Source organism: Proteiniphilum sp. X52 (assembly GCF_003712195.1).
In the GTDB taxonomy this organism is placed as follows: domain Bacteria; phylum Bacteroidota; class Bacteroidia; order Bacteroidales; family Dysgonomonadaceae; genus Proteiniphilum.
This window is the reverse complement of the sequence record NZ_RDSD01000005.1, coordinates 115,344-213,443: the sequence shown is the minus strand read 5'-3', so window position 1 is coordinate 213,443 and position 98,100 is coordinate 115,344. Positions and strand designations below refer to the sequence as shown.

At 44.6% G+C, this 98,100-nt stretch carries 77 protein-coding genes, 3 tRNA genes and 1 pseudogene (1 of these 81 cut by a window edge); 50 read left to right on the top strand and 31 right to left on the bottom strand.

Going from position 1 to position 98,100, the window contains the following annotated elements; all coding sequences use genetic code 11:
* Window positions 1-650 precede the first annotated feature (650 nt).
* The gene (locus tag D7D25_RS06575; protein ID WP_122968156.1) at window positions 651-2,489 is read left to right on the top strand and encodes an ABC transporter ATP-binding protein; all 1,839 of its coding nucleotides are present in this window, start codon (window positions 651-653) and stop codon (window positions 2,487-2,489) included.
* A 1-nt stretch (window position 2,490) separates the two neighbouring features.
* Here D7D25_RS06575 and D7D25_RS06570 read toward each other — a convergent pair whose 3' ends face one another.
* From D7D25_RS06570 to nadC, 4 genes are read right to left on the bottom strand one after another with little or no spacing between them, the layout of a single operon-like run.
* Window positions 2,491-4,449: a polysaccharide biosynthesis protein gene (locus D7D25_RS06570; protein ID WP_370453839.1), complete on the bottom strand. Its 1,959-nt coding sequence runs from the start codon at window positions 4,447-4,449 to the stop codon at window positions 2,491-2,493.
* Window positions 4,450-4,452: 3 nt separating this feature from the next.
* Window positions 4,453-6,093 (bottom strand): S41 family peptidase, encoded by a 1,641-nt coding sequence (locus D7D25_RS06565; RefSeq protein ID WP_122968153.1) that lies wholly within the window; start codon window positions 6,091-6,093, stop codon window positions 4,453-4,455.
* A gap of 16 nt (window positions 6,094-6,109) precedes the next feature.
* The gene (locus tag D7D25_RS06560; RefSeq protein ID WP_122968151.1) at window positions 6,110-6,544 is read right to left on the bottom strand and encodes a dCMP deaminase family protein; all 435 of its coding nucleotides are present in this window, start codon (window positions 6,542-6,544) and stop codon (window positions 6,110-6,112) included.
* A 6-nt stretch (window positions 6,545-6,550) separates the two neighbouring features.
* A complete protein-coding gene (gene nadC, locus D7D25_RS06555; protein WP_122968149.1) occupies window positions 6,551-7,405 on the bottom strand; it encodes a carboxylating nicotinate-nucleotide diphosphorylase in 855 nt (284 codons plus the stop codon).
* Between the two features lie 555 nt (window positions 7,406-7,960).
* Between nadC and rlmH the strand changes: the two genes are divergently transcribed.
* Both rlmH and D7D25_RS17855 read left to right on the top strand, forming a co-directional pair.
* Complete coding sequence (rlmH, locus tag D7D25_RS06550) at window positions 7,961-8,434, top strand: 23S rRNA (pseudouridine(1915)-N(3))-methyltransferase RlmH (RefSeq protein WP_122968185.1); 474 nt, start codon at window positions 7,961-7,963, stop codon at window positions 8,432-8,434.
* Between the two features lie 48 nt (window positions 8,435-8,482).
* Complete coding sequence (locus D7D25_RS17855; protein ID WP_148038870.1) at window positions 8,483-8,668, top strand: hypothetical protein; 186 nt, start codon at window positions 8,483-8,485, stop codon at window positions 8,666-8,668.
* A 3-nt stretch (window positions 8,669-8,671) separates the two neighbouring features.
* Here D7D25_RS17855 and D7D25_RS06545 read toward each other — a convergent pair whose 3' ends face one another.
* Window positions 8,672-9,331 carry a DNA alkylation repair protein gene (locus D7D25_RS06545; protein WP_122968147.1) on the bottom strand — a complete coding sequence of 220 codons (660 nt, stop codon included), beginning with the start codon at window positions 9,329-9,331 and terminating at the stop codon, window positions 8,672-8,674.
* Window positions 9,332-9,723: 392 nt separating this feature from the next.
* On the opposite strand from D7D25_RS06545, the gene pepE reads away from it, so the two are divergent.
* Window positions 9,724-10,437 carry a dipeptidase PepE gene (gene pepE / locus D7D25_RS06540; protein WP_122968184.1) on the top strand — a complete coding sequence of 238 codons (714 nt, stop codon included), beginning with the start codon at window positions 9,724-9,726 and terminating at the stop codon, window positions 10,435-10,437.
* Entirely contained in the window at window positions 10,434-11,627 is a 1,194-nt protein-coding gene (nhaA, locus tag D7D25_RS06535) for a Na+/H+ antiporter NhaA (protein ID WP_122968146.1), read from the top strand. The genes pepE and nhaA overlap by 4 nt, the downstream gene beginning before the upstream one ends.
* 145 nt (window positions 11,628-11,772) lie before the next feature.
* Here nhaA and D7D25_RS06530 read toward each other — a convergent pair whose 3' ends face one another.
* The gene (locus tag D7D25_RS06530; RefSeq protein ID WP_122968145.1) at window positions 11,773-12,927 is read right to left on the bottom strand and encodes a DNA-binding transcriptional regulator; all 1,155 of its coding nucleotides are present in this window, start codon (window positions 12,925-12,927) and stop codon (window positions 11,773-11,775) included.
* Between the two features lie 1,109 nt (window positions 12,928-14,036).
* On the opposite strand from D7D25_RS06530, the gene D7D25_RS17850 reads away from it, so the two are divergent.
* From D7D25_RS17850 to D7D25_RS06440, 18 genes are all read left to right on the top strand, one after another.
* Window positions 14,037-14,279, top strand: coding sequence for a hypothetical protein (locus D7D25_RS17850; protein ID WP_148038869.1), 243 nt, complete (start codon window positions 14,037-14,039; stop codon window positions 14,277-14,279).
* A gap of 297 nt (window positions 14,280-14,576) precedes the next feature.
* Entirely contained in the window at window positions 14,577-17,870 is a 3,294-nt protein-coding gene (locus D7D25_RS06520) for a TonB-dependent receptor (RefSeq protein WP_221407968.1), read from the top strand.
* A gap of 18 nt (window positions 17,871-17,888) precedes the next feature.
* The gene (locus tag D7D25_RS06515) at window positions 17,889-19,370 is read left to right on the top strand and encodes a RagB/SusD family nutrient uptake outer membrane protein (protein ID WP_122968141.1); all 1,482 of its coding nucleotides are present in this window, start codon (window positions 17,889-17,891) and stop codon (window positions 19,368-19,370) included.
* Between the two features lie 46 nt (window positions 19,371-19,416).
* A complete protein-coding gene (locus D7D25_RS06510) occupies window positions 19,417-21,150 on the top strand; it encodes a LamG-like jellyroll fold domain-containing protein (protein ID WP_148038868.1) in 1,734 nt (577 codons plus the stop codon).
* Between the two features lie 118 nt (window positions 21,151-21,268).
* Window positions 21,269-22,717, top strand: a complete 1,449-nt coding sequence (locus tag D7D25_RS06505; RefSeq protein ID WP_221407967.1) for a hypothetical protein — start codon at window positions 21,269-21,271, stop codon at window positions 22,715-22,717.
* Between the two features lie 65 nt (window positions 22,718-22,782).
* Entirely contained in the window at window positions 22,783-23,970 is a 1,188-nt protein-coding gene (locus tag D7D25_RS06500; protein WP_122968181.1) for a sialidase family protein, read from the top strand.
* Window positions 23,971-24,006: 36 nt separating this feature from the next.
* Window positions 24,007-25,260, top strand: a complete 1,254-nt coding sequence (locus tag D7D25_RS06495; protein ID WP_122968139.1) for an MFS transporter — start codon at window positions 24,007-24,009, stop codon at window positions 25,258-25,260.
* A gap of 106 nt (window positions 25,261-25,366) precedes the next feature.
* Entirely contained in the window at window positions 25,367-26,164 is a 798-nt protein-coding gene (locus D7D25_RS06490; RefSeq protein ID WP_221407966.1) for an HpcH/HpaI aldolase/citrate lyase family protein, read from the top strand.
* A gap of 92 nt (window positions 26,165-26,256) precedes the next feature.
* Entirely contained in the window at window positions 26,257-27,213 is a 957-nt protein-coding gene (locus D7D25_RS06485) for an aldo/keto reductase (RefSeq protein ID WP_221407965.1), read from the top strand.
* A gap of 27 nt (window positions 27,214-27,240) precedes the next feature.
* On the top strand, window positions 27,241-28,158 hold the full coding sequence (locus D7D25_RS06480; protein ID WP_221407964.1) for a Gfo/Idh/MocA family oxidoreductase: 918 nt from the start codon (window positions 27,241-27,243) through the stop codon (window positions 28,156-28,158).
* 10 nt (window positions 28,159-28,168) lie between these two features.
* Window positions 28,169-28,945: an SDR family oxidoreductase gene (locus D7D25_RS06475; RefSeq protein WP_122968137.1), complete on the top strand. Its 777-nt coding sequence runs from the start codon at window positions 28,169-28,171 to the stop codon at window positions 28,943-28,945.
* Window positions 28,946-28,996: 51 nt separating this feature from the next.
* A complete protein-coding gene (locus tag D7D25_RS06470) occupies window positions 28,997-30,166 on the top strand; it encodes an N-acetylglucosamine-6-phosphate deacetylase (RefSeq protein WP_158602556.1) in 1,170 nt (389 codons plus the stop codon).
* Window position 30,167: 1 nt separating this feature from the next.
* Complete coding sequence (locus D7D25_RS06465) at window positions 30,168-31,148, top strand: hypothetical protein (RefSeq protein ID WP_122968135.1); 981 nt, start codon at window positions 30,168-30,170, stop codon at window positions 31,146-31,148.
* 12 nt (window positions 31,149-31,160) lie between these two features.
* Window positions 31,161-32,474 (top strand): neutral/alkaline non-lysosomal ceramidase N-terminal domain-containing protein, encoded by a 1,314-nt coding sequence (locus D7D25_RS06460; RefSeq protein WP_122968134.1) that lies wholly within the window; start codon window positions 31,161-31,163, stop codon window positions 32,472-32,474.
* A gap of 1 nt (window position 32,475) precedes the next feature.
* Entirely contained in the window at window positions 32,476-33,888 is a 1,413-nt protein-coding gene (locus D7D25_RS06455) for an L-fuculokinase (RefSeq protein WP_122968133.1), read from the top strand.
* Window positions 33,873-34,493: an SIS domain-containing protein gene (locus tag D7D25_RS06450; RefSeq protein WP_122968132.1), complete on the top strand. Its 621-nt coding sequence runs from the start codon at window positions 33,873-33,875 to the stop codon at window positions 34,491-34,493. The genes D7D25_RS06455 and D7D25_RS06450 overlap by 16 nt, the downstream gene beginning before the upstream one ends.
* Window positions 34,494-34,565: 72 nt before the next feature.
* Window positions 34,566-35,267 carry a triose-phosphate isomerase gene (locus D7D25_RS06445; RefSeq protein ID WP_122968131.1) on the top strand — a complete coding sequence of 234 codons (702 nt, stop codon included), beginning with the start codon at window positions 34,566-34,568 and terminating at the stop codon, window positions 35,265-35,267.
* A gap of 36 nt (window positions 35,268-35,303) precedes the next feature.
* Window positions 35,304-35,804, top strand: a complete 501-nt coding sequence (locus D7D25_RS06440; protein ID WP_122968130.1) for a secondary thiamine-phosphate synthase enzyme YjbQ — start codon at window positions 35,304-35,306, stop codon at window positions 35,802-35,804.
* A 124-nt stretch (window positions 35,805-35,928) separates the two neighbouring features.
* Here D7D25_RS06440 and D7D25_RS06435 read toward each other — a convergent pair whose 3' ends face one another.
* The 18 genes from D7D25_RS06435 to ileS form a co-directional block, all read right to left on the bottom strand.
* The gene (locus D7D25_RS06435; RefSeq protein WP_122968129.1) at window positions 35,929-36,957 is read right to left on the bottom strand and encodes a dihydroorotate dehydrogenase-like protein; all 1,029 of its coding nucleotides are present in this window, start codon (window positions 36,955-36,957) and stop codon (window positions 35,929-35,931) included.
* A 220-nt stretch (window positions 36,958-37,177) separates the two neighbouring features.
* On the bottom strand, window positions 37,178-38,104 hold the full coding sequence (locus D7D25_RS06430) for a DUF4249 domain-containing protein (RefSeq protein ID WP_122968128.1): 927 nt from the start codon (window positions 38,102-38,104) through the stop codon (window positions 37,178-37,180).
* Between the two features lie 2 nt (window positions 38,105-38,106).
* Window positions 38,107-40,524 carry a TonB-dependent receptor gene (locus D7D25_RS06425; protein WP_158602555.1) on the bottom strand — a complete coding sequence of 806 codons (2,418 nt, stop codon included), beginning with the start codon at window positions 40,522-40,524 and terminating at the stop codon, window positions 38,107-38,109.
* Window positions 40,502-40,792: a BACON domain-containing protein gene (locus D7D25_RS17845; RefSeq protein WP_148038867.1), complete on the bottom strand. Its 291-nt coding sequence runs from the start codon at window positions 40,790-40,792 to the stop codon at window positions 40,502-40,504. Before D7D25_RS17845 ends, D7D25_RS06425 begins: the two co-directional genes overlap by 23 nt.
* A gap of 760 nt (window positions 40,793-41,552) precedes the next feature.
* Window positions 41,553-41,639 (bottom strand) — tRNA-Leu (locus D7D25_RS06420).
* Between the two features lie 8 nt (window positions 41,640-41,647).
* Window positions 41,648-41,720 (bottom strand) — tRNA-Gly (locus D7D25_RS06415).
* 252 nt (window positions 41,721-41,972) lie between these two features.
* Entirely contained in the window at window positions 41,973-43,181 is a 1,209-nt protein-coding gene (locus D7D25_RS06410) for a sodium:proton antiporter (protein WP_122968126.1), read from the bottom strand.
* Window positions 43,182-43,350: 169 nt separating this feature from the next.
* On the bottom strand, window positions 43,351-43,821 hold the full coding sequence (locus tag D7D25_RS06405; RefSeq protein ID WP_122968125.1) for a Rieske 2Fe-2S domain-containing protein: 471 nt from the start codon (window positions 43,819-43,821) through the stop codon (window positions 43,351-43,353).
* Window positions 43,818-44,786 (bottom strand): aldo/keto reductase, encoded by a 969-nt coding sequence (locus D7D25_RS06400; RefSeq protein ID WP_122968178.1) that lies wholly within the window; start codon window positions 44,784-44,786, stop codon window positions 43,818-43,820. The genes D7D25_RS06405 and D7D25_RS06400 overlap by 4 nt, the downstream gene beginning before the upstream one ends.
* Window positions 44,787-44,878: 92 nt before the next feature.
* Window positions 44,879-46,714, bottom strand: coding sequence for a DNA mismatch repair endonuclease MutL (gene mutL, locus D7D25_RS06395; RefSeq protein ID WP_122968124.1), 1,836 nt, complete (start codon window positions 46,712-46,714; stop codon window positions 44,879-44,881).
* An 18-nt stretch (window positions 46,715-46,732) separates the two neighbouring features.
* The gene (locus D7D25_RS06390) at window positions 46,733-47,056 is read right to left on the bottom strand and encodes a hypothetical protein (RefSeq protein WP_122968123.1); all 324 of its coding nucleotides are present in this window, start codon (window positions 47,054-47,056) and stop codon (window positions 46,733-46,735) included.
* 226 nt (window positions 47,057-47,282) lie between these two features.
* A complete protein-coding gene (locus tag D7D25_RS06385; protein WP_122968122.1) occupies window positions 47,283-48,908 on the bottom strand; it encodes an OstA-like protein in 1,626 nt (541 codons plus the stop codon).
* Window positions 48,909-48,929: 21 nt separating this feature from the next.
* Window positions 48,930-50,297 (bottom strand): peptidylprolyl isomerase, encoded by a 1,368-nt coding sequence (locus tag D7D25_RS06380; RefSeq protein ID WP_122968121.1) that lies wholly within the window; start codon window positions 50,295-50,297, stop codon window positions 48,930-48,932.
* Window positions 50,298-50,595: 298 nt separating this feature from the next.
* Window positions 50,596-53,313 carry a pyruvate, phosphate dikinase gene (ppdK, locus tag D7D25_RS06375; protein ID WP_122968120.1) on the bottom strand — a complete coding sequence of 906 codons (2,718 nt, stop codon included), beginning with the start codon at window positions 53,311-53,313 and terminating at the stop codon, window positions 50,596-50,598.
* Window positions 53,314-53,425: 112 nt separating this feature from the next.
* Window positions 53,426-54,340 carry a DUF4296 domain-containing protein gene (locus D7D25_RS06370; protein ID WP_122968119.1) on the bottom strand — a complete coding sequence of 305 codons (915 nt, stop codon included), beginning with the start codon at window positions 54,338-54,340 and terminating at the stop codon, window positions 53,426-53,428.
* The gene (locus tag D7D25_RS06365) at window positions 54,330-55,007 is read right to left on the bottom strand and encodes a lipoprotein signal peptidase (RefSeq protein ID WP_122968118.1); all 678 of its coding nucleotides are present in this window, start codon (window positions 55,005-55,007) and stop codon (window positions 54,330-54,332) included. The genes D7D25_RS06370 and D7D25_RS06365 overlap by 11 nt, the downstream gene beginning before the upstream one ends.
* Window positions 55,008-55,106: 99 nt before the next feature.
* Complete coding sequence (locus D7D25_RS06360; protein ID WP_019541227.1) at window positions 55,107-55,487, bottom strand: TraR/DksA C4-type zinc finger protein; 381 nt, start codon at window positions 55,485-55,487, stop codon at window positions 55,107-55,109.
* Window positions 55,488-55,535: 48 nt separating this feature from the next.
* Window positions 55,536-58,952 (bottom strand): isoleucine--tRNA ligase, encoded by a 3,417-nt coding sequence (gene ileS, locus D7D25_RS06355; protein WP_122968117.1) that lies wholly within the window; start codon window positions 58,950-58,952, stop codon window positions 55,536-55,538.
* 252 nt (window positions 58,953-59,204) lie between these two features.
* Here ileS and D7D25_RS06350 point away from each other — a divergent pair, with 252 nt between their 5' ends.
* The gene (locus D7D25_RS06350) at window positions 59,205-60,557 is read left to right on the top strand and encodes an ATP-binding protein (protein WP_122968177.1); all 1,353 of its coding nucleotides are present in this window, start codon (window positions 59,205-59,207) and stop codon (window positions 60,555-60,557) included.
* 46 nt (window positions 60,558-60,603) lie between these two features.
* On the opposite strand, the gene D7D25_RS06345 is transcribed toward D7D25_RS06350, so the two are convergent.
* Window positions 60,604-61,020 (bottom strand): hypothetical protein, encoded by a 417-nt coding sequence (locus D7D25_RS06345; RefSeq protein WP_122968116.1) that lies wholly within the window; start codon window positions 61,018-61,020, stop codon window positions 60,604-60,606.
* Between the two features lie 108 nt (window positions 61,021-61,128).
* On the opposite strand from D7D25_RS06345, the gene D7D25_RS06340 reads away from it, so the two are divergent.
* The 9 genes from D7D25_RS06340 (at window position 61,129) to D7D25_RS06300 (ending at window position 74,365) form a co-directional block, all read left to right on the top strand.
* Window positions 61,129-61,317, top strand: coding sequence for an AraC family transcriptional regulator (locus D7D25_RS06340; protein WP_122968115.1), 189 nt, complete (start codon window positions 61,129-61,131; stop codon window positions 61,315-61,317).
* Between the two features lie 321 nt (window positions 61,318-61,638).
* A complete protein-coding gene (locus D7D25_RS06335; protein ID WP_122968114.1) occupies window positions 61,639-62,988 on the top strand; it encodes an IPT/TIG domain-containing protein in 1,350 nt (449 codons plus the stop codon).
* 22 nt (window positions 62,989-63,010) lie between these two features.
* On the top strand, window positions 63,011-66,103 hold the full coding sequence (locus tag D7D25_RS06330; protein ID WP_122968113.1) for a TonB-dependent receptor: 3,093 nt from the start codon (window positions 63,011-63,013) through the stop codon (window positions 66,101-66,103).
* 21 nt (window positions 66,104-66,124) lie between these two features.
* The gene (locus D7D25_RS06325) at window positions 66,125-68,164 is read left to right on the top strand and encodes a RagB/SusD family nutrient uptake outer membrane protein (protein WP_122968112.1); all 2,040 of its coding nucleotides are present in this window, start codon (window positions 66,125-66,127) and stop codon (window positions 68,162-68,164) included.
* A 41-nt stretch (window positions 68,165-68,205) separates the two neighbouring features.
* Entirely contained in the window at window positions 68,206-69,102 is an 897-nt protein-coding gene (locus D7D25_RS06320; RefSeq protein ID WP_158602554.1) for a BT_3044 domain-containing protein, read from the top strand.
* 190 nt (window positions 69,103-69,292) lie between these two features.
* A complete protein-coding gene (locus tag D7D25_RS06315) occupies window positions 69,293-70,549 on the top strand; it encodes a BACON domain-containing protein (protein ID WP_122968110.1) in 1,257 nt (418 codons plus the stop codon).
* Between the two features lie 189 nt (window positions 70,550-70,738).
* Window positions 70,739-72,067: a glycerophosphodiester phosphodiesterase family protein gene (locus D7D25_RS06310; RefSeq protein WP_122968109.1), complete on the top strand. Its 1,329-nt coding sequence runs from the start codon at window positions 70,739-70,741 to the stop codon at window positions 72,065-72,067.
* 274 nt (window positions 72,068-72,341) lie between these two features.
* Window positions 72,342-73,508 (top strand): metallophosphoesterase family protein, encoded by a 1,167-nt coding sequence (locus D7D25_RS06305; RefSeq protein ID WP_221407963.1) that lies wholly within the window; start codon window positions 72,342-72,344, stop codon window positions 73,506-73,508.
* Window positions 73,505-74,365: an endonuclease/exonuclease/phosphatase family protein gene (locus D7D25_RS06300; protein ID WP_122968107.1), complete on the top strand. Its 861-nt coding sequence runs from the start codon at window positions 73,505-73,507 to the stop codon at window positions 74,363-74,365. Before D7D25_RS06305 ends, D7D25_RS06300 begins: the two co-directional genes overlap by 4 nt.
* A gap of 102 nt (window positions 74,366-74,467) precedes the next feature.
* Here D7D25_RS06300 and D7D25_RS06295 read toward each other — a convergent pair whose 3' ends face one another.
* Complete coding sequence (locus tag D7D25_RS06295) at window positions 74,468-75,661, bottom strand: pyridoxal phosphate-dependent aminotransferase (protein ID WP_122968106.1); 1,194 nt, start codon at window positions 75,659-75,661, stop codon at window positions 74,468-74,470.
* A gap of 780 nt (window positions 75,662-76,441) precedes the next feature.
* Between D7D25_RS06295 and D7D25_RS06290 the strand changes: the two genes are divergently transcribed.
* From D7D25_RS06290 to D7D25_RS06270, 5 genes and pseudogenes are all read left to right on the top strand, one after another.
* Window positions 76,442-77,191 carry a NigD-like protein gene (locus D7D25_RS06290; RefSeq protein WP_122968105.1) on the top strand — a complete coding sequence of 250 codons (750 nt, stop codon included), beginning with the start codon at window positions 76,442-76,444 and terminating at the stop codon, window positions 77,189-77,191.
* A gap of 159 nt (window positions 77,192-77,350) precedes the next feature.
* Window positions 77,351-77,536: pseudogene (locus D7D25_RS06285) on the top strand (sigma factor); the annotation flags it as partial.
* Window positions 77,537-77,578: 42 nt separating this feature from the next.
* Window positions 77,579-78,901, top strand: a complete 1,323-nt coding sequence (locus D7D25_RS06280; RefSeq protein WP_122968103.1) for an outer membrane beta-barrel protein — start codon at window positions 77,579-77,581, stop codon at window positions 78,899-78,901.
* Window positions 78,902-79,276: 375 nt separating this feature from the next.
* Entirely contained in the window at window positions 79,277-80,461 is a 1,185-nt protein-coding gene (locus D7D25_RS06275) for an ATP-binding protein (protein ID WP_122968102.1), read from the top strand.
* A gap of 14 nt (window positions 80,462-80,475) precedes the next feature.
* The gene (locus tag D7D25_RS06270) at window positions 80,476-80,631 is read left to right on the top strand and encodes a type I restriction-modification system subunit M N-terminal domain-containing protein (RefSeq protein ID WP_255417214.1); all 156 of its coding nucleotides are present in this window, start codon (window positions 80,476-80,478) and stop codon (window positions 80,629-80,631) included.
* A 68-nt stretch (window positions 80,632-80,699) separates the two neighbouring features.
* On the opposite strand, the gene D7D25_RS06265 is transcribed toward D7D25_RS06270, so the two are convergent.
* Window positions 80,700-80,786, bottom strand: a tRNA-Ser gene (locus D7D25_RS06265).
* Window positions 80,787-80,982: 196 nt separating this feature from the next.
* Between D7D25_RS06265 and mltG the strand changes: the two genes are divergently transcribed.
* Window positions 80,983-82,023, top strand: coding sequence for an endolytic transglycosylase MltG (gene mltG / locus D7D25_RS06260; RefSeq protein ID WP_122968176.1), 1,041 nt, complete (start codon window positions 80,983-80,985; stop codon window positions 82,021-82,023).
* Window positions 82,024-82,105: 82 nt separating this feature from the next.
* Here the strand turns inward: mltG and D7D25_RS06255 are convergent, their stop codons facing one another.
* Window positions 82,106-83,035 (bottom strand): bifunctional riboflavin kinase/FAD synthetase, encoded by a 930-nt coding sequence (locus D7D25_RS06255; RefSeq protein WP_122968175.1) that lies wholly within the window; start codon window positions 83,033-83,035, stop codon window positions 82,106-82,108.
* A 209-nt stretch (window positions 83,036-83,244) separates the two neighbouring features.
* Here D7D25_RS06255 and D7D25_RS06250 point away from each other — a divergent pair, with 209 nt between their 5' ends.
* From D7D25_RS06250 to D7D25_RS06200, 11 genes are all read left to right on the top strand, one after another.
* Window positions 83,245-83,991, top strand: coding sequence for a DeoR/GlpR family DNA-binding transcription regulator (locus tag D7D25_RS06250; protein WP_122968101.1), 747 nt, complete (start codon window positions 83,245-83,247; stop codon window positions 83,989-83,991).
* Window positions 83,992-84,565: 574 nt separating this feature from the next.
* Window positions 84,566-84,952, top strand: a complete 387-nt coding sequence (locus tag D7D25_RS06245) for a hypothetical protein (RefSeq protein ID WP_122968100.1) — start codon at window positions 84,566-84,568, stop codon at window positions 84,950-84,952.
* A 43-nt stretch (window positions 84,953-84,995) separates the two neighbouring features.
* Window positions 84,996-86,339, top strand: coding sequence for an aminotransferase class I/II-fold pyridoxal phosphate-dependent enzyme (locus D7D25_RS06240; RefSeq protein ID WP_122968099.1), 1,344 nt, complete (start codon window positions 84,996-84,998; stop codon window positions 86,337-86,339).
* Window positions 86,336-88,255, top strand: a complete 1,920-nt coding sequence (locus D7D25_RS06235; protein ID WP_122968098.1) for a hypothetical protein — start codon at window positions 86,336-86,338, stop codon at window positions 88,253-88,255. Before D7D25_RS06240 ends, D7D25_RS06235 begins: the two co-directional genes overlap by 4 nt.
* A 48-nt stretch (window positions 88,256-88,303) precedes the next feature.
* Window positions 88,304-88,696, top strand: coding sequence for a hypothetical protein (locus D7D25_RS06230; protein ID WP_122968097.1), 393 nt, complete (start codon window positions 88,304-88,306; stop codon window positions 88,694-88,696).
* A 75-nt stretch (window positions 88,697-88,771) separates the two neighbouring features.
* Window positions 88,772-90,031: an MFS transporter gene (locus D7D25_RS06225; protein ID WP_122968096.1), complete on the top strand. Its 1,260-nt coding sequence runs from the start codon at window positions 88,772-88,774 to the stop codon at window positions 90,029-90,031.
* A 53-nt stretch (window positions 90,032-90,084) separates the two neighbouring features.
* A complete protein-coding gene (locus D7D25_RS06220) occupies window positions 90,085-90,927 on the top strand; it encodes an N-acetylmuramic acid 6-phosphate etherase (protein ID WP_122968095.1) in 843 nt (280 codons plus the stop codon).
* Between the two features lie 114 nt (window positions 90,928-91,041).
* Window positions 91,042-92,283 carry a DUF1080 domain-containing protein gene (locus tag D7D25_RS06215; RefSeq protein ID WP_255417216.1) on the top strand — a complete coding sequence of 414 codons (1,242 nt, stop codon included), beginning with the start codon at window positions 91,042-91,044 and terminating at the stop codon, window positions 92,281-92,283.
* 128 nt (window positions 92,284-92,411) lie between these two features.
* Window positions 92,412-92,771: a ribosome silencing factor gene (gene rsfS, locus D7D25_RS06210; protein ID WP_122968093.1), complete on the top strand. Its 360-nt coding sequence runs from the start codon at window positions 92,412-92,414 to the stop codon at window positions 92,769-92,771.
* Window positions 92,772-92,827: 56 nt separating this feature from the next.
* On the top strand, window positions 92,828-94,942 hold the full coding sequence (ftsH, locus tag D7D25_RS06205; RefSeq protein WP_122968092.1) for an ATP-dependent zinc metalloprotease FtsH: 2,115 nt from the start codon (window positions 92,828-92,830) through the stop codon (window positions 94,940-94,942).
* Window positions 94,943-95,173: 231 nt separating this feature from the next.
* On the top strand, window positions 95,174-95,749 hold the full coding sequence (locus tag D7D25_RS06200) for a superoxide dismutase (protein ID WP_122968174.1): 576 nt from the start codon (window positions 95,174-95,176) through the stop codon (window positions 95,747-95,749).
* A gap of 82 nt (window positions 95,750-95,831) precedes the next feature.
* On the opposite strand, the gene pgeF is transcribed toward D7D25_RS06200, so the two are convergent.
* The 3 genes in view from pgeF to D7D25_RS06185 are tightly spaced (at most 9 nt apart) and all read right to left on the bottom strand, a layout consistent with a single transcriptional unit that may run on beyond the window.
* Window positions 95,832-96,650, bottom strand: a complete 819-nt coding sequence (pgeF, locus tag D7D25_RS06195) for a peptidoglycan editing factor PgeF (protein WP_122968091.1) — start codon at window positions 96,648-96,650, stop codon at window positions 95,832-95,834.
* A gap of 9 nt (window positions 96,651-96,659) precedes the next feature.
* A complete protein-coding gene (obgE, locus tag D7D25_RS06190) occupies window positions 96,660-97,808 on the bottom strand; it encodes a GTPase ObgE (protein ID WP_122968090.1) in 1,149 nt (382 codons plus the stop codon).
* A 2-nt stretch (window positions 97,809-97,810) separates the two neighbouring features.
* Window positions 97,811-98,100, bottom strand: partial view of an adenylate kinase gene (locus D7D25_RS06185; protein ID WP_122968089.1) — the 3' portion only. 286 nt of this gene lie beyond the right edge of the window; only the last 290 of its 576 coding nucleotides appear in the window; its start codon lies beyond the right edge, outside the window — the gene reads right to left on this strand; its stop codon occupies window positions 97,811-97,813.

Below are 98,100 nucleotides of genomic sequence, written 5' to 3'. Positions count from 1 at the left end.
CCCGGACTGATCCGGAATGCGGACAAACGAAAAATAACCACGAAAAGACTCTCTCCCGAACCCCCGGATTCACGATTCATTCCTTTTTCCTGTATTTTATTGAACGGGTACCAATTTGATCTCGGCCTTTCATACCATGGCGGGGGACCCGAAAGACCCCTCCCACTGATGAACAGACCTCGACCGCTTGTATACTCTGCTTTGTCTTCTTAAAAACGTATATGTAAATTTACTAAAGATCGCTTTTTATTGTCTCGCACCTCAGTACTTATTTCCTGAAAGCGGGTGCAAAGATAGAAACTCTTTTATTACCATCCAAACAATTCAACAAGAAAAATCACTCTTTTTTCTGTCTTTTTTTCCGACTTTCTAACAAACAAATGAAGATCAAACCATTACCTCATGAAGAAAAATAATCTTTTTTTTCAGGTTGACAGAAAAAATGAGCATCGGGTCTCAATCGGGAGAAAGACCCGGAAATTCTCTCTCCGGACTTTCTCTTAAAAATGGAGGAAAAAACGACAACATTTCCATCGAAAAAGAGAGCTATAAACAACAGGGTGGGAAATTCCATTAAAAAGTGAAAAGATGCAATTTTTCCTATAGAACCACATTTTATAAGTATCTTCGCACAAAATAAGCACAAACAGATGAAAGGTATTATTCATATCTTAAAACGGTTTTTACCCCCTTATAAGAAATATGTCATCCTGGCATTTATTTTCAATATATTGACAGCTATATTGAATGTCTTTTCCCTGGCCACCATTATTCCCATTCTCCAGGTGTTATTCAAAATAAACAGGGAGAGCTTCTCTTTTATCAATTGGGATAGCTCCGATTACCCATTCGTGGAAATCCTGTTGAATAATGTGAATTGGTATATCACACAGCTTATCGAAACACATGGAAGCAGTTTCACGCTGATGGCGCTGGCGACCTTCCTGATCGTGATGACATTGCTGAAAACGGGGACTGCCTATCTGGGTTCTTACTTTCTCATTCCTATAAGAACCGGCGTAGTGAAAGATATACGGAACCAGATCAATGACAAGGTGCTTTCTCTCCCGCTCGGTTTTTTCACAGAGGAACGAAAAGGGGATATTCTTTCCCGGGTATCGGGGGATGTGAACGAGGTGGAGAACTCGGTGATGAGTTCCCTCGATATGCTTTTCAAGAACCCGATCCTTATTCTGATTTATCTGACTACCATGGTAATACTGAGTTGGCAACTCACCCTCTTCGTGATGGTGGTATTGCCGGTAATGGGGTTTGTGATGGGGCGCGTAGGCAGAAGCCTGAAAAGGAGCTCTTTCGCGGCGCAGAATAAGTGGGGTGAACTGATGTCACAAATGGAGGAAACGCTCAGCGGGTTGAGAGTGATCAAAGCATTCGGTGCGGAAAACAAAATTTCCGGAAGGTTTCATGCCGGCAATAACGACTTCCGGCGCATGTCGAACAGGATCGCACGCAGGCAGCAATTGGCACACCCCATGAGCGAACTCCTGGGTACTATCACCATCGCTATTGTACTATGGTTTGGAGGCACATTGATATTGGAAGGTAACAGCATAATCGACGCCGCCTCATTCATTTATTATTTGACTATATTCTATAGTATTATCAATCCGGCCAAAGAATTCTCCAAATCGGCTTATGCCGTACAGCGCGGCCTGGCATCGATGGAACGTATCGACAAGATACTGATGGCTGATAACAAGATTACCGACCCGGCACAACCTGTCCAGATCACATTTGACTCCTATATAGATTACAAGGATGTCTGGTTTAAATATGAAACGGAGTGGGTCATCAAGGGGGTAAACCTGAAGATCGACAAGGGAAAGACCATCGCTCTGGTAGGTCAGTCGGGATCCGGAAAATCGACGATGGCAGACCTGCTACCCCGCTTCTATGATATCCAGCAAGGAGAAATACGCATCGACGGGATCAACATAAAAGATGTGAAAGTGCGGGATCTGAGATCGTTGATGGGCTATGTAAACCAGGAAGCCATCCTGTTCAACGACACCTTTTATAATAATATTGCCTTTGGGGTTACCAACGCCACGGAAAGCGAGGTGATCAACGCTGCAAAAATAGCCAATGCCCACGAGTTCATTATGGCTACTGAACAGGGCTATCAAACCAATATCGGCGACCGGGGCGGTAAGCTGTCGGGAGGACAGCGCCAACGCATCAGCATTGCACGGGCTATACTGAAAAACCCGAAGATCCTGATCCTGGACGAGGCCACCTCGGCACTCGACACCGATTCGGAACGGCTGGTACAGGAAGCGCTGGAAAAACTGATGAAAAACCGGACCACCATTGTGATAGCCCACAGATTATCCACCATCAAAAATGCTGATGAGATCTATGTGATGAAAGATGGGCGAATCGTGGAATCGGGACAACATTCCACCCTTTATGCACAAGGAGGATACTACACTTCGTTATGTGACACACAACGCGATCCAAGCGGATAATCTATCCCTTATCCTTAGGAACAGGGATAAGGGTTTCCTTTTCAGAGATTCTCTCCAATAACCGGTCTACCGCTTCGAAAGGGGAGTTAATGCTCCGGAATTCGGGAACGATCTCTTTCATCTTCTTCACAGTCCGCATATCGTCATATTCAAAAGAAGAATGAATGAGCGCATCCACTTTGCGGCTCACCTCCTCATATTCATACTCACGGACATCGGCGATCATGATTTTCTCATGATAGGTAGGTTTGGTATGTTCGGCTATATTCAGCAACTCTTCATAGAGTTTTTCCCCATGCCGCAGTCCGGTAAACTCTATCTTGATATTCTTTGAGCCGGAGAGCCGTATCATCCTTTTTGCCAGATCCAGGATTTTGACAGGCTTGCCCATATCGAAAATATAGATCTCCCCGCCTTTACCCATAGCTCCCGCTTCGAGCACTAACTGACACGCTTCCGGAATGGTCATGAAGTAACGTATGATTTCCGGATGGGTCACGGTGACAGGCCCCCCGTTCTTTATCTGCTCCCTGAACAAAGGTATTACCGAACCGTTCGATCCCAACACATTGCCAAAGCGGGTAGTAATAAACTGCGTAGTTCTCTTCCCGCTTTTGGCTATATATTTCGCCAGGGACTGTACGTAGATCTCACAAATCCGTTTGGAACAACCCATCACATTTGAAGGGTTCACCGCCTTGTCGGTGGAGACCATCACAAACTTGTCGGCATTGTATTTCACAGCCAGGTCTGCGACGATCTTTGTCCCAAGGATATTGGTCTGCACCGATTCCGACACATTGTCCTCCATCATGGGCACATGCTTGTAAGCCGCCGCATGGAAAATATACTGCGGCCGTGTCCTGGAAAAGATACGTTCCATCCGGCTGGCATTGCCAACATCGGCCACAATGATCTCGGTGCGGAGTTCCCTCCATTTATCTTTCAGCTCGAGCCGCATGTCATGCAAGGGGGTTTCCGCCTGATCTATAAGAATAATACTATAGGGATTGAAGTTGGCTACCTGGCGGACAATCTCGCTGCCAATCGACCCGGCGGCGCCTGTCACCATTATTCGTTTGCCTTCAATATTTGAGGCTATCTTTAACATGTTGATATGGATTGGATCGCGGGGCAGGAGATCTTCAATCTGCACATCTTTCAACTGCTCCTTACTTATGATCATCCCATTCCATTCGTTCAGAGGGACTGTGGTCAGCAGCGAAATATTATGATCCACAAAATTACTGAGGAGATCGGCATTCTTTATCTCCTCCATCTGCTGAGGCGAAACGATGACCGTCTTCACATCTTTACTTTCCATCGTCCTGAAAATATTTTCATTATTGGCATGGATAGTTGTGCCCATCAATTCTTTACCCACCATCTGGCTTTCGTCCGAAATAAACCCCAGTACCCGGTAGTTAAATTCGCTATTTCCCTTCAATGCTTTTGCAACACTGATACCGGCTTCCTTGGTGCCGTAAATAAACACATTGACCGGTTTCACATTTCTCCCGGTAATGAATTCATACACCTCTTTCGTGAGTATCCTTGAAAAGATCATCAGGAACGTATTGAGAAAGAAAACAGAGATGAAAGTAATATCATCCAGATAAAAACCCGGATAATATCTCTTCACGATCATAATAGCCAGATAAGTAAAAACGTAACCAAGGATCAATGCATAGGTAATCCTCATCAGGTCGGAGAAAGATGAGAACCTCAAAATACCACTGAATGTGCGGAATAATATAAAGGTGAGAGCATTGACAAAAATAAGGATTATCGCTAATGTGACTCCATCCGCTCTGACTTCCGGCGTAAGTCCGACAAACCCGTATCTCACCAGATACATCGTCAGGCAGGAAAACATAATCATGAGAATATCTATCATGAAAATTGAGAAACGGGATAAAACCCTATTCGATAAAAAATTATGTATTAAATTGCTCATAATAGTCTAGTTAAGTTTATACTCTTGGTTCACAATAGATTGATGTGCGGTCTTCCCTGTTTCTATCAATTCAATGCCCTTTTTAATCAATGGATCTTCCTTATGGTAGGCTGCCCAGAAAGCTTCCTCCCCAAAAAAGTTCCGAATAATATAGGCATTCATTGTGTTCTCCAGTAATTCGCTCGATTCCTGCACATAGTAAGGCCTTCTTCTGATACCGTTATGATCCGCGAAGCTCACCAGGTTTAACAACAAGGGTTGTTGCTGCAAATAGCGGTAAAGTTCCTTCCAAGTGGCGAAGCTGTTCAGTTTTTCACGGTTGATATCGGAATAAAGCATGGCATACTTCTCGTCTAACCGGTTATTCACAACCAGATTATAATAGGGATTTATCCCTGCCGTGTCTCGAGGCACAAAGATATCAGGCATGATTCCGCCTCCACCGTAGACGGTCCTGCCTCCTGCTGTCTGAAAAGGAATAAGATGGTTGGACACTGTGTCTACGTTCACATAATCTCCTTCGATATAACGGTTGATGGCCTCCATTTCATACTCATCATATCTTCCCCTTTCATATCCGCGTTGGATAGATCTGCCCGAAGCTGTGTAATAGCGGGCCACGGTGAGCCTCACTGCCGAACCGTCAGGGAAGTTACGCTGTCCCTGTACCAGTCCCTTGCCAAATGAGCGTCTGCCAATCACCAACCCTCTGTCGTGATCCTGGATAGCTCCGGCAAAGATCTCACTGGCGGATGCGCTAAATTCGTCTATCAGCACCACCACTTCGTCTTGCTTGCAGGTTCCCGACCCGTTCGCATAGCTGTCACTCCTGGGAAAATTCCGACCTTGGGTATATACGATCAGGGCTCCTCTGTTCAAAAATTCATTCACCATAGCCACCACCACATCCAACGATCCCCCCACATTTCCTCTGAGATCGATCACAAACGAGTTGGCGCCCTGGCTTTTCAACTTCGATATGGCTGAGATGAATTCGCTGAAGGTGTTGAACCCGAAATTCTTCCCCAATTTGATAAAACCGATTCTGTCCGTCAGCATATAAGCAGCATTGACACTGTTCATGGGGATATCGCCCCGGGTGACCGTGATCTCATGTATGCGGTCGTCACCGGCTCTTATGACACCTAATTTCACTTCGGAGCCCATTTCGCCACGCAACCTCTCCATCACTTCCTCATTCCGGAGTTTCGTGCCGGCGACTAAAGTATCGTTCACCGTCACGATCCTGTCCCAATGCATAATACCCGCAGCCTCAGACGGTCCACCCGGCACGATACCTGTTACCACAATGGTATCTCTCAGGACATAAAAGTTAACGCCAATGCCCGAGAAATGGCCTTCCAGGTCTTCGTTCACCCGTCTCATATGGGCAGCGGAGATATATTCTGAATGAGGATCCAGCTCCTGTATGATATTGGGAAGCGCATCCTCCACCAGTTGGCGCATATTGACCGTATCGACATACGACTCCTTGACATAGTTCAGCACAGCATCGATCTTTCCGGATCCTTCCACACTTCCGGAACGTCCGAACTGACTATATCTGCTCCCGATAAATATACCCACTGCGATACCAAAGCCTATCCATAAAGGCAGCCATATTCTGCCCCTTTTTCCTGCATTCATCCAATCACTCCTGTTACTATTTATCAATTTCCACCGAGACAAGTTCAATATTGGCTCTTCTCAACAGATCAATTCCATCGCTCAACCGGTAATTCTCGGCAAAGACCACTCTGCTTATACCAGCCTGGATGATTAACTTGGCACACTCAATACAAGGTGAAGAGGTGACATACAGCGTGGCTCCGTCACTACTGTTATTGGACCGGGCCACTTTCGAAATCGCGTTCGCCTCGGCATGAAGCACATAAGGCTTTGTCATATCATTTTCATCTTCACACACATTCTCAAAACCGGAGGGAGTGCCATTATAACCGTCGGAAATGATCATCTTGTCTTTCACCAGGAGCGCGCCGACCTTTCTGCGTTTGCAATAAGAGTTTTCCGCCCATATAAAGGCCATACGCATATACCGCCTATCGAGCAAATCCTGCTTTTCCTCGTTTTGTTGCATGTCACATCAGATTGCTTTTAAACTCATGTCGAGACTTTTCACCGAGTGAGTCAGCGCTCCCACCGATATATAATCCACCCCGGTTTCGGCATATTCACGAATGGTATCGATAGTGATCCCACCTGACGATTCCAATTCCACATGTTCATTCACCGCCTTCACGATCTTCACCGCATCGAAGGTCTGCGCGGGAGTAAAATTATCGAGCATGATCCTGTCCACGCCTCCTACACGGAGTACCTCTTCAAGTTCATCCAGGGTCCTTACCTCTATCTCAATTTTGAGTTTTTTGTTTTTCTCTTTTAAATAGTTTTGTGCGCCGCAGATAGCTTTTTCAATTCCTCCGGCAAAATCCACATGATTGTCTTTCAACAGGATCATATCAAACAGCCCTATCCGATGGTTCTCTCCTCCTCCGATCCGGACAGCTTGTTTTTCCAGGATACGCATTCCCGGCGTGGTTTTCCGGGTGTCGAGCACTTTTGCCGCCGTACCTTCAAGTAGTTTCATATAGCTGTCGGTTAGGGTGGCGATGCCGCTCATCCGCTGCATAATATTGAGTACAAGCCGTTCGGTCTGTAAAATGGAGCGTATCTTCCCTGACACAATAAAAGCCACATCTCCCGGCTTAACATGGGAACCATCGTGGAGAAAAATCTCCACCCGCAGGGCCGGATCAAAAGTATGGAATACTTCAATGGCTATATCCACACCGGCAAGCACACCTTCTTCCTTGATAAGTAATCTCGATTGTCCCTGTTCCGTCTCAGGAATACTACAGAGGGTGGTGTGGTCACCGTCTCCGATATCCTCTGCAAAAGCCAACCGGATAAGGTTTTGAATTAACTCTTTTTCTGTCATATTAAAACGATATTGCTTCGTATACTATAAAACAAACAATCCCTCCGTTTTGTTATTTTTTTCTAAGAAACTGTTTTGAATTTTACGAGTAATTATTTTACGCTTATTTTTCCACTCTTTCATATCGTTTTTTGCCCTTTTTCGCACCTTTGAAATTTCATTTCTTTTAAGTAGCCCGCCACATATCAATCAACGAAAATCCAAATCCATCAAAAAATGGCTAAAAAACAGTGGATGAAAAAATTCAAAACAGCTTCTTAGAATTTCAGTGCAAAAATAAGAAATAAACCATTATATTTGTCCTGAAAGACAGCTTTTTTGATTTTCTGAGGCCAAATTACTCGTATCCGGAGGTTATTGGGTTGTTGTTCAGTCATTGTTCGGTTGTTTTCTGGTTGTTGCCAACATAATAAAATATGAGCGAAGCAAATGAACAACGCGCGAAATGCGAATGACATTGAGGCCGGACAATGCGAAACAGGTATAATGGCGAAGCCGAGTAACAACAAAATAGAATCACCTGAACAGGGTGAACAAATAACGAGAGCACAACGAATGAAAACTATTTTGCTTTCCGTAGGTAAGACGGACGATCCCCTTTTTTCACAAATCATGGAAGAATACAGGAAGAGGGTCAATTACTATATTCCGTTCGAGATGCAGATTATTCCCGACATAAAAAACACAAAAAATCTCTCTGAAAAAGAACAAAAAAAGCAGGAAGGGGAAAAACTGCTGAAATGGTTGCAGCCCTCCGACTATGTTATACTGCTCGATGACAAGGGGAGACAATACTCCTCCGCGGAATTCGCCGGATATATAGAGAAAAAGACTTTTTCCGCTATCAAGCGGTTGATTTTCGTTGTGGGAGGGCCTTATGGATTTTCTGACGGGGTCCGGGAAAGAGCGAACGAAGTTGTGTCGTTATCCAGAATGACTTTTACCCATCAGATGGTGCGGTTGATCTTCACCGAACAGCTTTACCGCGCGATGACCATTTTACAGAATGAACCTTATCATCACGAATAAATGCTTACTTTTGTGTCAATTTGTAGTAAATTCATTCATAAATTCAATATGTCAAAAAAGAAAACAATCCTTACTGTCATGTGGGTCATCATCGCACTGATTGCAGTTGCGTCAGTGATTTCCCTGATAGTGTTTCCCCGGTGGAAAGGTTTTTTTTTAGCGGGAAGTGGCGCCTTTCTTATTTTGAATCTGCTTCTCTCGTTGTTTTTTATCGGCAAGAATTTCAAAGAGTGACTGTTAGAGCTTGAACTCAAAAGAGAGCAGGTCAAAGAATTCTTTCTCCAGCGGATCGGCAGCGTATTCAAAATCGGCCACCAACCACATCACCTTTTCCGCGTTATCGGTTGAGAGTCTGCCAAAGAACTTCAGCGTATTCAATGCCGATTGACGCAGTAGCAGCGATTCGTTTTTCAGATCGGCTTTCGCTCTTTCCAATAACTCTTCAGACCGGACGCGGTTTATCGCGTCAGCGCGGATTATGCACAACCTGGCAAAAAGCCAATAGCCGGTAGTCCGGATGGTTTCATCTTCATTTCCGGTCCATTCCCGCACCAATTCATCGGCATAAGACAACTCCTGGAAAAGATTTTTACAAACCTGCTCACGGATCTCCTGATTGGTGGCACCCTGTACCCAACGCCCGGCATCTTCCTTGGAAAACCGGACAGGCGGACACAGCATTGTCGCCAGTATTTTCAACTCACGCACATCCTCTTTCCACATTCTTTCCGCCAATACTTTATCCGGCACGTACTTGGCCGCGATTTGTTTGAGCCGGGGGACATCCACCCCGAAATTCATACGATACCCTACTCCTTTGGCCCGCATACTGGCGGCAGTCACACCGTTCATCGACATCCGCAGATCGGCCCGTATATTACGTAAAATTGTCTCCATTCCTTATGCTGTTACTTATTCTGTTTGGCTACAAAATTACGCTATTCAGAAATAAAACAAGCATTTTTCACTATATTTGCAGGATAGGTGAGAGTGCCTTGGAAAAGTTCAACGAATTTCACCATTCTCCCGGCTTTTATTATATTTTCCTAATATTAAGATACGCTTCGGACAAACTCAAACAAGTTTGGTTTCTTCTTCAGCTTTCATTATATTTGCACTATAATTAAAAATCATTGTTGTCCGATAAAAAAATATTAAATCTTTATAACGAGCTGAGGAACAGTTTAATACACTCTAATTTTAAAACAAGGGTCTGTTATTTATAACTATCTGTCAATCAGCTTATTATATATATTTTCGAACAATAGTGGTAAAAAAATATATAAATGATGAAACTCCTCTTAATCAGCAACTCCACCAATCCCGGAGAAGGATATCTGGAGTATCCCAAGGACCGGATCAAAGAATTTCTGGGAGACAAAGCGAGTAACGCCGTTTTTATTCCATATGCGGCGGTCACTTTTTCTTTCGATGAATATGAAGAGAGGGTGAATGCCCGTTTCGCCGAAATAGGTCATCATGTCACAGCTATTCATCGTTTCATCAATCCTGTGGAAGCCATTGAAAATGCCGATACCATTGTGGTGGGAGGCGGAAACACGTGGCAGTTGGTAAAAATGCTTCAGGAAAAAGGACTGATGAAAGTGATCCGTAAAAAGGTGAGGAAAGGTACCCCGTACATCGGTTGGAGTGCCGGTTCCAACATAGCCTGCCCTACTTTGCGGACTACCAATGACATGCCTATTGTGGAACCGCTGAAATTTAAAACCTTGAAATTGGTTCCCTTCCAGATCAACCCCCATTATCTCGATGATCATCCGGCGAATCATGGCGGCGAGACCAGAGAGGTACGCATTCAAGAGTTTATAGAGGTTAACCGCGATATCTATGTAGTGGGACTCCGTGAAAGCACCATGCTCCTTGTGGAAGATCAAGAGATGGAACTGATAGGCCCCCGTAAGGCCCGTATCTTCAAATACGGGCAGGAACCCATGGAGCTTTCCAATGAAGATGATTTCAGTTTTCTCCTGCAACGAAAATGAGTACCGGACATATTAGCAGCCTCCAACCTGGCGCGTCGCTATTGCGACGGATCATCAACGACAGCAGGTCGTTAGGTGTATTTCTATTGTTATGCACTCTCCTATCGCTGGCATTAACGAATATCAAAGGGATTGGAGAAGTTTACTCTCATCTCTGGGAGATGTCGATTCCCGGGTTTGACCATCTGCACCTTCCACATACCATCATCCATTTCATAAACGACGCCTTGATGACGTTGTTCTTTTTCCATGTGGCGATCGACATCAAAAAGGAAGTGACCACCGGGGAACTCTCGTCTGTTAGCAGGATGATGCTCCCCACCGCATCCGCGTTGTTCGGAGTGGCTTTTCCGGCAGTTATTTTTTCCTTAATCACTGCCGGCACAGCCTATTCAAACGGCTGGGCTATACCGACCGCCACAGATATTGCTTTCACCCTTGGCATGGTAAGTCTTTTAGGTAAAGCGGTTCCCCATTCCATGAAAGTCTTTTTGACAGCATTGGCCATTATAGACGACCTGTGTGCGATTCTCATTATCGCATTGTTTTATGGTTCTTCGCTTTATTTGATATGGTTAGCGGGAGTGGCTGCCGTGGGGATCGTGATATTCCTTATTAACCGCTATCTCCACCGCAAATGGGTTTATATTGTGACAGCCGGGCTAGGAGTGATCATGTGGTATTGCATGTTCCGATCGGGCATCCACGCTTCATTTGCCGGGGTAATACTTGCCTTTATTCTTCCCATAAGCAAGATGCCCGCATTTGAGAGAAGAATCACTCTTCCGGTCAACTTTTTCATTGTCCCCCTCTTCGCATTGGCCAACACCAGTATTTTCATCACGCCGGCGGCCATATCCGGACTGGCTTCCCCTCTTTCTCTCGGAATTATTCTGGGTCTGTTCATCGGGAAACCGCTGGGCATTACCCTTGCTGTGTATCTGATGGTCAAACTCCGGTTGGTCAGGTTAGCCAATATCCGTTGGGCCCAGTTTATCGGGATCGGCATATTGGCCGGTATCGGCTTCACCATGTCCATATTCGTGTCGAACCTCTCTTTTCCTGATGATAAGATGATGATGGATATCGCGAAACTGTCGGTACTGATTGCTTCGGCCGTGGCTATGGTAGTAGGGTATATCTGGCTCAAAGCATTTTCCCCAAAAAAAGAAGAAGTGGTCGAAACGTAAACCCAAGGACTTAGTTTGTTTTTCTGTAGTTTGCAATTGCCCCACCGTTAAGACATAGGGAAAACCCCGCCATTATTAAGAAATGGCGCCATAGGTACCCACTCCGGCGACCCGCTGCTTACCGATGGGAAAATTCCCTGTTCCATTACTTTTGCAAATATTTTTTCCGGTAACTGACAGGGGTATACCCCGTGTTTTTTTTAAATATCCGGTAAACATTCCTCACATCATTAAACCCCATTTCAACGGCAATATCCAACAAATCCTTATCCGTTGTCAGCAGCTCGGCGGATATCAAGTCCACCTTCTTATCCAATACGAACCGATAGACTGAAGTTCCGGTGGCTTCCTTGAATTTCTTCTCCAGGTTTCGGCGGGAAAGCGGGACTACTGCCGTCAGCTCGTCAATGGAGATATCCATCCGGATATTCTCATGGATATAATCTATCACCGTTTTTATATGGTTGTCCGAAATGTTGTACTTCTCCGTGGACTGGCGCAGTTCAATCCGAATGGGATCAATATTAATATTAAAAGGAGAATTATCGTTGTTTATAATTGCCTTATGAAGCATTTTGCCGGCATGATACCCTCCGTTTTTATCATCGGTTATAATCGATGAAATGGAAGGATGCGACAAGTTGCATATCAGCTCATCATTATCCACACCCAGCAAGGATAATTCGTCCGGAATATTGATATCATTCACCTTACACATTTCCGATACTTGCAGGGCAAAGTTGTCGTCACAGGCCAATAACGCAATGGGTTTGGGCAGTGACAACAACCAATCGTTCAAGGCAATATGGCTTTTGCTCCAATGCATATCATTCAAGGGCCCGGATTCAAAATAAAAGTAGTCCCCGCCCAGTTTTTCCACCTCTTGCCGATAACCTTCCTCTCGGGCTTTCGACCAAAAGAAATCCTTATTTCCATAAAAAGCAAACCGGGTGAAACGTCTTTTTGCAAAAAATCGGGCGGCCATGGCTCCTACCCCCTGAAAATCTCCTGATATTTTAGAGAATCGGCTATTGATGTCTTTATAACTCTGGATGAATATGGGAATATCCAGTTGCTCCAAAAAATCAACCTTCTCATACTCCCATTGGGTAATGATGGCGTCGATTTTCCATTCTCTAATCCGCTCTAAAATGCCAACTTCCCCGTAAAGAGTTTTAAAATAAGCCGGCAGGCGGTAAAAAGTCCAATGATTGTTTTCGTTGGCGTAATGAATCAGTCCGGTCAGGAACCGGCGGCTGAATTCCGTCGATGTGTCTATAAGTATAAGCACTTTTATCATTGTCCACCCGTAAAAAAGAAGTTAAAGGATATCAGATAATATAACAAAGAATTAAACGTCGGCAAAGATACAAAGTTCATTTTTTAACATTATAGCGTGTGATTTTTGCGCAAATTGTCAGTAAAAATGTGTAATTTATCAATAAATCATGGTATGCATGATTTATTTTTGCCTTATGTTTTACAAAAAAATAACAGTTTCTGAAAGGGGGTGATAAGAATAAAACAGGAATTAGATAATGGATACCCTGCGTTTTACATTGAAATTTACCCATGGGGAAATTCAGTTTTCCAGACATTTGAACGAGAAAATTAAAATGAATAAAGCTGCTGTCCCGCTATTTGAAATAATTGAAATATAGTTGGTTGCGAAGATTTTTCTTTACAAACGGACTTGAAATTGTACTTTTTCAGGAAACCTTCTGTTCATGTATAAATATAAGTATATGACTTTGACCCGACGATTATCTGCGCCTATTCTCTTGTTACCATCGTGCAGCATTATATGCGGATGGAAAGAAGCATCTGCAAGCGGCCCCTTTTTAACGGAAAGGCATGAATTATCAACTAATCTTTAGAAACATGAAAAAGACTGTTGATCATTAATACGTTCATAAATAACACTTTAAGGCTACAAATAAAAAAATAAAGCACTAAATTTTTTTGTCAGTTGGTATGGAATTAACGATGAGACTTACGAGTCAAAAAAATCATTATTTATTATGTATTAACACTACTGCCCACTTAAAATAATCTGAGTGACAGTTGATTATCTTTTAGCTCTTTGACAGAATTGAAAGACTGGTTATTGGAGAATGGTGTAACCCACGTGGTGATGGAAAGTAGTTGTGTTTACTGGAAACCCGTCTACCACGTGCTGAAGCCCCCGGGTTTGAACCGCAAGAGCGTCGAGGATCTTGTCGCCGAGATCGGGTTGGAGATGGATGTTTTTCCTAAGGAGAAACATTTAAGCAGCCCGGTGAAGTATCCCCGGAGAATGACGAGAGTGCGGGTTAAAAAAAGCGGACGCCCCCCACGGGAACAAACAGGCAAAGGAGATCCTGATCCGGGCCGCATGGACGCCTTCACACACCAGGGGGACGTTTTACCTTGCGTTGCCACCGCCTGGCAGCCAGGCGGGGAAAGAAACGGGCCGCTGTGGCGGTGGCGCACTCCATCCTCAAATCGGCATACCATATCCTCAGGGACGGGGTACTTTACAATGAACTGGGGGAAGAATACCTGAACAGCAGGATCGAAAAAAGAAGAAGGAGATACCTGCAGTCAGAGTTGGAAAAAATGGGATACAAGGTTCAACTTGCCCCCTCTGACCCTGTCTGCCCCGCAGGCTAAAGGAAGTTACGGGCTAACATGACAGGAAACAAAAAGGTCGATTTTCTACTGGCGTAAGATGTGGAAGGAATCCAGGTCGAATATGAAACTGACTTCAACAGGCAAGCACCCAAGGTTGTTGCCCGGAGCACGCGTATGAAATTTTAAGTACTTCTTGCCTGTTTGTTTTCCGATAACCGGTGCATTTGTCCAAAAGATGAGTGCTGTCTTTTGTTTTGTCTAAACAGTGAATAATAAAATCAAAAATACGGATTAGATTACTGATAAACAGATATTTAAATATTAAACAATATTCGTATGAAAAAAAAACTTCATCAAATTCTTATCTGGCATTGTGTCTTTTGTAAAAAAAATATACGTAAAACCAATCGATTATTAATTATAATCCTTGTACTTATGCCTCTATCTGTCATTAAGGCAGAAGACACAAGCGTTTTGACGGAAATAAGTCAACAAATCAAAAAACAAGTTTCAGGAGTTATTCGTGATGAAAAAGGAGAGGCTATTATCGGTGCTAATGTTATCGAAAGGAATGCCTCTGGAAATGGTACAGTAACTGATATAGATGGTAAATTTGCCTTAAATGTCTTTGAAAATGCAACAATACTGATTTCTTATGTCGGTTATTTGCCGCAGGAAATTAGTGTTGCACGAAAGACCTACATTGAAGTTATATTGAAAGAAGACACAAAGACTTTAAATGAAGTCGTTGTTGTAGGATATGGAACGCAATCAAGAGAAACTATTACAACATCTGTTTCAAGTTTGAATTCAAAAGTACTGGAATACATTCCCTATAGTAATGCTGCATCAGCGTTGCAGGGAGGAATAGCTGGTTTAACGGTCCAGAGTTATAGTGGGCAACCGGGATTAGCCCCACGGATTATTTTAAGAGGAGGAACATCAATTAATAATCCTAACGGGTCAACCCCCTTATATATAGTTGACGGGATTATAAGACCCAACATGGATGACATTCCAGCAAACGATATTAGTTCTATTCAGGTACTAAAAGATGCAGCAGCTACCTCTATATACGGAGCAAGAGCTTCAAATGGTGTGGTGTTAATAACAACAAAATCCGGTCGTGAGGGGCCAGTTAAAATTTCTTTTTCTTACGATTTTTCTGTTGCAAATGAAAATAAAGAAATTGAACTTGTTAATGCAAGAGACTACATAATTGGTGCGCGACAAAGTATCATGTGGATTGGTCAAAAAGACCCTGCAAACTTAGCAAAATTAAATCAAGCTACGGGGTACGGAACAGGCAATGATTTAACAAATAATACGGCATATACGACACAGTATTTAACAGAAGAGAATAAACACAAATTGAATGAAGGTTGGGAATCTGTACAGGATCCTTTTGACCCTTCAAAAACAATTATTTTCAAAGATACCAATTTCCAAAAATTAAGAAAGCGTACTGCTTATTCTCATAATTACAATATTTCTGCCTCTGGAGGGTCGGAGAAGTCATTGTATAGTATTTCCTTGGGCTATCTTGATGCCCAGGGAACTGCATTAAATTCCGATTACAAAAGGCTGAGCTACAATATGAATGGAACATTGAAAATTCTATCAAATTTAGCTGTAAACGGAAAGATGATGTTCACCAATGTCGATGACAATAGAGTGTATGGAAATCCAGATGAAATGTGGACTACCATGATTAATACATTTGTCAGAAGTGCCGCGCTTCCATCTACAGCCAAACTTACCTTTGAGGACGGATCCTATGCTCCCGGATTGAATTCCTCATTTGGTAATCCCCTTTATTACCAAGTTGGTCCACATTCTTTGCAAAAAAAGAATAATAGCAGTACGCTGACCATAGGCGTTGGCTCAAGCTGGGAGATAATTAAAGGTTTAACCTTAGACTTATCTGCATCACTATTTGAAACCAATGTCAGATATAGACAATTTCAGCCGGGTTATTTATCAGGGATTACTTCTTTTAACACTACAAGAAATGTGGGAGCATATAATTCCAATAACAGACACTGGCAAGCAGGTTCGATATTGACATATTTTAATAATATAGGGCTTCATAATTTTGAAGCAAAGTTAGGCTATGAGTATTACACGAAAAAGTATTGGACGGTGAATGCTTATGGAAAGGGGGCATCTACCGATCTTATTCCAACCTTAAATGCCGCAGCCGAGCCGACCAGTGTAGGTGGATGGGAAAGTGAATTTGTTACTGAAGGGCTTTTCTCCCGAATCAACTATAATTTTGATGAAAGATATTTGCTTACATTTAATTTTCGCTATGATGGCGCTTCAAATTTAGGTGCGAACTCCCGGACAGGCTTCTTCCCAGGTATATCTGCAGGGTGGAATATCCATAAGGAAAATTTTTGGAAAAATGTCGTACCCGAAGGACAAGTGCAACTTAAATTAAGAGGAAGTTATGGAGAAAATGGTAATATCCAAGGATTAGGTGACTATCAGGCACAAGGATTATATGCAGTAGGAAGTGAATACTTCGGAGGAGCGGCCATTCAACCTTCTGTAATTCCTAATGCAAACCTAAAATGGGAAAGATCGAGAACAACTAATTTGGGAATAGATTTAGGCCTATTTAATCACCGTATCAATCTATTAGTTGATGTATATAATAGAATAACAAACGATCTGCTAACGAATGTTTCGCTGCCGGGATCTTCCGGCTTCGGCACAGTACTTACGAATAATGGAAGCCTCGGGAACAAGGGACTCGAAGTTTCGTTAGATGCTCATATACTCAATCCCACCTCTCCTTTCCAATGGAAAAGTTCTTTTAATATATCTAAAGTAAAAACACGAATATTGAAACTTCCGGATAATGGGGTTGAGAAAAACAGACAAGGCGGATCTCAAATTTATGATCCAAAAGTAGGAGAATTGGTATGGGTTGGCGGTTTACAAGAAGGAGGAAGAATCGGTGATATACTTGCATATTATTTGGAGGGAGTGTATGCAACTGATGAAGAAGCTGCTTCTGCACCTTTAGATCATGGAATCGGACAAGAAGATAAAAGAAAGTTTGGAGGAGATGCTATTTGGAGAGACTTTGATGGAAACGGGATAATTGATTCTTATGACCGTTATATTATTGGGAACAGGTATCCAACTATTACAGGAGGTTTTCTGAATGATTTCTCATATAAAAATATTTCTTTGAGTATTCGGACAGATTTCACATTAGGACATACCATTAATAATTATGGAAGAAGGCATCTCGATGGTCAACTACAAGGCGACATTATGCCGACTAAAGAATATTATGAAAAATCATGGAAGAAACAAGGAGATATTACTGATACACCAAGGTATATCTGGCAAAATCAACAGGGGAATCTTCGCGAAAGCCAGTTGTATATTGAGAAAGGAGATTTTTTGGCTCTTAGAGAGATTACTTTGGCATACCTTGTTCCTAACCGAATAACTCAAAAATTGAAACTAAGCAATTTGAGAATTAATATAACAGGGAGCAACCTGCATTATTTCACTAATTATTCCGGTTTAAATCCTGAAGATGGAGGTATGGATTATGGACGATATCCGAATCCTCGCACAATAACTTTTGGACTTAGAGCTTCATTTTAATTTTATAAAAGATTTGATATGAAAAAAAACAGAGTTTTTATATATATTTTTATGTTTGTAGCTTTAATAGGATGTGAAAAACATTTGGAGTTAAAACCTATAAGTTACATTACGAGTGGTTCATTTTGGTCAACAAAAGATGATGTGGACGGTGCATTAAATGGAGTTTATGCGAGATTGCGAAATGATGCAGTGCTTAACTTGTTTATCTGGGGAGAAGCAAGAAGTGAAATGATGGAGCAAAGTTTATCTGGGAATCTTGGATATAACAGGTATTATGATCAATTCCTTTCGAGTAGTTATCCAGGCCCAGATTGGGATAATTTGTATTCAGTCATTAACTCTTGTAACCTGATCCTGAAATATGTTCCGAAAATAGAATATAGAGATGAGAATGAAAAAAACAATGCATTAGCTCAAGTTCATACGATGAGAGCCTATGCTTATTTCTTACTTGTTAGAATCTGGGGTGGCGTACCTCTTAGAACTCAGCCTTTGGAAGAGTATGATCCGATGACGATACAGTTACCCAGGACTCCGAAAGAGGAAATTTTTAAATTTATAAAACAGGATATTGATGACGCTTCCACGTTGTTCTCAAATAATAATGCTTATCCTAATGGTCGTAATAAATGGTCAAAGCCGGCATTAAATGCATTAAAAGCGGATGTTTATCTATGGACAGGTAAAGTTGAAGGTGGCGGAAATAAAGATATAGAAATTGCATTAGATGCAATTAATGAAATTCAGCAATCAGATGTTGATTTACTTGGAAACTATGGAGATATTTTCAAATATTCAAACAAAGGCAATAAAGAGATTATTATGGCAATCAGGTTTTTCTTAAAGGAATCAGGAGAAATGACTTTTGCGCATAATATGTATATGTCAACTGTATCGGACGTTCCTTCTTATATACCTAAGTGGCAATTAGAGATTGTTGGAACACCAAAGTCCGGTAATGGAAATGTTTGGAGAATCACGAAACGGGTTAGGGATCAATTTTCAAATGATGATACCAGAAAAAATGCAACTTATATTGACCTGGAGGGAAGTGGTGAAAACCAGTATTTTACAAATTACGGATTAAAATTCAATGGAATTATTGAATTGGGACAACGCTATTTCTTAGATGATTGGATTCTTTACAGGTACGCTGATATACTTTTGATGAAAGCAGAAGCCAAAAATGCATTAGGACAAGATCCTTCGGTGGAGATTAATGAAATACGAAAAAGAGCATACGGTGATAAGTATTCAGATCATATTTTCATAAACGGATCTAAGAAAGAAAATGATGATGCTATATTAAAGGAGAGACTTTTGGAACTTTCTTTGGAAGGCAAAAGATGGTGGGATTTGATTAGATTTGGTGAAGTTTTTAATTTAGTCTCTAAGTTAAAAGGTAGAGAAAATGAAAAACATTTGCTCTTGTGGCCCCTTTCTAAAAGTGCTTTATCAAGAGAAGTTTTAGTGGAACAGACCCCCGGATATGAATAATCTGAAAATGTGAATACCATTGTTTAATAAAATATTGTTTATTGTTATGAGAAAAAAAATATATATACTGACATTAGCATCCATTTTCTTGTCGTGTGACAAATACGATGTTCCTGTTGCCCAAACATACGATGGAGTAACCTCAACACGTATAGCAAGTGATGCAAAACATTCTGCATTCACGAGTTTAGTGAAGTTTAACGACTACTTCTATTGTGCTTTTAGAGAAGGACCCGCTCACACCGGAGATGGTGGCACGGTTCGTATTATTAGAGCCAAGGACGGTGCCAAATGGGAAACTGTACAGATTCTTAAACTCGAATCGGCAAGTGATGTCGCCAGAGAATTGTCGTTTAGCGGGAATTATCAAAATATGGTGATAAAGCACCATAACGATTTTGACTTTACGTTAAATGATGGTTTTTCCGCTACTGCATATGTAAATTTATCAAACATAGGTAAAAACTCTTATATAATTAGTAATAGAAATGGTGGAGACGGCTTTGAACTTGGATATAACAATAGCCAATTGTTTGCAGATATAGCAATTCCGTACTTGCGCGTATATCAAACTCCTAATAATTTAGCTTATGATGTTTGGCAACATGTAGGATTCGTTTATGACGGACCTGGAAAGTCTGCAACACTTTACATAGATGGTAAAGCTATTAATACAGGGTTTTACGCAAGTGGAGATTATCCCAAAGAGTTTACAACTCAAGAGAGTACTTATGGAAATGATATTGTTCTCTTTTCCAAAGCTCCAAATCATAAAACCAATCCTTTAGGATATAGCTCCTATTCCAAGGGAAGAATTATTTTTCTTCGATTTTGGGACAAAGCCTTGAATACTGATGAGATTGCAACTGACATGGAATCTGCTGTCACTGCGAATACTCCTAATTTAATTGCCGGCTACGATTTTAGTATCAGAGAAAAGTCAGGGAATGATTATATTATTCCTGATATAAAAGGAAAACATCCGGGGATTCTACGTAATTTCGTAAAAGATGATTTTGCACCTCCTACAGATTTACGAGATCCTAAACTGTCTATTACTGCTGACAATCGTATTATGCTGCTTGTTGACGGAGAACTTTATAGGAGTGGAAAAGTAAGTAGCCGTAGGCCTCACGTTTCTTTTTCAGACAGTAATGGAGAAAATTTTTCTGAGTTGACAAGAAGCGATGTCTATTATCCTGCAGAAAAAACTTTAAGTGAAGAAAGTTTCTGGATGTGGAGTCATATTTACCATAAAGGTGTCTACTTCGCATTTGATTATCTCCATTTCACGCTATTCAAATCTAACGATATGGGTAAAACTTTTACTCCGATCAAAAGACTTGATTACGAAGGAATAGGAGAAAAACCTAACGAAACTGCTTTATACATTGACTCGGATGATAAGATGTACGCATTTATGAGGAGAAGCAACAAAGCAAATGGTTACTTAGGAACAAGTTTGCCTCCTTATACTGATTGGACGTACAAGGAGCTGGATTATCGAATAGAAGGACAAAATGTTGTTCCTTTTAATAATGACTCTTTTATTATGGGAACAAGAAGTTTTGACGAAGATCATTCAAACCCTAAAATGTCTATCTATGTTACCGATTTGGGAGGGGTAATTAAAAAGAAAATTGAACTGCCTAGTGGCGGAGATTGTAGTTATCCAGGATTGGTCTTAGATAAAGACTTTTTATGGATTTCGTACTATTCTTCCCATGAAGGTGTAACATCTATATATTTCACCAAGATTCCAATAGAAGAACTGAGATAATTTTATTGTCCTTATGACATACGTGTCCGGTAAAAAGTCCCGGAATTTTTTACCGGACACTCATGACCTCCTTTATCTTTTAAGATATGACTGAAATAGAATCAAAAAATCCGACATTATGACAAGATTATTCATTATTTATCTGATTGCTTGCATATTAATTCCATTTTCGCTTGTGGGGCAAATATCATTAGAATTAAATGACAAAAGAGAGTTGTTTGTTGATGATTATTTGATTGACAAGCTATATGGAATTGAAATGAAAATGCACACCCCCATTGATGAAGGGGTTGTTCTTTATTTCGACAAACCATGGGAAGGTCCTTTCTGTGGTTATGTGACAATAATTCAAGACAATAATACTTACAGGGCATATTACCGAGGTTCGCAAGAGGGTAGAGATGGAACCAATAACGAAGTTACTTGTTATGCAGAATCGAAAGATGGAATAAAATGGGACAAGCCCAATTTAGGGATCCATACGATTCAAGGATCAAAAGACAATAACGTTGTTCTGGCAAATGTAGCCCCTGTTCCTCATAATTTCAGCCCTTTTCTTGACAATAATCCAAAAGCCAAACCGGATCAAAAATATAAAGGACTTGGTGGACTTGACAAGACGGGTTTAATAGCATATATATCAGAAGACGGCATTCATTGGAAAGAATTACAAAAAGAAGCTGTGTTAAAAAAGGGTGTTTTCGACTCGCAAAATGTTGCATTTTGGTCCGAAAGTGAAAATTGTTATGTTTGTTATTTTCGTATCTGGTCTGATGGTGGATTTACTTCATATAAAGGATTTAGATCTGTGGGGCGCTCGACATCAAATGATTTCATCAATTGGTCAGAACCACAAGCTATGACATTTGGTGATGCCCCTATGGAGCATCTCTATACTCAACAAACAAGCCCGTACTTCAGGGCTCCACATATATATGTTGCCATTGGTGGTAGATTTATGCCCGGACGTCAGGTTTTGACAGAAGAACAAGCAAAAAAACTCAATGTAAATCCCGGTTATTTCAAAGATTGCTCGGATGCCTTTTTGATGACTTCACGGGGAGGGAATGTATATAATCGTACCTTTATGGAAGCATTTATCCGTCCAGGAATCGGATTAGACAATTGGGTTTCACGATCTAATTATCCTGCCCTGAATGTCGTACAGACTAGTCCAACAGAAATGTCCATATATGTTAACCAAGATTACGCTCAACCTACGGCTCATTTACACAGATATTCTTTAAGATTGGATGGATTTACGTCATTGTCTGCTCCGTATAAAGGAGGGGAACTTCTCAGCAAAGTATTTACTTTTTCAGGCAAAGAACTTGAAATAAACTATTCAACCTCTGCGGCTGGTGAACTAAAATTTGAAATTCAAGACGAAGACGGGAGGCCAATCCTTGGTTATACGATGGATGATTCAGATACAATTATTGGTAATGAAATCTCAAGAATTGTAACCTGGAAAGGAAATAAAAACGTAGAATCGCTATCCTCAAAAAAGGTCCGTTTGAGAATTTTCATGAAAGATGCTGATTTGTATTCGTTGAAATTTAATTAGAGTCACCATTTTAAAATAATCATTAATCAGTCAAACCTAATCAAAAATTGTTGATGATGTTTCATATGAATATAAAAAAAATTTCAACATTAATTATCTGCATGTTTTTTTTACTTACTTTTTGTACTTTAAGAGAAAAACATAATAATTTGGAAAACCCTTTGGGAATAGAAAAAATAAAAGATATTGTTATTTATGAAGATTCACTGTTTTATTCTTCATTTCCTTCGGTTGTGAAAAATGGTAAGAAAGATTTTATTGTTGCTTTTCGCCGAGCTCCGGATAGAAGAATATTTCATGAAAAAGGTAATATGCATGTCGATCCTAACAGCTATTTAGTAATGGTCCGTTCAAATGATGGGGAAAAATGGACAAAAGTACCACATCTCATATACTCGCATCCTTTTGGCGGATCACAGGATCCTTGTTTATTAAAGTTACGAGATGGGACACTACTCTGTACCAGCTATACATGGGCGTTTTTACGACAGGAAGGTATCGACAATCTGAAAAAACCTGTTATTGCTACTAAAGATGGTGTTGTTTTCTTAGGCGGTTATCTGGTACGTTCAATCGATGGTGGGAAAACATGGGGAGCCCCCCTTTATCCGCCTCATGTTGACGATGATGTTTATTTGAATGCCTTAGGAGAACCTCTTCCGGCATATAATCGAGGAGCTTTATATGAAGGGAATAGTGGTCGCATTTTCTGGGTGGTTACGGTAAATGATTCAATACCGATAAAAAAAACATCCACTCACTTATTAGTATCAGATGATAAAGGTTTGACATGGAACTATTCAGGTCTTGTAGCAACGGATGATAAAGCCTCTTTTAACGAGACCTCGATTTATGAAACTCCTAAAGGTGATTTAGTGGCATTTTTAAGGACTGCCAATATGGACGATCAAGCATGTATAGCCCGCTCATCAGATGGTGGAAAGACATTTAAATGGGAAAGTATGGGCTTCCAAGGACATCCATTGCATGCTCTTAGATTACCGGATAAACGAGTTTTACTGACTTACGGATATAGGCATAAGCCTTATGGAATTCGAGCTAGAATCTTAAATCCGGAATGTACTGACTTTGCAACCACTCCTGAATTTATTTTGCGTGATGATGGAGGAAACTCTGATTTAGGATACACTTGGTCTGTGATGTTAGACAAAAAACGAGTATTGGTTGTGTATTACTTTAATAAAGATAATAAAACCAGGCATATTGCAGGTTCAGTATTAGAAATTAATTAACTAAATGATAATTATTGTAACAGAAAAACAGGGGTAATGAAGATAAAGAATTTGCCCAAAGACGCTTGGCTTACAGTCGGCTTGCTTTTTGTCGTTGGCTTGCTTAACTATCTTGACCGAACCATGATAGCTACCATGCGTAGCTCCATTGTAGAAGGAATACCTATGACAGAAGCCCAATTTGGATTATTGACATCCGTGTTTCTATGGGTATATAGTCTGTTAAGTCCTTTTGCCGGTTTTATGGCAGACCGTTTTAGTAGAAGTAAAGTAATTATTGGGAGTCTTTTTGTCTGGTCTTTGGTGACGTGGTTTACATCACATGCCTCTACATATGATCAATTATTGGCTACCCGTGCTTTAATGGGGATAAGTGAAGCATTTTATGTGCCGGCAGCATTGGCATTAATTTTGGATTACCATCCTGGCTCAACCCAGTCGAGAGCTACCGGACTGCATATGACAGGCATCATGCTCGGTCAAAGCCTTGGTTTTATAGGCGGTTGGCTTGCCGAAAACCACACGTGGCAGTATGCTTTTCATATTTTTGGAATTATCGGGATTTTGTACGCATTTTTTTTACTATTTATTCTAAAAGATGCTCCGAAAGAGAACGTAGCTGTTAAAGAGCAAGATGAGATTCAAGGGAAAGTGGATCAAAAAGATACAGTGAAATTTGGTTTGGCAATGTTGGATCTTTTGTCTCGAAAATCATTTGTTTATCTCTTTGTCTTTTGGGGTGTAATGGGAGTTGTAGGCTGGATGATAATGGCCTGGTTACCTACTTACTATAAAGAACAATTTAATTTATCACAAACATTAGCTGGTTTTTATGCTACGGCTTATCTATATCCCGCATCCATTGCAGGATTGCTGATTGGTGCATTTTGGTCAGATAAATGGAGCAAGAAAAATAATTATGCAAGAATACTAGTTCCAATGATAGGACTCGGAATTGCAGCACTGGCCGTGTTTTTTGGCAGTTTTACAACTGTTTTGACCGTAGCCATTGTATTCTTCTTGATTTACGGTTTATCAAGGATGTTTGTTGACACTAATTTAATGCCGATTTTAAGTCTAACCGTTGATAAAAGGTATCGGGCAACAGGTTACGGAATCTTAAATATGTTTGCTACCTTGATCGGCGGTTTGGGAATTTACGTTGGAGGAGCATTGCGCGATTCAAACTTCAACCTAAAATTGGTCTATCAATTTGCTTCAGTTAGCATTTTGATTTGTATCGTGTTGTTGTGGTTGGTAAAGAAATACACGAAAACTGCGGTTGAATAAAGTATTAATTAAACGTTGGAATGTGAAAAACAAATACATTTAACACCAACAACTGCAAAAAACCATGTAGTTTAGAAAAAGCAACGAAAAATTGAAATATCTGTAATTGGAAATTAAAAGAAATTTTAATATGAGAGAAAGTAGAGTACTTAAAAAATTAAGAGCCGGCGAAACTGTCAGTTGCTTTAAATTGAATCTACCTGGCGGGGAAATTGCCGAGATAGCAGCTATGTCAGGATTTGACTGTCTCTGGTTGGACAGAGAGCACGTGGTGCAGGACTGGGCAGATATAAAAGCACAGAACTGGGCGGCAAAATCACACGATGTGGATATTATGGTGCGTGTTTCGCGCGGAAGTTACAGTGACTATATCAAACCGTTGGAATTGGATGCAACCGGAATTTTAGTACCGCATATCATGAACTTGGAAGATGCAAAAAGAGTGGTTTACTTCACTCGGTTTCATCCTATTGGACGCCGTTCCATTGACGGTGGAAATGCAGACGGAGCATATTCTGCCATGGATTTTTGTGAGTACCTGAAAAAAGCCAATGAACAGCGATTCATTGCTTTGCAAATAGAAGATCCCGAACCGTTGGATGATTTAGAAGCCATAGCATCGCTTGAAGGATATGATATGTTGTTTTTCGGACCCGGAGATTTTAGCCAGGGGATTGGCGCACCGGGACAGTGGGAGCATCCTCTGCTAATGGAAACTCGGAAACGTGTAGCGGAAGTTGCCCGAAAATACGGAAAATTTGCTGCTACAACAGGAAATCTCGATAATGCCGGCAAGCTGATAGATATGGGATATCAGTTCATAAGCATAGGAGCAGATGTAATTGGATTAAATACATATTGTCAAGAATTAATAAGAGGTTTTATAAAATTGAATCGGTTGTGAAAAACAAATCTAAAGGAACGTACGGATAAGTAGTTATTAGCCCAAAGTTAGCTGCCACTTATTTAAAAATCAGTTATCTATTCAACCAATTCATGAATAAAAGACAGTTAGGAAATACAGAAATTTACATCTCTGAAATAGCTTTCGGCGGAGTAGAAATTGGTATGCCTTACGGGATAGGAATAAACAGCGAGAAGGATATGCTTTCAGAAGATAAAGCCGTAGAACTACTTCAGATAGCTTCAGATTCCGGAATTAATTTTTTTGATACGGCCAGAATGTATGGAAACAGCGAGCGCATCATGGGTAAAGCTTTCAAAGACAGACGCAGGAAAGTGGTAATAGCATCCAAATGTGTCCCTCTACTCGACAAGAAAGGGAAACTACCGCCCCAAAAAGATATTAAAGGTATTATAGAAAAATCATTGACTGAAAGTCTTGAAGCTCTACAAACCGATTACATAGATATTTATATGCTTCATCAAGCGACCATGGAAATTCTGGATAGTGATGAAATTTTGAATGCTTTTTCAGACTTTAAAAACCAGGGGATTTTTAAGGCCGCCGGAGTTTCAAGCTATACAAACGAGGTTTCTAAAAAAGTAATCGATAGCGGATTCTGGAATATGATTCAACTTCCTTTTAATTTGATGGATCAGCGACAAGGAGATCTGTTTGAGGATGCACAAAAGAAAGGTGTCGGGATAGTGGTAAGGTCGGTTTTACTAAAGGGTCTGTTAAGCGACAGGGGGAAAAATCTTCATCATGCACTCAAAGACGTCGAAAACCACATTGCAAAATACCACGTATTATTGGAGGGGACCAATTATAAATTGCCGGCATTAGCCACCAAATTTGCATTGTCTTTTCCGGAAGTTTCTTCGGTATTGGTGGGCATTGACAGGCAAGAATATTTGGAAGAAGCGCTAAGAACGGTAGATGGGGTTTATTTAAGTAAAGAAAAACTGGATCAAGCGAGGCAATTAGCATATCCTGAACCGGATTTTATCAATCTCCCCTATTGGGATAAAATGAAATGGTTAACGTAACAGATAAAATTAAAATACATGATAAAAATGGGTATAATCGGAATGAGTCTTGGAAATGCACACCCCTACTCATGGTCATCTATTATAAATGGAGTGTTTGATGCCGGTGAAATAACGAAAATCGGTTATCCGGCTGTCGCGAATTATTTGGAAGCAAATAAAGACACACTCGGAATATCCAACGCAAAAGTGACATGTGTATGGACACAGAACCGCGAAATTTCGGAAAGTATCGCTAAATCAAGCAAAATACCCCGAATAGTGAATAAGCTGGAAGACATGGCTCCTCTTGTGGACGCAATTCTCTTATCAAGAGATGACCCTGAAAATCATGTGGCCATGGCTAAACCTTTTTTGGATGCGGGAATACCTATTTTTATCGATAAACCACTTGCAAACACAAAAGAAGATCTGCAATATTTTGCTGATGAAAATGCTAAAGGTAAATTGATCATGTCGTGTTCGTCCATGCGTTACGCCAATGAGACCAGGATTGTAAAACAAGAGATTGACTCTTTGGGTAAGCTCGAACTTGCAACAGCGGTAGGCAAAAAAGATTGGATCAAGTACGGCGTTCATATTGTGGAAGGATTGTTCGCTCTCTTGAATGATCCTAAACCCATGTGCGTCAAATCCATCGGTAAAAAAAACAAAGAGATTGTGTATATTGGGTTTGCAAATGGTTTTCAGGCAACAATTCATTTGTTTATGGACATTACGGGTACATTCCAGATATCTTTATTTGGACAGCAGGGATGGCGATTAATGGATATAAAAAATTCCTACTCCATGTTCAGAGACAACATTATGGAGTTTGTCAAATCCGTAGAGCAAGGCTCCTCCAGGCTTTCTTTCCATAAAACGGAAAATATCATCCGAACCATCATTGCGGCTATTGAAAGTTCGAAACAAGGTGGAAAAACCATAGACATGTCTAAGTTTTAACAGATTTAAAATGAACATAAAAGATTTGATGAATTTAAAAGGTAAAATAATTTTAGTGTCAGGTGGCGCTGGAAACTATGGTAAATGCATCGTAGAAGGGTTGGCAGAGGCTGAAGGAACCATAATCATTGCTTCTCGAAACATGGAGAAGGTAGTGAAAACAGTCTCTAAGTTCCGGAAGAATGGATGGGATGTTCATGCCATGCCGGTAGATCAAGGGAATCATGACTCTGTGGTAGCCCTAAAAGCGTCAATCACCAAAAAATTTGGGAAATTAGACGTTTTTGTAAATAATGCCGTCTCAAGACCGATGAAGACGTATAATGATCCCATTGAGAATTTTGCCGAATCCATGCGTATAAATGCAACCGGAGCTATGGATATTTTACGTGAAATGGCAGACTTAATTGAGAAAAGCGGCGGAGGAAGTATCATAAATATAGCCTCTATGATGGGAATGTTTGGTCCGGACCTTTCCAACTATGAAGGTACGAATCTGGGCATACCGCCTCCCGATTACTATTTCCACAGGGCAGGAATAATTAACCTAACCCGTTACTTGGCACGTGTCTATGCCGGAAAAAACATCCGGGTGAATTGCGTGAGTCCTGGAGGTTTGTTCAACAATCAACCCGAGCGCTTCCTGGAGAATTACAACAAGAAAGTTCCTTTAGGACGAATGGCGAACAACGACGACATAAAGGGCCTGATGGTGCTGTTGGCATCGGATGCCGGCGCTTATATAAATGGAGAAAACATCTTGATGGATGGCGGAATGCATGCGTAGTACCCTCCTACTCTTTAGATGATAAAAATAAATACAGGTTACGTTGAACATATGCAAAATAATGATCAAGTTGCTTTTAAGGGGATTATAATTTCAGACTCTGAAATAGTTAAAGGATATCTCACAACACGTAGAGGAAAAATTATCGATATAGGAGAATCTCCTCCGGGATGTGATGTGATTGATTTGGGTGAATCGTATATCACGCCCGGATTCATCGATCTGCATATACACGGCATTCAGCACATGTTGGTGGACAACGGCGGGGAAGATTTGAAAGAAATCTGTAAAATTTTACCTCAATACGGAGTTACAGGATTTTTGCCCACATTAGCTCCCAGGCCTAAAGGAGAAGATGCAGAGTTTCTCTCGGAGTTGTCCATAACAGAGACCGAAGGAACGGAAATATTGGGTTTCCACCTCGAAGGACCGTTTCTCAAGATCACAGGAGCTTTAGGCGCCGGAGCCACCTGCGGAGCAGATGAAGGAAGAGTACAAGCTCTGATTCAAGCCGCAAAACCCTACAGGGCCATTTTCAGCATTTCCCCCGACGTGGAAGGCATCGACCGGCTGATCCCGTTCATGGCCGAGAACAATACCCCCGTATTTATTACCCACACGGCGGCAACGGTAGAACAAACTCAACGCGCCATAGCCTTGGGGGCGCGTCATGCCACGCACTTCTACGACGTTTTCCCCTGTCCCCCCGTCTCCGAACCCGGCGTGCGCCCTTGTGGCGCCGTGGAAGCCATCCTGGCCGACGAGCGGGTCGGCGTGGATTTTATTCTTGACGGAGTGCATGTGGATCCGATAGCCGTAAAAACAGCGCTCAAATGCAAATCGCGAGGCCCCGGAAAAGTTTGTTTGATCACCGACGCCAATGTGGGTGCAGGTTTAGGAGCCGGACGTTTTGTCTTTGGCAACAGCGGGGAGATTGAATTCGCCCATAAAGGCGCTCCCGCACGCCTGGTGAAAGACAACACGCTGGCCGGAAGCGGACTGACAATGGACCGGGCATTAAAAAATGCCGTAAAATGGCTCGGGCTAGATCTGGTGCACGCCTCGAAGTTGGTAAGCCATCATCCGGCTATGGTTCTTGGGATTGGACATAAGAAAGGAATACTAAAGAAAGGTTACGACGCCGATTTCGTCGTGTTAAACGAGAATCTGGATGTTTTACAAACATGGATAAACGGCAAATGTTTTTTTGAGAGGAAATAATATGGAACAAACTCGGAAATTTGTGCTTGACCCTGGGCATAATACAGGGCATCAGCAATTCGACTTCAACCCGTCTGAATGGGTACCCTTTAGAGATAAAAAAGAAATTAACAGGGTGTCAGCCATCAAAAGAGAGGATATGGAGAAACACCCTAATCCCGATTTCAGGATAAAGGTAATTCCCGATGCGGATGTCGCGCATTATTGGATTACCGATATGTTCAGAAGAATAAAGCATTCTTCGGATACCGGGGAAAGACTCGTGATGATACTGCCCAATCCTGCTCGGCTATACAGACATCTGGCCCGATTAATCAATGCTTGTAATATCGACTGTCGAAATATCTACGCTTTCGCGATGGACGAGTACGCCGACGAAAACGGGAATATCGCGCCCGAAGAATGGGAACTCGGATTTACCCATGCCATGATGAAGTATTTCTATTACGCGATAGATGAAAAGTTGAGACCGGACAAAAAGCAATTCGTCGGCTTTACCAACAAGAATGTGAGGGATTACAGCAAGATGATCGCCGATGCGGGAGGAGCGGATATCTGCTACAGCGGGCCCGGGTGGACAGGCCATCTGGCTTTTATCGAACCCGACGCGCCCGAATTCCAAGGCTCCCTGGAAGACTGGAAGCAGATGGGAGCAAGAATCTGCACGCTAAGCCCCTTCACCCTCGCCCAAAACTCGTTGCACGGCGTGTTCGGCAAGAGCGGCAACCTGGCGGCGGTGCCTCCCAAGGCAGCCACCATTGGCCCCGCTGATGTGATAAACGCCAAGCACCGCTTCGACACGCACTCCATTACGGTGCACGGCACCACCACCGCATGGCAACGATTCACCACGCGTCTCGTGCTGCACGGGCCGGTGACGCCGCTGGTGCCCGAATCCATCCTTCAGACATTGAGGACGGATGTCTACGTGTCGGAAACCATCGCGCAAAACATTGAAACAGACTGGAATAAGGAATATTAGAAAACATCGGACATGAGCAAGTTAAAAGCCGGCGCGGCAACCGTAAACATCACCCCGCAAGAATCGCACTTCTTGTACGGCTACCCCTATGTGGAGAGAATGAGCACCGGCACGCACGACGACCTGTTAAGTTCAGCTTTGTATTTGACGGACGGGAAAAATCAGGTCTTGTTTATCTCCAACGATGTCATATACGTGAGTAAAGCGTCCACGGCGCGGATAAGAGAAGGAATTTCCAAAAAAACCGGGATACGGGATTCCAACATCCTGATAGCGGCAACGCATACCCATTCGGCTCCGGTTACCGTAGACCTGGCAATCAGCGCGAACGACCCCGTCGTTCCCAAAGTTGACGGAAGCTTCCTGAAATTCATGGAAGAGAGCACCGTAAAAGCCGCTTGCCAGGCAGTGGAAAAGGCGACGTGGGCTGAGATTGCCGTTGTTGTTGGAGATGCAACAGGCGTTGGGACAAACCGTCATAATCCCACCGGAGCAAAGGATATGGATGTGCCCGTTCTGTTAGTCAAGAATAAAACCGGTGCTTTTATCGGTTGTATGCTGGTTTGCAATATGCATCCAACCATTCTGCACGAAGACTCAACGCTGTACAGTGGAGATTTTCCGCATTATGTCAGGAAATCACTTCAAAATGATTTGCTGGGAAAAGAGTGTCCTGTCGTATATTTTACCGGAACTGCCGGCAATCAGAGTCCCCGGCATGTCACGAAATCCAACACGTTTGAAGAGGCTGAACGAATAGGACAGATTGTGACAGATTCCATCATTTCCAAACTAACGGAGACGGTGACTTACTCCTCCCATATACCTGTTTCGGCCGCTCAAAAATTCGTCGATCTGCCCAGACGGACTTTCCCCTCGGTGGAGCGGGCAAAGGAACATCGCGACAAAACCAGAAAACGTTTCGAAGAGCTTAAAAAGAGTTCGAAAGATCCGCGAGAGATACGCACGGCAGAAGTGAACTGGTTTGGTTCGGAAGAGCTCCTCTGTTTGGCCAAATTAGCCCGGGACAACCAATTGGAACAGGCATACCGAAGCGTGCTGCCCGCTGAAATACAAATAATCAAGGTGGGTGAATGGAAATTTGCAGCCTGGCCCGGCGAGGTGTTCGTGGAGTACGGGCTGGAACTGAAAGAACATGTGGCCAATGTGGCTTTCATCACCTATGCCAACGGAGAACTTCAAGGGTATATCGTCACCCGGGAAGCGCACGAAAAAGGATTTTACGAGGCGGGAAATTCCTTCTTTGATCACAAGGCCGGGGAACTCATGCTGGCCGAAACAATCCGGCAATTAAAATTGAAGTGAAATGGGATTCTACCTTGGAATAGATCTGGGAACAAGTTACTTCAAGGCGGGCGTATTCGATGAACAGGGATATCTCGCCGGATTGGGACGCTGCTTGGTGAATAAACAGACAGGCGATGGGAATATCTGTGAATTGCCCATCGCTGAATTTTGGGCTGCACTGCGTAAATGCGTTAATTGGGCAATTGAAAAGGCAGGAATCACCCCCAACGAGCTGGTCGCCGTTTCCTACTCATCGCAAGCCAACAGTTTTGTCCTGCTGGACGAAACGGCTCATCCGCTCACTCCATTGATTCTGTGGCCCGACAAAAGAGCCGGACAAATGCCTTCCGTCCTGCGCTCTTTATTGGGAAACCCCAATTTTCTGAAGAAGACAGGATTAGGAATTTTGCCCGGCCTGCAATCCATGGCGGCCAAGATAGTTTGGTTCCGGGAGAACAAGCCGGAAATCTGGGAGAAGGCAACCAGCATTGCGTCCGTTTCAGACTACCTGACATTCTCGTTAACCGGACAAAAAGCAAGCGACTTCAGCACGTCATCCATGACGGGACTGTTCGATGTGCCTGGAGAAAAGTGGTGGGACGAAGCATTGGAAACGTTGGATATCCACAAAAAGCTCCTGTTCCCTCCCCAAAGAACGGGAAGCCTTGTCGGCACCTTAGCCGGAGAAAGAGCGATACGACTGGGATTGGCTGCCGACACGAAATTCTTCCTGGGAGGATTGGACCACCATATGGTCGCTGTGGGCGCCGGCTTAACGAGCTCAACCCAGGTTTGCGAGTCGACGGGCACCGTGCTGGCATGCGTGAATTACCGGCAAGGCTTTTGTCCGAGAACGGGAATAAACATCGCTCCCGGATTAAGGAAAGGATATTATTTTCAAATGGCTTTCAATGAAAACGGGGCTACAGCGCTGGAGTGGTATCAAAAAAAGTTTGCTCCCGGATTATCCATTGAAGAACTGCTAAAGAGGGCCGAAGGCATCGCCCCGGGAAGTGACGGTTTAAAGGCTTCTCCCTGTGCCGACAAGTTTGAATCGCTTTCGGGGTTCCGGAACATCACAGACAAGCATTCCCACGGACATTTTGTAAGGGCGATTCTCGAATCGACCGGTTTAAGCTTACGAGACTTGGTGGCCAGCCTGGATCAAGAAAACCTTTCGGAAGCGATAACAGCTTCCGGAGGGGGAGCCCGGAGCCTTTTGTGGACGCATGTGAAGGCCGATATCCTCAACAAGGTTTTTATTGTACCCGAATGCCGTGAGTTGGCCTGCCGGGGAGCCGCGTTGATCGCGGCGAGAGGGGATATCCAACAAGAAGAAAGGAAAGAGTCTTTCGGAACACAGGCGAGACATGCCCGGCTGGTAAACCCGGATCCGGTAAATGTGGAAAAATATAAATGGCTAAATACATGATGAAAGAGTTAGAAAAAGAGGCGATCCTGCGACGGGCAAAACAATCCTTAAGGATTGAGAGCAAGGCCATTTCGGACATCGCGGATTACCTGGACAAGGAGAGCTTCGTGAAAGCCGTTGAAGCATTGAGCCGCTGTCCCAAGATAATCACCTGCGCCAGCGGGTCATCCGGTATCGCGGCCAAAAAGTTCGCCCACTCGTTGTGCTGCATCGAGAGAAACGCGCAATTCCTGTCGCCGGCGGAAGCCATCCACGGAGGAATGGGATGCATGAAAAAGGGAGACGCGGTGGTGATGGTCTCCCGGGGAGGAAAGACCGCCGAGCTGTTGCCCATCATCGAGGTGTGCAATAAAAAAGAGGTGGTACTTATCGGTGTTACCGAGAACCTGGAGGCTCCCCTGGCTAAAAAATCACAAATCGTTCTCCCCCTGAAAATCGAGAAGGAAAGTGACGGGTTGAATGTCATGGCGACGGCCAGCTTCGTGGCCACCATCGCCATTTTTGACGCCCTGCTCGCCTCCATCATGGAGATCACCGGGTATTCGCTGGAGCAGTTTGCCCTGATCCACCCGGGCGGCGCCGTCGGCAGCAGGCTGAACGGGTAAATGAAGCAGCGGGAACCGAGTGTTAGTACCAAACAAGAAAGATTGCGAAACTTAAAGGAATTACTAAACGATATGTATAAGGGATTAACAATTAAACCGCCATTTTTTGAAATCGGCCCCAAAGCCTACATGTACGGGGAAAGGATGCTGAGGCTGGCGAAAGCGGCCGATGAAGCTTCCGTCAAGTACGATGTGAGAATAATCCTGACACTGCAACCGTCGGACATCTACCTGTTGGCCAAGGAGACAAAGCACGTGCTTGTTTTTGCCCAACACATGGATCCTATCCCGATAGGCAGGGGAAACGGCTCCATCCTTCCCGAGGCGCTGAAAGCGGCCGGCGCCGTCGGCGTCATTCTCAACCACGCCGAAAAGCCGATGACCCTGGCCGATTTGTCCCGGGCAATCAAACGGGCGGATGAAGTGGGCCTGGTTTCCATGGCATGTGCCGACTCCATCCGCGAGGCGGAAGCAATTGCCCACCTTTCTCCCAACATTATCGTGGCCGAACCCACGGAGCTGATCGGCACGGGACAGACCAGCGACGAGGAGTACGTGAGGGCGACCACTTCCGCCATAAAGAAGGTAAACAGGGAGATCCAGATATTGCAGGCAGCCGGAATCACGAACGGGCAGGATGTTTACAGGACGATCCGGGCGGGGGCCGACGCCACGGGCACCACCAGCGGGATCATGAGGGCGGAGGATCCGGAGGCGATGCTGGAGGAAATGATCGGCGCCGTTCGAAAAGCATGGGACGATTTGAATAAATAACTGATTTACAAAACAACCAAGAAAGGAGATTAAAAAATGAGACTTTACAGGGGAACGATCGACCTTCAGTCGAAAGATCACAGGCCGGATTTTCACAACGTGACGGACGAGGTAAAAAGAATTGTGGATGAATCCGGTGTGCGGAACGGCATTTGTGTCGTTTATTCGCACCACACCACCTGCTCGGTGATGACGCAGGAATGTTCGCACGACCTCAATTTCTTCGGCAGGGAATACCTGCAACAGGATTTGAACAACATCATGGAGAAGCTGGTGCCGACATGCAGAACCGAAGGGCAATATTTGCATCCGGGTCCGGAGCACATCAAATTCGCGCTCACTTTCCCGGATGAAGAACCGAAAGGCAGCCTGAACACTGACGCCCACTTACGTTCCGTGTTTTTCGGACGCTCCGAAACCATACCCCTGGTCGACGGAAAGCTCTCGTTGGGCGATTTCGGATTCATCTACTTTGTGGACTGGGACCAGATCCGTGAACGGAAAAGGGTTTGCGAAGTGCAAATCATCGGAGAGTAGCCTTCAATAACATCCACGGCTTCCGGAAGATTTCAAAGGCAATCAGGAGACTGAACGAAGTCTCCTGACTGATCGGCATGGCCGCCGCCATTGCCATTGCCGCGCGTTATCCGAAACGCTATTGTTAAAAACCCCGGTGCTGCATATTCCCGAAGATGGTGTCGGAATGAAGGATCAGGTCGACGTACTGTGCCCTCTTGTAGATGAGCAGATTGTCGTCTTTATTGAGCACACTGTCCGAAAGTTTCCCCCTGAACTGATCCAAAGTATCGTAACCTTTCCTTTCCATCCATTCCTCAATCTCACGGATCATTCCCGTGATCTGTCTCATCCCATGCCTGTAGACAGCGCTTACCACCTGCACGCAGGTTGCTCCGGAGAGGATCAGCTTGATCACATCATCCCCGTTGAAGACACCCCTGCTACCACATACGGCAGCATTCACACGACCGTAGAGCATTCCTGCGATACGCAACGACGGTTTGTAATCACCCTTCTTACTCAGGTTAAATGCTCTTCGGTGACTCTCCTTCTCAATATCGATATCAGGCTGAAAGAAAGAATTAAAAAGCACCATTCCGTCCACGCCCGCTTCATCGAGACGTTTCGCGAAGTGCAGGATATTGGTATAGTCGGAACTGAGTTTCACACTCACCGGTATGGAGAGTTGTTTTTTTATCTGAGCAACCATCGCTATCTGTCGATTTTCGATTTCCGCCGCATCAAGGTCGAACTGCGTGGGTGTCTGGTAAAGGTTGAGTTCTATTCCGTCCACGCCGGCCTCTTCGATCAGGCGTGCGTAGCGGAACCAGGATGATTCGTTCACGGCATTCAGACTGGCTATCACCGGCACGGAAAGGTTTTCTTTCGCATTGCGGATCTTTACTAGGTAATACTCTATCTCGGAGCGATCGATATCTGGATGAAGCGAGGTCATCTCGGCATGGATATCGTTGTACTCATCCTTCAACTCGTCGAATTGCAGATCTTCCAACTGTATCTGTTCTTCAAAGAGTGTTTTATAGACTACGGCTGCAGCTCCCGCCTGCTCGGCTTTTTTCAGTGAATCGATCTCAGATGCCAGTTCTGATGCCCCCAGGATGACCGGGTTTTTGAGCGGAATGCCCATGTAGGATGTTGCCAAGTTCTTCATACGACTATATTTTTATATATTAATTTCTCACGATCAATGCCAAAATATCAGCTTCTACCCTTAGATTAATCCTCATGGCCGGTTCAGACACAGGATTCCCGGCATATCAGTTTATAAAAATCCACGTCAATACCGGTTTAGCATACAACACAAAGTTACATTTTTTTCACGAAAGAACCATATCGGGATGTGAAAATATGGTTGTCAAGCATCAAGAAGGCTACCTCTCTATCTCAACAATTTTGTCATTGATATTATAAATTCCCAACACTCCATACCCTCCGCTGATATTGGAAAATATTTTAACCGGTTCGGTAAAGTTATCCCCGTTCCCTGCAAGCTCCACGGAACGGAGATACCTGTAAAGATTTTCCGACAAGGTATGTATTTCCGCTTTTATGAATGTCCGCGGATTGGCTCCCCAAAGGTTTTCTTTATCCATCTGCACGTAAATATTGAGCGTATATTCTTTCCCGTCAATCATTTCGTCCGAAAAGACACGGTATGTATTGGGAGTTTCGTCCCACGGCGTGTTCGGCATGTAGTTGAATAGGGGTTCCTGATCCACATGTACATCATAGCGAAGCCAGTCGGGATCATAATCACCATTGAATTCATAAATATTTTTCACACGGACTATAACCCTATAATAATTTTTCTCACGGGGGGTATCCTTTAGGGTGATCAGTATCCGCAGATAGCTTCTGTTATCCGTCTTTCCCGTAAACCATTCGGTTTTAATCCCGGTTATATCGGCTGGTTCGGGGACAGAGTCCATACCGTATACATCATCATGTCGGGGAGATTTGCCCCGGATCTCCACCTTGTCGCCGGGACTTAAATTGGCCGGAAAACCATAATAGCGGTCCAGCCCTTTTGCCTCTTCAAAGGTCAATTCCACCTCATTGCCATTCACGGTCAGTTGCAATTCCGCGTTCTCAACCGGTTTTTGTGTTTGACTGCCGAAAGCGAACACACTTTCAGACAGTTTTAACACCTGTTTTTCCGCCTCGGTATTTATGATGGAATTTACCACCATTTTGGGAACCGACTCCCCGCCTGTGAAACTCGCGTCGCTCTCGCACGATTGGAAAACCGCCAACAGGCAAAGAGCCGGATACAGGTCGTGTATGTAGCGCCGTTTCATGATTAAAAATTATACGTGTATGATAGGGATGGCAATACCGGGAAAAGGGTTATTTTCCTTAACCGTCTCGTGTATGTGTTCTTGCCGCCCGCATCCTTCTCCACATCCGTTTGCACGTAGAGTTTGAAAGTGTTCATCCGGTTATACAGGTTGTAGATACTGAAATTCCAGACTCCGTACCGCGCACCCTCTTTCTTAGGCGTGTAATTCATCCCGATATCGAGCCGGTGATAAGCGGGCAGGCGATAATTGTTCCGATGATCGAACTGCGTCAACCCTTCGCCCGGTTTCCATGCGTCGGGAATATCCGCGGCTTCCACGACCATCAACGGGATGGTCATCCTGTCGCCCGAAGCGTATGTCCATTGGATGGTAAGATCCATTTTCCTGTTCAGTCGATAGGAAAGATAAAGGTTGGCGGTATGCCGCCTGTCGAATCTGGCAGGAAACCATTCCCCGTCGTTAATCCTCTCGAACCTCCGTTCTGTTTTTGCCCATGCGTAAGCCGCCGATCCGGTCAGCTTTCCCGATGGTTTTTCGACGGATAATTCCATACCGTAGGAACGCCCCTTGCCGGCCTCCACCTTGTCTTCCCAACTTGCAGATGAGCCGGAAAACGAAGCCCCGTCTTTGTATTCTATCACGTTGTCCATCGTCTTGTAATAAGTTTCTATGGAAAAATCAAATAAGCGGTTGAAAGTCTTATATACTCCCACCGAATACTGGTTGGAATTCATCGGCTTGACCTTATCGGTGACCGGAACCCAAAGGTCGGTCTGGAACAGGAGGGAATTGTTCGACAACAGGTGAATGTATTGCCGCATACGGCTGTACCCGGCTTTTACGGAAGTGCTCCCATCCAAAAGACACCTGGCCGAAAAGCGGGGATCAAGCGCCGCATACATTTTCTCCCGTACATGAAATGTCGACAACCGCACTCCTCCATTCAGGATAAACGGTCTGGCGGCAGTCCACTCATCCTCCACATACACCGCCGTCTCTTTTGCATGTGTCCGTGCAGAGGGAAGTGCGGGGGATTGGTAATCAGCATTTATAGCATTGCCGACATTTTCGGAAAGCCGGAAAACTTCCGGCCGGAAATGATGGAAAACAAAATGCGCTCCTGCCCTCACGTAATGTCTCGTGGAGGGAATATATTCCCATTCGAGGCTACCGGTATAATCTCTGATTCCCGAATCGTAGCGTAAACGGTTATGCGCGCTCTTTTCTTTTTCCGATTCAATGAAATTAAATTTCTCTTCAATGGAAGTCCGGTAAGCATAACGGTTGTAAGAGAGATTGGCATTCATGAACAGGTTGCCGGCAAGGGACCTGTTGAAGCGAGCCGCCACGATGGTGTTACCCCAGCTCCAATCCTGGTGGGTAGAAGAATGGGTTCGTTCACCGGGAATATCTTTTTCCCGCATCCTGTTTTTATAGCTGTCCACTCCCTTGTATGCCATCACGTGGAAGGAAGTTTTGTCGTTGAACTTGTGATGCAGTTTCGCGTTGAGGTCGTAGAAATAGAAATTATCCCGACTATTTCCATCCTCGTCCGTCCACTCCTGGATTTTCCCCATGAACAGGTCGGCATAAGAACGCCTGGCAGAAAGGGTAAAAGAAGTTTTATCCTTGATTACAGGGCCCTCAAGATTGAATTTGGCGGCAAGCAGTCCGACGGTCGCGGAACCGGCGATTTTCTCCTTGTTTCCATCTTTGGTATTGACGTCGATAACCGAAGATAGGCGTCCGCCGAAACGGGCGGGAAACGCGGATTTGTAGAGTGTGACGTTTTTAAGCGCGTCGGTATTGAAAACGGAAAGGAACCCAAACAGGTGGTTGATGTTATAGAGCGCATTTCCATCGAGGAGCACGAGGTTCTGGTCGGGGCTGCCACCCCGCACGGTCAAGTCGCTTTTACCCTCGGTGGCATGTTGCACACCCGGAACATACTGTAATGACTTCATCAGGTCGCTTTCCCCGAACAGAGCCGGGGTGTTCCTTATCTTTTCAATGGGCACGTCCGTTGCACCGTGTTTCGCATTCACACTGTGTCGCCGGGCAATTACCACAATCTCTTCCAGTTCCGATGCCGATTGAGATAAAGGTATATTCAACACTGTATCGCTTATCAGGTTAAAATCCTTTTCGTATGTAAGGTATCCTACGGATTGACACCTTATCCTGATATTGCCTGCCGGCAGGGTCAGGCTGTAAAAGCCGTAACTGTTGGTCGAAGCCCCTTTGCCCGACACGTCGTCAATAATAGTAGCACCGATAAGTATTTCCTTGGAAGAGAGATCGGAAACATAACCGCTGATGGTATGGTTTTGGGCTTCGGAAGCAAAAAATGTCAACAAGCCGATTCCCGTAGACAGGAGTGCTTTAGACATGGTTCTATTCGCCTTCGGATACAGCATCTTGTTTAAGCTCCACGATTTTCTCCCTTCCATCGTATTTGATTTTCAGTGTGGCCGTGTTGCCGGCCGTTCCCTCTTTCGATGTCACGGTTACTTTGGCATTTCCCGTTTCGCCCATCGGCTCTACGGTGTACCAATCCGCATCGCCCCTATTGGGTCCTATATAAGGCGACAGTCCCGTGGCTTCTATCCTCCATACGCCTGTGGTGGTGATATTGAATTCGCGGCTGGCAGCACCGGCGGGAAAGTGTAGTTCCGTTTTGTCCACCTCAAGTGTTTGAGGAGTTTTTTCCTTGGAACATGACAGAAGAAAGGGGATTAAGACAAATAATACAATCGAAGATAACTTGAGATTTTTAAGTTCCATATTATTTCAGTTTAATATTCAATTGATGCGAATTCGGAGTATGTTTAAACAGTATGGTTCCTTTATATCGTTTTATAAAAACCACTGCATAGAGAACAGTTTCTCCCGCAGGACCGGCGATCATTCGACGTCAGGCACACTGTAGTATCATATAGACGAAATCACACAAAGAAAAGTTGCATCGGGGGAACTGATTTTTTTCTTACTTTTTGAGGTTTATCGTACCACACTACTTATATTCAAATACAATGTTTGAAAATGAAATGATAATGTGCCGTAAGGAGGTTTTTTCTAGTAATTACTACATGTATGTGTGATTTGTAGTCAGGTAGTAAGTAGCAGTAACGGTGTTTTTCATCCCTACTACCTGTAACCCTTTGGGGACATTCTTCGATGTCCCGAAGGACATTTTTTCAACTCGGGAAAATTGGTGATGATGGGGAGCTTTGGGTATTGTAAGCGGGTGAAGATTGATTCATGTCATAATTGCTGAACGATGTACTCCAAAAAAGACTAAAAGGGAAAATACAGGCAGGTGGAACGGGAAAATATAGGCGCATGGTTAAAGTTGTTTAAACGCTATCTGTCATTTTCTTTGGCGCTCCTTTGCCGCCCCGTAAAAAGAAAAACCGCTGTAAGTCAATTGACTTGCAGCGGCTCCTGGTACTCGGAGCGGGACTTGAACCCGCACAGCCTTAATGGCCACAAGATTTTAAGTCTTGCGTGTCTACCATTCCACCATCCGAGCGCACCTTGAGCGGAAGACGGGACTCGAACCCGCGACCCTAACCTTGGCAAGGTTATGCTCTACCAACTGAGCTACTTCCGCAATAATATTCCACATGCTCAACCAAACCACTCTGCAGCCACTCCTTGCCAAGGTTAGTTTCATTTTCCTTTTGGGGCAAGGTTATGCTCTACCAACTGAGCTACTTCCGCAATAATATTCAGCACAAAGATTATGGACGCGTTAAAAACGCTGTCCTTTTTTGCGACTGCAAATGTAAAGATGTTTCTCCGTATTTCAAAGCAATACGGAGAATTTTTACAGCAGAATGTAATTTATCCTGCTCATATCAACCTAAACACCTATCTCTATCGTTTCCCGTACAGCATCCCGAGTCAGTTTCTTGGCATAACTGATAAAGAATCCGGTGAGCAACAGATTCAGACACATAGCCAAAACCGAGACAATCAGCAGAACACCTCCCAATTGATATCCGATCGCTATAAATAACACTCCGGCACCCACCTCCCCACGGGTAAACATACCCACTGAAACGGCAAGTCTTTCACCAATCTTGCGATCCCTATAAAAAAGCAAGGGAAAGAGCTTTCCTATATTGGAAATCAGAGTTACCAAAACGACATGCAAAGCAATCACTCGCCAGGAAGGTATCGGTATGCGGGAAATTATAGAGGACGACTGCTCGGCGACTGTACCGAAGTCCACTCCAAGAAACAAAGGCATACTCATCCCAACCAATAACATAAAGAGGTAAGATATAAAATCTCCTACCCTTTCACTTTTCAGATCGGGCGCGGCATTATGGTCGCCTTTCATAATCATCCCCAGGACAAAAGCCGGAAGAAGAATCTCTATATGAATACTGCCGTCACCACCGAAGAAATAGGTGGATACCTGGTAAAGAGCCTCTATCAGGCCAAACAAAACGACGGAATACAACAATATCGATTTCCAGTCCTGACGGAGATTGTAGGCATTCATCTTTTTCCAACCTGCCCAAATCAATCCAACAGCCACAACCAGTATCACGAACATCTGCCACCGCATCCCGATCATCATTATCTGCAAAGGGATCATCAGCAGGATCGTGTCCAAATCATCGAAGATAGCCAGCACCTGTACCTTTTTATATACCCATGTGTGCTTTAATCCGGCAGCGATCAGCATCGTAAAGAGGATGCCTGCCGAAGTGGGTGCCGCAAAACGGCTCAACAGGAATGTTTCTTTCCATGCATCTCCATCACTCCAAATTCGCATCTCAAGGGGCGCCACAAAAAAAAGATAATAAAGTGCCACCAAAATCCATGGAAAAGCAGCGGCTCCCATAGCCACCAGATAATCTTTGCTGTAGGATCGCCACTGTTTTTTATTTATTTCAAACTCACGCCCAACATTGATCATGATAAACGCCAGGGAAATATACAACAGCGCATCTAAGAAAATCTTGAAGGAATAGAAATTATCCTCTAAAAGATGAGGGACAAGCTGTGATAAAATAAGGCCGGTAACCAGCAGGAAAGAGAAAAAATAAACTTTTTTCATTCGTAGAACTCTTATTTTAGGGGTATAACAGAAAAATAAGTAAAAAGAATCATACCCGTGAAAATTAGGGCGCAAAGGTAGTAAAAAAAATCGAATCACCACCACCCTAATGACGGCAGAACAAAGAGAGGCGTGTTTTTTATCAAAAAAAATATTAAATTCGCCGAGGTTAATTTACTACCCGGTAACTGCCATCCTGCAGCGGCAACACATTGTACCGTTGCAAGGGTTCCGTTGAGGGTCCCGACTCCACACTGCCGAGACCGAACATAGTGACAAAGACGGAACCACATGAGACGCATTTCACCTTGCCATTATACCCCCCATTCTCTTCATACTCGGGGGCTACAACTATCCCTTTTCTGTCTTCATGAGGACAGCAGAGATCAAAGGCGTGCAGATCCCCCCTTGCGTCGGAGACGACCAACACGCCGGCATAGCCAAAACGATCGGAAGGAAGACGTCGTTCTTCTTCCGTAAAGATTTTATATGTGTGTGGATTATTCAAAATAGGGTCATAACTATTCGGGTCGACCCTGAAATTGACCGATGCAAAAGGGACCGTCTGCCGGGGCGCTTCTTCCCCACAGGACCACACAAGCAGGATAATGACCGAAAGGGTAAGCGTGAATCGTTTCATAGCGTGGCTCCGTCAAGGATGGCATCGATCCGTTGCAGTTCTTCCGGCGTGAAAGAGCTATTCTCCAATGCCTTCAGATTATCCCTCAATTGGGCTACATTCCGTGCCCCCACGATAAGAGAAGTAATCCTCTTGTCTCTCAACGCCCATGCCAGCGCCATCTCCGCCATGGTCTGCCCACGCCGCGCGGCCACCTTGTTCAACAGCCTCACCTTATCGACAAGGAATGGAGTCACCTGTTCTTTCTGCAGAAAACCGGAAGGATTGGCCGCGCGCGAATCTTGCGGAATACCGTTCAGATATTTATCGGTAAGGAGACCTTGCGCCAACGGGGAAAAAGCAATAAATCCGGAGCCGAATTCTTCGGTAATATCCAGCATATCCTTTTCAGGAAGGCGATTGAACATACTGTATTTATCCTGAAAGATAAAACAGGGGACGTCTCTCCCTTTCAGATAATTCATGGCAACACGCGCCTGTACGGGAGGATATTTGGAGAGGCCTATGTAAAGCGCCTTTCCCTGGCGCACAATATCTACCAGCGCCTGCATGGTCTCCTCCACTGGTGTATTGGGATCGTAACGATGCGAATAAAAGATATCGAAATATTCCAGTCCGGTCCGTTTGAGACTCTGATCGATGCTGGCCATAAGATATTTCCTCGACGAGCCGTCGCCATAAGGTCCTTCCCACATCAGATGCCCTGCTTTGGATGAGATGATCATCTGGTCGCGGTGGGAAGAGAGGTTCTCATGCAGTATTTTCCCGAAGTTCGACTCTGCCGAGCCGGGAGGGGGCCCGTAATTATTCGCAAGGTCAAAATGGGTTATGCCCTGCTCAAAAGCAAAGATAACCATTTCACGCGCCGTCTCATAATCATCTTCAAATCCGAAATTGTGCCAAAGTCCCAACGATATTTTAGGGAGTCGCACGCCGCTGTTTCCACAATAAGAGTAGTGCATCATACCTGTTTTAATGTGATGGATTAAAAATATCCCTGTTTGTTTATTCTTTTTCCCGATAGCGCATGGTCGCTTTTCCGTGCTACAAGAATATCTCATTGCATTTTCTTTTCAATCTCCGTTTCCGAGATTACGCTGATAACCGTCTGTCCGTCGGGAGTATGAGCGGGAAAGGGAGACGCGAATAGCTGGCTCACGATAAGCAACATCTCCTCGGTAGTCAACGTATTCCCATAAGGAATAGCCGTTAGATTGGCAAGCGAAAGCGCTATCGATTCCTGAATTTCCGATTTCACGTCACTGCCTGTCTCCATACTTTTACCGATCATGGAACGGATCAGCGCGGCAGGAGCAGCATTTTCAATTTCAGAAGGAACAGCCTGTATGGCAAAACTGTGATTACCCAGATCGCTCAATTCAAATCCCAACGCCTCCAGATCCTCCATGATGGAAGGCAAGGCGGCCGCCTCGGAAGCCGAGAGTTCCAATACCTCAGGAAACAATACCCGTTGCGAGAGTCCTCTTTTATTCCTTATCTGCTCCAGATATTTATCGAATAGGATACGCACATGCGCCCTATGTTGATCGATGATCATCAGTCCCGATTTCACCGAGGTGAGTATATATTTCTGCTTATATTGATAATGCTCGGGAAAGAGCTCATTCTCAGGGATATTACGATCGCCCCCCGCCGGCTTGAACAGGGTTGCGGGGGTACCGCCCTGTATCTGGTCAACCAATTCCTTCTCTTTTTCGAATCCTTTGTAAAGCTGCTCCCAACCAAAGGCAGGCGCTTTCGGCTTGGGGGGTTCAGCACGGTGACTGTGAAAAGGATTATAACCGGGATCCACGTTCACCTTCGGCATCGATGAGGCATGGGAAGGGTTGTAAACCGGTATCTCGGGCGCGTCATCCCTGTCGAAGTCGATTGTAGGGATCGCGTTGAATTTTCCCAGCGACTCTTTTACGGTAACCATCAGTATCTGCCATAGTGCCTGTTCGTTCTCGAACTTCACCTCGGTCTTTGTGGGGTGAATATTCACATCAATTGTATCAGGATCGACCTGAAAATAGATGTAGTAACCCGGTTTCTCGTTCGCGGCAATAAGTGGCTCAAAGGCGGTAGTAACCGCGCGGTGGAAGTAGGGATGCCTGATATAGCGGTTATTCACGAAAAAGAACTGACTTACTTTTCCCTTCCTTGCAAATTCGGGCCGGGCTATATAACCGTAAATCTTTCCAAGCGTAGTTTCTTCATTGATTTCGATCAACTGCTGGTTCATATTCTTCCCTTCTATCTGAACGATGCGCTGTCTCAATCCTGTTTTGGGAAGATGAAGGGTTTCCACTCCATTTTCAATCAATGTGAACTCCACATCAGGATTGACCAGCACGATATGCTCGAATTCCGTGAAAATATTCCGGCGTTCGGTTTCGTTGGATTTCAGGAACTTTCTCCTGGCCGGCACATTGAAGAAAATATTCTTCACGGTGACGGAAGTTCCAACGGCAGCAGCGACCATTTCCTGCTTGTCGACTTTTGACCCGGAAATGACCAGCAACGACCCCAATTCATCTTCTTCCCTCCGACTCTTCACTTCAATATGGGAAATCGCGGCAATAGAAGGGAGGGCTTCCCCCCGGAATCCCATCGTGGTAAGGGAGAACAGATCGTCGGCACTCCGTATCTTGGAGGTTGCATGACGTTCGAAAGCCATTCGCAGATCGGTGGCAGACATCCCTTTGCCATTATCTATTACCTGGATAAAGGTGCGTCCGGCGTCCTTTAGGCTGAGAATGACATGTGTGGCACCCGCGTCGAGCGAGTTCTCGATCAGTTCCTTCACCACAGATGCGGGGCGTTGTATCACCTCACCCGCGGCAATTTGGTTGGCGATGGAATCAGGAAGGAGATGAATGATGTCAGGCATGGTGTGTTTCTGTGCTATCTATCGTAAAAACCAGAAGAAGAAGATCGCGAAAAGGACCACCAGAATAATGACAAGTAATCCATTATTGGCAAAAAAAGAATTTCTCCCGGAACTTTCCCTTTCTTTACGTTTTTTCAGATGACGTGTTTGAGAGACAAATTCCGCCTTAAAGTCTTTCTTTTCGGCTGTTTTTTCCTCCGGCAGCACACCCATCTCTCTTTTGACCTTCTCGATCCGGTCCCGCAAGTTCTTCTTGCGTTCCTCCTCTTCCGGATTGTAAAGGATAGGCGTATAATTGAATTTACGCGGCTTGCGGTTATTGTAAAAAAAGAAAATACCCATAATAAGCTGCTGTTTGGTTTTTACAAATATAATGAAAGTCGAGAGGTAAGCCAAGCTTGCTTGAGCTTACCCGAGACGCATCTTGTATTCTACAAATATAATGAAAGTCGAGAGGTAAGCCAAGCTTGCTTGAGCTTGCCCGAGACGCATCTTATATTCTACAAATATACGAAAACTCGAGAGGTAAGCCAAGCTTGCTTGTATTATTGTCGTGGGGAGAAAAGGATCAGAGTGTGATATCTTCCCTCTCAAAACGCCCCCGACGGGGCTCGGCAGCTTCGGAGCTACGCCGTTGGTTACCGCGGAATATATCATCAGGGCCAGTAGGACGCAAATAATCGAGCCAGACAAAATCTTTCAGCCGGGTCTCTTCGGGTTTTAACAGGGGTAAAGGAGTCATAACGCCTGAGGTGGCAGAATATGTTTTTAACTTTGTAATCTGGTTATTTTCCGTATCTATTTCCAGATAAGCGCTCTCCATCCTGTTCAGCCCGATGATGGTGCTATCTTCCTGTACCGCATAATATAACGTTACGGCGTCCCCTTCCACCAACACATGATAGAGTTCCCCGCCGCGAAAGAAAGCGGTCATATCTCTCCCACTCAATTGATTGAACTGATCCTCTTCTATTCTCTTCTGAATAGCCAATGCATAATCCTTGACAATGGCTTTTTCGATGGTGGAATCATTCAGAAAGATATCGATCTGATTCCCCGACACCTGATTATTATCGCTCCATACCACGGGATCGCCAATCATATAGAGCATGGAGTCGGCCGACGCGTAGTGCAACGAGTCACACACCCCCTGAAGATCGGAGCGGTAGAACCTCACATCATAGAAAGCCTTTACCTCGCGATGTATCGAATCGGTTTTCATGATGAGCGTGTCACCGTGCACGAACAGGCTGTCCCCTTGAGAGTAGTCGATGGCATATGCCCTGCCGGTAGCCATCCCGTATTCCGTTTTTTCGTCATAGTAACCGTAATTCCCCCGCAGGATGGCTTTTTGCGCCCTGTCCTCGAGGAACATATCGCCAAAGACCTCACCCAAACCCGTTTGACGGTTATAGAGAATGGTGTCTCCGATAAGCACTTTTGTTCCGTCATTGCTATAGACTTGCGAACGATCCAACAATTTGGAATCATCTGTCACGGTGTTATACCATCCCTTGCTTGTATGGACATAACCGCTGTCCGATACAATACGCGAAGGTCCGAGGATATCGGCAAATTTCGATTCGGTATTGTATTTCAGCGTATCGGCGTAAATAATATAATCTTCATTGACCAGTTTCACGCTGTCGCTGAACAGCGCCTCCTTGGTGACGGGACTATATTGCCCCCAATAAGAGGTCAACTCGTTCTCCTCGTCTACCAACATCCCTCCATCAAAGTAATATCCGAGATTGGCCGACCGATCGTAATCAAGGCTATCGGTAAAGAGCGTGGCGGTACGATCCTCCATCCGTATGTTGTCGCGAAGCCTGGCCAAGCGGATATTCCCATCGTAGTGCAGGTAATCACCGTACACAAAGATGGTGTCCCCCTGCTCCATCCTCACATTACTGAATGCTTCAAACGTATTGGCTTGCTGATAGAGGTAAGCACTATCGCAATACATGAACGCTCCCTCATGATAGAAGATCACATTGCCCGTAAAGATCTGCGCATCCAATCCGTCCCTTTTACTCAACAAATCAGCCCGCCGCATTTCCACGATCTCGACAGGCGGCTCTCCGACAGACTGCCGCATGGGTGGTTGCTGTGCATAAGCCGACATTATAATGAGCGAAAGCAGGCCCGACAGGAATTTGCTTCCACGGAAAGAATGCGAGCGTTGTTTCTCCATTGTTATAAGAAAGCCTTTACTTTACTTTAACCAATCCCTATATTTATACTCGCATCCCTGCCATTGCGGATCTATGCGGACATAGGTTTTCCGGATCTTATCCTGCAGCCATTCATCCACAAGCTTTTGCTGTTTGGCATTCTCAGCCATTTGTTTGATAACCTGATAATCGTTATTGATATTGGCCCTATGCCCTTCATTCCGGTCGGTAATTTTAATGAGGGCTGCCACTTCGCGTCCTTTGTCATTCATCATAATAAACGGCTCGGACACCTCTCCTTTTGCCATCTCTCCCGCAATCTTCGCAATATCCTGATTCAACTCGTTCAGCGCAAAACGGGGCGTGCCGGCATTGGGGCTTCTGGGAGTATTGTTCACCATGATCCCCCTGTTATTCCGGGTATCTTTATCCGCGGAGAGATAAGTGGCCGCGTCATCGAACGTGATCTTTTTGGCCGTGATCCCTGTCCTGATGGAATCGAGACGGATCAGCGCCGTGTCGAGAGACACCTTGGGTGCTTTGGGTTTCAACAGTATATGCCGGAAATTCCCCATATCGTTTCTCCGCTCGATCAACTGGATAATATGAAAACCATACTCTGTTTCCACCACATTCGATACTTTTTGCGGATCATTCAGCGTGAAGGCCACATTGGCAAATTCAGGAGACAAGGTGGAGCGGCTCATGAAACCGAGTTCTCCTCCCCTGAGCGCGCTTCCCGGATCTTCGGAATGAAGCAATGCCAGTGTGGAAAAGGTGTTCTTTCCACTGGTTATCTGTTCCGTAAAATTACGCAGTTGGGCTTTCACCTTATCGATTTCCTCCAACGGGATTTCGGGCTCCACGGTAATAATTTGTACTTCCAACGTAGTCGAAATAAAGGGCAAGCTATCCTGCGGAAGGCTGTTATAGTACTTCCGGATTTCGGAAGGGGTCAATTGCACGTTCCCAAAATGTTTCTGCTGCACTCCTTCTATAAGCTGTTGCTCACGAATCTGGTCACGCATGTCTTCCCGGATTGCGCTGATACTTTTACCCCAATACTCTTCCAACCTCTCTACCGAACCAACGGAAGCAATATATTCATTGATCATATACTCAAGAGAACGGGTCACCTGTGATTCCTGTACCGTAATACTGTCCAATTTCGCCTGATCGAGAAACAGTTTCCTGACAGCCAGCTGCTCGGGAATGAAACAATAGGGGTCACCTTCAATGCGCTGATTCTGCATCAGAATCTCTTTGCGGTATTCTTCCACTTCTGATTTCAGGATAGCTTCATCGCCTACCACCCATACGATTTCATCGATCACATTATTTTGGGCGAACATCAGACCGGAAGCGAATAACAACACGATAATAGAAAATATCTTCACTGAATATTTCATATGACTAAAATATTTATTTTCAATGGTGTCATATGGAACTCGCTTTAGTCATGATCTTGTGTGATAATGATTATCATGCTCGTTTCATATGATTATTTTATTTTTTTATTTCGGTATATGGAACTCGCGATAATCAAATCATCACACCATCCCATTAAAATACTGATGTAAAAGTAATGATAATCCGCTTAGTAGCAAAATAGTTTGATGGTTAAAAGTAGTTATAAAGGATTGACGGTTATAAAACAGGCAGAGACGCCGTTGGGGCGCCTCTGCAATGAGATGTCCAAAAAGATGCCTATCCGATCGCCGCCTGTGCCGCGGCCAAGCGTGCAATAGGCACACGGAACGGTGAACAGGAAACATAGTTCAGTCCCACCGTATGGCAGAATTTCACTGACGAGGGTTCACCCCCGTGCTCTCCACAAATGCCGCACTTAAGGGTGGGTCTGACTTCACGTCCTTTCTGCACAGCCATACTTACCAGCTGTCCCACTCCATTTTGGTCGATTACCGCAAACGGATCATGTTTCAGGATTCCCTTATCCAGATACATCGGCAGGAATTTAGCCACGTCGTCGCGGCTATAACCGAAGGTCATTTGCGTAAGGTCGTTGGTCCCGAACGAGAAGAAGTCGGCCTCTCTGGCAATCTTATGCGCCGTAAGCGCCGCGCGAGGTATCTCAATCATCGTGCCGATCTTATATTCCACCGAATCGTTCTTTTCTGCAAATACTTTTTGGATGGTATTTTCGATGATGTCTTTCTGAGCTTTGAACTCATGGACGATACCGGTGAGGGGAACCATGATTTCAGGACAAGCGCCAATACCTTCTTTCTTCAGTTCAATGGCCACTTCCATGATGGCACGGGCCTGCATCTCGGTGATTTCCGGATAGAGGTTTCCAAGGCGGCAACCACGCAATCCGAGCATCGGGTTCGATTCGAGCAATCCTTCCACCCGTTCGTGAATATCTTTGTAAGAGATTCCCATCACCCTGGCCATTTCCATCTGCCCTTTTTCATCGTGGGGGACAAACTCGTGCAATGGCGGATCAAGCAGGCGGACAGTAACGGGCAGGCCGTCCATCGCCCTGAAAATTCCGGCAAAATCCTTTTTCTGCAATGGGAGCAGTTTTTCCAACGCTTTTCTACGCCCCTCCTCATCTTTCGCGAGGATCATCTCCCTCATGGGAATGATCTTATCTTCTTCAAAGAACATATGTTCCGTACGGCACAAGCCAATACCCCTAGCTCCAAAATCGCGGGCCACTTTGGCGTCACGCGGGGTGTCGGCATTGGTTCTCACATCCATACGGGCATATTTATCGGCGATCTCCATCAATTCGTTGAAATCGCCATCCAGTTCAGCATCCTGGGTCTCTATCCTACCTTCATACACAAGACCGGTGGAGCCGTTCAATGATATCCAGTCTCCCTCTTTCAGCTCCTTGCCGCCAATGGTCATGGTACGTTCTTTATAATTGATCACCACATGGTTGGCAGCCGAGACACAACATTTACCCATTCCTCTTGCCACTACGGCTGCATGGGAAGTCATTCCGCCGCGTGCGGTAAGGATTCCTTGCGCAGTAGCCATGCCACGTAAATCTTCGGGCGATGTCTCAATACGGCAAAGGATCACTTTTTTGCCTTGCTTGCTCCATTCTTCGGCCTCATCGGCATGAAAAACCACCTGACCGGTAGCAGCTCCCGGGGAAGCGGGCAGACCATTGGTCAGCGGTTTTGCCTGGGCTAACAATTTCTTATCGAACACAGGATGGAGCAACTCATCCAACTTTTCAGGGTCACACCGTTTGAGCGCGGTTTTTTCATCAATATATCCCTGGTGGAGCATGTCAATGGCGATTTTCACCATCGCAGCACCGGTACGTTTTCCACCACGGGTCTGCAATAACCAGAGTTTTCCGTCCTGGATGGTGAACTCCAGGTCCTGCATATCCTTGAAATAATCCTCCAGCTTCTGCTGAACTTCAATTAATTCCTTTGCACACTCGGGAAGCGCTTCTTCGAGTGAGGGATATTTTGCGGCACGCTCCTCTTCGGAAACACCCTGCAGTTTTGCCCAACGACGGGATCCCTCGATGGTGATCTGTTGAGGTGTGCGTACTCCGGCCACCACATCTTCTCCCTGTGCGTCGATCAGATATTCACCGTTGAAGATATCTTCCCCGGTAGCAGCATCGCGGGTGAAAGCAACTCCCGTACCGGAGGTCTTACCCATATTGCCATACACCATGGCCTGCACATTGACAGCGGTACCCCACTCTTCAGGGATATTGTTCATCTTACGATAAAGGATCGCGCGTTCATTCATCCAACTGTCGAATACGGCACAGACAGCTCCCCACAACTGATCCCAGGGATCTACCGGAAACTCATTGCCGGTATTTTCCTTTACAGCCGTCTTGAATTTTTTCACAAGTTCTTTCAGATCGTCGGTGGTAAGATCGGTATCCAGTTCTATTCCTTTGGATTCCTTCACCTCATCCATAATCTCTTCGAAAGGATCGATGTCTTCCTTACTTTGGGGCTTCATTCCCAACACCACATCCCCATACATCTGCACAAAACGGCGATAGGAATCCCAGGCAAAACGCTCATTACCCGACTTCCTGGCAATTCCTTCCACGGCATCATCATTCAAGCCAAGATTTAACACGGTGTCCATCATTCCGGGCATGGATACTCGCGAGCCGGAACGGACAGACACCAGACAGGGATTCTCCTTGTCCCCGAACTTTGTGCCTGTCAGCTCTTCAATTTGGGCTACCGCTTTCTCTACCTCCTCTTTCAGCAGACCTACCACATAATCTCTACCCAATTCGTTATATTCCGTACAGACTTCAGTAGTAATAGTGAAACCCGGAGGAACGGGAACGCCAATTAAATTCATTTCTGCAAGATTCGCTCCCTTCCCGCCAAGCAGGTTTTTCATATCTGCCCGCCCTTCAGCCGCACCGTTTCCAAAGGTATAAACTCTCTTTTTTTTCATTTTGATGTTAAATTACGACAAGTAAATGTTAAAATTTTATTATTATTTTTATTATATCCGCAAATATAGCAATTTATCTAAAATATAAGTCATTATGACATATCACTTTTCTCTATGGGGAATCATGTTGCATCTCTTGCAGGGAATCAGGTTGAAAAAAACGGATGGAATCCGGGACTGGAAGCGCGGCAGAATCAGGATTTAACGGTTCCCCATCCAGCGTATCCAACCCCATCCTTAAAGTGTCTGTTCCTAACACGGCTGACTGTATATCTCCGAAAAATATATTGTATAATTGGATGTGAGGCATCACACCCGTCGCGTCCTGCAGATGTATAAAGCCTCTTATTTCAGTGATCGTATCTCCGGGAATATACTTTGACCCGGTGAGTTCGTAAGTTTTATTTTCCCTTATTTTCCGGAATCGGTAGATGGTAGTATCTGAATAAACCATTGTAATCAATGATGTAAGGGAAGAGGGAAACCGGGACGGGATTCCTATTGTGCTGAAAGTAAACAGAAAATCTTCTCCGATGACTTTGGAAGAAATGTCCGCGGAATCCAGGCGGAAGCGGAGTCCTCTTTTTGCATCAGGCATCGAGAACATATACACAGGAGGCAGGTAAGAGGGGGGTAGTTGTGCGGGATCGATCTGTTGCCCCTGGGCCTGCTGTGCCATCACAGCATCAATTTCTTGCCGGGCACGCTGCAGGCGAGCCTTTACCGAGTCATTCATTTTCAGATAGAGATCGATTCTGTCGGAATACCATGACAACGAGGTATCCCACTGCGCCTGAGTGGTTTTATGTAACTGAAACACCTTATTGATATACGCTTCTTTCTTCTCGGGAGTGTCGAAATGGTGATAGTCGTTTTCCATGGTTGCCTCGGCGATATACACATCATACATCAGCCGTTCCATCTGTTTTCTGTTCAACACCTCCCTGGGACGGTTCTGACAGGAGCAGGCCAGTCCGCCTAATAGAATGAACAGGAACAAATATGCGACACTCTTTCTACTCTTCACTTGCGAATGGCTGATCTTGTTTTTCTTTTTCCAGTCTTTCACGCTCGCTCTTGGAGAGCAATGAACAGGATAATGTTCTTCGGTAAAAAAGCAGTATCAGGATGACACCCACGGTAATCGCGGAGTCGGCAATATTAAAGATAAACCGGAAGAAAAGGAATTCCTCTCCCCCGAGAAAGGGCACCCAATCCGGATATGTCCCGCTGACCATGGGAAAGTAAAGCATATCCACGACTCTGCCGTGAAGCAGGGAAGCATATCCCTCGCCCCAGGGAACAAACGAGGCCACATGTCCCGGATAGCTTGCCTCGAAAATGACCCCATAGAAGATGCTGTCTATGATATTTCCCGAAGCGCCGGCAAGGATCATCGCCACACAGGCGATAAATCCGGCTCCGTAATGCTGCTTTATCAGCCGCGAGAGATAAATGACAATAAAAACAACAGCCACGATACGGAAAAGCGAGAGAAACAATTTTCCTCCCGCCTCAATACCGAATGCCATGCCGTTATTCTCCACAAAATAGATCTTAAACCAGTCGAAAACATCAATGGCATCATACAAACCCATATGTGTTTTCACCCATATCTTGGAAAGTTGATCGACAAGGAGCACCGCCACAACAACGGCAATAGCAATCCATCTGTTTCGCACACTTTTCTTCATAAGTTTCTCTTTATTTTACGGGCATAAAAAACCCGGAAGAAGCATTGCTCCCCCTTTCAACTTTCACAGACACCAACCTCGTCTTCATCGGGGACGTGACTACTTTTTCTTTTGCGACTTGGCCTCGATACTCAATGTGGCATGGGGCACCGCGCGAAGACGTTCTTTGGGGATCAGTTTGCCGGTTTCACGACATATGCCGTAAGTCCCGTTCTCAATGCGCACCATGGCAGCCTGAAGATTCTGGATAAACTTCATCTGACGTTGTGCCAGCCTTCCCGCTTCTTCTTTGGAGAGTGTGGAGGCACCTTCCTCCAACACTTTATAGGTAGGAGAGGTATCCACCGTGTCGTTTCCGTCGGCATTGGTGACGGCAGCGCGGTAATTTTCATACTCCTGTTTGGCTATCTGCAATTTCTCATTAATGATAGCCCGGAATTCTTCCAATTCCTCGTCTGAATATCTCGTCTTTTCGCTCATAATAGTTCATTATTTTTTTTGCAAATATACGCATAAATCACATAATTCTCAACTGTTTCTCACAATGCTGATAGTGAGTGTCTCATCATCGATCTCTATCACATCTTCAAGCGGTTCACCCACTAGGATGATTTCATCGGCCAGCACCTGATTTTTAATATAAGCGGCATTATGGATGACGGCCTGGTCAAAGGCAGGGCTTGACGAAAGTCGGATGGTGATGCGGTCAGTGATCTCAAATTCTTTCGCTTTGCGCAGGTTTTGTATCCTGTTCACCAACTCGCGGGCAATTCCCTCTTCCCTGAGTTCACTGGTAAGCGTAACATCCAGCGCCACTGTCAATCGCCCTTCATTGGCCACCAGCCACCCCGGGATATCCTCGGAGATGATTTCCACATCATCGAGCGTGACGACAGCCTCCTGTCCCTCCACCGTCAAACAGAAACGGGTGTTTTTTTCCAGTTCCTGTATTTCTTCAGGCGTCATGCCCTGTATTCTGGGTGCAAGCTGTTTCATTATTTTCCCGTAGCGCGGGCCCAGTTTTTTGAAATCGGGCTTCACCCGTTTCACTAATATCTCGCTGGCAGTATCGACGTACTGCAACTCTTTCACATTCACCTCGCTGAGTATCAACGACTCTACAGCCTGGATATTTCTTTTCTGCTGCTCGTCCACGACGGGGATCATAATCTTGGAGAGGGGCTGTCGCACCTTGACATTTACCTTCCGGCGCAATGAGAGCACGATGGATGAAGCGGTCTGGGCAAGATACATCTGTTCTTCGAGTTGCTTATCAATAAGCGAATCATCCCACAACGGAAAATCAGCCAGATGTACCGACTCACACTGCTCGTTGCCCGTCGCCGAAGTCAGATCCAGATAGAGCCGGTCAGCGTAAAAGGGAGCGATAGGTGCCATCAGCTTAGCCACGGTCACCAGGCATTGATAGAGTGTCTGGTAGGCTGACAACTTATCATCGGTCATCTCTCCCCCCCAGAAACGTTTACGATTGAGGCGCACATACCAGTTGCTGAGATGATCGTTCACGAAATCGGCAATGGCACGTCCCGCTTTGGTTGGTTCGTATGCCTCATAACTTTGATCGGCCTCTTTTATCAGCGAATGTAACATCGACAAAATCCAACGGTCGATCTCGGGCCGCTCGTCGAGGGCGATCCGCCGATATTGATCGCGGAAATCATCCACGTTGGCATATAACACAAAGAACGAATAAGTGTTATAAAGTGTCCCGAAAAATTTACGACGCGCCTCTTCCACTCCCTCTATATCGAATTTCAGATTCTCCCATGGAGCAGCATTGGTGATCATATACCAGCGTAACGGGTCGGAACCATGCCGTTCTATCGTTTCAAAGGGATCTACCGCGTTGCCCAGCCGCTTCGACATTTTATTGCCGTTCTTGTCGAGCACCAACCCGTTGGACACCACATTTTTAAAAGCCACACTTTCTTTCACCATCGAGGCGATGGCGTGCAGGGTATAAAACCATCCGCGCGTCTGGTCTACTCCCTCCGCAATAAAATCGGCAGGAAATATTTTTTGAAAATCATCTTCTCCGATATGGGGATAAAACACCTGTGCAAAAGGCATGGCGCCACTGTCGAACCACACGTCGATCAGGTCTGTCTCCCGCCTCATCGGCTTGCCGCTGTCGGACAACAGCACGATATCATCCACATAGGGACGATGCAAGTCTATCTTATCATAGTCCGGTTCCTTCCCCTCTTCCAGATCCAAGCCGCTCCAAGGCAGCGCTTTCATCACGCCGGCATCCATTGCCTTGCGCATCTCCTCAAAGAGTTCTTTTACCGAACCGATACATTTTTCCTCTTTTCCATCCTCGGTACGCCACACCGGCAGGGGCGTGCCCCAATAGCGGCTACGGCTCAGGTTCCAGTCCTGCAGGTTCTCGAGCCATTTTCCAAAACGGCCGGTACCGGTAGATTGCGGCTTCCAGTGGATGGTGTTGTTCAGTTCTATCATCTTATCGCGGCAGGCCGTGGTACGGATGAACCAGCTATCCAGCGGATAATACAATACCGGTTTGTCTGTCCGCCAACAATGCGGGTAATTATGTACCTGCTTCTCTATCCGGAACGCGCGGTTTTGCTGTTTAAGCATCACCGAGAGGTCGATATCGAGTGTCGCATCCTCCTCTGTGAACGTGTCGTCGTATGCATTTTTCACATACCTGCCGGCATATTCCCCGTAGAGGTCGGCATTTACATTGCCTTGCACAAACTCGGGATCGAGATCTTCAATGCGGAAATATTTTCCGGTGAGGTCGACCATGGGGCGGAGATTCCCCTCTTTGTCGGTAAGCGTCAACCCGGGGACATCATTCTCTTTTCCCACTCTCGCGTCATCCGCACCGAAGGTGGGCGCTATGTGCACGATACCGGTACCGTCTTCGGTAGTCACAAAGTCACCTGTCACCACCTTCAGCCCGTTCTCCGACACTTTCACCCAGGGGATGAGCTGTTCATACGCCATGCCCGCGAGTTCCGCTCCTTTCCATACTTTATCGATCACGCGGAAAGGGATATTCTTGTCGCCTGCCTTATAATCATCCAACGAAAGCGCGGCGTTTTTCGCCGGGAAATAGGCGTCGAGTAGATTTTTGGCCAGCACGGCAGTCATCGGCCTGCCGCTGTAGGGATTATAGGTCTGCACCGCTATGTAATCGATCTTGGATCCCACAGCGAGCAGCACGTTGGAGGGTAGGGTCCAGGGCGTAGTGGTCCACGCCAGGAAGAACGGCTCCCCGAATTCAGCCCACTCCGGCGGCGGATTCTTTATCAAGAACTGGGCCGTACAGGTCGTATCTTTCACGTCGCGGTAACATCCCGGCTGGTTCAGTTCATGTGTGCTGAGGCCTGTACCGGCCGCAGGCGAGTATGGCTGTATGGTGTATCCCTTATAGAGATATCCTTTTTCGTACAAATCTTTCAGGAGATACCACAGGGTTTCGATATAACGGTTGTCATAAGTGATATAGGGATCGCTCATATCCACCCAGTATCCCATCTTACGGGTAAGTTCTTCCCATTCCCGGGTATATTTCATTACTTCGGTGCGGCACGCCGCGTTGTATTCTTCGACCGATATTTTTTTACCGATATCCTCCTTGGTAATTCCCAGCGATTTCTCCACACCCAGTTCCACGGGTAACCCGTGCGTGTCCCACCCTGCTTTCCGGTTGACCAGAAAACCTTTCATGGTTTTATAACGACAGAAAATATCTTTAATGGAACGTGCAATCACATGATGGATGCCCGGCATACCGTTAGCCGAGGGCGGCCCTTCGTAAAACACAAACGGCGCATGTCCCTCCCGCGTCTCCAGACTTTTCCTGAAAACCTCTTTTTCATCCCAGGCTTTCAACATCTCCCTGTTTATTGCCGAGAGGTCTAAATGGCTGTACTCCGGAAATTTCTCATTCATTGTCAATGAAATTTATACCACACAAAAATAAGGTGCAAAGGTAACAATAAATTGAGAAACGGCAATCTAAACCTGGCACAAAAAAAACTTATTCCTGCAATTCACACCCCCGATTTGAAACAAAATTCAACAATTCAAACCCCCGATTTGATACAAAATTCAACGATTTATACCCCCGATTTGATACAAATATCACCATTTTCCACCCTCGATTTGACAGAGAAATATTATATTTGCAGAAATATTGAAGCTATGTTTGAACGAAATATTATTGCAGAATTAGAGAAATGGGCTGCAAAATCGAACCACAAACCATTGATACTAAGAGGATCTCGTCAAGTTGGCAAAACTACGCTTGTGGACTGTTTTTCGAAGAATTTCACAAATTACCTGTATTTGAATTTTGAAAAAGATCCGAGCACAATGGCTTTGTTCGAAAAAGAACAGGAAATTGACAATCTTATGGCTGAAATTTTCCTTTTTTGCAACAAGGAAAACAAACCGGGCAAAACACTCCTGTTTATTGACGAAATTCAAAATTCAAACAGGGCCATCACTAAACTCCGTTATTTTTATGAGGCAAAAACACCTGATTTATATGTGATAGCAGCGGGTTCACTATTGGAAACGATGTTGAACAAAAAAGCATCTTTTCCTGTCGGACGGGTAGAATATTTGGCTGTCCGCCCCTGCGTTTTCAACGAATTTCTGAGGGCTATCGGCGAAACGCAACTTGAAAAAGCCTTGCCTGACGGTCAAATACCCGAAGCATTACATGCTAAAACAATAAATTTGTTCAACACTTTCACACTTATCGGCGGCATGCCTGAAGTAATTGCAGACTATGCCGCAAACAAGAATTTTGTTGGCCTGAACAGCATTTATGAGAGTTTACTGACAAGTTATCGTGATGATGTTGAAAAATATGCCCGAAACGATACAATGAGTCAAACTGTCCGCTACATTTTACAAGCGGGATGGAAATTTACCGCAGAACGCATTACTTTAGGAGGTTTTGCCGGATCCTCGTATAAGGCACGTGAAATGGGAGAAGCGTTTCGCACATTGGAAAAAACCTTTGTCCTGGAACTTTGCCATCCGACAACCGACACGGTTGTCCCCATAACAAAAGATTTGAAACGCTCGCCGAAATTATTCTGGCTCGATTGCGGTCTGGTAAATTATGCTGCAAATGTGCAAAAAGAAGTGTTTGGGGCAACCGACATTTTAGACGCGTGTCGGGGAAAAATTGCCGAACAAATTGTGGCGCAGGAACTACTTGCTTTAGATAACCGCGTTTCGAATCAACGGAACTTTTGGGTACGAAACAAAAAAGACTCCGATGCGGAAGTGGATTTTGTATTGCAATATGACAGTCAGGTTATCCCCATAGAAGTAAAATCAGGACATAATGCCAAACTCCGGTCCTTACATTTGTTTATGGACGAAGCACCGCACGATATTGCAGTGAGGATTTGGTCACAGCCGTTTTCAATTGACAAAGTCACGACACAAAAGGGGAAAAAATTCAAACTGATCAACCTGCCGTTTTATTATATCTGCGTACTCAAAGAAATATTGAAAGAAATACAAAAAACAGTCTGACTTCAGTGGACAAATAGCACTTCAACCACTATACCTCTGAGCGGAATTATTCATCTTCAAACCCGTGCCGCACATCATCAGGAGAACTTCTCCTTAAATCGTCGAGCAATGCCAGCAACCGCCCGTTGGTCTCTTGAAGGTGTTTGTTTTCATTGATTTGGGTGCCAAGCTGGACGGACAACACCTCAATTCTTGCGATCAAATCGGTGATATTTATTGACTTGACGTAACGTTCCTCACTCTCATTCGGTTCATTGCCTGACAACAGCATAGGCCCATTCCCGGGCAGAAACCAAGCCGGATTCAAATCATGATAAATATCTAATATCTCCCTCAGTTTATCCACCCCCAAACTCTTCCCACTATCCAAAAAACCTACCGACAAGCCCGTTTGTATATAAAATTTATTCTTTGAAATCCCTTTATATTTAAGATATTCCACTATTTTTTGCTTATCCGTCATGATTTTTATCTTTAAAAATTAGGTTTTCATGATAATTATCCTTATCTTTGCAATGGTGAATACTCACCACGTCTTCAAAGATAGGCATAATTGTAAAAATCTAAGAATATGGAAACAAAAAAATCATCACCGCCGGAATTGCCTTCGCTTTTGCCGCACGGCTGGAAAAAAGAGGTCGCCCTGGCATTGGGCATACATCCGAATACCGTCAGTCGCGCCTTGCGTTCCCGAAAAGGAGGCACTTACATAAGGATTATAAGAACGGCTGTAGCAAAATATGGAGAAAAAAGGGAGTGACAACACAGCCAAGAAAAATCTCAAAATAAATACTACGATACTTTATTCATAAATAAAAGCTCATTCAAAAGTATTGAAAACACATGGGGGAAACTTCACAAGAAATACCTAAACATTTCCTCCTTCAGTGAAATATCAAGTAATCCACTCTTCTTTTCCTCTTCACGAGTCCTTTACATTATTGTTTTTTTGCAGTTGAATGCTGCCATGGCGAGCAACTATTTCGTTAAGTGAGAGCAGAGACAAATCTCGCATAAGTTATGCCGAAAGTTGCATGAAATTCAAATACCTGACTTTAGTGAAAATAAATATTTTAATCACATGAATAAGACAAAACTCTTCTTTGCAATTTTATTTCCGTTATTCACAGGGTGTAACGGAAACAGTGATGACCACACAAATCAGTATGACAAACCCCATGACCCCAATAGGGCTGTGGTTGTAGAAGACATCGGGCCAAAGAAAGGAGGCTTAGGGACTAAAGTTGTTGTAAGCGGGGAAAACTTTGGGAACGATAAAGAAAAAGTACATCTTTATTTTAATGAAAAAGAGGCTTTGATACTCAGGGTGCAGGATAACGCCATTTACGCATTGGTACCTAAACAGCCTGGGGAGTATTCGGCTGTCAGGGTGGTGGTGGATGGAAAAGAAGCCGTATTGCAAAGTATGCGATTCCGATACTATATAAAAGCTGTGGTAACGACGATTGCAGGAATATGGAATGTTTCTGGCAATCCGCCGGTTGATGGACCTGCATTGGATGCCACGTTTTATCGTCCGGCAAAAATTGCGGTCGATGATATTGGGAATGTATTGGTGGCAGACGACCAGACTGGGGCGCGCATGCGATTGATATCGACCACTGAAAACAAAATGACAACGGTCCTTAATATGAAAGTCCCCTGGAGTACCACATTTAACGAGCAGTTCACTCACAATTACGTCATGGAAAGATGGAAAGCCCAACGCCCAATGCTGTTTTACAGCCTAAGCAAGGCAAGTAATTATATCGAGTCGGAAATATATTACGATCAACAAGATGAACAGGGAAATTGGATATTCGGCAATTATGATGCCTGCGCTCTAGGTGCTGACAATACGTATGTATATATGATGAGTGAGAGTGGGGAACGCTTTATCAGGGTTCATCAGGAAACCCGGAAAGTAGAATTGATAGGTCAAAATATTCCCACAGGACAATATTCTCACATGACATTTAATGCCGTGGACCGCAAAATGTATCTTTCGTTGGAAGCATCCGGACGAATTATGCGGTTCGACCCGCAGCATACACCGCCGGGGAAAACCGCTCCATGGATAACATGGGATGACATGGAATGGATTATCGGTACGGGACTTGTTTCTTCCACATCAAAAGAAGGTCAAGGACGTGAAGCCCAACTCGGCACTTTGTGCGGCTTAGGATCAGACCATGATGGCAACGTGTATATTTGTGATCAAAAATTCCATTGTGTGTGGAAAGTAGATCCTCTTCTCAATTGTACGGTCTTTGCCGGTCCAGCCCCCGGAAGCCCGGTATCAGGATATAAGGACGGAAAACCGGAAGAAGCGCTGTTTAACCGCCCGTACGACATTACCGCGACCTATGACGGTCTCATTTATGTTGCTGACACATTCAATCGTGTTGTACGCTGTATCTCCATACAATAAATAATAACTATAAGAAGATATTATGGGACTAAACAAAATTGCAGCATTCCATGCGTGCTTCTTGTTATGTTTTTTCACGCATGCTCAAACAAGAGTAAAGGTTAGTGGCGTAGTTACCGACAGCAATGAGGAAACTTTGGTGGGGGTCAATGTATATGCGAAATCCGACGCCAGCAGAGGAGTGGTTACTGATTATGAAGGAAGATATGAGATCAACACATTGGCCGGCGACACACTGTTTTTTTCCTATATTGGGTTCATCCCTGAGCAAGTTAAGGTAGGGAGTGCCCCCCATCAATTCATCAACGTAGTCCTTAAAGAATCCACTCAAATGCTTGAAGAAGTCAGTGTGGTGGGTTATGGGACACAGAGAAAAGTGAGCGTTGTGGGTTCCATAGCCACCATAAGGCCGGATGAACTTAAGGTGGGAGGTATAACTTCCGTAACAAATAATCTGGCGGGGCGTATTGCAGGATTAATAGGGGTTCAATCCAGCGGTGAACCAGGATCAGATGTGTCCGAATTCTGGATACGGGGTATCAGCACCTTTGGCGGAGGAAGCAGCGCGTTGGTATTGATTGACGGAATAGATCGCGGCGCTGCGGGTTTAAATGATTTAGCACCAGAAGACATTGAAAGTTTTTCGGTATTAAAAGACGCCACTGCTACGGCAATATATGGCGCCCGTGGCGCTAACGGGGTTATCCTTATCAATACCAGACGCGGTGAAGAAGGAAAAATAACGATCAATGCCAATTTTAAAAGCAGTATGGAAACACTTCCCAGACTCCCTGATTATTTGAGCGCGCACGATTACGCGATACTGGCTAATGAAGCGAGGGTGGTAAGAGGCGGACTTCCGGTTTATTCGCCGGAAATATTCGACATTATTAAATATGGGATGGATCCGGACCTTTATCCTGATGTAAATTGGCAAAAAGAAATATTAAGGGATAAAACACATGCATTACAGGGCAATGTCAATATATCCGGAGGCGGGAAATTGGCAAGATATTATATGAGCCTGTTTTATCGCACCAATGACGCGATATATAAACAGGAAGGAATGCAAAAATACCATTCAGATGTACGTCGCAATCAATATTCTTTCCGTAGTAATATCGATGTAAATGCAACCAAAAGCACCAAAGTCAGTTTATTACTTTCGGCAAAACTAGTGGATCAAAACCGCCCGGGAATGGGCGATACCGGCCAAATATGGGATGCGGTATCCAATATAACGCCAATGACTGTTCCGGTAATGTATTCTAACGGTATGTACCCATCTTATGGCTCGGGGAATAATACATCCCCCACGGTTCTACTGAATGAGACAGGCTATAGATCGGACCGTTCCAATGCGATTGAGACATTATTGACGATAGAGCAGGATCTCGGCTCATTGGTGGATGGATTAAAAACTACGGGAAGTATCTCTTTCGATAACGATAACAGCCATACCCAGACACGTTATAAGATGCCAGATTTATATATGGCTGTTGACCGCAATTGGCAAACAGGAGAACTTCTTACAACAAAAACGGTGGTTGCCTCGCCGATGAGCTATCACAGCTCCTCTTACGGAAGACGCACGATTTACCTTGAGGGGAAAATCAATTATGACAAAATAATCAATGAGAAACACCGTGTGGGAGCGCTTTTACTGTACCAGCAGAAAGATTACCAACGAACGGATGTATATAACGAATTATCGTCCATTCCCAGACGAAATCAAGGTATGGCAGGCAGGTTTACCTATTCTTTCGATGATATATATTTCGTGGAAGGCAATTTTGGTTATAACGGTTCGGAAAATTTCCCCAAAAGGCAACGATTCGGATTTTTCCCTTCGGTAGCCGTAGGATATGTTGTGTCGAATTACCAATATATAAAAGATAATATCCCATTTGTCAATACTTTAAAATTTCGTTACTCTTTCGGGCTGGTAGGTAATGACAAAATAGAAAGAAACGGAGCTGAAGTACGTTTTCCATATTTAACCAGGGTAAATATGAATGCAACAGGTTATTATCTCGGAGATGTTCCCAGTTATTATTCCGGTGTTACCGATTCAGAACTGGGATCTACCGGACTGGTATGGGAGAGTGCCAAAAAACATAACTGGGGCATTGATTTCATCTTATGGAAAAATGCAGTAAACGTAACGATAGATGCCTTTCTGGACAGGAGAGACAACATCTTTATGGCGCGTAATACGCTACCCGGCACACTGGGTATCGGATCTACCGTTTGGGGTAATGTGGGAAGGATGAAAAGTTGGGGCACGGATGGTACAGCCTCCTATACCAAGACATTGGGAGATTTCATCATTGAGGCACGCGGAAACTTCACCTTCACCAGGGACAAGATAATAGATTACGATGAAGTGATACCCCGTTACCCGTATTTGGCTCAAAAAGGAAATTCATACGGAATTACCCGCGGACTTATCGCATTAGGCCTGTTTAAGGATGAGGACGATGTAAAGAACAGCCCGCCCCAATTCGGGAAAGTATTGCCGGGCGACATCAAATATCAGGATGTGAATGGGGACGGGGTGATCAACAGTGATGACATAGTACCGATTGGAAATGCCCGGATTCCCAAGATACAATATGGGTTCGCAGGTTCTGTCAAATGGAAAGGACTTGATTTCAATATCTTCTTCAGGGGAGCAGGCAAATCGGATTTCTTCTTTGGGGGAACAGGATTCTATCCGTTCGCAGGAGAAAGATTAGGCAATGTATTGTCAATTGTCAAGGATCAGAAAAACAGGTGGACGCCGGCATCCTACTCGGGTGATCCGGCTACGGAAAATCCAAATGCTCGCTTTCCGCGTTTAACCTATGGCAACAACGTGAATAATAACCGCAGGTCGACATTTTGGCTGGCAGATGCAAGTTATTTGCGATTGAAGACATTGGAGATAGGATACACCTTCCCGAAAATGTTGACCCAAAAGATGATGATGAACAATCTGCGTGTTTCGTTAATAGGAGACAACTTGCATGTTTGGGATAAAGTGAAATTCTGGGACCCGGAACAGGCCAGCGACAACGGTGCCGTATACCCGCTTACCAGGTCATATACGCTTGCATTGCAAATGTCGTTTTAAAAAAATTAAAAGGTTATTCTCATGTTACAAAAGAAAATATTCAGAAAATCAATAATACTGTTTTCGGGTGCTTTCCTTGCCGTTGGATCGATGTTCTATTCCTCCTGCACCTTTTTGGATATTGACCCGTATATTACAGACTTGTTTACTTTGGATTCCGTATTCGCCAAGCAGGAATACGCGCAAAGATACCTGTACAACGTATATGGCTATGTAGTTGATAATGGTTCGTTTCGCGGGAATCCCGGCAGGAATAATGTCACCATGCCATGGACTCCCATTGCCGATGAATGCGTGTCGGGATATAAACGCGGAAATTATCATTCATACGCGGTGTGGTCGAATAATGAATTGACGTCTGAAAATTTTTATGGTTTTGGAGACCGCTATAACAGGTTTTATGAAGGTATTCGCAGGGCCAATACTTTCCTGATGCGGATAGATGAATGCAAAGAAGCCGGACCTGTTCAGATATTGGAATGGAAAGGCGAAGCTACATTCGTCAAGGCGTTGTGCTATTTCGAGTTGATGTTGACATACGGCCCCATCCCTATCGTCCCAGACCAACCGGTTGATTTTGATACTCCTATCGACCAATTAATGATAGAGCGCAACACCTGGGATGAATGCAGCGACTATGTGGAAGGATTATTGAGGACTTCTATCGACTTGCTCCCTGAATCAGTCATGGATAAATCGGAAATAGGGAAAGCGACCAAAAATGCCGCCAGAGCCGTATTATCCCGCTTAACCCTATACACTGCCAGCCCACTGTTTAACGGACAAAATGGAGAGTTTGCCAGTTTCAGGAATAAAGCGGGAATTCCTTTACTAAATCCTGAAAGGAGAATGGAAAAATGGGCAAAAGCCGCGGCTGCCGCCAAAGAGTTGGTCACTCTAAAACCTAATGACCTGTATACCGTCCCGGTCATGGCGAATACTCCCGATGTTCCTGTCCCGGCGGATGAAAAAAGCAATTTCCCTTCTGGAGTAGGCGGGATCGACCATTATCATTCATATCTGGATATGTTTAACGGAGAATGCGTGCAGGCATCCACTAACCCGGAACTCTTGTTTACCAAGCAAGGTTCTGATGCTGCAGAATACGGCCGTTACATGGATCCCGGAATGATAGACGGATGGAGCGGTTTTTATTTTCCCCAACGCATCGTAGACATGTATTACATGGCTGACGGAAGGGATATCCATAATGCAAGCAGTCAATATCCCTATGAACAAACCGGATATACCGAGCGAGACTCCACCTTCTCAGGAGACAGGATGACCAACGGATTCACATTGCTGGCAGGAACCCGAAAATGGTATGCCCACAGGGAAATTCGATTTTATGCTACGGTGGCTTTCAACAATTCATTCTATCCATCTGTCTCTACCCCACCCGACAGGGTTGGCGCCGATGGCAAAGTGGCCAAATTCTTCGCCAACAGCATAAGCGGAAAGGAAGCGGCTGCACAGAGACCTTCAGCCCAAGGTGAAGAATATGCAATGACCGGTTATTTATGCCGCAAGTTCAACCATTATGAGGATTCGTGGTTACCTAACGGGAGAAGAAAAACAAAATACAGCATTCTCTACCGCATGGCGGAAGTATATCTGAATTATGTAGAAGCCATGAACGAATTAGACGGAAACTATACTATAGACGGGATAACTGTCTCACGGGATCAGGCAGAGATGAAACGTTGTTTCAATTTGATACGCCACCGTGTGGGATTACCCGGGATTACCGACAACGACATAGCCGACCGGCAAAAGATGAGAGAACTCATAGCCCGGGAACGCTTGTTGGAAATGATGTGGGAAGGAAGGCGTTACTTCGACACACGCCGTAATAAAACGGCGGTAATACACGAAAATGAGCCGGTCATGGGACTGGATGTCAGCGCCAAGACCCAAGAAGCGGAAAGATTTTACAACATCGTCAAAGCCACTGAAAGACCTTACCTGTATAAAGTGTTTACTACCCGGCAGACTTTCTGGCCGATACCCAAAAGTGAAATTGACAAGAATTACAATCTTATCCAAATGATCGGATATTAATTTAACTACCGAACAGAATGAATATTATTAAAATTAATCCTATGAAGACAATTAGGAAAAAAGTTGCAGGAGTAAGATTTATCATTGTTTTTTGCCTGACAGGAGTATTGACATCCTGTTCCAATGAGGTCGATTTCGGAGAACAATATAAAAAGACAGTATATATAGTAAACAGTAACAATCTACTGCATGTAGGGGAGCATTCTTTTGAAACCGAAAATGACACGATAGCAGTCTCTGTTTACTGCGCCTCATCCCAGCCTCTCACTCACGATTTACAGGTACGGTTGAAAGTCAACCGGCACGCATTGGATTCCCTGAATGCCCTTCAGCTTTTGGCAGACCCGGGATATGCCAACAGGGTGATGCTCCCGGACGACAACTACCAATTGAATGGAGAACAATATGTTACCATCAAAGCCGGAAAACAATACGGCATATTGTCTGTTCCGTTTGATTTTTCGGGGCTGGATCCCTCTATTCCTTACGCCCTTCCCCTGTCTCTGGTTTCAAATAACGCTGACTACGACATAAATCCGAAATTGAAATCGATTGTATATCAAATTGAAATGGTAAATAGGTTTGCAGGGAATTATAACGGCAGCTCAAGAACCTCTCCAGCCACAATTGTTGGTATCCAGCCCTTATTGAAGGCCTTATCCGTAAATAAAGTGAGGATGCCTGTCCATAATCTTTCCGATGAGGATAAAGACCTCCTTACAAATTTCATGGTACTGACTGTTGCCGAAGACAACAGTGTTTCTATCTCTCCGTGGGGAATTGCCGATGTAACGGATCTTGGAGGAAGCAAATACGACCCTGTCACTCAAACTTTCGAACTGTATTATCAATTTACAGATGCGTCGGCTAAACGTCAGACCGTACACTCTGTGATAAGAAATATCGACGCGCCGCCTACCGAGGAGGATGAATTATAACCCAGAGTTATAAATTGGAATAATGCTATGAAATAGGCTCACGCCAAAGAATATGAAACGTGCAAGGGAATCATTCGCCCAAGGAAATGGCCGGTCACAGCAATAGTCAAACTTTAATGAAAATGAGGATTTTAAATTTCGAGAATTTTTACAGCCTTAGTTTATAGATAATATTATATGCAGATCAATTATGAATAAATTAACAAAAATATTTGCTGGCTGTTTTATCGCATGCATATTACTTTCCTGCGATAAGGATGAAAAAGTCACGGAAGACACAACCCCTTACTTTGGAGTAGCGGGAAATGATTTAACCCAGGCTTTTGTGGGAGAATCTGAAACAAGATATGTAACAGTAAGCACCAATCGTGATTTTACCGCAAACTCTTCCGATCCCTCCTGGTGTACAGTTGAAATAATAAAAGACAAGGTGGATAATCTGAAAATAGTGGTCACCCAAAATGGAAAAGCAGAAGAGCGCACCGCTCAAATCACCGTGTCTTCTGCAGGTTTCGACGATGTTACTATTACTGTAACGCAGAGCTGGATTCCATCTATTGTTCCGGACAAGCCATATGTTCTGCTTAATAACGACAATTTAGAATTTACGCTGAAGATTACGGGAAACATTGCTTATGAGTTGGAGCTACCGGATTGGATAAGTGAAAGAATACGCCAGGAAGACGGCACTCATGTTTTTGGATTTAGCGCAATTGCGCCAGGAGAACGCGCGGGTAATATCACCATTAAAGCGGCGGCCGAAAATTCCGGAACAAGAGTGGTTGTGCCTGTTGTACAACGGGAACGTATCAAGAAAATAGGGTCTTGGTTGTTTGAAGACCCGCAAAACCTGACAAAAGCGACGGAAGGAAAAGAGTTGCAAATGGTTCGTAATGTGGATTATGATCCTGATGCGCATTTTCTCCCAGTAGATGGACCCTCAAGCAACAATAAGGCTGTGCGTATTCCGGTAAATTGCCATTTTCTGGCGGATCATGGCATGATTCCAAAGGAAGGAGAAAATTATATTTCAGAATATACGTTGTTTTTTGAATTTAAAATTCCGGTCGTAGGAAGATTTTACTCGTTCTTCCAAACAAATCTATCCAATACGGGCGATGCAGAGATATTTGTGAGAAACAGTAATCCACCCACTATCGGGGTCGGTGCGACGGGCTATGCGGGTGCCGGATTGATAGAGGCCGATAAATGGCATCGGTTATATTTGTCATTCAAACCGGGAGATGTCCGATTCTTTATTGATGGGCAACAATTCCATACCAGCGGGACTTCCGACTCCAGGTTCAGGATAGACCTAAACGGAATAATTTTATGCGGGGGACCCTGGGCTAAGAAAGATGATAACGAATTTGATATCGCCGAATTAAGCATCTGGAACGGAGCATTGAGTCTGGATGACATAAGGGAATTGGAAGGGGTTGAATAGTTTTTACCTGAAGGTATTACCGGACCGATATGCCATTATCCTCCCGGATACAATATCTGCATAGTGAGATACGATTTCACATGAAATGAGATGAATTGATTTACAACCAACTGGCCAAAGCCAAGCTTGTCTGAGCTATGCCACAGCAGGCCAATATCTGACTTCGGTGAAAATAAATATTTTAATGATATGAAACCTCTGAAAACAGGGCTTTTTCTTTTCCTCTATTTACTATTATCATGTCATAATAGTGATTTGGATGAAATGAAAAGTTTTCTGACCATCCAGCCAGCTGATTCCATAGTGAATTTAGATGCAGGAGCAAGTAGTATATTTTACACGGTCACCTCCGATAAATCAATTCGGGCCGTTTCTGATAATCCGGATTGGTGTAAACCCTCACTATCGAACGTTACAATAGCCAATCTGAAGATAGCGGTTTCCGAAAATGAGATGTTTCAAAACAGAAAGGCGATTGTCTCGGTGAAAAGTGGGTCGGAAAATATAAATATCTCCATAAACCAAGCAGGAGTACAACCTCTTATATCCGTGGATCAAGACTTTGTTTTCGTCCGGTGCCCCAAACTCGAATTCACCTTGGAAATAACGTCGAACGTCCGGATTGAATTTGAACTTCCCGAATGGATTACTGAAAGAAAAGACAACGCATGGCAAAAAGGTAAGAAAAAATATAATTTCACAATCTCAACGTTGCCGGATGAAATGTCTTATCGGGAAGGTGTGGTGAGGATTAAGCCTGAGAATGAATCGGCTGTAAACCATCTGGTTTTGATTCCGGTTATTCAGAGAACAACTCCCAAAATCATTGCCCATAGAGGTTATTGGAGGGTTCCTGATTACCCTCAAAATTCATTGGCTTCGTTACAGCGTGCTTTTGAATTGGATATTTATGGTTCAGAATTGGATGTCTGGATCACTAAAGACGGCGTAGTCGTTTTGAACCATGATCCTACGATAAACGGTATCAATATAGAGAATTCAACTTATTCGGCCCTGCAAGAAGTGAGGTTGTCTAACGGCGAACCGATTCCCACTCTGGCAGATTGCATTGATATTGTAAAAAGACAGGAAAAGACGAAACTGATCATTGAAATAAAACCTCATTCAACGGTAATAAACGAAAACAGGGCTGTCGCGGGTGTATTGGAGCTGGTGGATAGGGGTGGAATTGCCGATCTGGTTGATTATATATCTTTCAGCCAAAATATATGTAAAAATCTCATTGCGAATAATCCCCGAAACCGGGTGGCTTACCTCAACGGAAATCTCGCTCCGGAAGCTTTGAAGGCGGAAAGATACTGGGGCCTTGATTATTCATCCGGCGTTCTCAAGACAAATACCGGTTGGGTACAGACCGCCCAAAATATAGGACTGAAAACAAATGTCTGGACAGTGAATACAACTGCCGATTTTGAATATTTCATATCAATGGGCGTTGATTTTATCACGACGGATTATCCTCAAGACCTCAAAGAGATATTATTATGCTGGGAGTAATGTGATTCAGTACTTAAAAATCAGATAAATCAACGCGATGGCCAATTTTATTCATTGCTTGTAAGAGTAGCCTTTTCAACAATCCAACCGATCCATTTGCTTATTTTGACAAAAAGATGTTCTTTAGTGTTTTATTCACATACTAAAGAAATGGAACCGTGCCCCCGGCCACAATGGAGCATTATACGACTCACCGTTTGCTTTTTTTATCCGAATGATCTAACTTAGGCGTTCGAAAAGTAACGGATAAAATAGTTCCCAAATGAAGAATCTTATGAAGACAACCTGGTTATTATCTTTCTTTTGCTGTCCATTCTTTCTTTTATCCCAAGGAATACAGATCACAAACGGTCCTTATATCCAGCGGATAGGTGAAGACGAGGCGACCATCATCTGGACAACCGACAACGATGCCGTATCCTGGCTCGAACTGGCTCCGGCGGGAAACGACAGTTTTTACGCCACCGAAAGGCCCAGGTATTACAACACATCACACGGAAACCGCGTGATCGGCAAATTACACCGTATAACCGTGAAAGGCCTTTCCCCCGGCACCGAATACCGGTACCGGATCTTCTCAAAAGAGGTGGCCGGCTATGCGGGTCACCAGATCCTGTTCGGCTCTATTGCATCATCCAATGTATACAGCAGCAAACCTCCCGCCTTCACCACTTTGGACCGGAACAAAAAAGCTTTTTCGTTCCGGGTGGTCAACGACATACACGGAAAGAACGACAATTTACGGGCGATGTTGAGCGACGTGAAAAAAGAGAACACCGACCTGGTAATCTTTAACGGAGACATGATTTCCACCCTTAATGAGGAAAAAGAAATATTCGCGGGGTTTATGGATACCGCGGTAGAACTGTTCGCCAAGGAGATTCCGTTGTTTTACGCGCGGGGCAACCACGAAACCCGGGGAAAGGCAAATACCGGGCTTTATGATTACTTTCCGGGAAGTAACGGGAATTTTTATTATGCTTTTCGCCATGGCCCCGCCTTCTTTCTGGTCCTCGACAGCGGCGAAGACAAACCCGACTCCGACATCGAATATTCCGAATTGGCGCAGTTCGACCCATACAGGGATCAACAAAGAGAGTGGATTGAAACCGTTATCGCGACCCCCGAATTCCAATCGACACCTTTCCGGATTGTCATCATGCATATTCCACCCACAGGCTCAACCTGGCACGGGACACGGGATATCGCCCGAAAATTCCTGCCACTGCTGAATAAAGCCAATATCGACCTGATGTTGTGCGGACATACGCACAACTATCAGTTCATCGACAAGGGAGAAGATCAGCACATTCTTTTTCCCGTGCTTATCAATGATGATGAGACCTACCTCGACATAAAGGTGGACTCCCGAATAGATGTGCGGCAGAAAGACATGTCAGGAAAAACATTGCACACACATATAATCAACGGAAAAAAATGAAAAAAACAGTATTTATTTTAGGTTTGTCTCTTATGACAATAATAGCGGCAGCCCGTACCAATAGCGGTATTGGGAAAGAATGCGACCTGAGAGTCGCATCGTTCAACCTGAGGATGGACACGCCCCACGATGGTGAGAATGCCTGGGCGAACAGGAAAGGGATGGTAAGAAGTCTGATAGCCTTCCACGATCTGGATATCGTCGGCACACAAGAAGGGTTTAAGCACCAGCTTGATGATATCCTTGAACTGGAGGGTTATGCCTATGTGGGCGCCGGACGCGACGATGGCAAAGATGCCGGTGAACACTCGGCAATCATCTACAGGAAAGAACGCCTTGAATTGATCGACAACGGAGATTTCTGGTTCTCCGAAACGCCGGAAGTACCCGGAAAAGGGTGGGATGCCACCTGTTGCAACCGCATCTGCTCATGGGCGAAATTCAAAGACCAGGTATCTGGAAAAACGTTCTTTGTGTTCAATTCCCACTATGACCACCAAGGAAAAACGGCCCGGAGGAATTCATCACTATTATTGCTGAAAAAGATTGAAGAGATTGCAGGTAAGTACCCGGTATTCGCTACGGGCGACTTCAACGCCACCCCTGACGATGAACCCATCCAAACCATTTATAATGCAGGCAAACTTAACGACTCCTACCTTGTAACAGAGGAACCGCCCTACGGGACAGAAGGCACTTTCAACGCGTTCAGACCGGACGCGCCTTCAAATAGCCGGATCGATTATATCTGGGTTAGCCCCGGCATCACAGTCAAAAAATACGGGGTACTCAACGACAGGCCATACGGACGGTTTCCTTCCGACCACTTTCCCGTAGTCATTCAGGCAAAGATGTGACAGGTTCAGCCAGACAATCTGCAAAAATGAAAAGCCCGGTTGACTTCGATCAATCCGGGCTTTATTGTAAGAATCCATTCCAATAAACTCAAGCCTATTTCATCACAGTTTCTCCAGCACCCTTTTAATGCGCGCAACCGCCTCGATGATATTCCCATCGGAAGTGGCGTACGACAAGCGGATGCACCCGGGAGCGCCAAAAGCGTCTCCTCCCACGCACGCCACATGCGCCTCTTCCAGTATATACATGGCCAGATCGGTGGCCGTCCCCACTCTCTTTCCGTTATACGACCTGCCCAGATAGCTTGAACAATCGGGGAAGATGTAAAAAGCACCCATGGGATTGTTCACTTTCAATCCGGGGATTTGCCCCAGGAGTTCCACGATAAGGTTCTTCCTCCTTTCAAAGGCTATCCGCATCTCACTCACACAGGATTGATCGCCGGTATAGGCCGCCAATGCCGCCTTTTGCGAAATGGAAGACGGACCCGATGTATATTGTCCCTGCAACATGCTGCAAGCCGATGCGATCCATTGCGGCGCGGCAATCCACCCTATACGCCAGCCGGTCATGGCGTAACCTTTCGAGACACCGTTCACCACCACCACCCGGTCGCGGATAGTGTCGAACTGCGCCATCGACTCATGCTGTCCGGCATAGTTGATATGTTCATATATCTCATCGGCAATCACATATACATGCGGATATTTTTCCAACACACCAGCCAACGCGGTTAATTCTTCTTTGGTGTATACACTTCCGGTCGGATTCGACGGAGAACAGAGGATCAATGCTTTGGTCTTCAGGGTAATGGCTTCCTCGAGCTGGCGCGGAGTGATTTTGAAATTCTGCTCAATTCCGGCATACACGAAGACCGGCGTTCCTTCCGCAAGTTTCACCATCTCCGGATAACTCACCCAGTATGGCGCGGGAATAATCACCTCTTCTCCCTTATCCACAATAGAAAGGATAACATTACACAACGACTGTTTTGCTCCACCGGAAACCACAATTTGAGCAGGTGTGTATTCCAGCTCATTTTCGGCTTGCAGCTTTTCGCAAATCGCTTTCTTCAGGTCGGGAAATCCGGCCACCGGAGAATAAAAAGAGAAATTATCGTCAATCGCTTTCTTGGCCGCCTCTTTTATATGCGTAGGAGTATTAAAGTCGGGTTCCCCCACACTCATGTTGATCACATCAATGCCCTGGGCTTTCAGTTCATTGCTCTTTTGTGCCATCGCGAACGTTTCAGAAGGCGATAAGGCGGTCAGTCTGGCTGATAATAAATCCTTCATAAATTGCAATAAATTTAGACTTTTTGTTAGATAACGGAGGCAAAGATATATAAAAATACCATTTCAAAAGGCGATTTCCTATATAAATGATTATGATATAACCATACTGGTTTACAAAAAACAAAAAGGCTGTATCCAACAGCCTTCATATATATAATTATTCGAATAAGTTCTTAAAACAAAGCTTTCGTAATCCCTTTCGGATTACTCAGCTTCAGACACCAGTCCGTTTCATCAGCTCGCCATACGCAAGCCGGCTCTCAAACTCCTAAGCCTGTTCACCCTGTTTGCACGGTATGCGGCAGACCCGTTTGAGATGTTCTGCTCCAGATATTTTATCTGAGACAGAATTTCTTCTTTAGTTAGGCTTTTGATAGTCATAATTTTCCTTTCATTTAAAAGTTATGATTTATCGGCAACCGTTCAAAAGTTACAAGAAGCCCTTGTCAGTAAATTAATTGATAACCTAAAAGTGATTTCAAATAACTCGCTTGCCATTTAAATCGACACAAAGATACAACAAAAAACATGTTATACAACATATTTTTGATAGATTTCCACATGACGGGATAGAGTCAGTCTATCACAAAGATATTTTAACATTACGATTCAATTTGTATGGGGTACTGATAAAATCCCGGCATATTCAGAGGGAACGCGCATGATGGAATTTTGTTGGCAAATTTTGTTAAATAAACTGTCCTGACGCAAGGTTTCCCTATTTTCAGGATTTATTCTTTATAGAAAGAGAGAAATATATATGTGTGTCAATTTATCAATATGAAAGTCATGAAGATTACAAAACCACTTTTATTGACAGGAGGACTTTTTTGTCTCCTCCTTTTCCTTCAGTCCTGTCTGGATGATGATTCCCCGGAATACAGCTATTGGCCCAACGCGCTGGTGACAGTCAAGGCAGTCGGCGACAACTCTGTTTATCTGCAATTGGATGACAAGACAACGCTACTGCCTGTAAACCTGACAAAACATCCCTTCGATTCCAAAGAAGTCCGTGCTTTAGTGAACTACAAAGAGGTCGACCAGCCGACTGGGAAATACAGCAAAGCGGTACATGTAAACTGGATTGACAGCATTCGGACAAAACCGATGGTTCCCGATCTGGGAAATGGAAATGATGATAAATACGGAAACGATCCGGTGGAGATCGTCAACGATTGGGTGACGCTTGTCGAGGACGGTTACCTCACCTTGCGTTTCAGAACCCTATGGGGAGGAAACCGGGGAAAGGTCCATTATGTCAATCTTCTTAAAAGCCCGGATCCCGAGAAACCGTATGAAGTGGAATTCAGGCATAATGCTTCCGGTGATGTACACGGAACAATGGGAGACGCTTTGGTAGCGTTCAAACTGGATAAACTGCCCGACACGGGAGGCAAAACAGTAAAACTGAAGTTGAAATGGAATTCATTCAGCGGAGAGAAGTCAGCAGAATTTGACTATAACTCCCGCACTTCATCGCCAGTCCAATCAGCCACAACCTACGAAAGGAGTGAGCTTAATGTAAAATAGGGGAAAACGATAACGACAAAAAAAAGGGAATATCTGTGCCTGTAAAATAAAAAGTTTTTTACGGTCAGGATAATTATGAGGTTGTACCTTTGTGGAATGGTACAACCTCTGGTTTAGAAATTTTTTGATGTCAATGTTAATTATTCCGGGTATCTCACCACAGTGGGATCTCGTTATATCTCTAACAGTGACGACGTAAAGGATGTTTTACAGGAAAGTTTTATAAAGATATTCAAATCGATAGCCAATTTTAAATACAAGGGAGCGGGATCTCTAAAAGCATGGAGCAGCCGTATAGTGAAACCACCTCGGCATCCCAGTTGCACAGGGCTAAACATTTTTTAGCAAAGCAGATGAATCAATACAAGTCTTTAAAATAATGAAGTCATGAATAGTCGGTGGTCGGATAATCTGCGCGAAAGGATGGAAGCTCATGAAGAACCTTCTCCGGAGGGATTATGGGAAAATATTGAGCAGATCGTAACCAAAGAACTCCCTTTCCGGACGAGGAAACACCCTTTTCAATCTCCATCAGGGCGGAAAAAGGCACTGTTGTGGGCTAAAAGGATTGGCGTGGCAGCAGCCATCCTGTCAATCCTCCTTTTTGTCGGCGATCTTTTCCTGAACGAAGACACCCGGCATTCTCCTGCAATTTCCCAGAGACCCGAAGTGGGACACACGCCGGGGAGCAATCTCTCCATAGACCACGATAACGAGGAGATTCTTGTCCCGGAAGAAGGCCACCGTGAGTCGCTTGCCCCTGACAACCATACCATAACCTTCACGGCATTGGCCTCTACAGCGTCCGCAGACAGAAAAACGGATGATTTCTTTAATGGTAAGGAAGAGGACGAGCCTGACAGTGGAGACCAAAGCGAACATCCCGGGGAAGGATCCGGGATAGAGGAAAAAGTCACCGACAGACACTCCGTGTTAAGAGGCCAGCATCACGATTATCACACCCCTGAACCCAATATCGATTATCCGACAATTACCCGGGAGCACAAACCCACCAGGTGGCAGGCAAGTCTCCACGCGTCAAATACCTCATCAGGCTCTTCAAACACTTACAATGGTTACAGAAGTTTTTTGGCCGAAGAGGTTTCCATGGGAAAAGATGATGGGATGTCTCTTTTAGTAAAATATCCGCATGAAGGGATTGTTGATGCAAATAAACAGAGTACGGTCTATACTGAGGTGAGACATAGACAGCCCGTGACAATGGGAGCCTCCATAAAGTATAATTTGAACGAGAAATGGAGTCTTACAAGCGGGTTAACCTATACCATCTTATCGTCGCAACTCCGGTCGGGCAGCCACAGTCATTATTACACCGGTGAACAAACCCTCCACAATATTGGTATCCCTCTGGGCATTAATTATAATCTCTGGAAGGTCAGGAATGTGTCAGTCTACGTGGCAGGAGGAGGAATGGTCGAAAAGAACGTTTCCGGCACATTAAGCACGGGTTATGTGATGAATGGCAAAGCTGAATCCGCCGAAAAAGAGAATGTATCCGTAGACCGGCTGCAATGGTCGGTCAACACCTCGGTAGGGGTGGAATATAATCTTTTTTCAAAGATAGGATTGTATGCCGAGCCGGGGGTGATCTATTATTTTAAGAATGGAAATGAGGTTGAAACAATATATAAGGAGAAGCCTGTGAACGTTCATCTTAGGATAGGTATCCGTTTTTCATTGGGCAAATAATCATAAACCCCTGCAAACTGATCGCCTGCAAGGGTCTACATTTTTCGCGGAAGCGGGGGGATTCGAACCCTACCATCCAACCTATTAATTTTCAATATTTTATTTCTTTCATTGGGTTTATGGGTACGACTAAGGGCGCATTCTCAATGACTGTTTTTGCCTTAGCTTTGTCACCATAATACTCAGGTTCAGAATTACTCCATTTTTTTAAATTTACAAACACCTATGGAATAATGTTTTAAGTTTAGTGCAAGGGTGCAAGCTATCTATGATATAGACACTTGCACCCTTGCACTAAAAAAATTAGAAGAAACTATTTGCGCCATTAAATATATTGAGTAAATTTGCTAATCGTATTGAGTAAATTTACACACTATGTTTGAACGACCTTATTTAAAGTCAATTAAAGCAAGAATTGAAGAACCAAGAAAGTTCATTCAAGTCATTCTGGGGCCTCGTCAGGTGGGTAAAACGACGATGGTCACCCAACTCTTATCTCAATTATCCATTTCCAATCTATTTGAGTCTGCGGATGCTATCTCAGCAACAAATTCAGCGTGGGTTGCACAAGTGTGGGAATCAGCCAGGTTGCGAATGAAGGCATCAGGTGCAACAGAATTCTTATTGGTTATTGATGAAATACAAAAAATAGACAACTGGAGTGAAGTCGTTAAACAACAATGGGATAAGGATTCTCGTGAGAACATCAATATTAAAGTGATCCTTCTTGGTTCTTCCCGACTATTACTCCAGAAAGGATTAACAGAATCTTTGGCTGGTAGGTTTGAAACATTACATTTGGGACACTGGTCATACATAGAAATGCAAGAAGCCTTTGGCTGGAGCATAGAGCAATATATTTATTTTGGAGGATATCCGGGATCATCATCTCTAATTGACGATGAACAACGTTGGAAGAACTATATAAAAGACTCTCTTGTGGAAACCAGTATATCCAAAGACATATTAATGCTGACAAGAGTGGATAAACCCTCCTTACTGAAACGATTGTTTGAGCTCGGTTCTCTGTATTCGGGGCAGATTCTTTCTTATACAAAGATATTAGGCCAACTTCAAGATGCAGGCAACACAACTACATTGGCAAATTACCTAAAGCTTTTATCAGATTGCGGCTTATTGGGCGGTTTAGATAAATATGCAGGAGACATAATCCGCAAAAGAGGTTCAAGTCCGAAATTTCAAGTGTATAATAATGCTTTGATTACTTCTCATGGTAATGATACTTATGAGAAAGCAATCATTAATCCGGAACTATGGGGGCGGTTTGTAGAATCTGCTGTTGGAACACATTTGATTAATCATTCCATTTCGGAGAGATATAATCTTTACTATTGGCGTGATGGTAATTACGAAGTCGATTTTGTTCTGGAAAGAGGAGATAAAGTGATTGGACTTGAGGTAAAAAGTGGAATGAAAGCGGATAATGCCGGCATGGCAATATTTTCAGAAAGATTTCATCCGGAAAAAGTCTTACTTGTTGGGACTGGAGGAGTTCCCTACGACGAGTTTCTAAAAATAAATCCGAAAGAGTTATTTTGACATATAAAGAAAAGATGGCAATTAAAAAATCAGAATTATATAGTACTTTATGGCGTAGTTGTGATGAATTGCGTGGAGGCATGGATGCAAGTCAATACAAAAACTATGTATTGGCGCTGCTCTTTTTTTATATCTTTTCCCTGACTTTCAGACCCGACAAAACGAAATAAAAACACCTACAAGTATTGAACCTGTAGGCCTTGTCTGATTTCTGTCGCCTTTCGGCTTTGTATTTCAGCGGAAGCGGGGGGATTCGAACCCCCGGTACAGTTGCCCGTACGTCAGTTTAGCAAACTGGTGGTTTCAGCCACTCACCCACACTTCCTGATAGATTTTCGCGAAATCGGATGCAAATATACAAGATTGTTTTCAACTTGTCAAAGAAAAGGTGACTTTTTCAAACCAAAACATCCAATTTCATTAGATATTTTCTCCGCTCTGCAAAACAAATACATTTGTTCTGCTCTTGCTTGACGAAAATGTCCTATTTTTGTACCGGTCCTCATGAGTCGTTATACAATATGGAACAGATAAAGAAGAAAAAAAGAAATAAAACAGTGCTGCTAATCCTTGGCATTCTATTGTCGGCACTCACCGCGGCAGGGATCTACTTATACGGGACAATCTTCCAGCCTTTCACACTTGCGGGAACCGCGTATATCCATATCGACCGTGAGAAGGATTACGAAGAGGTAGTCAGCCAACTGAAAGAGGCTGGGCTTCCCTCTGAAAAGGTTTTCCGCATGCTGGCTGAACGGATGAATTATCCCAACATGGTGAAAACCGGGAGATACGCCATTGAAGAGGGCATGACAATGCCGGATGTGATACGCAAGTTGCGGTCGGGAAACCAAACCCCTGTAAATCTCACATTTAATAATATACGGATCAGTGAAAATCTGGCAGGACGTATCTCTCAACAGTTGATGATAGACAGCCTTTCATTGCTGAATGCACTCGAAAACCCTGCCAATGCCGAGAAGTTCGGGTTCGACGAATATACGTTCATATCAATGTTTATACCTAATACCTACGAAGTATACTGGGATACAAGCATCGACAATCTGCTGAACCGGATGAAAAGGGAGTATGAACTTTTCTGGAATGAAGCGCGAAAAGAGAAGGCCGGGAAAATAGGACTTACGCCTGTGCAGGTCTCCACCCTGGCATCTATTGTGGAGGAAGAAGCCACTTATGCCGATGAATATCCTATCGTGGCAGGATTATACCTGAACCGATTAAACAGGGGTATGCGATTGGAAGCCGACCCCACGGTGAAGTTCGCAGTTGGCGATTTTTCATTGCGACGTATTCTTTACAGGCACCTTGAAGTGGAATCGCCTTATAATACATATAAGAACGGCGGACTTCCTCCTGGGCCGATCCGCATCCCCTCCATACAGGCCATGGAGGCCACATTATCCCCCCAACAGCACCGGTATCTTTTTATGTGCGCCAAAGACGACCTCTCCGGCCGGCACAACTTCGCCACCACCCATGCCGAACATGCACGTAACGCGGCGGCATACCAGAGAGCGTTGAATGCAATGGGTATCTATTGACGTCACCTGAATATATTCGCAAACACTATTGTCCGACAAATACACGTAAACAAGTGTTTTCAGAATCAGCGCCAGATCCCTATTACTTTTTATTCTTCAAACGTTGCTTTACTGATCTTTTATCCTGATGGATTTGCGCCACCAACTCTTCTTTGGAATCGAATTTACGGTCGGCACGGATAAAATCGATAAATTCCACACTCATCGACTGATTATACAAATTACCGTCGAAGTCGAAAAGATTGACCTCTACGCTGATCTCATTGTCTGAATGGAGTGTAGGACGTCTCCCGACATATAACATGCCAGGGTAGACAAGATCGCGCAAATGCACCATCACGGCATAAACCCCCAGTGCAGGGACTACCTTATACCGCTCCCAAACCCGCATATTGGCAGTAGGAAAACCAATGGTGCGCCCCACCTGATAACCTTCCACAATCTTGCCCGACAACCTGTAATTATATGACAACAATTCGTTGGCTTCTTTGATCTTTCCCGCTTTCAACAACCGGCGTATTTGTGAGGAGCTCACATCATCATCCCCCAATTGAAATTCGGTAGCAAGGATTACTTGCATGCCTAATTCCTTGCCATATTGGCTGTACTCGGGATGACCGTCCTGCCTGTTATGTCCGAAACGGTGATCATAACCCACAAGCAGCGTATCCACATGAAGCTGTTCTTTCAAAACCTTTTGCATGAATTCCCTTGCAGAGAGTTGAGAAAGTTCAACGGTAAACGGAAGGCTGATACAATAGTCGACACCTGTGGTAGCCAATTGTTCAATTTTCTCCTCAAACCCGCATAAAAGCGCCGGTTGATAACCTGTCTGCAACACTTTGCGGGGATGTACAGGGAAAGTGACCACAGCCGAGGGCAGACCGCGCCTCTCCGCCGCCCTTTTTACCTGATCGATCAAATGCCTGTGACCGATATGCACACCATCAAAAAAACCGACAGTCGCCACAAACGAGAGGTCACCAATCCCTTTCTTTACTGCTAAATCAATAAATTCCAAAATCGAGTCTATTATGTATTAAGTGCGAATATAAAACGAATTTGGCAAAGCTTTGTTTAAAAAAGAAAGATTCTTTTGTTCATGGCGGGTTGCTTCTTGGAGGAAGATGCTGATTGCAAAACCGGAAGAATATCATTTTTTTATCTAAATTTGCAACGAATAATATCTCTGTTAAATAATTTCTATTTATTGATTTTATCATGTTAAAAGAAGAACGTCATAAAATTATCATGAAAGAGATTAACCTTCATAACAAGGTTTTGTCTGTCGATTTGAGCACGTTGCTTAACGTCTCAGAAGATACTATCAGAAGAGATTTAAAAGAATTATCTGATGAAGATCGAATTATCAAGGTACATGGAGGTGCTATAAGCAAATCTTTTGTAAGGCCTTTTATCGCGGATAATAACATTTACGCGCATGAGGAAAAGAAAAAAATTGCAACGAAAGCTCTTTCATTGATACAAAACAATATGACATTACTGTTTGAGGGGGGTACAACCATTTTGGAGTTAGCCCATCAAATTCCCCGAAAACTTAACCTTACAGTTTTTACCGTGAGCCCTCAGATTGCGATCACCTTGTCTTCTCACGAAAATATCAATGTCCTCACCATAGGCGGTAAATTAAATAAAAACGCGAATATCCATACTGGCGCGAGTGTTATAAATGAGATTTCCAATATAAAGTGTGACCTTTGTTTTATGGGGGTGAATGCTATTTCAATAGAAAATGGATTTACCGACATTGATTGGGAGACTGTGCAAGTAAATAGAGCAATGATAAAAGCGGCAGACAAAACCGTTTTATTGGCGATTTCCGAAAAATTGAATATCTCAAAAAGATACAAAGTCGCCGATCTCCATGATATTTCATATCTCATTACAGAATTGAATCCAAAGAATAAAGAACTGGCCCTGTATCGAGAACAGATCGAGATTATTTAATGTGATAATTCTTCCATTCAACTTTCGCCCCATCAGTCCGGAATATTATCAATCCCTCTCTCTTTTGGAGGCAAAATGTTCAAAAATATGCCGCATTTTTTAAATTACAAGATAAACACCTGGCTATAAGAAATATATAAAGGAGGAGATACTAAATAAGCCCCTAACCAAGTCCAACATCAAAAAGGAGTATCCTGAATTTATGTTTATGAAACTAAAAATTAAATCGCAGGCCATCCATGAATTTTTGAGTGATTCTCATATAAAAACCTAATATACACATTGATAACACATCACACCCCTCTCCCTCCCCCGAACGGAAAAGTTATATTTCATTAATATATTTATTTTTTCTTGTTCTTTTTAATTTTTCTTCCCCAATCGTGCATATATTTGCGTTATTATAAAATCGAATAACGCAAATAAACGCAACTCGATATCGTATGAATCCCATTTTAAAAATCTGATAGAATTCAGATAATAAAGAATTAAAATTGAAACGCCTATGGAAATTCAAAGAAAAGACCATTAAATAAAAAAATCAGAAAAACAAGGTTCAAATAGAGGGCACTGTTTGGTACAACAAATTGGAAGCTTGAGTAAAAAAGCTCAAAATCAATCATCTACTGCCAACGATTACTTAGCTGGATTACAAGCCGCTATTGAAGCAATTTTCTTTGGAAAAATTGCGAAGTCAAGAATATCATCACCTGCCGATCAGGCAAATTTTAGATTTACACCAAAAGAATTAAAATGTATGAATCAATTATATCTGTCAGGTAATAGCTTAACAAATAAGGTGCATTTCAAACAACTCATCAGTTTGATTATTTCTTTATTGTCTATACCTGCATTTTGCGTACCAGCCAGTCTGAACTTAGATAATGAGTCATTTTCAAACAAATTGACCAATGAGGGAATAATGGAAGAATTATCTACTTTCCAGCAGCAAAAAAAATAGTAATAAATTGAAGCAACAAGAACAAATAAAATAAAACAAAGAGATGAAAACAATAAACAGACGAAATTTCCTGAAGGCCTCCGCGATAGCCGGGGCGGGATTAACATTAGCGCCAAACCTCACATTCGCACAAGGGAAACAGAGCAATAACAAGCCGGCATTATTGGGAGGGCGGAAATCCTCCTACGGCTTTTCAAGATGGCCCATTTACGACCGAACCGAAGAAAAAGCTTTGTTGGACGTCCTTCACACCAATAAATGGGGTCGTCTCAATGGAACTACTACCGCAAAATTTGAAGCAGCATATGCAAAGATTCACGGAACGGCGCATTCGCTTGCCGTTTCCAGTGGCACCAGCGCACTCTACACCATGTTCGGCGCGTTGGATGTTGGGCCCGGCGATGAGATTATTCTCCCGGTCTATACTTTTGTCGCCTCCTACAACGTAGTGGTACTCAACTATGCATTGCCCGTATTAATCGACACCGATATTGAAACGTTTCAGATTGACGCAAAAAAAATAGAACAGGCTATCACTCCCCAGACCAAGCTTTTGATGCCAGTACATATCGGGGGATCTCCCGCCGACCTGGATACGATCCTCGACATGGGGAAGAAACATAATCTCCCGGTTATTGAAGATGCCTGTCAGGCCCACCTGGCAGAATGGAAAGGGAAAAAAGTCGGTTCCTTCGGATTGGGCGGGGCTTTCAGCTTCCAATCTTCGAAGAATTTGAATTGTGCTGAAGGGGGTGCCATTACCAGCGACAGCAAAGAGTTCATTGACCAGTGCTATACTTTCCATAATCAGGGACAGGGAGGAACGGGTACTTCCTACGCAACGGGATCCGGCACCAGGGGGACTAACCTGCGGCTTACCGAATTTCAGGCAGGGCTGCTATTGGCACAGATGGCCCGATTGGAGCAACAGGCCAGGACAAGGAGTGAGAATGCCTCTTATCTGACTCAATTATTCAATGACATACCGGGAATCACTCCGGCCAAACTCTACAAGGGGACAACCAACAGCGCCTACCATTTATACATGTTCCGTTATCACCAGTCCGAATTTGCGGGGTTAAGCCGCGAAAGATTCATCGAAGCTCTTTCTGCCGAAGGTGTTCCATGCAGCACCGGCTACGGGCAAATGAACAGCAGTGACTATGTGCTGGGGCTTGCCAAAAACAAGCATTACCTGAAGATATACGGAGAGAAAACAATGAAAGAGTGGGTGGAGCGTAACCAATGCCCCCAAAATGACAAGCTGACCAAAGAACAATCATTATGGTTCACTCAAACCATGCTCCTTGGAGACCGTTCCGATATGGAGAAAATCGCCGAGGCCGTGCGACGTATTCAGAAATTCGCCAAACAATTGAAAAAATGAAAATACCTGTCTTAATCGCAACTCTGCTGTTTATCATGATTTCCTGTCAGGATAGTTATAAGGTAGGCAGTGCTGTTGTCAGCATTGAACCTACTGACGAAACAGTCTCGCTGACATTGGCCGGGTTTGCCGCACCCTATGAAGGACGCTTCACATTAGGATGGCAGAAGCAGGGTGAAACCGGGCATCTTTCCGAGTTCACGGCTCTGGGTGAACAATTCTACGGTATCAATGACCTGGGAGAAATGGTAATATTTGACCGCCAACCCGTGGGAAAAGCAAAGGTCATAGCTTCTAACCTTCCCGTGAAACTCCTTGCAGGACATGGCTCCTCCCTCTACGGGATAACCAGCGGGGGGGACCTGGTTGTGGCAAATCCTGACCAGAAAAAACTAAACTGGGAAAAACTATCGCGGGTCGACGATGCAAAATCCCTCACATCTTCCGGCGAGAAACTATATCTTGCCACCGCGAAAGGGGACCTGTGCGAAGGAACCCTCGATAAAAGCGAAATAACATGGAAGGTGGTGGCCAATGTAGGCATGATCCGGTCATTGGCTTCGGATGGAAGAAGGCTGTACGCGCTAGGGGAGGATGGTGTTTTATATCAATGCGAGTTAAAATATCCCCAAGAGAGCTGGGTGCGCATCGGCTATAAAAACGGTGAGTCCTATCTGGTCGATATCCGGCAGATTGCCTGGTGCGCAGGTAAGTTATATGCCTCTTCCTTCGATAACAAGTTGTACACCAACATGCACAATTCCGAAGGCAATCTCTCGGTTCGGGCCATATCTTTCAAAAAGGGGAATAAGGTCGCCGTAATCGTCGGAGTGGATGTGTGCGGATTCGATTATTCTTTTATCCAGAGTGTGAAAGATGAAATTTACCGGAAAAGGGGGATCCCGCATGAAGCGGTTCTGATCAACGCATCCCATTCCCATTTTACACCAGTGACACAAAGCTGGATAACCTGGGAGAAACAAAACCAACATCCCGACACTTTATATTTGAATAATGTGGTGCGTCCCGGGATCATTCGTTCCATAGAAGAATCGATTGACAATGCCGTCAAGAGTGATTTGTTCTTTGGCCGTGATACCACTGCTATCGGGAGAAACAGGAGTCTGAAAATGGAGAACGCAGTCTATGATAATACGGTTGACGTAGTACAAATCATTTCCAAAAAAGACAATGAAAAATCGGTCTTGTTCTTAACCGGATGCCACCCAGTCGTAGCTGATCCCGAAGTAAACCGTTTTATCGCAAGCGCTAACTTTCCGGGGTATGCCAGAAGCATCATAGAATCTGCCGCAGGCATCCAAAACAGTGTATTCCTTCAAGGGTGCGCCGGCGATATCAATCCTAACACCACTTTTCGCGCCACAGGCAAACAATTGGCTGACAATGTGATGTCTGTTTTAAAGAAAACAATGTCTCCCATTCAAGGCGATATATCTTTCCACCTCGACACCATTTCTATTCCGGTCACCCCTTGGAGCCGGGAGCAGGTAGAAGTATATTTGAAAAATGCGGAAGCCAATCCCGCCGATGGTATTGCCCGGAGAGATGTCCGTTGGGCAAAACGCATGTTGGCCCATTACGAGCAAAACGGAATACCCCCCACTGACATGCCGGTGTATGTGCAGACGTTAAATATCGGGGATTGGAAGTTGGTGGGACTTTCAAGGGAGGCAACCACTGAATTTGCCATTGCCATCAGGGATTTATGGCCCGGCCAAAAAGTGTCCGTAGCCGCCTATACAAATGATATACCCAGCTACCTGGCCACCGATCCCCATATAAAAGCAAAAGACTACGAGGGATACGGGTCCTTCTTCTGGTACGGACAGCCCAACAACTATCCGCTGGGAACATTCGACAGGGTGATAAACCGTATCAGGGAAAACAACAGATGAACAGGGCCAGCTAATAGTAAAAGAATAACTTAAAGCACTAAAATATCCATGATCAGGGATTTTATCCGCGGCCACATGCCGCACGATATTCGGGAACACTTCTATAATGTGTACAGGGTTTCCCCCGATGAATTAATCGACCGTGTCTACGCTGATCCCATGCCTAACCGTTACTGTGCGTCTTTCACCCGATTTCTGGGCGGGGAGCAGGTGTTCGGACATGATTATAGTGAAAATGTGAAACGGGAATGCTTCCGTGATTTTTTCAGGAATATTATCGTGCATTACCCGGATTACTCCGCTTATCTGTTTAATTGCGTGGGAAGTATAGGCTGGGTGTTTAAAGATACTCTGACGCTTATCGCGAACGAATTCGGAATGGAGACGGGAAAAATCATCCAAAGCCCCATGGAAGGCCTTATCGCATATCATCAAATTTAGGGATCCTCAAGATTTAAGCATTTAAACACTCCGTGTGGGAAACTACACTTCACGCATAACAATTAAATATCCATTATGAACAAAAAATATAAATCGAATTATTTGTTCCCGCTCTTGATTATCGGGATCGCATTTTTCATTATTGGCTTCGGTGTGGGGATCAATGGCATCATGGTGCCCATCCTTGAAGGGGCTTTCTCCTTGAGCAAAGGAATGTCCTACATGGTATTGACAGCGACTTTTTCCGCCTTTTTGATTTTCGGAAGGCCTGCGGGCATGCTGATAAAGAAGATCGGGTACAAGAAATCCATGGTCATAGCATTATTGATCATGGCTTTGGGGATGCTGTTATTTATTCCTTCGGCCAACATGACTGCTTCCATGGACGGTTTTTATATGTTTCTGGCAGCTTCTTTTATCGGGGGAATAGGGAATACCTTGTTGCAGGCGGCTGTCAATCCATATGTTACTATTTGCGGGCCAATAGAAAAGGCTGCACAACGCATGTGTTTCATGGGAATCATGAACAAATCGGCATGGTTCCTCGGCCCTATTTTCCTCAGCTTGTTCATTGATGTGAAAAATCCGTTAATGGATCAGGCCTACATTCCCTTCGGACTGGCCGCGGGAGTGATCATCCTGCTGGCAATCCTCATTTTTTTCGTCTCCCTGCCTGAAGTGAAGGCCGTTGGAGAGGAAGAGGATATGCCAGACGCAAACAGCAATAGTGAAATGCTTGGGGCAAATAAGAAAACAAGTATAGGGCAGTTTCCGCACCTGATTCTGGGAGCTATCGCATTATTTATTTATGTAGGCGTGGAAACCCTTCCCATGGCATCGGCGATTGATTTTGCCAAAGCTATCGGCCTTGATAATCCGGCGCAGTATTCAGGTATTGTTTCCTTTGGATTGGTCATCGGATATATTGTCAGCATCTTTCTATTGCAGGTGATGCATCAGAAGAAGGCATTGATCCTGTTTTCCCTGATCGCCTTGTCCGCATCATTTTGTCTTGTCCGGCTTCCCGCGCAACAGGCCATCTACTGCCTGGGAGCATTGGGATTTGCCCATTCCCTGATGTGGGGCGCGATCTGGGCATTGGCCATCGACAAGTTGGGAAAATTCACCCAATCGGGGTCATCCATATTGGTGATGGCTATTGTGGGAGGGGCCATTCTTCCTCTGGTGTTCGGATTTATCCTCGATGCCGTTAAGACGACAGGCATGGTGAGTGAAGCAATGGATTTTCAGAAAGCCTACTGGTTATTTATCCCCTGTTATCTGTATATCCTTTATTATGCGATAGCCGGGCATAAAGCGGGACTAAAAAAGTAATATCAGCATATGAACCAACCATCAAAAAGATGGATGTAACAAATTGAGAACAAATGGTCAGATTAACAGAACAACCATCCAGATATGATGATCTGGAAAAGAAAACGGTGGATGAACTAATCCGCAATATCAATACCGAAAACAAAATCGTGGCCTTGGCCATCGAAAAAGTTTTACCGGAAATAGGGAAATTGATAAGTGCCATCGAGCGGCAATTAAAAAACGGGGGCAGGATGTTTTATCTGGGATGTGGGTCCGGGGGACGGCTGGCCGTGCTCGACGTCATTGAGCTACCCAATACTTATGGGATAGAAAAAGGGATCATAAACGTGATTCTTGCCGGGGGAGTGCAAAATCTCGTCTTCGCCCTCGAAGAAAAAGAAGATGATGAGATAGAAGGCTGGCATTCCCTGCAAAAAGAAAACATATCTCCCAAGGATATCGTAATAGGCATATCTGCCAGCGGAATAACTCCCTTTGTGTTGGCCGCCTTAAAAAAATGCCGTGAAAACGGTATTCCCTGCGGTTCGATCGTCAACAATCCGGACTCGCTCATTTCGCAATACTCCGATTTCCCAATCGAAGTGATTACCGGACCTGAATTTGTCACAGGAAGTACCCGGATGAAATGCGGGACGGCACAGAAAATGATCTTCGACATGATCAGCACTACGGTATTGATACGGTTGGGAAGAGTGGAAGGAAACCGTATGGTAAATGCCCGGTTGATCAATAATAAAGTGGTGGATCGTTCCGTTCGAATGCTCATGGAACGCAACCCGCAAATCACCGATTACGAATTTGTCAAAGAGGTCATAAAAAAATGCGGCAATGTGAAAAAGTCAGAACAATACCTTAAAGAACAAGGATGGTTGTCTTCCGGAGAATTTTCATAAAAACACTTTCATATCAACATCATTTCAGTACCTTTGCATTCAATATTATCACACTGCAAAGTTTAATCCTTTAAAAAAGAAGCGATGAATGCTAAATTTATTTTATTGGCTCTAATGAGTATGACTATTTTGACGACAGGTTGCACAGGTGAAGCGAAGCACAACACGCTGACGCAACAGGAGATTGCCGAGGGATGGGAATTGCTGTTCGACGGCACCACACTCAATGGGTGGCGCGATTACAATGGCGAGGAACTGACCGCTCCCTGGTTTGCTGAAGACGGCATGATACAGGCCAAGGGTGAAGGCGCCGATGAACACGGTTACATCGTTACCGAAAAAACGTATGAAAATTTCGAACTGGCATGGGACTGGAAAATTGCCGACGGCGGTAACAGCGGGGTGCTGTACCACGTGGTCGAACATCCCAAGTTTGCCGTTCCCTATGTGACCGGCCCGGAATACCAATTGATCGACGACCTCGGATTCCCCGAACCGTTGGAAGATTGGCAGAAAACAGCGGCCGATTATGCCATGCACACCACCGATCCGGAAAAGACCATTATCAAACCGGCAGGAGAATGGAACAACTCCAGGATCGTTTTCGATAATGGCCATGTGGAGCATTGGCTCAACGGAGAAAAGGTGATTGAGTTCGAGGCCTGGACAGAGGATTGGTTTGCGCGCAAGCACAGCGGCAAATGGGAAAACGCTCCCGAATACGGATTGGCGCGCAAAGGCGTGATCTGCCTGCAAGACCACGGTTCGGCCGCATGGTTCCGGAATGTGAAGATCAAGGAATTACCCCGCAAAACCAAAGAGGTAAGCCTGTTCAATGGCACTGATCTGCACGGATGGGAAATCTACGGAACCGAAAAATGGTATGTACAGGATGGCCTTCTGGTATGCGAAAGCGGCCCGGACAAACAGTACGGCTATCTTGCCACACGTGAATACTACGATGATTTCGACCTGACCGTCGAATTCAAGCAGGAAGCTGACGGTAATTCCGGTGTCTTCATCCGCTCATTCGTGGAACCGGGCGCCATTGTGAATGGCTGGCAGGTGGAAGTGGCACCCAAAGGGCATGACACCGGCGGCATCTATGAGTCCTACGGACGTGGATGGCTGGCACAGATTCCCGATGAAAAGGAAGAAATATTGAAAGAGGGCGAGTGGAATACCTTGCGTATCCTGGTAAAAGGTGACAACGTAAAGACTTTCCTGAATGGAGAAGAGATGGTTGACCTGACCGACGAGAAGATAGGCAAGGCACAAGGACGCATCGCTTTGCAAATCCATGACGGAGGAGGTATTAAAGTGCTTTGGAGGAATCTCCAGCTAAAAACATTGTAATAATTGAACGTTCTTCCTCTTCCTTAATAATATATATGTCGAAGCCTCGTCTCAAAAAGACGGGGCTTTTTTCGATTTTATCTAAAAAACAGCCTATCTTTGCATGATCAACTCACTTAAAACAAAGAATGACAGAAAAAAACGAACTCTTACAAAGTATTATTGAAGGAATTCAGGAGAAGAAAGGAAAAAACATTTGTACTATCCGCTTGAAAGGCATGACGGGTGCCGTATGTGATTATTTTGTAATTTGTGAAGGCAACACACCCACCCAGGTATCGGCCTTGGCCGATTCAATTGATGAGATTGTGAAGAAAAACACCAAAGAAGATCCTATCCGTGTGCATGGCCAACAGCTTGCCGAATGGATTGCGATGGATTATGGTGATATAATCGTACATATATTCCTACCCGAACTCCGCAATTTCTACAATATCGACCACCTTTGGGAAGATGCCAATTCAGAACGTATTCCATCCATAGATTAAAACTTATTTCTCAAAAAATTGTTACAATAACTCAGAAGAAATAGAGAGTCACTCAAATGAACAATACGAGCAAAGAAAATAAACAGGATAAACAACCTACCCTGCGGCCTAAGATAAGTGGCAATAATAATCCCAAGAGACCATTCAATCCTTACTGGATTTATGCCGTAGTGTTGGCACTACTCATGGGAATGTGGTTTTTCGGACAAGACACCACCGTAAAAGAGGTAAAATGGTCGGAGTTTCAGGAATATGTGAGAGACAACCGGGTGAGGAGCGTGGTGGTGTACAGCAACAAAGAGACCGCGGAAGCAATCGTCCGGGAGGAGTCTGTAAATCATGTTTTCGGAGATGATGCCGGCAAAGCCATGAGAACGCCTCTGATTCTTATAAAGATTCCCTCGACCGATGCCATATCTGAGTTTATAGATACTGTAAAGGCCGAAAAAAACTATGACATTGAAGTACGCTTCGACACAACCTCGGAATTCTGGGGCGTGTTACTTACTTTTGCTCCTTTTCTTTTGATCATCGTATTTTGGGTATGGATGATGCGCAGGATGCAGGGTGGAGCCGGCGCCGGCGGAGGTGTTTTCAACGTGGGCAAATCAAAAGCCCAACTCTTCGACAAGGACTCCAGCCAGAAAGTGACTTTCAAGGATGTTGCCGGGTTGTCCGAAGCCAAGGAGGAGGTGCAGGAGATTGTGGAATTCCTGAAAAACCCCAATAATTACACCAATCTGGGTGGGAAAATTCCCAAAGGAGCGCTGCTCGTGGGCCCTCCCGGAACGGGAAAGACATTGCTGGCAAAAGCGGTGGCAGGTGAGGCCAACGTTCCCTTCTTTTCCATCTCAGGATCCGATTTTGTGGAGATGTTCGTGGGGGTGGGCGCATCCCGCGTAAGGGACCTTTTCCGCCAGGCAAAGGAAAAAGCACCCTGTATCGTATTTATCGACGAGATTGATGCCGTAGGCCGTGCCCGCGGAAAGAACAATAATTTCGGATCGAACGATGAACGGGAAAACACATTGAATCAACTTCTCACTGAAATGGATGGTTTCGGATCCAACAGCGGTGTGATCATCCTGGCAGCTACTAACCGTGCCGATGTGCTGGACAAAGCGCTGCTGCGCGCAGGCCGTTTCGACAGGCAGATCTACGTGGAGCTTCCCGACCTGAACGACCGGAAGGAGATATTCAAAGTACACCTCCGCCCCATCAAGATAGATGAATCTGTGGATGTGGAATTCCTGGCCCGTCAAACACCCGGATTTTCCGGGGCCGACATAGCCAACGTCTGCAACGAAGCAGCACTGATCGCTGCCCGGAAGAAGAAGAAATTCGTGGAGAAAGAAGACTTCATGAATGCAGTCGACCGTATTGTGGGTGGACTCGAAAAGAAGAATAAGATCATCACCCAGAATGAGAAGAAATCCATTGCCATCCATGAGGCCGGGCACGCCACGCTAAGCTGGTTCCTGGAACATGCCAACCCGTTGGTGAAGGTTACTATCGTACCCCGGGGTAAAGCATTGGGAGCGGCATGGTATTTGCCCGAGGAAAGGCAAATCACCACTAAAGAGCAGATGCTTGATGAGATGTGCGCCCTACTGGGAGGAAGGGCCGCTGAAGAATTGTTCATAGGATCGATCTCTTCAGGAGCAATGAATGATCTGGAGCGGGTGACCAAACAAGCCTACGCCATGATCACCTATATGGGGATGAGCGAAAAACTCCCCAACCTGAGTTACTATGATTCATCGGGACAAGAATACACTTTCTCAAAACCATACAGCGATGAAACGGCCAAGTTGATCGATAACGAGGTGAAAGCCATGATCAACCAGCAATATGACAGGGCCAAGCAAATCCTTATGGATAAAGCCGAGGGGCACAACCAATTGGCCGGCATCCTGCTGGAAAGGGAGATTATCTATTCTGACGACCTGGAAAAAATATTCGGCAAACGTCCCTGGATATCCCGTTCTCAGGAAATACTCGAGAATGAGAAAGGATCTTCCTCGGGCATACAACTCCCGCCCAAACATCACGGTTCCGGAGATCACATATTCATCGACACCGATGAGAAGATCCCTTTCCCCGACGCTTCCCAAGAGAACAAGGAAAGAGCGGATGATAAGGAAGGAGCGGATGATAACAGCGAGGAATAGGTAGAATCGGTATCAATGGGCGCGAACATTTCTCAGCGTGTTTTCGTTATAAACAGACCGGAAGTTGATTCACATCAAAGGTTCCACATACCGAAATAAAAAAAATAAAATAATCATATGAAAACAATTCATTATTACTTATTGACAGGATTATTTGCGTTATCGGCAATCAGTTGCAATAACTCCAATGCGAGAAACAGTGAAAACGACAATTCTAAAAACAGTGTGAATATGAAATTCGAAAAAGTAGCATTACCTTATCCAACCGATGCTTTGGAGCCGGTTATCAGCAAACAGACAGTAGAGCTTCACCATGGCAAGCACCATCAGGCCTATGTGGATAATCTGAATAAGTTGGTGGTGGGGACAAAATTTGAAAATGTCGATCTTGAAACAGTCGTAAAAGAGAGTGATGGTGCTATTTTCAACAATGCGGGACAGGTCCTCAATCACAATATCTACTTCACCTCATTCAAAAAAGACGGCGGTGGTGAGCCCAAAGGGAAACTGGCCGATGCAATCAACGAGCACTTCGGCTCGTTCGAGAAGTTTAAAGAAGAATTCAATGCAGCAGGCGTTTCCCTATTCGGTTCGGGATGGGTATGGCTGGCAAAGGACCAGGATGGTAAACTTTCCATCTTGAAAGAAAGCAATGCCGGTAATCCGGTTACAAGTGGCCTGGTTCCTATTTTGGGTTTTGATGTATGGGAACATTCATACTATCTTGACTATCAGAATCGCCGTGCCGATCACTTGAAGGAGATATGGAAGATTATAGATTGGGATGTGGTAAGCGCGCGTTATTGATTGAAAGCAATCTTCCGGCGAAGATCGCAATCGTCAACTGAACGGGAGAGAGTGAATATCAACAATTCACTCTCTCCCTTTTTTATCTCTTCATCATGATCCCGGTAAGCATTCTCCCGGAATGCACGGTTTGCCTGCGGGCAGAAAAGAAAATATCCCCCCTCTCGAAGGTGCACAAACTACTTTTCTCGATCCGACCCTCAGGTATTCCAAGCCTGATCAGTTCCCTCCTGTTGATCTCTTTCAAATTGACATGGTATCTGGAGTATAAGGTCTCTCCGGGAAAAAGGGAGGCATCGGAAAGGTCGAATCCTTCACCATGAAAACGGCTCACCACTTCATCTCCCACTTCGTAACGCGACACATCTATGGCCGGACCGATGCCGGCAATTATGTTTTCCGGCAACGAACCGAATTGTCGCTCCATCGCCACGACGGTTTTCTCAACAATCCGCCCCACAGTGCCTCTCCATCCTGCATGAATAGCTGCAATTATCCCATTCTTCCTATCATACAGGATCATTGGCACACAATCAGCGGTAGTGACACACAGGAAGACATCTTTCTCCGCGGTAACAGTGGCATCTACCCCATACAGGGTTTCAATGGCTGTAGCATGGTCGAGGTTAAAGAAATTCCTGTCAATCGTCAACACCCTGGTTCCATGCGTCTGGTGGGGGATAATGAACCGGTCTATATCCATATAGAGCATACGGGCAAGTATCTCCCGGTTCTCTCTGATATTCAACGGGCTGTCATCAGAAAAATTGCCCATATTGAAAGAGGAGAAGGCACCCTCGCTCACTCCTCCCTGCCGGGTAGTGGTAAAATGGACAATATCTTCTTCCCTGTCGAACAGGTCGAACAAGAGCAGATTGCTATACAGAGGATGTGGGTTCATTTCTCATCGTTAAAAATCCTCTTCGAAGTAGTTATCATCCTCCTCCATATCCTCTTCCAATCCGGCATCATCACCGGAAAATTCCTCTTCCGGATCAAATTCGAATAGGGAAATATCGAGATTCCTATGTATCAATGCATCCCACGAGGCTGAGATGGGCACATAATCCTCCGAATTGAGTTCACGCCAGAGCATATCTTTCAGCGCGGGAATACCATATCCCGTAATGGAAGAGATAAACAAGCAGGGGATATCGGGCAGGCCGAATGTCATTTCCTGCATCAGTTCTTCATCGAGCATATCCGCTTTGGATATTGCCAACAAATGAGTTTTATCCAACAGCTCGGGATTATATTGAGCCAGTTCGTTGAGTAAGATATTGTATTCTTTCTTTATGTCGTCCGCATCGGCAGGAATAACAAAGAGCAATAGAGAATTGCGCTCTATATGCCGCAGGAAACGTAATCCAAGTCCTCTTCCTTCACTGGCACCCTCGATAATGCCGGGAATATCGGCCATCACAAACGATTTTCCGTCGCGATATTCCACAATGCCCAAATTGGGCTGGAGCGTGGTAAAGGGATAATTGGCGATCTTCGGTTTTGCGGCTGACACCACTGAAAGCAATGTGGACTTCCCCGCATTCGGAAAACCCACTAATCCCACATCTGCCAACAGCTTCAACTCAAGGATTATCCATCGCTCCTTATACGGTTCTCCCGGCTGCGCATAACGCGGTGTCTGATTTGTAGACGACTTAAAATGGACATTGCCCAAGCCGCCACGTCCCCCTTTGAGCAAGGTCACTTCCTGTCCATGATCTGTGATATCACACAGATATTCTCCGGTATGCGCATCATAGGCTACCGTACCGCAGGGCACTTCAATGATCTTGCTCTCGCCCTTTTTCCCCGAACGTTGAGCCTTTGATCCGCTTTCGCCGTGTCCGGCAAAGATGTGTCGCTGATAACGCAGATGGAGCAATGTCCAGTAGTTACGATTACCACGCAGGATAATGCTACCGCCATCACCCCCGTCCCCGCCGTCAGGGCCACCTTTGGGGATATACTTTTCTCGTCTGAGGTGGGCCGAGCCGCGTCCACCCTTCCCCGATCTACAGAAAATCTTTACGTAATCTACAAAATTTGTTTCTGCCATTCTTATTTTCCTATCTGGTCGATCTCTCTTTCGATAGAACCAAAAATATCATCGATAGAACCGACCCCTTCAATATTTTTCAATGTCCCTTTCGTCCGGTAAAACTCCTTGAGGGGTTCAGTCTGAGAGTGGTATACCTTTAGCCTGGATTCAATAGTTTCACGGTTGTCATCTCTCCTGCCGGAGATCTGCCCCCGTTTCAGCAGGCGGTCGATCAACTCTTCCTCCTCCACTTCCAAACTGAGAACAGCATCTATTTCCTCTCCGTGCTTTTCCATCATCTTACCCAGCG

What these genes read in the sequence shown, in the direction of transcription:
- D7D25_RS06515 (WP_122968141.1), top strand. Translation starts at nt 17,889, where the DNA reads ATGAAAAAAAACAGAGTTTTTATATATATTTTTATGTTTGTAGCTTTA.
- D7D25_RS06450 (WP_122968132.1), top strand. Translation starts at nt 33,873, where the DNA reads ATGGCTAAATACATGATGAAAGAGTTAGAAAAAGAGGCGATCCTGCGA.
- D7D25_RS06315 (WP_122968110.1), top strand. Translation starts at nt 69,293, where the DNA reads ATGAATAAATTAACAAAAATATTTGCTGGCTGTTTTATCGCATGCATA.
- D7D25_RS06325 (WP_122968112.1), top strand. Translation starts at nt 66,125, where the DNA reads ATGTTACAAAAGAAAATATTCAGAAAATCAATAATACTGTTTTCGGGT.
- D7D25_RS06425 (WP_158602555.1), bottom strand. Translation starts at nt 40,524, where the DNA reads ATGCTGTATCCGAAGGCGAATAGAACCATGTCTAAAGCACTCCTGTCT.
- D7D25_RS06385 (WP_122968122.1), bottom strand. Translation starts at nt 48,908, where the DNA reads ATGGAGAAACAACGCTCGCATTCTTTCCGTGGAAGCAAATTCCTGTCG.
- D7D25_RS06350 (WP_122968177.1), top strand. Translation starts at nt 59,205, where the DNA reads ATGTTTGAACGAAATATTATTGCAGAATTAGAGAAATGGGCTGCAAAA.
- D7D25_RS06330 (WP_122968113.1), top strand. Translation starts at nt 63,011, where the DNA reads ATGGGACTAAACAAAATTGCAGCATTCCATGCGTGCTTCTTGTTATGT.
- D7D25_RS06465 (WP_122968135.1), top strand. Translation starts at nt 30,168, where the DNA reads ATGGAACAAACTCGGAAATTTGTGCTTGACCCTGGGCATAATACAGGG.
- D7D25_RS06480 (WP_221407964.1), top strand. Translation starts at nt 27,241, where the DNA reads ATGGGTATAATCGGAATGAGTCTTGGAAATGCACACCCCTACTCATGG.
- mltG (WP_122968176.1), top strand. Translation starts at nt 80,983, where the DNA reads ATGGAACAGATAAAGAAGAAAAAAAGAAATAAAACAGTGCTGCTAATC.
- D7D25_RS06530 (WP_122968145.1), bottom strand. Translation starts at nt 12,927, where the DNA reads ATGATAAAAGTGCTTATACTTATAGACACATCGACGGAATTCAGCCGC.
- D7D25_RS06565 (WP_122968153.1), bottom strand. Translation starts at nt 6,093, where the DNA reads ATGAATGCAGGAAAAAGGGGCAGAATATGGCTGCCTTTATGGATAGGC.
- D7D25_RS06560 (WP_122968151.1), bottom strand. Translation starts at nt 6,544, where the DNA reads ATGCAACAAAACGAGGAAAAGCAGGATTTGCTCGATAGGCGGTATATG.
- D7D25_RS06430 (WP_122968128.1), bottom strand. Translation starts at nt 38,104, where the DNA reads ATGAAACGGCGCTACATACACGACCTGTATCCGGCTCTTTGCCTGTTG.
- D7D25_RS06225 (WP_122968096.1), top strand. Translation starts at nt 88,772, where the DNA reads ATGAACAAAAAATATAAATCGAATTATTTGTTCCCGCTCTTGATTATC.
- ppdK (WP_122968120.1), bottom strand. Translation starts at nt 53,313, where the DNA reads ATGAAAAAAAAGAGAGTTTATACCTTTGGAAACGGTGCGGCTGAAGGG.
- D7D25_RS06485 (WP_221407965.1), top strand. Translation starts at nt 26,257, where the DNA reads ATGAATAAAAGACAGTTAGGAAATACAGAAATTTACATCTCTGAAATA.
- mutL (WP_122968124.1), bottom strand. Translation starts at nt 46,714, where the DNA reads ATGCCTGACATCATTCATCTCCTTCCTGATTCCATCGCCAACCAAATT.
- rlmH (WP_122968185.1), top strand. Translation starts at nt 7,961, where the DNA reads ATGAAAACTATTTTGCTTTCCGTAGGTAAGACGGACGATCCCCTTTTT.
- D7D25_RS06410 (WP_122968126.1), bottom strand. Translation starts at nt 43,181, where the DNA reads ATGAAAAAAGTTTATTTTTTCTCTTTCCTGCTGGTTACCGGCCTTATT.
- D7D25_RS06235 (WP_122968098.1), top strand. Translation starts at nt 86,336, where the DNA reads ATGAAAATACCTGTCTTAATCGCAACTCTGCTGTTTATCATGATTTCC.
- D7D25_RS06475 (WP_122968137.1), top strand. Translation starts at nt 28,169, where the DNA reads ATGAACATAAAAGATTTGATGAATTTAAAAGGTAAAATAATTTTAGTG.
- D7D25_RS06440 (WP_122968130.1), top strand. Translation starts at nt 35,304, where the DNA reads ATGAGACTTTACAGGGGAACGATCGACCTTCAGTCGAAAGATCACAGG.
- D7D25_RS06220 (WP_122968095.1), top strand. Translation starts at nt 90,085, where the DNA reads ATGGTCAGATTAACAGAACAACCATCCAGATATGATGATCTGGAAAAG.
- D7D25_RS17855 (WP_148038870.1), top strand. Translation starts at nt 8,483, where the DNA reads ATGTCAAAAAAGAAAACAATCCTTACTGTCATGTGGGTCATCATCGCA.
- D7D25_RS06300 (WP_122968107.1), top strand. Translation starts at nt 73,505, where the DNA reads ATGAAAAAAACAGTATTTATTTTAGGTTTGTCTCTTATGACAATAATA.
- rsfS (WP_122968093.1), top strand. Translation starts at nt 92,412, where the DNA reads ATGACAGAAAAAAACGAACTCTTACAAAGTATTATTGAAGGAATTCAG.
- D7D25_RS06360 (WP_019541227.1), bottom strand. Translation starts at nt 55,487, where the DNA reads ATGAGCGAAAAGACGAGATATTCAGACGAGGAATTGGAAGAATTCCGG.
- D7D25_RS06405 (WP_122968125.1), bottom strand. Translation starts at nt 43,821, where the DNA reads ATGAAACGATTCACGCTTACCCTTTCGGTCATTATCCTGCTTGTGTGG.
- pepE (WP_122968184.1), top strand. Translation starts at nt 9,724, where the DNA reads ATGAAACTCCTCTTAATCAGCAACTCCACCAATCCCGGAGAAGGATAT.
- D7D25_RS06270 (WP_255417214.1), top strand. Translation starts at nt 80,476, where the DNA reads ATGGCAATTAAAAAATCAGAATTATATAGTACTTTATGGCGTAGTTGT.
- nadC (WP_122968149.1), bottom strand. Translation starts at nt 7,405, where the DNA reads ATGACAGAAAAAGAGTTAATTCAAAACCTTATCCGGTTGGCTTTTGCA.
- D7D25_RS06495 (WP_122968139.1), top strand. Translation starts at nt 24,007, where the DNA reads ATGAAGATAAAGAATTTGCCCAAAGACGCTTGGCTTACAGTCGGCTTG.
- pgeF (WP_122968091.1), bottom strand. Translation starts at nt 96,650, where the DNA reads ATGAACCCACATCCTCTGTATAGCAATCTGCTCTTGTTCGACCTGTTC.
- D7D25_RS06215 (WP_255417216.1), top strand. Translation starts at nt 91,042, where the DNA reads ATGAGTATGACTATTTTGACGACAGGTTGCACAGGTGAAGCGAAGCAC.
- D7D25_RS06470 (WP_158602556.1), top strand. Translation starts at nt 28,997, where the DNA reads ATGCAAAATAATGATCAAGTTGCTTTTAAGGGGATTATAATTTCAGAC.
- D7D25_RS06365 (WP_122968118.1), bottom strand. Translation starts at nt 55,007, where the DNA reads ATGAAGAAAAGTGTGCGAAACAGATGGATTGCTATTGCCGTTGTTGTG.
- D7D25_RS06400 (WP_122968178.1), bottom strand. Translation starts at nt 44,786, where the DNA reads ATGATGCACTACTCTTATTGTGGAAACAGCGGCGTGCGACTCCCTAAA.
- D7D25_RS06520 (WP_221407968.1), top strand. Translation starts at nt 14,577, where the DNA reads ATGAAAAAAAAACTTCATCAAATTCTTATCTGGCATTGTGTCTTTTGT.
- D7D25_RS06280 (WP_122968103.1), top strand. Translation starts at nt 77,579, where the DNA reads ATGAATAGTCGGTGGTCGGATAATCTGCGCGAAAGGATGGAAGCTCAT.
- D7D25_RS06455 (WP_122968133.1), top strand. Translation starts at nt 32,476, where the DNA reads ATGGGATTCTACCTTGGAATAGATCTGGGAACAAGTTACTTCAAGGCG.
- nhaA (WP_122968146.1), top strand. Translation starts at nt 10,434, where the DNA reads ATGAGTACCGGACATATTAGCAGCCTCCAACCTGGCGCGTCGCTATTG.
- D7D25_RS06505 (WP_221407967.1), top strand. Translation starts at nt 21,269, where the DNA reads ATGACAAGATTATTCATTATTTATCTGATTGCTTGCATATTAATTCCA.
- D7D25_RS06290 (WP_122968105.1), top strand. Translation starts at nt 76,442, where the DNA reads ATGAAAGTCATGAAGATTACAAAACCACTTTTATTGACAGGAGGACTT.
- D7D25_RS06545 (WP_122968147.1), bottom strand. Translation starts at nt 9,331, where the DNA reads ATGGAGACAATTTTACGTAATATACGGGCCGATCTGCGGATGTCGATG.
- D7D25_RS06240 (WP_122968099.1), top strand. Translation starts at nt 84,996, where the DNA reads ATGAAAACAATAAACAGACGAAATTTCCTGAAGGCCTCCGCGATAGCC.
- D7D25_RS06310 (WP_122968109.1), top strand. Translation starts at nt 70,739, where the DNA reads ATGAAACCTCTGAAAACAGGGCTTTTTCTTTTCCTCTATTTACTATTA.
- obgE (WP_122968090.1), bottom strand. Translation starts at nt 97,808, where the DNA reads ATGGCAGAAACAAATTTTGTAGATTACGTAAAGATTTTCTGTAGATCG.
- D7D25_RS06275 (WP_122968102.1), top strand. Translation starts at nt 79,277, where the DNA reads ATGTTTGAACGACCTTATTTAAAGTCAATTAAAGCAAGAATTGAAGAA.
- D7D25_RS06200 (WP_122968174.1), top strand. Translation starts at nt 95,174, where the DNA reads ATGAAATTCGAAAAAGTAGCATTACCTTATCCAACCGATGCTTTGGAG.
- D7D25_RS06340 (WP_122968115.1), top strand. Translation starts at nt 61,129, where the DNA reads ATGGAAACAAAAAAATCATCACCGCCGGAATTGCCTTCGCTTTTGCCG.
- ftsH (WP_122968092.1), top strand. Translation starts at nt 92,828, where the DNA reads ATGAACAATACGAGCAAAGAAAATAAACAGGATAAACAACCTACCCTG.
- D7D25_RS06230 (WP_122968097.1), top strand. Translation starts at nt 88,304, where the DNA reads ATGATCAGGGATTTTATCCGCGGCCACATGCCGCACGATATTCGGGAA.
- D7D25_RS06575 (WP_122968156.1), top strand. Translation starts at nt 651, where the DNA reads ATGAAAGGTATTATTCATATCTTAAAACGGTTTTTACCCCCTTATAAG.
- D7D25_RS06305 (WP_221407963.1), top strand. Translation starts at nt 72,342, where the DNA reads ATGAAGACAACCTGGTTATTATCTTTCTTTTGCTGTCCATTCTTTCTT.
- D7D25_RS06250 (WP_122968101.1), top strand. Translation starts at nt 83,245, where the DNA reads ATGTTAAAAGAAGAACGTCATAAAATTATCATGAAAGAGATTAACCTT.
- D7D25_RS06390 (WP_122968123.1), bottom strand. Translation starts at nt 47,056, where the DNA reads ATGGGTATTTTCTTTTTTTACAATAACCGCAAGCCGCGTAAATTCAAT.
- D7D25_RS06335 (WP_122968114.1), top strand. Translation starts at nt 61,639, where the DNA reads ATGAATAAGACAAAACTCTTCTTTGCAATTTTATTTCCGTTATTCACA.
- D7D25_RS06460 (WP_122968134.1), top strand. Translation starts at nt 31,161, where the DNA reads ATGAGCAAGTTAAAAGCCGGCGCGGCAACCGTAAACATCACCCCGCAA.
- D7D25_RS06435 (WP_122968129.1), bottom strand. Translation starts at nt 36,957, where the DNA reads ATGAAGAACTTGGCAACATCCTACATGGGCATTCCGCTCAAAAACCCG.
- D7D25_RS06295 (WP_122968106.1), bottom strand. Translation starts at nt 75,661, where the DNA reads ATGAAGGATTTATTATCAGCCAGACTGACCGCCTTATCGCCTTCTGAA.
- ileS (WP_122968117.1), bottom strand. Translation starts at nt 58,952, where the DNA reads ATGAATGAGAAATTTCCGGAGTACAGCCATTTAGACCTCTCGGCAATA.
- D7D25_RS06445 (WP_122968131.1), top strand. Translation starts at nt 34,566, where the DNA reads ATGTATAAGGGATTAACAATTAAACCGCCATTTTTTGAAATCGGCCCC.
- D7D25_RS06500 (WP_122968181.1), top strand. Translation starts at nt 22,783, where the DNA reads ATGAATATAAAAAAAATTTCAACATTAATTATCTGCATGTTTTTTTTA.
- D7D25_RS06320 (WP_158602554.1), top strand. Translation starts at nt 68,206, where the DNA reads ATGAAGACAATTAGGAAAAAAGTTGCAGGAGTAAGATTTATCATTGTT.
- D7D25_RS06345 (WP_122968116.1), bottom strand. Translation starts at nt 61,020, where the DNA reads ATGACGGATAAGCAAAAAATAGTGGAATATCTTAAATATAAAGGGATT.
- D7D25_RS06380 (WP_122968121.1), bottom strand. Translation starts at nt 50,297, where the DNA reads ATGAAATATTCAGTGAAGATATTTTCTATTATCGTGTTGTTATTCGCT.
- D7D25_RS06510 (WP_148038868.1), top strand. Translation starts at nt 19,417, where the DNA reads ATGAGAAAAAAAATATATATACTGACATTAGCATCCATTTTCTTGTCG.